The organism is Pseudomonas sp. FP2294 (assembly GCF_030687625.1).
Taxonomy (GTDB): Bacteria; Pseudomonadota; Gammaproteobacteria; order Pseudomonadales; family Pseudomonadaceae; genus Aquipseudomonas; species Aquipseudomonas shahriarae.
In genome coordinates this window covers 805044-920386 of record NZ_CP117441.1, presented here as the reverse complement: position 1 = coordinate 920386, position 115343 = coordinate 805044, and the positions used below count along the sequence as shown (strand labels likewise).

At 58.2% G+C, this 115343-nt stretch carries 92 protein-coding genes, 4 tRNA genes, 3 rRNA genes, 1 other RNA gene and 1 pseudogene (2 of these 101 cut by a window edge); 40 read left to right on the top strand and 61 right to left on the bottom strand.

Going from position 1 to position 115343, the window contains the following annotated elements; genetic code table 11:
* A protein-coding gene (gene mksF / locus PSH73_RS03905) for an Mks condensin complex protein MksF (RefSeq protein ID WP_305461974.1) crosses the window boundary here: on the top strand, nt 1–2164 show its 3' portion. 677 nt of this gene lie to the left of the window's left edge; the window shows 2164 of its 2841 coding nt (coding positions 678–2841); its start codon lies beyond the left edge, outside the window; the stop codon is at nt 2162–2164.
* Between the two features lie 85 nt (nt 2165–2249).
* Here mksF and PSH73_RS03900 read toward each other — a convergent pair whose 3' ends face one another.
* The 17 genes from PSH73_RS03900 to mrcB all read right to left on the bottom strand — a co-directional run bounded on the left by PSH73_RS03900 (nt 2250) and on the right by mrcB (nt 21567).
* Nucleotides 2250–4553 (bottom strand): intermembrane transport protein PqiB, encoded by a 2304-nt coding sequence (locus PSH73_RS03900; RefSeq protein WP_305461972.1) that lies wholly within the window; start codon nt 4551–4553, stop codon nt 2250–2252.
* Complete coding sequence (locus PSH73_RS03895; RefSeq protein ID WP_057442078.1) at nt 4546–5169, bottom strand: paraquat-inducible protein A; 624 nt, start codon at nt 5167–5169, stop codon at nt 4546–4548. The genes PSH73_RS03900 and PSH73_RS03895 overlap by 8 nt, the downstream gene beginning before the upstream one ends.
* Nucleotides 5156–5815, bottom strand: a complete 660-nt coding sequence (locus PSH73_RS03890) for a paraquat-inducible protein A (protein WP_057442080.1) — start codon at nt 5813–5815, stop codon at nt 5156–5158. The genes PSH73_RS03895 and PSH73_RS03890 overlap by 14 nt, the downstream gene beginning before the upstream one ends.
* Nucleotides 5816–5977: 162 nt before the next feature.
* A 5S ribosomal RNA gene (gene rrf, locus PSH73_RS03885) occupies nt 5978–6093 on the bottom strand.
* A gap of 172 nt (nt 6094–6265) precedes the next feature.
* A 23S ribosomal RNA gene (locus PSH73_RS03880) occupies nt 6266–9159 on the bottom strand.
* Nucleotides 9160–9407: 248 nt separating this feature from the next.
* Nucleotides 9408–9483: transfer RNA gene (locus PSH73_RS03875), tRNA-Ala, on the bottom strand.
* A gap of 30 nt (nt 9484–9513) precedes the next feature.
* A tRNA-Ile gene (locus PSH73_RS03870) sits at nt 9514–9590 on the bottom strand.
* Between the two features lie 81 nt (nt 9591–9671).
* Nucleotides 9672–11208 (bottom strand): 16S ribosomal RNA (locus PSH73_RS03865).
* Together the 16S, 23S and 5S rRNA genes with 2 tRNA genes alongside form the textbook arrangement of a ribosomal RNA operon.
* Nucleotides 11209–11753: 545 nt before the next feature.
* Nucleotides 11754–12374, bottom strand: a complete 621-nt coding sequence (gene msrQ, locus PSH73_RS03860) for a protein-methionine-sulfoxide reductase heme-binding subunit MsrQ (RefSeq protein ID WP_120731581.1) — start codon at nt 12372–12374, stop codon at nt 11754–11756.
* On the bottom strand, nt 12374–13387 hold the full coding sequence (gene msrP, locus PSH73_RS03855) for a protein-methionine-sulfoxide reductase catalytic subunit MsrP (RefSeq protein WP_120731579.1): 1014 nt from the start codon (nt 13385–13387) through the stop codon (nt 12374–12376). The genes msrQ and msrP overlap by 1 nt, the downstream gene beginning before the upstream one ends.
* A gap of 63 nt (nt 13388–13450) precedes the next feature.
* The gene (pssA, locus tag PSH73_RS03850; RefSeq protein WP_029298897.1) at nt 13451–14308 is read right to left on the bottom strand and encodes a CDP-diacylglycerol--serine O-phosphatidyltransferase; all 858 of its coding nucleotides are present in this window, start codon (nt 14306–14308) and stop codon (nt 13451–13453) included.
* 143 nt (nt 14309–14451) lie between these two features.
* Nucleotides 14452–15468, bottom strand: a complete 1017-nt coding sequence (gene ilvC / locus PSH73_RS03845) for a ketol-acid reductoisomerase (protein WP_003194132.1) — start codon at nt 15466–15468, stop codon at nt 14452–14454.
* Between the two features lie 47 nt (nt 15469–15515).
* Nucleotides 15516–16007 carry an acetolactate synthase small subunit gene (ilvN, locus tag PSH73_RS03840; protein ID WP_003176102.1) on the bottom strand — a complete coding sequence of 164 codons (492 nt, stop codon included), beginning with the start codon at nt 16005–16007 and terminating at the stop codon, nt 15516–15518.
* A 2-nt stretch (nt 16008–16009) separates the two neighbouring features.
* A complete protein-coding gene (locus PSH73_RS03835) occupies nt 16010–17734 on the bottom strand; it encodes an acetolactate synthase 3 large subunit (RefSeq protein ID WP_057960672.1) in 1725 nt (574 codons plus the stop codon).
* A 431-nt stretch (nt 17735–18165) separates the two neighbouring features.
* Nucleotides 18166–18495 (bottom strand): YqcC family protein, encoded by a 330-nt coding sequence (locus tag PSH73_RS03830; RefSeq protein WP_057960637.1) that lies wholly within the window; start codon nt 18493–18495, stop codon nt 18166–18168.
* A complete protein-coding gene (locus PSH73_RS03825; RefSeq protein ID WP_057440150.1) occupies nt 18495–19226 on the bottom strand; it encodes a tetratricopeptide repeat protein in 732 nt (243 codons plus the stop codon). The genes PSH73_RS03830 and PSH73_RS03825 overlap by 1 nt, the downstream gene beginning before the upstream one ends.
* Nucleotides 19227–19242: 16 nt before the next feature.
* Nucleotides 19243–21567 carry a penicillin-binding protein 1B gene (gene mrcB, locus PSH73_RS03820; RefSeq protein ID WP_057444144.1) on the bottom strand — a complete coding sequence of 775 codons (2325 nt, stop codon included), beginning with the start codon at nt 21565–21567 and terminating at the stop codon, nt 19243–19245.
* Between the two features lie 117 nt (nt 21568–21684).
* Between mrcB and PSH73_RS03815 the strand changes: the two genes are divergently transcribed.
* The 3 genes from PSH73_RS03815 (at nt 21685) to PSH73_RS03805 (ending at nt 24151) form a co-directional block, all read left to right on the top strand.
* Entirely contained in the window at nt 21685–23241 is a 1557-nt protein-coding gene (locus tag PSH73_RS03815) for a bifunctional aminoglycoside phosphotransferase/ATP-binding protein (RefSeq protein WP_057960640.1), read from the top strand.
* A gap of 91 nt (nt 23242–23332) precedes the next feature.
* Entirely contained in the window at nt 23333–23677 is a 345-nt protein-coding gene (locus PSH73_RS03810) for a pentapeptide repeat-containing protein (RefSeq protein WP_057960641.1), read from the top strand.
* Between the two features lie 201 nt (nt 23678–23878).
* Nucleotides 23879–24151, top strand: a complete 273-nt coding sequence (locus PSH73_RS03805) for a TfoX/Sxy family protein (protein ID WP_057440152.1) — start codon at nt 23879–23881, stop codon at nt 24149–24151.
* A gap of 269 nt (nt 24152–24420) precedes the next feature.
* Here the strand turns inward: PSH73_RS03805 and PSH73_RS03800 are convergent, their stop codons facing one another.
* The 3 genes from PSH73_RS03800 to PSH73_RS03790 are packed head-to-tail and all read right to left on the bottom strand — an operon-like array spanning nt 24421 to nt 27100.
* Complete coding sequence (locus PSH73_RS03800) at nt 24421–25188, bottom strand: heme ABC transporter ATP-binding protein (protein ID WP_057440153.1); 768 nt, start codon at nt 25186–25188, stop codon at nt 24421–24423.
* On the bottom strand, nt 25188–26225 hold the full coding sequence (locus PSH73_RS03795) for an iron ABC transporter permease (RefSeq protein WP_057440154.1): 1038 nt from the start codon (nt 26223–26225) through the stop codon (nt 25188–25190). The genes PSH73_RS03800 and PSH73_RS03795 overlap by 1 nt, the downstream gene beginning before the upstream one ends.
* Nucleotides 26222–27100, bottom strand: a complete 879-nt coding sequence (locus PSH73_RS03790; protein WP_057960642.1) for a hemin ABC transporter substrate-binding protein — start codon at nt 27098–27100, stop codon at nt 26222–26224. Before PSH73_RS03790 ends, PSH73_RS03795 begins: the two co-directional genes overlap by 4 nt.
* Nucleotides 27101–27274: 174 nt before the next feature.
* Here PSH73_RS03790 and PSH73_RS03785 point away from each other — a divergent pair, with 174 nt between their 5' ends.
* Nucleotides 27275–27592: a Rieske (2Fe-2S) protein gene (locus PSH73_RS03785; protein ID WP_057960643.1), complete on the top strand. Its 318-nt coding sequence runs from the start codon at nt 27275–27277 to the stop codon at nt 27590–27592.
* Here PSH73_RS03785 and sfsA read toward each other — a convergent pair.
* Both sfsA and PSH73_RS03775 read right to left on the bottom strand, forming a co-directional pair.
* Nucleotides 27589–28302: a DNA/RNA nuclease SfsA gene (gene sfsA / locus PSH73_RS03780; protein WP_057960644.1), complete on the bottom strand. Its 714-nt coding sequence runs from the start codon at nt 28300–28302 to the stop codon at nt 27589–27591. The two genes, PSH73_RS03785 and sfsA, sit on opposite strands and share 4 nt — an antisense overlap.
* A complete protein-coding gene (locus PSH73_RS03775) occupies nt 28302–29474 on the bottom strand; it encodes a pyridoxal phosphate-dependent aminotransferase (protein WP_057960645.1) in 1173 nt (390 codons plus the stop codon). Before PSH73_RS03775 ends, sfsA begins: the two co-directional genes overlap by 1 nt.
* Before the next feature lie 320 nt (nt 29475–29794).
* Here PSH73_RS03775 and dksA point away from each other — a divergent pair, with 320 nt between their 5' ends.
* From dksA to PSH73_RS03705, 14 genes are all read left to right on the top strand, one after another.
* The gene (dksA, locus tag PSH73_RS03770) at nt 29795–30238 is read left to right on the top strand and encodes an RNA polymerase-binding protein DksA (protein ID WP_057440158.1); all 444 of its coding nucleotides are present in this window, start codon (nt 29795–29797) and stop codon (nt 30236–30238) included.
* Nucleotides 30239–30322: 84 nt separating this feature from the next.
* Nucleotides 30323–31210 carry a tRNA glutamyl-Q(34) synthetase GluQRS gene (gene gluQRS, locus PSH73_RS03765; RefSeq protein WP_057960646.1) on the top strand — a complete coding sequence of 296 codons (888 nt, stop codon included), beginning with the start codon at nt 30323–30325 and terminating at the stop codon, nt 31208–31210.
* A 62-nt stretch (nt 31211–31272) separates the two neighbouring features.
* Nucleotides 31273–31449, top strand: a complete 177-nt coding sequence (locus tag PSH73_RS03760) for a hypothetical protein (RefSeq protein WP_003176118.1) — start codon at nt 31273–31275, stop codon at nt 31447–31449.
* Nucleotides 31433–34387, top strand: a complete 2955-nt coding sequence (locus PSH73_RS03755; protein ID WP_170045325.1) for a sensor histidine kinase — start codon at nt 31433–31435, stop codon at nt 34385–34387. The genes PSH73_RS03760 and PSH73_RS03755 overlap by 17 nt, the downstream gene beginning before the upstream one ends.
* A 22-nt stretch (nt 34388–34409) precedes the next feature.
* On the top strand, nt 34410–35837 hold the full coding sequence (locus PSH73_RS03750) for a sigma-54 dependent transcriptional regulator (protein ID WP_170045326.1): 1428 nt from the start codon (nt 34410–34412) through the stop codon (nt 35835–35837).
* A 712-nt stretch (nt 35838–36549) separates the two neighbouring features.
* Nucleotides 36550–37947 (top strand): polynucleotide adenylyltransferase PcnB, encoded by a 1398-nt coding sequence (locus PSH73_RS03745; protein WP_057960649.1) that lies wholly within the window; start codon nt 36550–36552, stop codon nt 37945–37947.
* 5 nt (nt 37948–37952) lie between these two features.
* A complete protein-coding gene (folK, locus tag PSH73_RS03740; protein ID WP_305461966.1) occupies nt 37953–38438 on the top strand; it encodes a 2-amino-4-hydroxy-6-hydroxymethyldihydropteridine diphosphokinase in 486 nt (161 codons plus the stop codon).
* A gap of 272 nt (nt 38439–38710) precedes the next feature.
* Nucleotides 38711–39511, top strand: coding sequence for a 3-methyl-2-oxobutanoate hydroxymethyltransferase (panB, locus tag PSH73_RS03735; RefSeq protein ID WP_305461964.1), 801 nt, complete (start codon nt 38711–38713; stop codon nt 39509–39511).
* The gene (gene panC / locus PSH73_RS03730) at nt 39508–40362 is read left to right on the top strand and encodes a pantoate--beta-alanine ligase (protein WP_057960651.1); all 855 of its coding nucleotides are present in this window, start codon (nt 39508–39510) and stop codon (nt 40360–40362) included. Before panB ends, panC begins: the two co-directional genes overlap by 4 nt.
* Before the next feature lie 317 nt (nt 40363–40679).
* The gene (gene pgi, locus PSH73_RS03725; RefSeq protein WP_057440163.1) at nt 40680–42344 is read left to right on the top strand and encodes a glucose-6-phosphate isomerase; all 1665 of its coding nucleotides are present in this window, start codon (nt 40680–40682) and stop codon (nt 42342–42344) included.
* Nucleotides 42345–42466: 122 nt separating this feature from the next.
* Nucleotides 42467–44404, top strand: a complete 1938-nt coding sequence (gene acs / locus PSH73_RS03720) for an acetate--CoA ligase (protein WP_186625359.1) — start codon at nt 42467–42469, stop codon at nt 44402–44404.
* Nucleotides 44405–44420: 16 nt separating this feature from the next.
* Complete coding sequence (locus tag PSH73_RS03715; protein ID WP_057440165.1) at nt 44421–45290, top strand: oxygenase MpaB family protein; 870 nt, start codon at nt 44421–44423, stop codon at nt 45288–45290.
* Nucleotides 45291–45420: 130 nt separating this feature from the next.
* Nucleotides 45421–46437, top strand: a complete 1017-nt coding sequence (locus PSH73_RS03710; protein WP_305461961.1) for a class I SAM-dependent rRNA methyltransferase — start codon at nt 45421–45423, stop codon at nt 46435–46437.
* A 107-nt stretch (nt 46438–46544) separates the two neighbouring features.
* Nucleotides 46545–49478: a DUF748 domain-containing protein gene (locus PSH73_RS03705; RefSeq protein WP_128593138.1), complete on the top strand. Its 2934-nt coding sequence runs from the start codon at nt 46545–46547 to the stop codon at nt 49476–49478.
* Nucleotides 49479–49709: 231 nt separating this feature from the next.
* On the opposite strand, the gene PSH73_RS03700 is transcribed toward PSH73_RS03705, so the two are convergent.
* The 16 genes from PSH73_RS03700 to rlmE all read right to left on the bottom strand — a co-directional run bounded on the left by PSH73_RS03700 (nt 49710) and on the right by rlmE (nt 65673).
* Nucleotides 49710–50057, bottom strand: a complete 348-nt coding sequence (locus tag PSH73_RS03700; RefSeq protein ID WP_057960655.1) for a BON domain-containing protein — start codon at nt 50055–50057, stop codon at nt 49710–49712.
* A 296-nt stretch (nt 50058–50353) separates the two neighbouring features.
* The gene (gene pnp / locus PSH73_RS03695; protein WP_057960656.1) at nt 50354–52459 is read right to left on the bottom strand and encodes a polyribonucleotide nucleotidyltransferase; all 2106 of its coding nucleotides are present in this window, start codon (nt 52457–52459) and stop codon (nt 50354–50356) included.
* A gap of 194 nt (nt 52460–52653) precedes the next feature.
* Nucleotides 52654–52923 carry a 30S ribosomal protein S15 gene (gene rpsO, locus PSH73_RS03690; protein ID WP_003176135.1) on the bottom strand — a complete coding sequence of 90 codons (270 nt, stop codon included), beginning with the start codon at nt 52921–52923 and terminating at the stop codon, nt 52654–52656.
* Nucleotides 52924–53038: 115 nt separating this feature from the next.
* Entirely contained in the window at nt 53039–53956 is a 918-nt protein-coding gene (truB, locus tag PSH73_RS03685; RefSeq protein WP_003176136.1) for a tRNA pseudouridine(55) synthase TruB, read from the bottom strand.
* A gap of 3 nt (nt 53957–53959) precedes the next feature.
* Nucleotides 53960–54355: a 30S ribosome-binding factor RbfA gene (rbfA, locus tag PSH73_RS03680; RefSeq protein WP_029298974.1), complete on the bottom strand. Its 396-nt coding sequence runs from the start codon at nt 54353–54355 to the stop codon at nt 53960–53962.
* Nucleotides 54356–54514: 159 nt separating this feature from the next.
* The gene (gene infB, locus PSH73_RS03675) at nt 54515–57040 is read right to left on the bottom strand and encodes a translation initiation factor IF-2 (protein WP_057440169.1); all 2526 of its coding nucleotides are present in this window, start codon (nt 57038–57040) and stop codon (nt 54515–54517) included.
* Nucleotides 57041–57067: 27 nt separating this feature from the next.
* The gene (gene nusA, locus PSH73_RS03670; RefSeq protein ID WP_038445977.1) at nt 57068–58549 is read right to left on the bottom strand and encodes a transcription termination factor NusA; all 1482 of its coding nucleotides are present in this window, start codon (nt 58547–58549) and stop codon (nt 57068–57070) included.
* Between the two features lie 59 nt (nt 58550–58608).
* On the bottom strand, nt 58609–59067 hold the full coding sequence (rimP, locus tag PSH73_RS03665) for a ribosome maturation factor RimP (RefSeq protein ID WP_032862957.1): 459 nt from the start codon (nt 59065–59067) through the stop codon (nt 58609–58611).
* A gap of 140 nt (nt 59068–59207) precedes the next feature.
* Nucleotides 59208–59284 (bottom strand) — tRNA-Met (locus PSH73_RS03660).
* Nucleotides 59285–59380: 96 nt separating this feature from the next.
* Nucleotides 59381–59466, bottom strand: a tRNA-Leu gene (locus PSH73_RS03655).
* A 21-nt stretch (nt 59467–59487) separates the two neighbouring features.
* A complete protein-coding gene (gene secG, locus PSH73_RS03650) occupies nt 59488–59871 on the bottom strand; it encodes a preprotein translocase subunit SecG (protein ID WP_029298979.1) in 384 nt (127 codons plus the stop codon).
* Nucleotides 59872–59875: 4 nt separating this feature from the next.
* The gene (gene tpiA, locus PSH73_RS03645) at nt 59876–60631 is read right to left on the bottom strand and encodes a triose-phosphate isomerase (protein WP_057960657.1); all 756 of its coding nucleotides are present in this window, start codon (nt 60629–60631) and stop codon (nt 59876–59878) included.
* A 66-nt stretch (nt 60632–60697) separates the two neighbouring features.
* On the bottom strand, nt 60698–62035 hold the full coding sequence (gene glmM, locus PSH73_RS03640) for a phosphoglucosamine mutase (RefSeq protein WP_057440170.1): 1338 nt from the start codon (nt 62033–62035) through the stop codon (nt 60698–60700).
* Nucleotides 62036–62051: 16 nt separating this feature from the next.
* Entirely contained in the window at nt 62052–62903 is an 852-nt protein-coding gene (folP, locus tag PSH73_RS03635) for a dihydropteroate synthase (RefSeq protein ID WP_057960658.1), read from the bottom strand.
* Between the two features lie 8 nt (nt 62904–62911).
* Complete coding sequence (gene ftsH / locus PSH73_RS03630; RefSeq protein ID WP_029298988.1) at nt 62912–64822, bottom strand: ATP-dependent zinc metalloprotease FtsH; 1911 nt, start codon at nt 64820–64822, stop codon at nt 62912–62914.
* A gap of 200 nt (nt 64823–65022) precedes the next feature.
* Nucleotides 65023–65673 (bottom strand): 23S rRNA (uridine(2552)-2'-O)-methyltransferase RlmE, encoded by a 651-nt coding sequence (gene rlmE / locus PSH73_RS03625; RefSeq protein ID WP_038445965.1) that lies wholly within the window; start codon nt 65671–65673, stop codon nt 65023–65025.
* 105 nt (nt 65674–65778) lie between these two features.
* On the opposite strand from rlmE, the gene PSH73_RS03620 reads away from it, so the two are divergent.
* Nucleotides 65779–66087, top strand: coding sequence for a YhbY family RNA-binding protein (locus PSH73_RS03620; RefSeq protein WP_029298992.1), 309 nt, complete (start codon nt 65779–65781; stop codon nt 66085–66087).
* Between the two features lie 8 nt (nt 66088–66095).
* On the opposite strand, the gene PSH73_RS03615 is transcribed toward PSH73_RS03620, so the two are convergent.
* The 8 genes from PSH73_RS03615 to grpE all read right to left on the bottom strand — a co-directional run bounded on the left by PSH73_RS03615 (nt 66096) and on the right by grpE (nt 76578).
* A complete protein-coding gene (locus tag PSH73_RS03615; RefSeq protein ID WP_057444151.1) occupies nt 66096–66500 on the bottom strand; it encodes a hypothetical protein in 405 nt (134 codons plus the stop codon).
* Nucleotides 66501–66528: 28 nt separating this feature from the next.
* Entirely contained in the window at nt 66529–67005 is a 477-nt protein-coding gene (gene greA / locus PSH73_RS03610) for a transcription elongation factor GreA (protein ID WP_032862903.1), read from the bottom strand.
* Complete coding sequence (gene carB, locus PSH73_RS03605) at nt 67002–70223, bottom strand: carbamoyl-phosphate synthase large subunit (RefSeq protein ID WP_057960660.1); 3222 nt, start codon at nt 70221–70223, stop codon at nt 67002–67004. Before carB ends, greA begins: the two co-directional genes overlap by 4 nt.
* A gap of 105 nt (nt 70224–70328) precedes the next feature.
* A complete protein-coding gene (carA, locus tag PSH73_RS03600; protein WP_057440173.1) occupies nt 70329–71465 on the bottom strand; it encodes a glutamine-hydrolyzing carbamoyl-phosphate synthase small subunit in 1137 nt (378 codons plus the stop codon).
* A gap of 259 nt (nt 71466–71724) precedes the next feature.
* A complete protein-coding gene (gene dapB / locus PSH73_RS03595) occupies nt 71725–72531 on the bottom strand; it encodes a 4-hydroxy-tetrahydrodipicolinate reductase (protein WP_057440174.1) in 807 nt (268 codons plus the stop codon).
* A gap of 10 nt (nt 72532–72541) precedes the next feature.
* On the bottom strand, nt 72542–73666 hold the full coding sequence (gene dnaJ / locus PSH73_RS03590; RefSeq protein ID WP_057440175.1) for a molecular chaperone DnaJ: 1125 nt from the start codon (nt 73664–73666) through the stop codon (nt 72542–72544).
* Between the two features lie 316 nt (nt 73667–73982).
* On the bottom strand, nt 73983–75905 hold the full coding sequence (gene dnaK / locus PSH73_RS03585; protein ID WP_057960662.1) for a molecular chaperone DnaK: 1923 nt from the start codon (nt 75903–75905) through the stop codon (nt 73983–73985).
* A gap of 103 nt (nt 75906–76008) precedes the next feature.
* On the bottom strand, nt 76009–76578 hold the full coding sequence (gene grpE / locus PSH73_RS03580) for a nucleotide exchange factor GrpE (RefSeq protein WP_038445951.1): 570 nt from the start codon (nt 76576–76578) through the stop codon (nt 76009–76011).
* A 232-nt stretch (nt 76579–76810) separates the two neighbouring features.
* On the opposite strand from grpE, the gene recN reads away from it, so the two are divergent.
* Nucleotides 76811–78484, top strand: a complete 1674-nt coding sequence (recN, locus tag PSH73_RS03575; RefSeq protein ID WP_198800001.1) for a DNA repair protein RecN — start codon at nt 76811–76813, stop codon at nt 78482–78484.
* Nucleotides 78485–78580: 96 nt separating this feature from the next.
* Here the strand turns inward: recN and fur are convergent, their stop codons facing one another.
* Entirely contained in the window at nt 78581–78985 is a 405-nt protein-coding gene (gene fur, locus PSH73_RS03570) for a ferric iron uptake transcriptional regulator (RefSeq protein ID WP_010562662.1), read from the bottom strand.
* A 98-nt stretch (nt 78986–79083) separates the two neighbouring features.
* Between fur and PSH73_RS03565 the strand changes: the two genes are divergently transcribed.
* Nucleotides 79084–79611: an outer membrane protein assembly factor BamE gene (locus PSH73_RS03565; protein ID WP_057960664.1), complete on the top strand. Its 528-nt coding sequence runs from the start codon at nt 79084–79086 to the stop codon at nt 79609–79611.
* Nucleotides 79612–79672: 61 nt separating this feature from the next.
* Here PSH73_RS03565 and PSH73_RS03560 read toward each other — a convergent pair whose 3' ends face one another.
* Both PSH73_RS03560 and PSH73_RS03555 read right to left on the bottom strand, forming a co-directional pair.
* Entirely contained in the window at nt 79673–79987 is a 315-nt protein-coding gene (locus PSH73_RS03560) for an RnfH family protein (protein ID WP_305461957.1), read from the bottom strand.
* Nucleotides 79980–80414 (bottom strand): type II toxin-antitoxin system RatA family toxin, encoded by a 435-nt coding sequence (locus tag PSH73_RS03555; RefSeq protein ID WP_057440179.1) that lies wholly within the window; start codon nt 80412–80414, stop codon nt 79980–79982. The genes PSH73_RS03560 and PSH73_RS03555 overlap by 8 nt, the downstream gene beginning before the upstream one ends.
* A 168-nt stretch (nt 80415–80582) precedes the next feature.
* On the opposite strand from PSH73_RS03555, the gene smpB reads away from it, so the two are divergent.
* Nucleotides 80583–81065 carry an SsrA-binding protein SmpB gene (gene smpB / locus PSH73_RS03550; RefSeq protein WP_029299012.1) on the top strand — a complete coding sequence of 161 codons (483 nt, stop codon included), beginning with the start codon at nt 80583–80585 and terminating at the stop codon, nt 81063–81065.
* A 65-nt stretch (nt 81066–81130) separates the two neighbouring features.
* Here smpB and PSH73_RS03545 read toward each other — a convergent pair whose 3' ends face one another.
* On the bottom strand, nt 81131–81898 hold the full coding sequence (locus PSH73_RS03545) for an FCD domain-containing protein (protein WP_057440180.1): 768 nt from the start codon (nt 81896–81898) through the stop codon (nt 81131–81133).
* A gap of 259 nt (nt 81899–82157) precedes the next feature.
* Between PSH73_RS03545 and PSH73_RS03540 the strand changes: the two genes are divergently transcribed.
* The 4 genes from PSH73_RS03540 to ssrA all read left to right on the top strand — a co-directional run bounded on the left by PSH73_RS03540 (nt 82158) and on the right by ssrA (nt 87695).
* Nucleotides 82158–83852, top strand: a complete 1695-nt coding sequence (locus PSH73_RS03540) for a lactate permease LctP family transporter (protein ID WP_057440181.1) — start codon at nt 82158–82160, stop codon at nt 83850–83852.
* A gap of 126 nt (nt 83853–83978) precedes the next feature.
* On the top strand, nt 83979–86813 hold the full coding sequence (locus PSH73_RS03535) for an FAD-binding and (Fe-S)-binding domain-containing protein (protein ID WP_305461955.1): 2835 nt from the start codon (nt 83979–83981) through the stop codon (nt 86811–86813).
* 101 nt (nt 86814–86914) lie between these two features.
* A complete protein-coding gene (locus PSH73_RS03530; protein WP_057440183.1) occupies nt 86915–87199 on the top strand; it encodes a hypothetical protein in 285 nt (94 codons plus the stop codon).
* A gap of 102 nt (nt 87200–87301) precedes the next feature.
* Nucleotides 87302–87695, top strand: a transfer-messenger RNA (tmRNA) gene (gene ssrA, locus PSH73_RS03525).
* A gap of 104 nt (nt 87696–87799) precedes the next feature.
* Here the strand turns inward: ssrA and PSH73_RS03520 are convergent.
* Nucleotides 87800–88975 (bottom strand): integrase core domain-containing protein, encoded by a 1176-nt coding sequence (locus PSH73_RS03520; RefSeq protein WP_047229189.1) that lies wholly within the window; start codon nt 88973–88975, stop codon nt 87800–87802.
* Between the two features lie 214 nt (nt 88976–89189).
* On the opposite strand from PSH73_RS03520, the gene PSH73_RS03515 reads away from it, so the two are divergent.
* The 4 genes from PSH73_RS03515 (at nt 89190) to PSH73_RS03500 (ending at nt 93957) form a co-directional block, all read left to right on the top strand.
* Nucleotides 89190–90446 (top strand): integrase domain-containing protein, encoded by a 1257-nt coding sequence (locus PSH73_RS03515; RefSeq protein WP_305461953.1) that lies wholly within the window; start codon nt 89190–89192, stop codon nt 90444–90446.
* Nucleotides 90447–90786: 340 nt separating this feature from the next.
* A complete protein-coding gene (locus PSH73_RS03510; RefSeq protein ID WP_305461951.1) occupies nt 90787–91767 on the top strand; it encodes an integrase domain-containing protein in 981 nt (326 codons plus the stop codon).
* A complete protein-coding gene (locus PSH73_RS03505; RefSeq protein WP_305461949.1) occupies nt 91764–92039 on the top strand; it encodes a hypothetical protein in 276 nt (91 codons plus the stop codon). The genes PSH73_RS03510 and PSH73_RS03505 overlap by 4 nt, the downstream gene beginning before the upstream one ends.
* Before the next feature lie 265 nt (nt 92040–92304).
* Nucleotides 92305–93957, top strand: a complete 1653-nt coding sequence (locus PSH73_RS03500; RefSeq protein WP_305462683.1) for a DUF6119 family protein — start codon at nt 92305–92307, stop codon at nt 93955–93957.
* A gap of 184 nt (nt 93958–94141) precedes the next feature.
* On the opposite strand, the gene PSH73_RS03495 is transcribed toward PSH73_RS03500, so the two are convergent.
* The 9 genes and pseudogenes from PSH73_RS03495 to PSH73_RS03460 form a co-directional block, all read right to left on the bottom strand.
* On the bottom strand, nt 94142–95545 hold the full coding sequence (locus PSH73_RS03495) for an N-6 DNA methylase (RefSeq protein ID WP_177144859.1): 1404 nt from the start codon (nt 95543–95545) through the stop codon (nt 94142–94144).
* Nucleotides 95546–95550: 5 nt separating this feature from the next.
* Nucleotides 95551–96138 (bottom strand): restriction endonuclease subunit S, encoded by a 588-nt coding sequence (locus PSH73_RS03490; RefSeq protein WP_177144860.1) that lies wholly within the window; start codon nt 96136–96138, stop codon nt 95551–95553.
* Nucleotides 96104–96316: a hypothetical protein gene (locus tag PSH73_RS03485; RefSeq protein WP_177144861.1), complete on the bottom strand. Its 213-nt coding sequence runs from the start codon at nt 96314–96316 to the stop codon at nt 96104–96106. The genes PSH73_RS03490 and PSH73_RS03485 overlap by 35 nt, the downstream gene beginning before the upstream one ends.
* 279 nt (nt 96317–96595) lie before the next feature.
* On the bottom strand, nt 96596–99784 hold the full coding sequence (locus PSH73_RS03480; RefSeq protein ID WP_305461944.1) for a type I restriction endonuclease subunit R: 3189 nt from the start codon (nt 99782–99784) through the stop codon (nt 96596–96598).
* A 172-nt stretch (nt 99785–99956) separates the two neighbouring features.
* A complete protein-coding gene (locus PSH73_RS03475) occupies nt 99957–100907 on the bottom strand; it encodes a GIY-YIG nuclease family protein (RefSeq protein ID WP_094774595.1) in 951 nt (316 codons plus the stop codon).
* Nucleotides 100904–102169 (bottom strand): restriction endonuclease subunit S, encoded by a 1266-nt coding sequence (locus tag PSH73_RS03470; protein ID WP_218177019.1) that lies wholly within the window; start codon nt 102167–102169, stop codon nt 100904–100906. Before PSH73_RS03470 ends, PSH73_RS03475 begins: the two co-directional genes overlap by 4 nt.
* Nucleotides 102166–104085: a class I SAM-dependent DNA methyltransferase gene (locus PSH73_RS03465; RefSeq protein WP_305461939.1), complete on the bottom strand. Its 1920-nt coding sequence runs from the start codon at nt 104083–104085 to the stop codon at nt 102166–102168. Before PSH73_RS03465 ends, PSH73_RS03470 begins: the two co-directional genes overlap by 4 nt.
* 82 nt (nt 104086–104167) lie before the next feature.
* Nucleotides 104168–104302 (bottom strand): annotated as a pseudogene (locus PSH73_RS26935) (IS5/IS1182 family transposase); the annotation flags it as partial.
* Nucleotides 104303–104801: 499 nt separating this feature from the next.
* On the bottom strand, nt 104802–105656 hold the full coding sequence (locus tag PSH73_RS03460) for an AraC family transcriptional regulator (protein ID WP_305461937.1): 855 nt from the start codon (nt 105654–105656) through the stop codon (nt 104802–104804).
* A 157-nt stretch (nt 105657–105813) separates the two neighbouring features.
* Here PSH73_RS03460 and PSH73_RS03455 point away from each other — a divergent pair, with 157 nt between their 5' ends.
* The 9 genes from PSH73_RS03455 (at nt 105814) to PSH73_RS03415 (ending at nt 115241) form a co-directional block, all read left to right on the top strand.
* Nucleotides 105814–106425, top strand: coding sequence for a GNAT family N-acetyltransferase (locus tag PSH73_RS03455; RefSeq protein ID WP_305461936.1), 612 nt, complete (start codon nt 105814–105816; stop codon nt 106423–106425).
* Between the two features lie 148 nt (nt 106426–106573).
* A complete protein-coding gene (gene selD / locus PSH73_RS03450) occupies nt 106574–107623 on the top strand; it encodes a selenide, water dikinase SelD (RefSeq protein WP_057960598.1) in 1050 nt (349 codons plus the stop codon).
* A gap of 1 nt (nt 107624) precedes the next feature.
* The gene (locus PSH73_RS03445) at nt 107625–108395 is read left to right on the top strand and encodes a sulfite exporter TauE/SafE family protein (protein WP_057960599.1); all 771 of its coding nucleotides are present in this window, start codon (nt 107625–107627) and stop codon (nt 108393–108395) included.
* A 73-nt stretch (nt 108396–108468) separates the two neighbouring features.
* Complete coding sequence (locus PSH73_RS03440; RefSeq protein ID WP_057960600.1) at nt 108469–109665, top strand: cysteine desulfurase family protein; 1197 nt, start codon at nt 108469–108471, stop codon at nt 109663–109665.
* Entirely contained in the window at nt 109662–110603 is a 942-nt protein-coding gene (locus PSH73_RS03435) for a bifunctional oligoribonuclease/PAP phosphatase NrnA (RefSeq protein WP_057960601.1), read from the top strand. The genes PSH73_RS03440 and PSH73_RS03435 overlap by 4 nt, the downstream gene beginning before the upstream one ends.
* Before the next feature lie 262 nt (nt 110604–110865).
* Entirely contained in the window at nt 110866–112209 is a 1344-nt protein-coding gene (locus PSH73_RS03430) for a gluconate:H+ symporter (protein ID WP_057960602.1), read from the top strand.
* A gap of 26 nt (nt 112210–112235) precedes the next feature.
* Nucleotides 112236–113591, top strand: coding sequence for a D-serine ammonia-lyase (locus tag PSH73_RS03425; protein WP_057960603.1), 1356 nt, complete (start codon nt 112236–112238; stop codon nt 113589–113591).
* A gap of 33 nt (nt 113592–113624) precedes the next feature.
* Nucleotides 113625–114560, top strand: coding sequence for a DNA-binding transcriptional regulator DsdC (gene dsdC / locus PSH73_RS03420; protein WP_057960604.1), 936 nt, complete (start codon nt 113625–113627; stop codon nt 114558–114560).
* A gap of 177 nt (nt 114561–114737) precedes the next feature.
* A complete protein-coding gene (locus PSH73_RS03415; RefSeq protein WP_057960605.1) occupies nt 114738–115241 on the top strand; it encodes a hypothetical protein in 504 nt (167 codons plus the stop codon).
* On the opposite strand, the gene PSH73_RS03410 is transcribed toward PSH73_RS03415, so the two are convergent.
* On the bottom strand, nt 115238–115343 hold the 3' portion of the coding sequence (locus PSH73_RS03410; protein ID WP_057960606.1) for a benzoate/H(+) symporter BenE family transporter. The gene runs 1097 nt beyond the window's last position; only the last 106 of its 1203 coding nucleotides appear in the window; its start codon lies off the right edge, out of view; its stop codon occupies nt 115238–115240. The two genes, PSH73_RS03415 and PSH73_RS03410, sit on opposite strands and share 4 nt — an antisense overlap.

Genomic DNA, 115343 nt, shown 5'->3' with positions numbered 1-115343 from the left:
GTTCCGCGATGTACGACGCATGGAGCAGGACTACAACTCCCTGGTGGCCGCCGGCCCTCTGGTCGAGACGCTGTCCAACGGCGTGAAGCAGCGGGAAATCCTGCGCGGCAAGTTGCATCGCCTGTCGCCGTTGCTCGACTCACTGCTGGGCACCTGGTCGGACTATGCCAATGCACGCAAGGAAGAGCTGACGATCCAGGCCGAACACTACCGCAACGAGCAGGACGCGCTGCAGAACGATCAGCGCGGCGGCACCCAGGAGCTGATGCGCCTGGAGCGGGAAATCAGCGGCATTCAACGCTGGCTGGGCGAGTTGTCGGTGCTCAAGCATCGCTTTGCCCTGGTGGATGACGTCAAGGTCCTGGAGCAGCAACTGCTGGCGGCCAAGGATGCCCACGACGAACTGGCCGGCGCCCTGGCGCAATCGCGACAGTTCAGTGCCGAGGACCTGGACGAACGCCTGCGTGACCTGGAAAAACGCCTGAAGTCGGTCAAGCAGCAACTCGATCACGCCGACAACAACAGCTACGCCAAACTGCGGGAAGAATTCTCACAGCAGGACGTCGAGCGTCTGATGCGTCTGTTCAACAGTTCGTTGTTCAGCCTGCCGCTGGGCGAGCATGGCATCACCCTGGATGAAGACGGCCAGTGGGTCAAATCCCTGGAGCTGATCCTCGATGGCTTCACCGGCGAGCGCTTTGAAGTGCCGGGGCTGTCCATCGACATCTCGCACATCGAGCCGCCGGCCTTGCAGGCCCTGGCGGACCGCGCGGCGTTGCGCGACCAGAAGGAGCGCCTGGAAAAAGAACTCAAGCAACTCAAGACCCAGCAGGCCGTGGCCTCGGACCGCGCGGCGAGCAAGACCCAGACCGAAGCGCTGTACCAGCAGGTACTCGATGCGCAGAAAGCCCTGGAAGACTTCCGCCGCGCCCAGACCCTGAGTGCCGAGGAAGGCGAGAAACTGGAAAACCTGGCGCAGATGGAAGCGGCCCAGGATGAACTGAAGCGCTCCAGTGATGCGTTCACCGAACGCGTCCAGCAATTGTCGGCCAAGTTGCAACTGGTCGGCCGGCAGATCGGTGATATGGAAGCCAAGCAGCGCACCCTGGATGACGCCTTGCGCCGTCGTCAGCTGCTGCCGGCCGACTTGCCGTTCGGCACGCCGTTCATGGACCCGATCGACGATTCCATGGACAACCTGCTGCCGCTGCTCAACGACTATCAGGACAGCTGGCAGGGCTTGCAGCGCGCTGACGGGCAGATCGACGCGCTGTACGCCCAGGTGCGCCTCAAGGGCGTGGCCAAGTTCGACAGTGAAGACGATATGGAGCGTCGCCTGCACCTGTTGATCAATGCGTATGCGCACCGTACCGACGAAGCCCTGACCCTGGGCAAGGCACGCCGTGCAGCGGTGACGGATATCGCGCGGACCCTGCGCAATATCCGCAGCGACTACGACAGCCTTGAGCACCAGTTGGCCCTGTTCAACCGCGAGATCAACAAGCGCCAGGTATCCAACCTGCAGAGCTTCCGTATCGTGTTGGCGCCGAACAAGGAAGCGCTCAAGCATATCGACCAGATCATTCACAGTGCCGGTCAGTATGAGGAAGGCGAAACCCTCTCGGTGTTCGATCTCAGCCAAAGTGCCGAGCAGGACAACAAGAACGAAGAGGCCAAGGAATACCTGGCACGCCTGGTCGCTGCCAATCATAACCAACTGGGGCTCAAGGACCTGTTCGAACTGGCGTTCGAGATCACCAAGGTCAATGGCCAGCCGATCATTCACACCGACATTGATGGCGCCGCGTCCAACGGCACCACCATGACCATCAAGGCGCTGACCAACATGTACTTGTTGCTGCACTTGATGGACCGCGACCAGGCCGGTCGCGTGCGCCTGCCGTACTACCTCGACGAAGCGGCGGATATCGACGAGAAGAACCAGGCAGCACTGCTGGAGACCAGCCTGCAACTGGGCTTTGTGCCGATCCTGGCCAGTGTGAAGCCGCAGGTCTCCGCCCAGGTGGCGATCGACCTGGAAGGCGGCAGCGGGCCGAACGGGATCTACATTGATGAGGCGGACTGGAAGTACATTCGCCGGCATGATGCGGTGAAGGCGACGGTGAATGTGCAGGCGGATGAGCCGGAGTTGGATGAGGTCTGATCCGCGCTGTTGAAATACAAAAAGGCCGCGATCCTATGGATCGCGGCCTTTTTTGTGGGCGGGTTATGCGGTGTTGGTGGGGGCGCTATTTACCCAGGGGGATCTTCGGCGCCCAGATCAGCCACTCGTCTTCGAACTTGTCGAACAACGGGAAGGTCTGCTCGGGCAGCGCCGGGTTGCCCATGCGCTCGCCATCCGGCGTGGCAAAGGCGATACCGCCCTGGACCAGGGTTTCCAGGGACTCGGTGCGCACTGTCGCGCCCTTGAACAGGCCAAAGTCCAGGCCAAAGCCGCTGCTGTTCCAGAAACGGCTACCGCCGCGAACCAGCGGAGCGTATTTGGGCTCGATCAGCACATGGATCAGCACACGGTCAGCGGTCTTGCCCAACTCGTAGCCGGTGACCTTGCCGACTGTGACTTCCCGGTAGGTGACTGGCACGCCGACTTTCAACGAGCCACGGCGGGCGGCGCTGAGTACCAGGCTCAAGCCGGCTTCTTGCACGTTGCTCTCTGGCGGTTGGGCCAGGGCCACGAAGTTCTTTTGCGCACCGGTGCTTTTCACCGCCGGCAGCACTTCGATGTATTGGCCGGTGACCAGGGTTTCCAGGTTGGCGGTCTTCATCAGGCCCAACTCGGGCTTGACCACCCAGAACTGGCTGCCGGTACGGGCGATCCGCTCAGGGACTTCGGTGATGCGCGCAGTGAGCATCACCGACTGCATGTCCGGGCTCAGGTCAACGCTTTCAATCTTGCCAACGTCCAGGCCTTTGAAGCGAATCGGCGTATCGGTGCGCAGGCCATCGGCGCGGTCAACCTTGATCGTGATCAGGGTGCCACGCTGGGTGGAGGCTTCGTGATCGGCAAACAGGCGGAAACGCGGAATGCGATTTCTCAGCGGTACGTTCGGCTCTGGGGTCTCAAAGGCAATCCCCCCGGCCATCAGGCTTTGCAGGGATTCGCTTTTGACCTGGATGCCGCCGGTGAGCCCGCCGGTCAGGGTCACGCCACTGGCGTTCCAGAAGCGCGTCGAACCGTTGACCAGGCCTTCATATTCCTTCTCGATATGCACGCCGATCACCAGTTGCTTGCGCTTGCGCGAAAACTGGTAGCTCTGCACCGAACCGACCTTGACCTGTTTGTAGAGGATCGGGCTGCCAACTTCCAGGGAGCCGAGGCTTTCTGTGAGCAGGACCAGGTGCAAGCCAGGGGAGCGCAGGTCCAGCGGTGGCGCCTTGGCCCGGGCCACAAACTCGCGCTGGGGGTTTGCGCCTTTGTCACCAGGGCGGATGGCAATGTAATTGCCCTTGACCAAGGCTTCCAGGCCGGTGATGCCCGCCAGGGAGATGGATGGCTTGACCACCCAGAACTGGGTGCCCTCCACCAGGTAATCTTCGGCCAATGGGTCGAGGGTCAAGTCGGCGCTGGCGCTGGACAGGTCAGAGTCAACCTTCAGGGCCTTGAGGCTGCCGACCTGGATGCCTTTGTACATCACCGGCGTACGACCGGCTTGCAAGCCCTCGAAGTCACTGAGCTTAACCTTGATGCGGATCCCTGCGGCGGCGGCATCGAAGTCTTCGTACAGGCGGAACGGCAGGCTCGGGTCGGTGGGCGGGCTGTCTTTGCGGTTCTCTGGCGTAGCGAAGGCAATCCCCCCGGCGACGATGCTGGCCAGGGACTCGCTGCGCACTTTGACCCCGGAGAGGTTGGCGTCGATGCTGATGCCGCTGGCATTCCAGAAACGCGTATGTTTGCGCACCAGGCTGGCGTAGGTCGGCTCGATATAGACCTTGATCTCGACGGTGTTCTGATCAGCCGACAGCAGGTAGCTTTTGACCTGGCCGACCTGGATCTGTTTGTAGAACACCGGGCTGCCACGGTCCAGCGAGCCAAGCCGCTCGGCCTTGACCGTCAGGTGCAGGCCGGGCTTGGCGTCGGATAATGGGGGCTCTTCGGAGAGCGCCTTGAATTTACGCGTGGGCTCACCGTCGCCGGGGCTGGCGGCGATGTAATTGCCCGAGACCAGAGTTTCCAGGCCAGTAATCCCGGCCAGGCTGACGCTAGGCTTGACCAGCCAGAAGCGCGTATTGGCCTTGAGGTATTGCTCGACATCCTTGTTCATCTCAATAGTCGCAATCACCCCACGATTGCTGCCCTCGTCATCCAATGCCAAGGTCTTGACCTTGCCCACGGTCATGCCTTTGTAGACCACTTCGGTCTTGTTGACCTGGATGCCTTCACCGCTTTCAAAGCGCACCTGGATCTCGATGCCCGTCTGGGTATAGGCGCGCCATCCGAGCCAGCCGCCGATCACCAGGGCGATCAACGGCAGTACCCAAATGGCCGACCAGTTCGAAGCGGGGCGGGTTTTAGCCTTTGGCAAATCAGTCATGGTCGTCGTCCGACTCCGTGTTATCCCAAATCAGTCGGGGATCGAAAGTTACTGCGGCAAGCATCGTCAAGATCACCACACTGGCGAACGCCACGGCACCGAGATTGGCCTCGATACTGGCTAGTCGCCCAAAGTTAACGACCGCCACCAGAATGGCGATCACGAAGATATCCAGCATGGACCAGCGACCGATAAACTCGATAAAGCGGTACATGATAATGCGTTGTCGGGCGGAAAGCGGCTGGTGACGTTGCACCGAGAACAGCAGCAGTGCGATGCCTACCAGCTTGAAGGTCGGCACCAGGATACTGGCAATAAACACCACGGCGGCAATCGGGAACATGCCGTGCTGAACCAGTTCGATCACGCCGGACATGATGGTGCTTGGAGCGCCCTGCCCCAGTGAGTTAACCGTCATGATTGGCAACAGGTTAGCCGGGATGTACAGAATTGCCGCAGTAATCAGCAACGCCCAGGTGCGCATCAGGCTGTTCGGCCGGCGCGCATGGACCAGGGCACCACAACGGGTGCAGGTTTGCTCGTCGGTGTCCGGGTCCTGCCTGTTCAGTTCGTGGCATTCGGTACAGATCAGAATGCCAGCATCAATCGCCCGCATGTTCGTCCTCCCCGGACAACGCTTGCCAGATCTGATGGGGTGACATCACCACCTCCAGCAGTACCTGGACCATCAACAGGCTGATAAAACAGGCCAGTCCCAGGCCTACGCTAAGGGCAGCCATATCGGCCAATTTTACAATCGCCACCAGCACGCCCATCAAGTAGACCTCCAGCATCCCCCAATCGCGCATATGGTGATAAATACGGTATAGCAACAGGCCATAACTGCGGCCTATGTTCCAGCGGATACTGAGCAGCACCGCAAGCTGGCAGAGCAGCTTGAGCAACGGAATGCCCATGCTGCACAGGAACACCACCACCGCCACGCCTTGCATGCCGGTATTGAACAGGGCAACTACACCGCTCCAGACCGTGTCCTGCGAAGACTGCCCGAGTAGATTGAGCTGCATGATGGGTAGAAAGTTCGCCGGGATGTACAGCAATAGCGCTGCGATCACCAAGGCAAGGCTGCGCTCTACGACATTGTAGCGGTGGGCGTACATCTCATAACCACAGCGTGGACACAGGGCCTTTTCACCGTGCGCAAGCTCTGGCTTGCGCATCAGCAAGTCGCACTCGTGGCAGGCAACCAGGTCCTCCAGCGGTAGGTCGGACACCTGGGTGGTATCAACCGGGTCGGACATATAGGACTCTAAGACAAAATGATCAGGTGTCTATTCTAGTGTTCTGGTTCAGAAATAACTGTGCAAATTTGTCGGGATCAAGCGATGGCGATAGGCCAGAACCTTTTCGACCGCCCAAAACAAAACCCCAACTGCTTTCGCAATTGGGGTTTCGGAATTTAATCTTGACGATGACCTACTCTCACATGGGGAAACCCCACACTACCATCGGCGATGCATCGTTTCACTACTGAGTTCGGGATGGGATCAGGTGGTTCCAATGCTCTATGGTCGTCAAGAAATTCGGGTACTGAGTCGTGACCAGATGGTCTCGCTTCAGCAAATTGGGTATGTGATAGCTTTCGGTGTTTTGTGAGATTCGAACTTTCGGTTCATTTCGTCTTCACACACCGCAATCTGATGCTTTTGCTTGTTTCCAAGTCAAGAGTAGTCAAATTGCTTGGGTGTTATATGGTCAAGCCTCACGGGCAATTAGTATTGGTTAGCTCAACGCCTCACAGCGCTTACACACCCAACCTATCAACGTCGTAGTCTTCGACGGCCCTTCAGGGAACTCAAGGTTCCAGTGAGATCTCATCTTGAGGCTAGTTTCCCGCTTAGATGCTTTCAGCGGTTATCTATTCCGAACATAGCTACCCGGCAATGCCACTGGCGTGACAACCGGAACACCAGAGGTTCGTCCACTCCGGTCCTCTCGTACTAGGAGCAGCCCCTCTCAAATCTCAAACGTCCACGGCAGATAGGGACCGAACTGTCTCACGACGTTCTAAACCCAGCTCGCGTACCACTTTAAATGGCGAACAGCCATACCCTTGGGACCGGCTTCAGCCCCAGGATGTGATGAGCCGACATCGAGGTGCCAAACACCGCCGTCGATATGAACTCTTGGGCGGTATCAGCCTGTTATCCCCGGAGTACCTTTTATCCGTTGAGCGATGGCCCTTCCATACAGAACCACCGGATCACTAAGACCTACTTTCGTACCTGCTCGACGTGTCTGTCTCGCAGTCAAGCGCGCTTTTGCCTTTATACTCTACGACCGATTTCCGACCGGTCTGAGCGCACCTTCGTACTCCTCCGTTACTCTTTAGGAGGAGACCGCCCCAGTCAAACTACCCACCATACACTGTCCTCGATCCGGATAACGGACCTGAGTTAGAACCTCAAAGTTGCCAGGGTGGTATTTCAAGGTTGGCTCCACGCGAACTGGCGTCCACGCTTCAAAGCCTCCCACCTATCCTACACAAGCAAATTCAAAGTCCAGTGCAAAGCTATAGTAAAGGTTCACGGGGTCTTTCCGTCTAGCCGCGGATACACTGCATCTTCACAGCGATTTCAATTTCACTGAGTCTCGGGTGGAGACAGCGCCGCCATCGTTACGCCATTCGTGCAGGTCGGAACTTACCCGACAAGGAATTTCGCTACCTTAGGACCGTTATAGTTACGGCCGCCGTTTACCGGGGCTTCGATCAAGAGCTTCGCGTTAGCTAACCCCATCAATTAACCTTCCGGCACCGGGCAGGCGTCACACCCTATACGTCCACTTTCGTGTTTGCAGAGTGCTGTGTTTTTAATAAACAGTCGCAGCGGCCTGGTATCTTCGACCGGCATGAGCTTACGGAGCAAGTCCTTCACCCTCACCGGCGCACCTTCTCCCGAAGTTACGGTGCCATTTTGCCTAGTTCCTTCACCCGAGTTCTCTCAAGCGCCTTGGTATTCTCTACCCAACCACCTGTGTCGGTTTGGGGTACGGTTCCTGGTTACCTGAAGCTTAGAAGCTTTTCTTGGAAGCATGGCATCAACCACTTCGTCATCTAAAAGATGACTCGTCATCAGCTCTCGGCCTTAGAATCCCGGATTTACCTAAGATTCCAGCCTACCACCTTAAACTTGGACAACCAACGCCAAGCTGGCCTAGCCTTCTCCGTCCCTCCATCGCAATAACCAGAAGTACAGGAATATTAACCTGTTTTCCATCGACTACGCTTTTCAGCCTCGCCTTAGGGACCGACTAACCCTGCGTCGATTAACGTTGCGCAGGAAACCTTGGTCTTTCGGCGTGGGTGTTTTTCACACCCATTGTCGTTACTCATGTCAGCATTCGCACTTCTGATACCTCCAGCAAGCTTCTCAACTCACCTTCACAGGCTTACAGAACGCTCCTCTACCGCATCATCCGAAGATGATACCCGTAGCTTCGGTGTATGGTTTGAGCCCCGTTACATCTTCCGCGCAGGCCGACTCGACTAGTGAGCTATTACGCTTTCTTTAAAGGGTGGCTGCTTCTAAGCCAACCTCCTAGCTGTCTAAGCCTTCCCACATCGTTTCCCACTTAACCATAACTTTGGGACCTTAGCTGACGGTCTGGGTTGTTTCCCTTTTCACGACGGACGTTAGCACCCGCCGTGTGTCTCCCATGCTCGGCACTTGTAGGTATTCGGAGTTTGCATCGGTTTGGTAAGTCGGGATGACCCCCTAGCCGAAACAGTGCTCTACCCCCTACAGTGATACATGAGGCGCTACCTAAATAGCTTTCGAGGAGAACCAGCTATCTCCGAGCTTGATTAGCCTTTCACTCCGATCCACAGGTCATCCGCTAACTTTTCAACGGTAGTCGGTTCGGTCCTCCAGTTAGTGTTACCCAACCTTCAACCTGCCCATGGATAGATCGCCCGGTTTCGGGTCTATTCCCAGCGACTAGACGCCCTATTAAGACTCGCTTTCGCTACGCCTCCCCTATTCGGTTAAGCTCGCCACTGAAAATAAGTCGCTGACCCATTATACAAAAGGTACGCAGTCACCCAACAAAGTGGGCTCCCACTGCTTGTACGCATACGGTTTCAGGATCTATTTCACTCCCCTCTCCGGGGTTCTTTTCGCCTTTCCCTCACGGTACTAGTTCACTATCGGTCAGTCAGTAGTATTTAGCCTTGGAGGATGGTCCCCCCATATTCAGACAAAGTTTCTCGTGCTCCGTCCTACTCGATTTCATGACTAAGAGATTTTCGCGTACAGGGCTATCACCCACTATGGCCGCACTTTCCAGAGCGTTCCGCTAATCTCAAAGCCACTTAAGGGCTAGTCCCCGTTCGCTCGCCACTACTAAGGGAATCTCGGTTGATTTCTTTTCCTCAGGGTACTTAGATGTTTCAGTTCCCCTGGTTCGCCTCTTAAGCCTATGTATTCAGCTTAAGATAACCATCTTATGATGGCTGGGTTCCCCCATTCAGACATCTCCGGATCAAAGTCTGTTTGCCGACTCCCCGAAGCTTTTCGCAGGCTACCACGTCTTTCATCGCCTCTGACTGCCAAGGCATCCACCGTATGCGCTTCTTCACTTGACCATATAACCCCAAGCAATCTGGTTATACTGTGAAGACGACATTCGCCGAAAATTCGATAATACTCAATTTGAGTAACTCACAAATTTTACCTTAGCCTGATCCGTTACCAGTGAAAGTAACGTTCAGTCTATCTTTCTATCACATACCCAAATTTTTAAAGAACGAACTAGTCAAAGACTAGAAATCAACATTCACCATCGCATGGATGGAATGCTCATTTCTAAGCTTTATACAAACAGAAGCAGTAGTGGTGGAGCCAAGCGGGATCGAACCGCTGACCTCCTGCGTGCAAGGCAGGCGCTCTCCCAGCTGAGCTATGGCCCCGTATTTCTACAGGCGTTTCCCACACAAAATTGGTGGGTCTGGGCAGATTCGAACTGCCGACCTCACCCTTATCAGGGGTGCGCTCTAACCAACTGAGCTACAGACCCAATTTTGGGCTGCTTCTTTCGTCTTCTTCAATGAATCAAGCAATTCGTGTGGGAACTTATGGAGCAGCTGATGTCGTCGATTAAGGAGGTGATCCAGCCGCAGGTTCCCCTACGGCTACCTTGTTACGACTTCACCCCAGTCATGAATCACACCGTGGTAACCGTCCTCCCGAAGGTTAGACTAGCTACTTCTGGTGCAACCCACTCCCATGGTGTGACGGGCGGTGTGTACAAGGCCCGGGAACGTATTCACCGCGACATTCTGATTCGCGATTACTAGCGATTCCGACTTCACGCAGTCGAGTTGCAGACTGCGATCCGGACTACGATCGGTTTTGTGGGATTAGCTCCACCTCGCGGCTTGGCAACCCTCTGTACCGACCATTGTAGCACGTGTGTAGCCCAGGCCGTAAGGGCCATGATGACTTGACGTCATCCCCACCTTCCTCCGGTTTGTCACCGGCAGTCTCCTTAGAGTGCCCACCATTACGTGCTGGTAACTAAGGACAAGGGTTGCGCTCGTTACGGGACTTAACCCAACATCTCACGACACGAGCTGACGACAGCCATGCAGCACCTGTCTCAATGTTCCCGAAGGCACCAATCTATCTCTAGAAAGCTCATTGGATGTCAAGGCCTGGTAAGGTTCTTCGCGTTGCTTCGAATTAAACCACATGCTCCACCGCTTGTGCGGGCCCCCGTCAATTCATTTGAGTTTTAACCTTGCGGCCGTACTCCCCAGGCGGTCAACTTAATGCGTTAGCTGCGCCACTAAGAGCTCAAGGCTCCCAACGGCTAGTTGACATCGTTTACGGCGTGGACTACCAGGGTATCTAATCCTGTTTGCTCCCCACGCTTTCGCACCTCAGTGTCAGTATCAGTCCAGGTGGTCGCCTTCGCCACTGGTGTTCCTTCCTATATCTACGCATTTCACCGCTACACAGGAAATTCCACCACCCTCTACCATACTCTAGTCAGTCAGTTTTGAATGCAGTTCCCAGGTTGAGCCCGGGGATTTCACATCCAACTTAACTAACCACCTACGCGCGCTTTACGCCCAGTAATTCCGATTAACGCTTGCACCCTCTGTATTACCGCGGCTGCTGGCACAGAGTTAGCCGGTGCTTATTCTGTCGGTAACGTCAAAATTGCAGAGTATTAATCTACAACCCTTCCTCCCAACTTAAAGTGCTTTACAATCCGAAGACCTTCTTCACACACGCGGCATGGCTGGATCAGGCTTTCGCCCATTGTCCAATATTCCCCACTGCTGCCTCCCGTAGGAGTCTGGACCGTGTCTCAGTTCCAGTGTGACTGATCATCCTCTCAGACCAGTTACGGATCGTCGCCTTGGTGAGCCATTACCCCACCAACTAGCTAATCCGACCTAGGCTCATCTGATAGCGCAAGGCCCGAAGGTCCCCTGCTTTCTCCCGTAGGACGTATGCGGTATTAGCGTCCGTTTCCGAACGTTATCCCCCACTACCAGGCAGATTCCTAGGCATTACTCACCCGTCCGCCGCTCTCAAGAGAAGCAAGCTTCTCTCTACCGCTCGACTTGCATGTGTTAGGCCTGCCGCCAGCGTTCAATCTGAGCCATGATCAAACTCTTCAGTTCAAACATCTTTGGGTTTTTAAGAAACCCTAAACTTGGCTCAGCAATCGTTGGTTACATCTTTGATTTCTCGCGGAGTAACTTGTGATGCTGATAATCTTGTTGACTATCAGTCTGACTCCACAAGCACCCACACGAATTGCTTGATTCAGTTGTTAAAGAGCGGTTGGTTAAGATCTTTCGTCTCAACCGAGGCGCGCATTCTACAGCAGCCTCACTTTCTGTCAAGTGATTATTTTCAGAAGTTTTCGAGGATTTCCTCAACAACTTCAACCACTTGCGCTTCCGATCTCTCGTTAGCGGGAGGCGAATTCTACAGCGTTACACGCTGCTGTCAACACCTCTTTTTCTCCGCTTTCGACCGAGAGGATCGAAACGTTAATAGAGCCAAACAACACTGCTCTACCAACTCCTTCTGGGCTTCGATGAACTGAAGCAACTCGCTGTCGAATTCTGCGTAACTCTTTGTTTACCAAGGAGTTTCCCGTTTCGACTGCGCCGGAAGTGGGGCGAATTATAGACTTCCAGAATCTGCCGTCAAGCGTTAATTACGCTTTTGTTGCAGAAGGTGCTTTTTTAGCAATAAGGCGGGGAATTCGGCGCATCACCGGTGGAATCCGCAGGACCAAAAGCAGCCCCCCTATAGAAGCATAGATAACCCACTCCTTCAGGTCGGCACGCACGATCCACAGCATATGCAACAAACCAAGCCCCAGAATCACATACACCAGGCGATGCAACTTCTTCCAACGGGCACCCAATCGACGCTGGCTATAGCGATTGGATGTCACCGCCAACGCCAGCAAGCACAGGAACGCCAACGCTCCCACAATAATGTAGGGGCGTTTGCGCAGCTCGACGCCCAACTGCGACCAATCCAACCCAAGGATAAATACACAATAAGCCGCAAGGTGCAGCACCACATAAGCAAAACACCACAACCCCAACTGCCGGCGCACAGCGATCCACCCCGCCCAACCGCTCAACTTTTGCAGAGGCGTCATCGCAAGCGTGACCAGCAGCAAGATCAGCGTCCCCAGCCCCAGCCGATCAACCAGCACTTTGCCGGGATCAGGCCCCAAGGTAAGACTCCAGGCCTCATACAACCAGTACAACGGCCACACTGCCGCAGCTATAAAGACGCCAAGGCGCCAGAGGGGGTAGCGCATCAGTAGTTCTTCCGCAGATCAAGACCCGTATAAAGAGAAGCGACCTCATCCGAGTAGCCATTGAACATCTGCGTCTCGCGCACATTCGGGCTGAACAAGCCGCTAGGCAGACGTCGCTCCCGCGCCTGAGTCCAGCGAGGATGATCGACCGTGGGGTTCACATTTGCATAAAACCCATACTCATCCGCCGCAATGCTCTGCCAGGTGGTTTTCGGCTGCTCACTCACCAGACTGATCCGCACGATGGACTTCACACTCTTGAAACCGTACTTCCACGGCACCACCAACCGTAGCGGCGCACCATTCTGGTTGGGCAGTTCACGGCCATACATGCCCACTGCAAGGATTGCCAAAGGGTTCATCGCTTCATCCAGACGCAACCCTTCTATATAAGGCCAGTCGATCAGGCCGAAACTCGAACGCTGGCCCGGCATGCTCTTGGGATCCTGCAGAGTTTCAAAGCGGATGTACCTGGCCTTGGAAGTGGGTTCGACCTGTTTAAGCAAGGCCGATATAGGGAAGCCGATCCAGGGAATGACCATCGACCACGCCTCGACACAGCGTAAACGGTAGATCCGCTCCTCCAGCTGATACGGCTTCATGAAGTCCTCCAAGGCATAACGCCCAGGCTTGGCGACCTCACCATCAATCACGACGCTCCACGGCTCCGTCTTGAGGGAACCAGCATTCGCCGCCGGGTCGCCCTTGTCGGTACCGAACTCATAGAAGTTGTTGTAGTGGGTTGCATCTTTGAACGGGGTGATGGCTTCGTCTTTGACCGTCACCGCCTGCCATTGGGTGCCTGGCAGCTTCTCGGCAAACCAGCCGGGAGCCTTGCCCGGCTCGACATCGGCATAACGCGCGGTATCAGCCGCACTCGCCCAACGCGGCAGGCTGCTGGCAGCAATACCGGCAAGCGCACCACCGAGCAAACTGCGGCGGGAGAAATAGAGGGATTCCGGGGTGACATCCGATTCGTGACAATCGGACGCTTTAGGCAACTTGATTAACATGGCAACTCCGCAGCATTGGAGAACTGATGCACCAATAGACTGCGGAGTATGGGGGAAATTACATTAAGGCAATGTTTTGTCCCGCCGCAGATGCAACAGGTACTGAACCGGACCCGAAGCCGCATACACCAGGAACGCCAGCAACAGAATCCGCGGCGGATCGCTGAAGACCACTGCAAAAACCAGCACCACTACCAGAATCGCCACAAAAGGCACCCGCCCCTTCAGGTCGAACTCCTTGAAGCTGTTGTACTTGATATTGCTGACCATCAGCATGCCGGCCGCCGCAACCATCAAGGCCACCAGGAACGACATCTTCGATCCCTGGATACCGTAGTCACTGAACGCCCAGACAATACCCGCCACCACACCTGCCGCAGCAGGACTGGCAAGGCCAATGAAGTAACGCTTGTCGGCAGTCCCCACCTGGGTATTGAAACGCGCCAGGCGCAGTGCAGCACCGGCCACGTAGATGAAGGCAACCATCCAGCCAACCTTGCCCATATCACCCAGGGCCCAGGCAAACGCCAACAGCGCAGGCGCGACACCAAAGGCAACCATGTCCGACAGCGAGTCGTATTCGGCACCGAAGGCACTTTGCGTATTGGTCATGCGCGCTACGCGGCCATCCAGGCCGTCAAGGACCATGGCCACAAAGATCGCGATGGCAGCAAAACCGAAGTATTTGCTGGCACTCGCCGCATCACCTGCCGCCAGCGCACTCTGGGCACTCATGGAATTGATGATGGAGTAGAAACCGGCAAACAGGTTCGCCGTGGTGAACAGGTTGGGCAGAAGATAGATGCCACGATGCCGGACCTTGCGGCCTTCCGCGTCATGCCCTTCTTCGACATGCTCATCGATCGGTAGCAGGCTTTCGGCGTCAGAGGCCTGGTTTGGCTCTTCGGGACGTTCGCTCATGGACTTTACCTTGCAACGGTGTGAAAAAATTCGACAGACACTTGCGGCGAGTGTTCGCCCGCAAACGATGCAGCTTTATACCAGAACCGGCCCGCAAACGAAAAAACGCGGCCTAGGCCGCGTTTTCCCTTGATGCATCCGACTTAGTTTTTGGCTTTGTCGACGATCTTGTTGGCACCGATCCACGGCATCATGGAGCGCAGTTGCTCGCCGATGACTTCGATACCGTGAGCAGCGTTGTTACGACGCTTGGCGGTCATCGAAGGGTAGCCGGTTGCACCTTCGCTGATGAACATTTTGGCGTACTCGCCGTCCTGAATACGTTTCAGGGCGTTGCGCATGGCCTGACGGGATTCGGCGTTGATCACTTCCGGACCTGTCACGTACTCGCCGTACTCAGCGTTGTTGGAGATCGAGTAGTTCATGTTGGCGATACCGCCTTCGTACATGAGGTCAACGATCAGCTTCAGTTCGTGCAGGCACTCGAAGTAGGCCATTTCTGGCGCGTAGCCAGCTTCAACCAGGGTTTCGAAACCGGCTTTTACCAACTCAACGGTACCGCCACACAGAACGGCTTGCTCGCCGAACAGGTCGGTTTCGGTCTCGTCCTTGAAGGTGGTTTCGATGATGCCGGTACGACCGCCACCGACGCCAGCAGCGTAGGACAGTGCAACGTTCTTGGCGTTGCCCGAGGCGTCCTGGTAGATCGCGATCAGGTCAGGGATACCACCGCCTTTGACGAACTCGGAACGCACGGTGTGGCCCGGTGCTTTCGGCGCGATCATGATCACGTCGAGGTCAGCACGCGGCACGACCTGGTTGTAGTGGATCGCGAAGCCGTGGGAGAAGGCCAGGGTGGCGCCTTTCTTGATGTTCGGCTCGATTTCGTTCTTGTACAGCGAGGACTGGAACTCGTCCGGGGTCAGGATCATGACCAGGTCGGCAGCCGCAACAGCAGAAGCCACGTCAGTGACTTTCAGGCCGTGGGCTTCAGCCTTGGCAACGGTAGCCGAGCCTTTACGCAGACCGACAGTGACGTCGACGCCGGAGTCTTTCAGGTTGCACGCCTGGGCGTGGCCCTGGGAGCCGTAACCGATGATGGCGACTTTCTTGCCCTGGATGATCGACAGGTCACAATCTTTATCGTAATAAACTTTCATGAGGTTCCTCTATATATCCAGGCCGTAAGGCCATTCGCTAATTTGGGTTAGATGCTGAGTACTTTGTCGCCACGGGCAATCCCGGTGACGCCACTGCGTACGGTTTCCAGAATCGAGGCCGTCCCGATCGACTGGATGAAGCTGTCCAGCTTGTCGCTGGTACCGGTCAGTTGAACGGTATAAACGCTGGCGCTCACATCGACGATCTGCCCACGATAAATATCGGTAGTCCGCTTGATCTCGGCACGCTGGGCGCCCGTGGCCTTGACCTTAACCAGCATCAGCTCGCGCTCGATGTGGGCACTTTCCGACAAATCGACCAGCTTGACCACTTCGATCAGCTTGTTGAGGTTCTTGGTGATCTGCTCGATCACTTCATCATGGCCTACAGTGGTCAACGTCAGGCGCGACAGGGTCGGGTCTTCGGTCGGGGCCACCGTCAGGCTTTCGATGTTGTAGTTGCGCTGCGAAAACAGGCCGACCACACGAGACAGAGCGCCCGGTTCGTTCTCCAGAAGCAGGGAGATAATGTGCCGCATGATTAGGTCCGCTCCGTCTTGTTCAGCCACATGTCGCGCATAGAGCCGTCTTTGATCTGCATCGGGTAGACGTGCTCGCTGGTGTCGACCTGGATGTCGATAAACACCAGACGATCCTTCATGGCGAACGCCTCTTCCATCTTCGGCTTGAGATCCTTCAAATCGGTGATGCGCATGCCGACATGGCCATAGGCTTCAACCAACTTGACGAAATCTGGCAGCGATTCCATGTAGGAATGGGAGTGGCGACTGTTGTAGCTCATGTCCTGCCATTGGCGAACCATGCCCAACACACCGTTGTTCAGGCAGACGATCTTCACCGGCAAGCCATATTGCAGGCAGGTCGACAGCTCCTGGATGTTCATCTGGATGCTGCCTTCACCGGTGACGCAGGCCACGTCAGTGTCCGGGAAGCTCAACTTCACACCCATGGCCGCCGGGAAACCGAAGCCCATCGTGCCCAGGCCACCGGAGTTGATCCAGCGGTTAGGCTTGTCGAACTTGTAGTACTGCGCGGCAAACATCTGGTGCTGGCCCACGTCCGAGGTCACAAAGGCGTCGCCCTTGGTCACTTCACACAGGGTTTCGATCACGGTCTGTGGCTTGATGATGCTGCCGTCGCCCTTGTCGTAAGGGAACAGGCCGCGATCACCGCGCCATTCGTCGATCTGCTTCCACCAGCTGGCGACCGACTCCTTGTTCGGAGTTTCGCCAATGTCCTTGAGCGCGGCGACCATTTCGGTCAATACGCTCTCCACAGGACCGACAATCGGCACGTCGGCCTTGATGGTCTTGGAGATGGACGCCGGGTCGATGTCGATGTGGATGATCTTGGCATTCGGGCAGAACTTGCTCGCGCCATTGATCACCCGGTCATCGAACCGTGCACCCACGGCCAGGATCACATCAGCGTGGTGCATGGTCAGGTTGGCCGTGTAGCTGCCGTGCATGCCGAGCATCCCGACGAACTGACGATCCGAACCCGGGAAGGCACCGAGGCCCATCAAGGTGTTGGTGACCGGCAGGTTGAGCATCTTGGCCAGTTCGGTCAAAGGTGCGGAACCACCGCCCAGGATCACGCCGCCACCCGAGTACAGCACTGGACGCTTGGCCGCCAGGAGCATTTCTGCCGCCTTGCGGATTTGCCCCGAGTGCCCACGAACGGCCGGGCTGTAGGAACGCAGCTTGGCTTTCTTCGGGAAAACGTATTCGAATTTTTCCGCCGGGTTGGTCATGTCTTTCGGGATATCGACCACCACAGGACCCGGGCGACCGGATTGCGCGAGGTAGAACGCCTTTTTCATGATTTCCGGGATTTCCGAGGCGTGCTTGATCATGAAGCTGTGTTTCACGATCGGCCGGGAAATACCGATCATATCGGTTTCCTGGAATGCATCAGTGCCCACCATGGTGCTCGCCACCTGGCCGGAAATGATCACCATCGGAATAGAGTCCATATACGCAGTCGCGATGCCAGTAATGGCATTGGTTGCGCCTGGGCCGGACGTTACCAGTACCACGCCGGCTTTGCCGGTGGCACGGGCATAACCGTCAGCCATATGGGTCGCGGCCTGCTCATGGCGAACCAGGATGTGGTTGACAGCCGGTTCCTTGAACAGTGCGTCGTAGACATGCAGCAGAGCACCACCTGGGTACCCGTAGATATAGTCGACGCCTTCGTCACGCAAAAAGCGGACGAGCATCTCACCGCCAGATAAAAGCTCCACGTTGTTCACCTCTAAAACGCCAGAATACCGTCCGTTAAAAACCGACGGGTCTTAATAGGTTTACTTCTCAACAGAGCATGAGCGACGGTGGTCGCCGACTACGTCAGCACTGACTGAGCAAGTATTGGGATCGTCCCAAGTGTTGCGGGCTTTTCCCACCCAGCGCGAGGTAACGCGTTGCGGGTGTAACAGGTCGGCGCGGATGTGCGCCTCATGATCTGCTGAGCGGGCCTGCTTCTGGCAGTCCCGATACAGCGGACTTTGGATTCTTCTGTTTCAGCCCCTTCAAGTCAAGCAATAATTGCGCTTTTTTCCAACTAAGCGCATGTGAACGTAGAAGAAAGGGCTTTGAGGAGGGATAAAACTCGCCTGAATGTCGTCAAGCGGTAGAAATGTGCGCAAGACTGCCGGAAAACCCGGCAGTCAGGCAATTAACGAGCGCCGACGATCAGTTGGTCGAACTTTTTCAGCGCCGACCGTAGGCCGAGGCTCTCTTGAAGACGATCGGCGTAGACCATCTCGGCCATCTCCAGAATGCCCGAGGCATTGGGCAACGGCAGGTCCTGCTCGAGGATCTGTTTCATGCGACCCAGGAAGATCCACTGCAACCACTGATGAAAATCCAGGGTATCAACCGAAAACGGCTCGACGCTGCTCAGCGCCTCGGCACTGGGGGACACTTCATCCCACCAGCCCGCCAGGCGCAATTCGCGCTCAATCAGCAATAACTGCTCGGCAATTGCCGGAAAACGAGGATCCATCAGAGACTGACCTTGGCCTTTTGCCGAGCCTGGGCAGCACCGGCAGCATCACCTTGCGCAGCGCGCGCGTCGCCAATCAGGGCCCACAGACTGGCCTGCAGGTCAGGACGACCGTTAGCCATGGTCAGGCCACGACGGGCGAACTGTTCGGCTTGTGGCGCATCTCCCTGGGCCATGCGCACTTGCGCCAGGCGGTAGAGCACCTGCGGTTCACGTGGCGCGACACGCTGGGCGCGCTCGAGGCTGGAGGATGCACCGTTCAAGTCGCCACCGGCCTGCTGTTGCTGCGCAGTGGTGAGCAAGGCCAGGACCGGACCGTCCAACTGCTCGTCGGCGGACAGGCCGCCGGCGTTGGCCGAAGGAATCCCGCTCGGGGTCGAGGGCATGTTGTAGGTGCCCTGGTTGATCGGCGCGGTATCAATCGGCGCGGAGTTCGACGGCCCAGGTGTGATCGGGCCCGGTGTCCATGGCGCCGAGCTGATCGGCGCAGACGTAGTAGCGCCGCCCCCCGGAACCATTACCACCACTCCGGAATCCTGGGGTACAGCCTGGGTTGTGGCAGGGTTTGGACGCGTGGTCACGGTCTGGCGGAAGCCGCCGTTGGCCGAGATCCGGTCATTGTTGGACACGGCCGTGCCGGAATCCACCACCGGGATGGACCCGCGCTGCACGCTGGAGCAACCACTGAGCAAAGCTAACGTTGTAATAGCCGGAATCAACCACTTGTTCACTTGAAATCCTCTTTGCTTAATTCATCCAGCCCTTGACCCAATCCATCACCGAATCGGCATCCGTGGGCACACCTGTGCCACATGGAGCGCCGGCTGGCGGTTCACTGCCGCGAATATACGGCATCTGCACCGCGCCCGGACAGTTGGCATCGGAGCCCTGCCCGGTATGGGGGTCGATCCAGGCCTGCACGATGTTGTCGGGTTGCGGCATGTTCAGTGGCAGCGGGTCGGCCTTGCGCATAAAACTGGTCCAGACCTGCAAGGCGCCGGTCGCCCCCGTGAAGGGTGTCTTGCCATTGTCATCGCGCCCCAGCCACACCACCGCGAGCAGGTCCTGGCTGAAACCGGCGAACCAACTGTCCCGGGAATCGTTACTGGTGCCGGTCTTGCCGGCCAGCGTCAGGTTGCCCGGCAGTGAGCTGTACACCGAGCGCCCGGTCCCTTCGCGCATGACCCGCTGCATGGCGTTCTGGATCAGGTAGATGGAGGCCGGATCAAAGCGCTGCTCGATCTGGAACGGGTAGCGCTTGAGCGGCTCGCCTTCCGCCGTGAGCACACTGCGGATCCCGCGCATCGGTGTATTGAAACCACCGTTGGCCAGGGTCTGGTACATGGTCGCCACTTCCATTGGGCTCAAGCCCCCCGCCCCCAGCAACATCGAAGGGAACGCCGGGAACTCGCGACTCACGCCCAGGCGCGCGAGGGTCTTGAGGACGTTCGGCACCCCCAGCTCCAGGCCCAGCCGCGCCGTGGACAGGTTGTAGGAATGTGCCAGGCCCTGGTACAGGAACACCGTACCGTGGGAGCGACGGTCATAGTTCTGCGGCTTCCACACCTGGCCATCGGCGCCCTTGACCGAAAACGCTTCGTCGGACAACCAACTGGTCAGGGTGTACTTGCTCGGTTTTTCCAGCGCCGTGAGGTACACCGCCGGCTTGATCAGCGAGCCAATCGGTCGCACGGCATCCAGGGCACGGTTGAAACCGGCAAAACTGGCCTGGCGGCTGCCGATCATGGCCTGGACTTCACCGGTTTCCGGATTGGTCACCACCATGGCCGCCTCAACCTCATCCGAACCCTTGCGCCCGGCCAGGCGCTTGAAGGTATCGCTGACCGACGCTTCGGCCTTCATCTGCAGGATCGGGTCGAAACTGGTGAAGATCCGCAGGCCTTCTTCGGTCAAGTCCTCGTCGCGATAGTCTTCGCGCAACTGGCGCTTGACCAGGTCGATGAAGCCGGGGAATGAACTGTCGGCCAACTTGCCACGGGTAGTGACCCCCAGGGGCATCTTCTTCGCGGCGGCGACCTGTTCTGCGGTGGCCACGCCCTGCTGTTCCAGCACGTCGAGGACCAGGTTACGACGTTCCAGGGCCCGCTCCGGGTTGCGGCGCGGGTTGTAATAGGACGGCCCCTTGACCATGCCCACCAGCAACGCCACCTGATGCAGCTTGAGCTCGGACAATGGCTGGCCGAAGAAGAACTGACTGGCCAGGCCGAAACCATGCACCGCGCGCTGGCCATCCTGGCCGACGAACACTTCGTTGAGGTAGGCCTCCAGGATCTCCTGCTTGCTGTAATGCAGCTCCAGCAACATCGCCATCATGGCTTCAGTGAGTTTACGGGTCAGGCTGCGCTCACTGGTCAGGTAGAAATTCTTGACCAATTGTTGCGTCAGCGTACTGCCACCCTGGGTCATGCGGCCACCCGAGGTGTTGACCCAGATGGCGCGGGCGATGGACTTGGGCGATACGCCCCAGTGGCTGTAGAAATCCCGGTCTTCAACCGCGACCAGGGTTTCCAACAGATACGGCGGGACCTGATCAATCTTGATCAGGATGCGATCTTCAAGGTTCTTCGGGTAAATCCCGCCGATCAGCAATGGCTCAAGGCGCACCACCGGCAGCTTGCCGCCGTTGAGTGCGGAAAGCTCGGCCACGTAATCCCCGGAGAAACGCACACGCACCGGCTGGGCCTTTTCCAGGCCTTCATAGAACTGGAAGCCCCGGGTGTTCAAGTCCACGGTATTGCCGCTGACCGCCGCCGCCCCCGGACCGTTGGCCACGGCTTCGCGTCGGTAGCCCAGCGCATCGAGTTCGGTGAGAAAGTCTTCCTTGCTCAGCTTCTGGCCGGTAAACAGCTCCAGCGGGCGAGCGTAGACCTTCGCCGGGATGGTCCAGCGCTTGCCAGAGAACTTCTCCTGGACCACGGCATCGAGGTACACCGCGACGCCTGCGAGTGCCACCAGGCCAACCAGGCCGAGCTTGATCGCCCAGCCCAGCCAGGGGCGCAGGCTGCGGGGAGGAGGTTTTTTACGGGAACGGGGAGATCGGGTACGAGTCATGGCGGCGGATTATACGCATTTTATTGATGATCAACATGAACCGGACGGCGGTTTGCATGACCGACTTGAGCGGCCATAATGCGCTCCATTATTTTCCCAGACTCCGAAGGATCGCCCGTGAGCCAGCCCCTGATTGCCGCCCTGCAAAACCCGGCCCTGTTTCCTCATCCGGTCGAAGCGTTTCAAGTCATCGAAACCCATATTTCCTGGGTTCTGCTCACTGGCCCCTACGCCTACAAGATCAAGAAACCGGTGAACTTCGGCTTCCTCGACTTTACCCAGTTGGACGCCCGCTCCCACTTCTGCAACGAGGAACTGCGCCTCAACCAGCGCCTGACACAAGATTTGTATCTTGAAGTGTTACCGATCACCGGCAGCGTTGAAGCCCCGCAACTGGCCGGCGAAGGTCCGGCCATCGAATATGTGCTGAAAATGCGCCAGTTCCCGCAAAGCCAACTGCTGAGCACCTTGCAGGCCAATGGCGAGCTGACCAGCGGCCACATCGACGAAATGGCCAGCCAGATTGCGCAGTTCCACTTGAACGCGCCCAAGGTTCCCGAGGCGCACCCGGCCGGCACGCCGGACGAGGTGATGGCACCTGTACAGCAGAACTTCGAGCAGATCCGCCCGTTTCTCAGCGACAAGGCCGACCTGGCCCAACTGCAAGCACTGCAAGCCTGGGCCCAGAGCAGCTTCGAACGCCTCAAGCCCCTGCTGGAGCAACGCAAGCTCAATGGCTTTATCCGCGAGTGCCACGGCGACATTCACCTGGGCAACGCAACGATGATCGACGATCACGTGGTGATCTTCGACTGCATCGAGTTCAACGAGCCGTTCCGCTTCACCGACGTATGTGCCGACACTGGCTTCCTGGCCATGGACCTGGAAGACCGTGGCCTCAAGTCCCTGGCCCGACGTTTTATCAGCCAGTACCTGGAACTGACTGGCGATTACCAGAGCCTCGAACTGCTGAACTTCTATAAGGCCTACCGTGCCCTGGTGCGGGCCAAGGTCGCCCTGTTCAGCATGCCGTCCGAAGCAACGCCTGTAGAGCGTGCAACCACCCTGCGCCAATACCGTAACTACGCCAACCTGGCCGAAAGCTACAGCACCATCCCCTCGCGCTTCCTGGCAATTACCCACGGTGTGTCGGCCACCGGCAAAAGCCATGTGGCAATGCGCCTGGTCGACGCGCTCGGTGCCATACGCCTGCGCTCCGATGTAGAACGCAAGCGCTTGTTTGGCGAGCAGCAAGTGGAGAACACCCCACAAGCTGGGATCTATGCCTCGGATGCCAGCGCAGCGACCTACGCCCGCCTGCATACCCTCGCCGAAACCGTGCTGCGCGCGGGCTTCCCGGTGGTCCTGGACGCCACCTACCTCAAGCGTGAACAACGCGACGCCGCCGCCAAAGTCGCAGAGGCCACTGGCGCGCCCTTCCTGATCCTCGATTGCAATGCACCACAGGCAGTGATCGCCAACTGGCTGGCGAAACGTCAGGCAGATAAAAACGATCCTTCTGACGCCACCCTGGAGGTCATTGAGCAGCAGCAAGCCAGCCGCGATCCTCTGAGCGCCGAGGAACTGCTACTGAGCAAGCGGGTCGAGACCAATGAAAGCGGGACGCTGGACGCGCTGGTTGCCCATGTTCGTCAACACCTGCCAGGGCTGTAAGAAATATTTCCTGGCTGTGAAGCAGTTAACAGCTCACAGCCAGCAATAGTGGCACTATAATGGCGCCATGAATCCAACAGGAGATGCCGCCATGGGCCAGCCGAAGTTGCTTGATACCCCGCTCTACGCGCTGCTGCATAAAGATGACATCCATGGCTTCAATCAGGAACGCCCCAAGGATGGCCCCATTGATATGCGTGGCGGTGACTTCCGCGGGCTCGACCTGCGCCACCTGGATGCCGAGGGCGTGGATTTTACCGACGCCTATTTCCGTTCGGCCGATTTGCGTGGCCTGGACCTGCGCGCTTGCGCGCTGGAAGGCGCCAGCTTGGCCCATGCGCAGATTTCGGGCACTTACTTCCCGCCTGAGCTGAGCGCTGACGAGATCCTGATGTCGGTCAATTTCGGCACTCGCCTGCGTTACCGCACCCGCTGACAACACGCCCTTATCCCCAGCTACGCGCAACGCGGGCTGGGGGCTTGCGCCACTCGCCGTCAATAATCCAGCGCCAGCCTTAGAAGCGTTTACATCGTTTCTGAGCAAAGAACTACGCTTTTCCTACTGAGCGCTACACTCCTTTCAGGCTTGCCTGGTCACGATACCCACCGAACCATTCGGCCGTCGCAAGGAGGCTTAATGAACGATGAGCTGCAACACCTGAAAAACCTTGGCAAGACCTCTGCGCAATGGCTGCATGCGGTGGGCATCCATAGCGCTTCAGACCTGCGTCGCCTGGGCGCCGTGGACGCCTATCGGGCGGTACGCAGTCGTGGCTTTCGGGCGTCCAAAGTCCTGCTGTATGCCATCGAAGGCGCATTGATGGATGTGCATTGGAACGATATTCCAACTGAGCGCAAGGAAGCCTTGAATCGCCAATTGGAAGTTTTGTCGGTACGCAACAAGAACTGAAACAGTCCGGAGCCCAGGATTTACGGGAATTTCAAACATGCGTTTGAGGAAAAGCCCCAGGGCGTAAAAACAAATATTGACTCTCAAATGAGAATCGTTATGATTATCACAACTGGTCGCGAGATCAGCCGATAACTGAAAGACCCTTGGTTCGGACTCTCAGTTTATCTCCTCATCAGGCTAATCACGGTTATTTGACCCGGCTCTTGCCGGGTCTTTTTTTGCCTGGGTTTTATGAACCCGGTACATCGCTGCAGCCACGACGAACCTCAGCGGGCAATGACCAATGGATGACCTAGTTCAGGATGGGGCTGCACCAGCACATCCAGGCCAAACACGGCCTTGAGCAGTTCCGGGCGCAATACCTGCGCCGGCGTACCCAGGGCATGGGGGCGGCCGTTTTCCAGCAGCAGAATGCGGTCACAGTAGCGCGCCGCCAGGTTCAGGTCGTGGAGGATCACCAGCACAGCCGCGCCACGATCAGCAAAGCTGCGGATCGCCTGTAAGGTGGTGTGCTGGTGCAGCGGGTCGAGCATCGACGTCGGTTCGTCCAGCAATAATGTCTGCCCCGCCTCGCCCGGCCAGAGCTGCGCCAGCACTCGCGCCAGGTGCACACGCTGGCGCTCGCCGCCAGACAAGGCCAGGTAACTGCGCCCGCTCAAGTGGCTCACGTCAGCGGCCTGCAAGGCGGCGTCGATGATTTCAGCGTCGCGCGCCCGACCGGTCTGATGGGGCAGTCGTCCCATGCCCACCACTTCCTCGACGCGAAACGCGAAATCCAGGGTCGACACCTGTGGCAGCACCGCCAGCCGCTGGGCCCGTTGCGCACCCTGCCAATCCTTGAGTTCGCGGTCATCCAGCCAGACCTGGCCTTCATCCGCCTGCAACTGCGCGCACAACGCGCCCAGCAACGTACTTTTGCCGGCGCCATTGGGGCCAAGCACACCCAGGACTTCACTGGGCTTCAGGTCCAGGGTCACGTCGGTCAATACGGTTTTGCGACCGCGGCGGATCTGCAGGTTTTCCACTCGCAGCATCAGGCGCGCCCTCGCAACAGCAGGTAAAGAAAAAACGGCGCGCCAATAAAGGCGGTAACAATGCCAATGGGCAACTCAGCGGGCGCCAGGGCCAGGCGGGCCACCAGGTCGGCGAATAACAACAGGCTCGCCCCCGCCAGCACCGAGGCCGGCAGCAGCACGCGATGATCCGGCCCCGCCAGCAGGCGCACCAGATGCGGCACCACCAGCCCGACAAAACCAATCAACCCCGCTGCGGCGACCGCGGCGCCAACCCCCAGGGCCGTGCAAAACACCAGCTCACGCTTGAGCCCCTCGACATTGATCCCCAGATGACTGGCTTCCGACTCCCCGAGGAGCAAGGCATTGAGCGCCTTGGCCCGGCGCGGCAGCCACAGCGCCACCCCGGCACTGACCAGCAGCAACGGCCACAGCCGCGAGTAACTGGCGCCATTGAGGCTGCCGAGGTTCCAGAACGTCAGGGTGCGCAAGGTGGCGTCATCCGCCAGGTAAGTGAACAGGCCCACCGCCGAGGCCGCCAGGGCGGTCAGGGCGATACCGGCCAACAGCATGGTTGCGACATTGGTCTGGCCATCACGCCGCCCCAGGCGATAGACCAGCGCCGTCACGCCCAAGCCACCGAGGAATGCACACAGCGACAGCAGATACGGCCCCACCGCATCCGGCAGGCCACCAAAGGCCGCGCCGCCGACGATAGCCACCGCCGCCCCGAGCGCGGCGCCACTGGACACACCAACCAGCCCCGGGTCGGCCAAGGGGTTGCGAAACAACCCCTGCATGGCCACCCCCGACAGCGCCAGCACCCCGCCGACCGCCAACCCCAACAAGGTGCGCGGCAAACGGATCTGCCCCAGAATCAACTCTGCCTGCTCCAGCCCCTGAGCCTCAAGGGGCACGCCAAGCAAGCGTAACGCGGCGCGCAATGTGTCGAGCAACGGCAGGCTGACAGGCCCCAAAGCCAAGGACAGCCAGATCGCCAATACACACAACAGGCTCAGGCCTATAAACAGGGCGCGTGGTTTAACCAGAGTGGTCATGGGGCGGCTTGGGTTTTAGCGGGGTAGAACCCGGCGGACAAGGCTTGCAGGCTGGCCGGCAACCGTGGGCCCAGGCCCCCGACCAACAAGGTGGGGTCCAACTCAACGACCCGACCGGTCTTGGCCGCCGAGGTGTTCGCCAGAATCGGATTTTCCTTGAACAAGGCTGCGCGGGCCGCCTCGCCACTCAGGGCACGGTCGGAGAACACCAGCACTTCAGGGCTCAGCCCCGCCAGGGACTCCACCGAAAACGGCTTGTACCCGGTGTGCGTCGCCAGATTGCGCCCACCGGCTTGTTGCAGTACCCAATCGGCGGCGGTGTCCTTGCCGGCGATCAATGGCTTGCCGCCAGCATGCCCGAGCACCAACAGCACGCCTGGGGCCTTTTGCCGGGTTTGCGCCTGGGTCACGGCGTTTTTTTGCAGGTTTAGTTGCTGTTGATACGTACTGAACAGTGCCATGGCCCGATCTTCAGCCCCCAGCAGCGTGCCCAAGTGTTGCAGGTTGCCTTGCAGGGTCGGTAAGTCAGGCTGTGCGGAAAACAGCTCCACTTGCACCCCGGCATTGCGAATCTGCGCCAGCACCGGGGGCGGTCCCATTTCCTCAGTGCCCACCAGGATTTGCGGGCGCAGGCTCAAGATCCCTTCGGCCGACAGCTGGCGCTGGTAACCGATACTGGGTAATGCCTTGAGCGATTGTGGGTGCTGGCTAGTGGTGTCGACGCCCACCAGCTTTGACTCGCCCCCCAGGGCCACCACCCACTCCGACAACGCCCCGCCGGCGCTGACCCAGCGTTGTGGCGGTTCAGCGGCTTGCGCCACGTGGTTGACCAGCAGTCCGACAACAAGCGCAATAGCGCTGGTACTCAGGCGCATAAAAGGGTTTCCTTCCAGGGGGTGGAGCCAGTCATGCGACCGTCTGAGCACGCAGTCAGCTAACAGGCGAAGCCGGCATTTGATAATTGTTTGCATTTGAACGTCAAGCACCGGGCTCACCCGCAAACCCTGGATCACTCTACAGCCCTTGACCCGCACCACCTGAGAACGCTTATGAAGTTTCTATGCCCCTCCCACGAACTGGCACCCGACAGCAGCCGCGGCTTCGATATCGACGGCCGCAAGCTGTTTGCCGTGCGCCGCGAAGGCCGGGTGTATTTCTATATCAACCGCTGCCCTCATCGCGGCGTTCCGCTGGAATGGCAGCCGGACCGCTTTCTCGATCCCAGCGCGAGCATGATCCAATGCGCCACCCACGGCGCGTTGTTTCTGATCGAAAACGGTGAGTGCGTGGCCGGCCCGTGCGCGGGCCAAAGCCTCAGCCCCCTGCCCGGCCGCGAAGACGCACAGGGGTTGTGGGTGCAACTCTAGTCGTTGAGCAACACCGTCAATGGCCGATCAATATAGATTTGCTGCGCCCCCACCTGCACGCCGTACGCCAGGACTTCCACCCCGGCAGCTTTGGCTTCACGCAGTGCCGCCGCGTAGCCCGCGTCGATTTCCTCGGCCGGCCTTACGCTGTCGATGCCCGACAGGTTCACACAGTACAACTGCACCGCCCGCACGCCGCTGCGGGCCAAATGCGCCAATTCGCGCAAATGCTTGGCCCCACGCTGAGTCACCGCATCGGGAAACGCCGCGACAGAGGTGCCGTCAAACCCCAGGGTGACACTTTTGACTTCGACATAGGCCGCGCCGTCGGGATAGTCCAGGCGAAAGTCGATGCGGCTTTTTTCCTGGCCATACGGCACTTCACGCTTTAGTCCGGTAAAGCCATTGAGCTCGGTGATCACCCCGGCATGCAGCGCTTCTTCGACCAACGGGTTGGCACGCGCGGTGTTGACGCACGCCAGGCGACCCTGGGGCGTTTCAGCGATTTCCCAGGTGCCCGGCAGCTTGCGCTTGGGGTCGTTGGAGCGGCTGAACCAGACTTGTCCGCCCTCGACCATGCAATTGAACATCGAGCCCGTGTTCGGGCAGTGAATGGTGAGCAACTCGCCGGTAGCGGTTTCGATATCGGCCAGAAAACGCTTGTAGCGGCGAATCAGCCGACCTTTTTCGAGGGGAGGATGAAAGCGCATCAGCCTTGCCAGCTCCGCAAACCACGGGCAATCCGCTCCACCGCTTCCTGTAGTCGATCGAGATTTTGCGTGTAGGCAAAACGCACATGATGCCCCGCCTGGAAGCGACCGAAATCCAACCCGGGCGTGAATGCCACGTGCTCGGTTTCAAGAAAATGCCGGCAAAATGCAAAGGCATCGCCACCAAAGGCGCTGATATCGGCATACAGGTAAAACGCCCCTTCAGGCTCGACCGCAATACCAAAACCCAACTCGCGCAAGGCCGGTAGCAAAAAGTCTCGCCGGCGACCGAATTCGGCCCGTCGCTCTTCAAGGATCGCCAGAGTCTGCGGGGTAAAGCAGGCCAATGCCGCATGCTGGGCCATGCTCGGCGCGCTGATGTACAGGTTCTGCGCCAGCTTCTCCAGTTCGCCCACGGCTGCAGGGGGCGCCACCAGCCAGCCCAGACGCCAGCCGGTCATGCCGAAATACTTTGAAAAACTGTTTAAGACAAACGCCTCGTCATCCACTTCCAGCACGCTGGCCGCGTCAGTGCCGTAGGTCAGGCCGTGATAGATCTCATCCACTACCAGGTGGCCGTTGCGGGCCTTGATCGCGCTGGACAGGCCCGCCAGTTCATCACGGGTCAGGATGGTCCCGGTCGGGTTGGCCGGCGAAGCGACCAAGGCCCCCACGCTGTCCTGATCCCAGTAGCGCTCCACCAGATCGGCAGTCAGTTGGTAGCGCACCTCGGGGCCGACCGGCACCAGTTGCGCCGCACCCTCTACCAAGCGTAGGAAATGCCGGTTGCAGGGGTAGCCCGGGTCCGCGAGTAACCAATGCTTGCCGGGGTCCACCAGCAGGCTACTGGCCAGGAGCAAGGCTCCGGAGCCGCCCGGGGTGATCAGGATGCGCTCGGGGTCGATACTCAAGCCATAACGCTGCTGGTAGAAGCCACTGATGGCCTCGCGCAGTTCCGGCAAGCCACGGGCGGCGGTGTAGCGGGTTTTGCCGTTGGCCAGCGCGGCCTGGCCGGCCTGGATGATCGGTTCGGCGGTGGTGAAGTCCGGCTCGCCGATTTCCAAATGAATCACATCATGGCCTGCGGCCTGTAGCTCATTGGCCCGCGCCAGTAACGCCATGACATGAAAAGGTTCGATAGCTCGACTGCGAGCACTGTAGGGCTGAGCCATTAGCCTTCCTTAACAATGAGGACAAAATCGGGATTCTACCGAACCCGCGAGGTAAAACATGCTCTATTGCCTGCCTGGCCCAGGGCAATGAGCCGGGCAAGCACCTGCAAAACGACTAAAATCAACATTCGAGACAATGTATACCCAGCCATTGCCGGTCGCAGCAGTTTGCAACCCCGGCAGGACGGGCCTCGACAACCGGGAGTGGCGCACCCCGAAGCTATCTGGTAAGTTCGCCCGCTTGCAGCCGCAGGGCCGGCAGGTGTCGGTGATGTTGCAATCCTGCGCAATGGATTAGAAGAGTGAGAGGCGGTCTATTCATGTCCACCCAAGCAAAGCAACAGCAGACTCAAGGTCTCGGCGGCTTCGAACCTTACGTAGAAAAGAAGGGCGAAGAATACATGGGCGAGCCCATGCGCGAGCACTTCACCAAGATCCTGAACAAGTGGAAACAGGACTTGATGCAGGAGGTCGATCGTACCGTTGGCCATATGAAGGACGAAGCAGCCAACTTTCCTGACCCGGCAGACCGTGCCAGCCAGGAAGAAGAATTTGCCCTGGAATTGCGTGCGCGCGATCGCGAGCGCAAGTTGATCAAGAAGATCGACAAGACGCTGCAACTGATCAAGGACGAAGAATACGGCTGGTGCGAATCCTGTGGCATCGAGATCGGTATTCGTCGCCTGGAAGCCCGTCCTACCGCAGACATGTGTGTGGACTGCAAGAACCTTGCAGAAATCAAGGAAAAACAGGTCGGCAAGTAATCCCTGCCGGGCCGAACAAATGGGGCGTGCAAACGCCCCATTTTTGTTTCTGGGGTTTGGCGGTTTTCCAGTAATATCCAGGCCATGACAGCCTCTCCCTATATCGGGCGTTTCGCCCCCACCCCCAGCGGCCATTTGCACTTCGGCTCCCTGGTTGCAGCCCTCGCTTCCTATCTCGACGCCCGCGCCAATCAAGGCCGCTGGCTGATGCGCATGGAAGACCTCGACCCTCCCCGTGAAGAGCCCGGCGCCCAGGCGGCAATCCTGCATGCTCTGGAAAGCTATGGTTTTGAATGGGACGGGGAACTGGTCCGACAAAGCGAGCGGCATGATGCCTACGCCAAAGTCCTGAACGACATGTTCAACCATGGCCTGGCCTACGCCTGCACCTGCTCACGCAAGCAACTGGAACCGTATAACGGCATTTACCCGGGCCTGTGCCGCAACGCCGGCCACGCTCAGCAGGATGCTGCCATTCGCCTACGGGTTCCCGAACTGGAATACCATTTCACTGACCGCGTACAAGGCCAATTCCGACAACACTTGGGCCGCGATGTAGGCGATTTCGTCATCCGCCGCCGCGACGGCCTGTATGCCTACCAACTGGCGGTGGTGCTCGACGATGCCTGGCAAGGTGTCACCGATATCGTGCGCGGCGCCGACCTGCTGGACTCCACGCCGCGCCAGCTGTACCTGCAAGAACTGCTGGGCCTGCGCCAGCCGCGCTACCTGCATGTACCGCTGATCATCCAGCCGGACGGTAACAAGCTGGGTAAATCCTACCGCTCGCCGCCGCTAACGCCCGACCAGGCCACACCTCTGCTACTCAGGGCCCTGCGCGCCCTCGGCCAGCAGCCGGGGGATGAGCTGCTCCACGCCAGCCCACAGGAACTGCTCGGTTGGGGCATCCGGCACTGGGATGCCACCCGGATCCCGCGCACACTGACCCTGGCCGAAGCGCAATTGCACTGAAGACGCTTGCAGCCTGCCAACCATCCGTTAACATCGCCGCAGTTTTTCAATCAGAGGCCAACATGTACATCTATCGATTGGTCCTGCTGCTGGTCGTCGGGATCTACCTGTTTTCTCCCGCCATCATGGACTGGTGGATCGACGCCACGGGCGCCTGGTATCGCCCCTATCTGCTGTGGTTGATCCTGATCGTCGTGACTTTCATCCTGCAGAGCCAAAAAGATGCCGATGAGCTTTAGCCTGACCCAGATGCTGCTGATCAGCGCCGCCTACCTGGCCGCGCTGTTCGGGGTGGCCTGGATCAGTGAGCGTGGGATGATCCCGCGGGCGATCATTCGCCACCCGCTGACCTACACCTTGTCCCTGGGCGTCTATGCCAGCGCTTGGGCGTTCTATGGCACGGTGGGCCTGGCCTACCAATATGGCTATGGGTTTCTTTCCAGCTACCTCGGGGTATCCGGGGCCTTCCTGCTGGCGCCGGTGCTGCTGTACCCGATCCTGAAAATCACCCGCACCTACCAACTGTCGTCGCTGGCTGACCTGTTTGCCTTCCGCTTTCGCAGCACCTGGGCCGGCGCGCTGACCACGATCTTCATGCTGATCGGCGTGCTGCCGCTGCTGGCCCTGCAGATCCAGGCAGTGGCCGATTCCATCGGTATTCTTACCCACGAGCCGGTGCAACATCGGGTGGCCCTGAGCTTTTGTGCGCTGATCACCCTGTTCACGATTTTTTTCGGCTCGCGGCATATCGCCACCCGGGAAAAACACGAAGGCCTGGTGTTTGCGATTGCCTTCGAGTCGGTGATCAAGCTGATCGCCATCGGTGGCGTGGGCTTGTACGCGCTGTACGGGGTGTTCGACGGCCCGCAACAACTTGAGCTGTGGCTGCTGCAAAACCAGACCGCCCTCGCCGCCCTGCACACTCCGCTGCAGGAAGGCCCCTGGCGCACGTTGCTGCTGGTGTTCTTTGCCTCGGCCATCGTCATGCCGCACATGTACCACATGACCTTCACCGAGAACCTCAACCCGCGTTCGCTGGTCAGCGCCAGCTGGGGCCTGCCCCTGTTCCTGTTGCTGATGAGCCTGGCGGTGCCGCTGATCCTCTGGGCCGGGCTGAAACTGGGGGCCACCACCAACCCGGAATACTTCACCCTCGGCATCGGCATCGCCGCCAACAGTAAATCCCTGGCGCTGCTGGCCTATGTCGGTGGGTTATCGGCGGCCAGTGGCTTGATTATCGTCACCACCCTGGCGCTGTCGGGCATGGCCCTCAACCACCTGGTGCTGCCGCTGTATCAGCCGCCCGCCGAAGGCAATATCTACCGCTGGCTGAAATGGACACGCCGCGCGCTGATCGTGGCCATCATCATGGCCGGCTATGGCTTCTACCTGCTGATGGCGGCCGAGCAAGACCTGGCCAACCTCGGCATTGTGGCCTTCGTCGCCACCTTGCAGTTCCTGCCGGGGGTATTGTCGGTGCTGTACTGGCCAACCGCCAATCGGCGTGGGTTTATCGCCGGGCTGCTGGCGGGAATCCTGGTGTGGCTGGTGACCATGCTGCTACCACTGGTCGGCAACCTGCAGGGTTTCTACATCCCGCTGCTGAACATGATCTACGTGCTGGATGACACCAGTTGGCACATGGCAGCCATCGCCTCACTGGCGGCCAACGTACTGATGTTCACCCTGATCTCCCTGTTCACCAACGCCAGCCCCGAAGAAACCAGCGCGGCCGAAGCCTGCGCGGTGGATAACGTACGCCGCCCGCAACGCCGCGAACTGCATGCCGCCTCGCCCCAGGAATTCGCCACGCAACTGGCCAAGCCCCTGGGCGCCAAGGCTGCACAAAAGGAAGTGGAACAGGCACTGCGCGATCTGTACCTGCCTTTCGACGAGCGCCGCCCCTATGCCCTGCGCCGCCTGCGCGACCGCATCGAGGCCAACCTGTCCGGGTTGATGGGCCCCAGCGTGTCCCAGGACATGGTCGAGACCTTCCTGCCCTACAAGGCCGGCGGCGAAAACTATGTAACTGAAGATATCCACTTTATCGAGAGCCGGCTGGAAGACTACCACTCACGCCTCACCGGCCTTGCCGCCGAACTCGATGCCCTGCGCCGCTACCACCGCCAGACCCTGCAGGAACTGCCCATGGGCGTGTGCTCCCTGGCCAAGGACCAGGAGATCCTGATGTGGAACAAGGCCATGGAAGAGCTGACCGGCATCGCCGCCCAGCGCGTGGTCGGCTCGCGCCTGACCACCATCGGCGATCCCTGGCGCGAGTTGCTGCAGGGCTTTATCAACCTGCCCGACGAACACTTGCACAAACAGCACCTGGCCCTGGATGGCCAGACCCGCTGGCTGAACCTGCACAAAGCGGCCATCGACGAACCCCTGGCCCCAGGCAACAGTGGCTTGGTATTGCTGGTCGAAGACCTCACTGAAACCCAGATGCTCGAAGACAAGCTGGTGCATTCCGAGCGCCTGGCCAGTATCGGGCGCCTGGCGGCAGGCGTGGCCCACGAGATCGGCAATCCGATCACCGGTATCGCGTGCCTGGCGCAGAACCTGCGCGAGGAGCGCGAAGAAGACGACGAAATCACCGAAATCAGCGGGCAGATCCTCGAGCAGACCAAACGCGTCTCGCGCATCGTGCAATCGCTGATGAGCTTCGCCCATGCCGGCGGCCACCAGAATCACGATGAAGCGGTGTGCCTGGCTGAAGTCGCCCAGGATGCTATTGGGCTGCTGGCCTTGAACCGGCGTAATTTCGAAGTACAGTTCTATAACTTGTGCGATCCGGAACACTGGGTGGTCGGCGACTCACAACGCCTGGCCCAGGTGCTGATCAACCTGCTGTCCAATGCCCGCGACGCGACACCCGCCGGCAGTGCGGTAAGGGTCAAGAGCGAGGCTTACGAGCACACGGTAGACCTGATCGTCGAAGACGAAGGTAGCGGTATTCCACAGAACATCATGGACCGATTGTTCGAACCCTTCTTCACCACCAAGGATCCTGGTGAAGGTACCGGTCTGGGCCTTGCACTGGTCTATTCCATCGTTGAAGAGCATTATGGACAAATCACCATCGACAGCCCGGCTGACACCGAAAGCCAACGCGGCACCCGTATTCGGGTGACCTTGCCGCGTCATGTCGAAGCGACGTCCGCTGTGAACTGAGACCGTCGAGAGAATTGAATCAATGCCGCACATTTTGATCGTCGAAGACGAAACCATTATCCGCTCTGCCTTGCGTCGCCTGCTTGAACGTAATCAGTACCAGGTCAGCGAAGCCGGCTCGGTGCAGGAAGCCCAAGAGCGTTTCAGCATTCCCACATTCGACCTGATTGTCAGTGACCTGCGCCTGCCTGGCGCGCCCGGTACCGAACTGATCAAGCTGGGCCAGGGCACGCCGGTGCTGATCATGACCAGCTATGCCAGCCTGCGCTCGGCCGTAGACTCCATGAAGATGGGCGCGGTGGACTACATCGCCAAGCCCTTCGACCACGACGAAATGCTCCAGGCCGTGGCGCGCATCCTGCGTGACCGCCAGTCGACCAACAGTGCCCCGGCGGAACGGCCGGCCGGCAAGACCGCCAGCGAAAAACCCGGGGTCGACAACAGCAATGGCGAAATCGGCATCATCGGCTCCTGCCCGCCCATGCAGGATCTGTACGTCAAGATCCGCAAGGTTGCGCCCACGGACTCCAATGTCCTGATCCAGGGCGAGTCCGGCACCGGCAAAGAGCTGGTGGCCCGCGCCCTGCACAACCTGTCCAAACGCGCCAAGGCCCCGATGATCTCGGTGAACTGCGCGGCAATCCCCGAATCCTTGATCGAATCCGAACTGTTCGGCCACGAGAAAGGTGCCTTTACCGGCGCCAGCGCCGGACGCGCCGGCCTGGTGGAAGCGGCGGACGGCGGCACGCTGTTCCTCGACGAAATCGGTGAGCTGCCCCTGGAAGCCCAGGCACGCCTGCTGCGCGTATTGCAGGAGGGCGAGATTCGCCGGGTCGGCTCGGTGCAGTCACAAAAAGTCGATGTGCGCCTGATCGCCGCGACTCACCGGGACCTGAAGAGCCTGGCGAAAATCGGCCAGTTCCGCGAAGACCTGTATTACCGCCTGCACGTAATCGCCCTCAAGCTGCCGGCCCTGCGCGAACGCGGTGCCGACGTCAACGAGATTGCCAATGCATTCCTGTTGCGCCAGAGCGCGCGCGTCAACCGTACCGACCTGACGTTTGCGGCCGACGCCGAGCAAGCTATCCGCCACTATTCGTGGCCAGGTAACGTGCGCGAGCTGGAAAACGCCGTGGAGCGGGCTGTGATTCTTTCGGAGAGCCCGCAGATCTCCGCCGAGCTGCTGGGCATTGATATCGAACTGAGTGACCTGGACGATGACGACTTCATTGGCCTGGCACCACAACAGGGCGGCAGTAACACCAGCCATGAGCCTACAGAAGACTTGTCCCTGGAAGACTACTTCCAGCACTTCGTCCTGGAGCACCAGGACCATATGACCGAGACCGAACTGGCGCGCAAACTGGGTGTCAGCCGCAAGTGCCTGTGGGAACGGCGCCAGCGCCTGGGCATTCCACGGCGCAAGACCGGGGTTGCCAGCGAAAGCTGAGGTCAACTCACATTGGGTAACACCCCAAACGTGAAAAAACTGTTACCTCAGATATTCACGTAACAAAAAGCCGGGGCTTACGGTAACGAAGCCCCGGCTTTTTTTCGCCTGCCAAACACCCAAAACCCGGCCATCCCCCTGATTTTGCTGGGGCTCGCAAAAGTTGGCACGCACCCTGCTATATGCTTAGTACAAGAACAATAAAAAGCACCGTACACACACAATAAAAATAAGACGAATCGACTCACGCACAATAAAAACAACACGGCGGAGGCGCAGCTAACTGATTCTTTTGGAGAGGCGTTGCATTTGGGGCTTGCCCCGCAACCAGGCCGAGAACAACAAAAACTGCCCTAAGGCAGAGCCTGAACTGGTTGGATCATTGATCATCGCAACACAGCGACCAAAGCAATCCGTTTGCTCTTGACTCCCGATTGGGAGTGTCATGAAGGTCAAATCTCATGGCGAGGGCGATCAACAAAAACAAGAAGCCCGAAACCAATAATAAAAATAGAGCACGCAACTACTTTCTGGGGGAGCTTCGGCTCCCCTTGTAGTTTCTGCGATTTGAGCGCCGCACCGGCTTATTTAAGCATCTGGCTCAACGCTTGCAGCTAGTTCCTACACCATCCCCTGACTAAATGCTAGAATCCCGGCCCATCATGCGGTCATTCTTCGTTATGGCCGAACATTCCTTCAAACAGTGCATCCCATGCTGAAGAAGTTGTTCCAGTCATTCCGTTCCCCCTTGCGTCGTACGCAACACATTCGCAGCACGCCTGAAGTGCTCAACAGCAATCAACATTCGCTGCAGCGCGCCCAGTTCAGCCGTTATGCGGTGAACATCGTCGAACGCCTGCAGAACGCTGGCTACCAGGCCTACCTGGTCGGTGGTTGTGTGCGCGACATGTTGCTCAACATCACTCCCAAGGATTTCGACGTCGCCACCAGCGCCACGCCTGAACAAGTGCGCGCCGAGTTTCGCAACGCGCGGATCATCGGTCGGCGCTTCAAGTTGGTGCATATCCACTTTGGTCGCGAGATCATCGAGGTCGCCACCTTCCGAGCAGGCCACCCGCAAAACGATGAAGAGGAAGACAGCAACCAGTCTTCCCGCAACGAAAGCGGACGCATCCTGCGGGACAATGTGTACGGCACCCTGGAAGAAGACGCGCAACGCCGCGACTTCACCATCAATGCCCTCTATTACGATCCGGTCAGCGAGCGCATCCTCGATTACGCCAACGGCGTACACGATATTCGCAACCACCTGATCCGCCTGATCGGCGACCCTACGCAGCGCTACCAGGAAGACCCGGTGCGCATGCTGCGGGCCGTGCGCTTTGCCGCCAAGCTGAACTTCGGCATCGAGAAACATACGGCCGCGCCGATTCGCGAGCTGGCGCCGATGCTGCGGGAAATCCCTTCGGCACGCCTGTTCGAGGAAGTGCTCAAGCTGTTCCTTTCCGGGCATGCCGCCGACACCTTCGAAATGCTGGTGGACCTGCAGTTGTTCGACCCACTGTTCCCGGCCAGCGCCGATGCACTGGAGCACAACCCCACGTACACCCACACGCTGATCAGTGAAGCGTTGATCAACACTGACCTGCGGATCAAACAGAACAAACCGGTGACCCCGGCATTCCTGTTTGCCGCCCTGCTCTGGCCGGCGCTGCCCGCCCGCGTGCTGCGCCTGCAGAACCGTGGCATGCCGCCGATTCCAGCGATGCAGGAAGCCGCGCACGAGTTGATCGCCGAGCAATGCCAGCGCATCGCAATCCCCAAGCGCTTCACCATGCCGATCCGCGAGATCTGGGACATGCAGGAACGCCTGCCACGGCGCAGTGGCAAACGTGCCGACCTGCTGCTGGACAACCCGCGCTTCCGTGCCGGCTATGACTTCCTGCTGCTGCGTGAAAGCGCCGGCGAGCAGACTGATGGCCTGGGCGAATGGTGGACCGACTACCAGGACGCCAATGACAGCGAACGTCGCGAGATGATTCGTGAACTGAGCAGCAAAGGCGAACCCACTGGCGACGGCCCGAAAAAGCGCCGCCGCAGCAGCGGTAGCAAACGCAAGCGCAGTGCCGCCGATACCTCTGGCGAATAAGCACCGTGGAGCGTATCTACATCGGCATGGGCAGCAACCTCGCTGCCCCGCAACAGCAATTGCGCAACGCCATCGAGGCGTTGGCGCAGTTGCCGAACACCACATTCGTCGGTGTTTCTGCCTTCTACCAAAGTGATTCCCTGCTTCCCGGCCAGCCCCGCTATACCAATGCGGTGGCGGCGCTGAACAGCACCCTCGCGCCACTGGAACTGCTGGATGCGCTGCAAGCCATCGAGAACGACCAGGGTCGCGAACGCCTTGAGCGTTGGGGCCCGCGCACCCTGGACTTGGATATCCTGCTGTTTGGCGATCGCCTGATTGATGAGCCGCGCCTCAAGGTGCCTCATTACCAGATGCATCTAAGGGCTTTTGTGTTGTATCCACTTGCCGAACTGGCACCGGCCACTTTGCAACTGCCTGACGGCCGCCTACTCAGTGATCTGCTCGATCAATGCCCATTCGTCGGCCTGGAACGCCTGCCTCCTGCTTGACTCAAGCCCTGTGGGCGCTGGCCGAGCACGCCTTTTACCTGCTGAATCGCATCAGTAACAGCGGTAACACCCCGCTCGTAACAATGCGGTAACACATCCAATTGACTTCCAGAGTCCTCCTCACGACTATAGGCGTCCCGCTGCCGCCAACCCGGCGCTGAAGGGCGCAATCCAGGCCTTATAAGCACTGCTCTGAAGAAAGTGCGCCTGTATAAACGAAGACTCACGCGCGTTACTCGCTGTTTCCAAGCGCCTGAACGAGGACCCTTTTCATGCCAGACATTACCCTGACCACCTTGCAGAGCCTCAAACTCAAGGGTGAAAAAATCACCATGCTGACCTGCTATGACGCCACGTTCGCCCAGGCTTGCTGCCAGGCCGGGGTCGAGGTGTTACTGGTGGGCGACTCCCTGGGCATGGTTCTTCAAGGGAATGACAGCACCCTCCCCGTCACCACCGATGAACTTGCCTACCACACCGCCAGCGTCAAGCGCGGTAACGAAGGCGCGTTTATCATCGCCGACCTGCCGTTCATGGCTTACGCAACGCTTGATCAGACCTTCCAGAACGCCGGCAAGCTGATGCAGGCCGGGGCACATATGATCAAGATCGAAGGTGCCTTGTGGCTTGCCGAGTCGATCCGCTTGTTGGCCGAACGCGGCGTTCCGGTATGCGCACACATGGGCCTCACGCCACAGTCCGTCAATATCCTGGGTGGCTACAAGGTCCAGGGCCGTAATGAAGCCCAAGCCCGGCAGATGCGGGCCGACGCCATCGCCCTGGAGCAGGCCGGCGCTGCAATGATTGTGCTCGAGTGCGTGCCTAGCGAACTGGCGGAAGAAATCACCCAGGCGGTGAAAATCCCGGTGATCGGCATTGGCGCCGGCAGCGCGACCGACGGCCAGGTCCTGGTGCTGCACGACATGCTCGGCCTGAACCTCACCGGCCGCGCCCCCAAATTCGTGAAGAACTTCATGACCGGCCAGGACAACATCCAGGCCGCGCTGAGCGCCTACGTGGCTGAAGTCAAAGCCGTTACCTTCCCTGGCCTCGAACACGGATTCTCTGCATGAACACCGTAAAAACCCTGCGCGAACTGCGGGCCGCCGTCACTCACGCGCGTAACGCCGGCAAGCGCATTGGCTTCGTGCCGACCATGGGCAACCTGCATGCCGGCCACGCTACGCTGGTGACGCGCGCCGCCGAACAAGCCGACTTCGTGGTGGCGAGCATTTTCGTCAACCCACTGCAGTTTGGCGCCGGTGAAGACCTGGACAAGTACCCGCGCACTCTGGCCGCCGACCAGGAAAAGCTGCTGGTGGCGGGCTGCAACCTGCTGTTCGCCCCCACCGTCGACGAGATGTACCCCGACGGCATGACGGTGCAGACCCGGGTCAGCGTGCCGCAACTGTCCGAAGGCCTGTGCGGCGCCAGCCGCCCGGGTCACTTCGAGGGCGTGGCGACGGTGGTGAGCAAGCTGTTCAACATGGTCCAGCCTGACCTCGCAGTGTTCGGGCAAAAGGACTACCAGCAACTGGCGGTGATCCGCGCCATGGTGCGCGACCTGAACATGCCGATCCAGATCATTGGCGAGCCCACCGTGCGCGCCGAGGACGGCCTGGCGCTGTCCTCGCGCAACGGTTACCTGACTGAAGAACAGCGCGCCATCGCCCCGGTGCTGTACCGCAGCCTCCGTCATATCGCCACCGCCATTGAAAACGGCGACCGCGACTTCGCCAAGCTGCGGGCCGAGCAGGTCCAGCACATCGAGGCCGCCGGCCTGCGCATGGACTACCTGGAAGTCTGCCAGGGCCAGCACCTGCGTCCGGCAACCGCCGAGGATCGTGATGTGGTGATCCTGGTCGCCGCGTACCTGGGCGCAACACGGTTGATCGACAACCTGCACCTCAACCTCAGCGCTTAAGCCTGGCAATCTCCCCATGTGGGAGCGGGCTTGCCCTCGATGGCGGACGGTCAGTCGATGTATTTGTCGCTGACCCAGCACCATCGCGGGCAAGCTCGCTCCCACATTCAGTTTTTAGCGCCTCCCAGGCCCCGGTATAAAAAAGTACCGGCTTGCGCGCAGACAAAGCCAAGACATATCGACACGCTAGGTTTAATGTAATCGCCCGGCGTTATAGTTAGCGCTGTCTGGAACCCAAACCTTGATACAAAACTGGATGTTCCGGGTTTAGAAGTGTCCTAAAAGCAGTCCCAGTAATAAAAAGGAAACCCGCAGCGATGGCGTATTACCGCACCCCTCATGACGTTACCGCTCTGCCCGCCTGGCAAGCGCTCAATCAACATCGCCAAGCCATGCAGGATTTCAGCATGCGCGAAGCGTTTAATGCCGATCCCCAGCGCTTTACCCAGTTCACGTTGAGCAGCTGCGGACTTTTCCTCGATTACTCGAAAAACCTGATTACCCCTGAAACCCGCGACCTGCTGGTGGGCCTGGCCAACGAAGTCGATCTCAAAAGCGCAATCAAGGCGCTGTTCGATGGCGAGCCGGTCAACTCTTCGGAAGGTCGTCCGGCGCTGCACACCGCACTGCGCCGCCCGGTGGGCGACAAGTTGTCGGTCAACGGCACCAATATCATGCCCGACGTGCACAAGGTGCTGAACCAGATCACCGACCTGGTGGGCCGCATCCATGACGGCCTGTGGCGTGGCTACACCGAGAAGCCGATCACCGACGTGGTCAACATCGGCATCGGCGGTTCGTTCCTCGGCCCAGAGCTGGTCTCCGAGGCACTGTTGTCCTACGCCCATAAAGGCGTGCGCTGCCACTACCTGGCGAATATCGATGGCAGTGAATTCCACGAGCTGACCCAGAAGCTGCGCGCCGAGACCACGCTGTTTATCGTCTCGTCGAAGTCCTTCAACACCCTGGAAACCCTGAAAAACGCCCAGGCCGCCCGCGCCTGGTACCTGGCCCAGGGTGGCTCGGAAGCCGAGCTGTATCGCCACTTTATCGCCGTGTCGAGCAACAACGCGGCGGCCGTGGCCTTCGGTATCCGTGAAGAGAACATCTTCCCGATGTGGGATTGGGTCGGCGGCCGTTACTCGTTGTGGTCGGCCATCGGCTTGCCAATCGCCCTGGCCATTGGCATGTCCAACTTCAAGGAACTGCTGTCGGGTGCCTACACCATGGACCAGCACTTCCAGACCGCGCCGTTCGAGGCAAACATGCCGGTGCTGCTGGGCCTGCTGGGTGTGTGGTACGGCAACTTCTGGGGCGCCCAGAGCCACGCGATCCTGCCGTACGACCACTACCTGCGTAACATCACCAAGCACTTGCAACAGTTGGACATGGAATCCAACGGCAAGAGCGTACGCCAGGACGGCACGCCGGTTTCCACCGATACCGGCCCGGTTATCTGGGGCGGCGTGGGCTGCAACGGTCAGCACGCGTACCACCAGTTGCTGCACCAGGGCACCCAGTTGATCCCGGCCGACTTCATTGTGCCGATCGTCAGCTTCAACCCGGTCTCCGACCACCATCAGTGGCTGTATGCCAACTGCCTGTCCCAGAGCCAGGCGCTGATGCTCGGCAAGACCCGCAGCGAAGCCGAAGCAGAGTTGCGTGACAAAGGCATGGCCGAAGACGAAATACAAAAGCTGGCGCCGCACAAGGTGATCCCGGGCAACCGCCCGAGCAACACCCTGGTGGTGGAGCGGATCAGCCCGCGCCGTCTGGGCGCGCTGGTGGCGATGTATGAACACAAAGTATTCGTACAAAGCGTCATCTGGGGCATCAACGCCTTTGACCAATGGGGCGTGGAGCTGGGCAAGGAACTGGGCAAGGGCGTCTACAACCGCCTGACGGGCGCCGAGGAAACCTTGGCCGACGATGCCTCGACCCAAGGCTTGATCAACTACTTCCGTGGTCGTCACCGCGGTTGATGTGATCGGCACTACAATCAGGGATTGAACCTGCACAAGCGCCCCCTGGGGGAGCTGGCTTGCCAGCTCCCCCAGGGACCAGCCTTGAACTCTTGTCTCTATAACAAGAAGAGGGATCCCTAATGTTCGATATCAGCCAGTTTCCCCATGCCGATGCAGTGCGCCGGGGCGCGCAACTCAGTCAAGAGGGCTACCAGCGCCTCTATCGGCAATCCATCGAACACCCCGATACGTTCTGGGCCGAACAGGCCAAGGCGCTGCTCGACTGGATCACGCCCTGGCAGACCGTCCAGCACTGCGATATCAACACCGGCGCCGCGCAGTGGTTTGCCGGTGGCCAGTTGAACGTCAGCTACAACTGCATTGACCGTCACCTGGCGCAACGCGCCGATCAGCCGGCCTTTATCTGGGAAGGCGATGATCCTGCAAAATCTTCCAAAATCACCTACCGCCAACTTCACCAAAACGTCAGCCGCCTGGCCAATGTGCTGAAAAGCCGTGGCGTGAAAAAAGGCGACCGGGTGTGTATCTACATGCCGATGATTCCGGAAGCCGCCTACGCGATGCTGGCCTGCACGCGGATTGGTGCGGTGCATTCCGTGGTGTTTGGCGGGTTCTCACCGGATGCCCTGCGCGACCGTATCCTGGATGCCGACTGCCGCACCGTGATCACCGCCGACGAAGGCGTACGCGGCGGTAAACCGGTGGCGCTGAAAAAGAATGTCGACAAGGCCCTGGCCAGCTGTCCGAATGTCACGACGGTGCTGGTGGTGGAACGAACCGGTGCGGCCGTAGCCTGGACTGAAGGGCGCGACCTCAAGTACCAACAGGCGGTGGACGCGGTCAGCGACGCATGCCCGCCCGAGCCGATGGCTGCCGAAGACCCGCTGTTTATCCTCTATACCTCCGGCAGTACCGGCAAGCCCAAGGGCGTGCTGCACACCACCGGCGGCTATCTGCTGCAAGCGGCGATGACCTTCAAATACGTGCTCGATTATCGCGAGGGCGAAGTGTTCTGGTGCACCGCCGATGTCGGCTGGGTCACGGGCCATAGCTATATCGTGTACGGGCCGCTGGCCAATGGCGCCACCTCCCTGATGTTCGAGGGTGTGCCGAGCTACCCGGACAGCTCGCGCTTCTGGCAGGTGATCGATAAACATCAGGTGAATATTTTCTACACCGCGCCCACCGCCCTGCGGGCCTTGATGCGCGAGGGTCATGGCCCGCTGGAAAGTACGTCCAGGGCCAGCCTGAGATTGCTCGGCAGTGTCGGCGAACCGATCAACCCGGAAGCCTGGGAGTGGTATTTCAACGCCGTCGGCGAGCAGCGCTGCCCGATTGTCGATACCTGGTGGCAGACCGAGACCGGCGGCATCATGCTCAGCCCGCTGGTCAGCGCCCAGCGCATCAAGCCCGGCTGCGCGACCCAGCCGATGTTTGGGGTGCAGCCGGTATTGCTCGACGAGCAGGGCAAGGAAATCAGCGGCGCCGGCAGCGGCGTCCTGGCGATCAAAGCCAGTTGGCCGGGGCAGATCCGCAGCGTGTATGGCGACCCGCAGCGGATGATCGACACCTACTTCAAGCCCTACCCCGGCTACTACTTTACCGGCGACGGTGCGCGGCGCGACGAGGATGGCGACTACTGGATCACCGGGCGTATTGATGACGTGATCAACGTCTCCGGCCATCGCATCGGCACCGCCGAGGTGGAAAGCGCGCTGGTGCTGCATGACAAAGTGGCCGAGGCTGCCGTCGTCGGCTATCCCCATGACCTCAAGGGCCAGGGCATCTATGCGTTTGTCACACCGATGAATGGCGTCGAGCCCAGCGATGCGCTGAAAAAACACCTGCTGGACCTGGTCAGCAAGGAAATCGGCGGCTTTGCCAAGCCGGAGCTGATCCAATGGGCGCCGGCCTTGCCGAAAACCCGTTCAGGCAAGATCATGCGGCGTATCCTGCGCAAGATCGCCTGTAACGAACTGGACAGCCTGGGCGATACCTCGACCCTGGCCGATCCGAGCGTGGTCGACGGCCTGATCGACAAGCGCCTGAACCGATAGGAACCCCCAAGCCACCATGGAATTTCTGCGCAACCGTATCGAATCCCAACTGATGAGCCTGACGGGGCTGTCCCTGGGCAATCTGGACCTGGAAAGCCCCAAGGGCGACCCAGGGCTGTTCGGCCCGGACTCGGTGAGCTGGAAGGTCCATGGTGACTTCAGCAGCATGCTGATCGGGGGTATCAGCGCCTTGATGTTGCAGGCGCTTCATCCCCTGGCGCTGGCCGGCGTGTGGGACCATTCGAATTTTCGCCAGGACATGCTTGGGCGTTTGCGCCGCACTTCGCAGTTTATTTCCGGTACTACGTTTGGCTCGCGCCGCGACGCGTTATGGCTGATCGAAAAGGTGCGCACCATCCACCTGCAAGTGGTCGGGCACGCACCTGACGGGCGCCCCTACGCGGCCAGTGATCCTGAATTGCTGACCTGGGTTCACGTCGCCGAAGTCAGCAGCTTTCTGGCGGCGCATTTGCGCTACAAAAACCCGGATCTATCGCCCAGAGACCAGGATCGGTATTACAGCGAGATTGCCCTGGTCGCCGAACAACTGGGGGCTCGCCACGTGCCGCGTTCAAGGCAGGAAATTGCTGATTACCTGCAACGTATTCGCCCACAACTGCTGTGTGACGAACGCAGCCGCGAAGTACTGCGCCTGTTGCTCGATGCCCCGGCTCCCAGCGCCCTGGCCAAGCCGTTCGGGGCGCTGATGATGCAGGCCGGGATCGACCTGCTACCGGACTGGGCGGGTGACATGCTGGGTCAACAGCAAAGCCCGCTGCAACGCCAACTGATCCGCGCCGGGGTCAGGCGCAGCGCGCCGCTGCTGCGCTGGGCGATGCGCAATGGTTCGGTGCAACGGGCCCACAGGCGGATGGGCCTGCTGTAACGACACACACCCTGTGGCACCTGGCCTGCCCGCGATACTGATCGACCTGCACCCGCGCCATCGCCGGCAAGCCGACGCCCACAGGAGCTGTTAAACTTGCGCGCTTCAATTCCCCAGCAAGGCGCGCTCCATGTCGTCCCTGAATCAGGCGCTGCGCGCCGCCCTCGATCACCGCCAAGACCTGCTCGCCGAGCTGCATGCCCAAGGCACCGATTGCTATCGGCTGTTTCATGGCAGCCAGGAAGGCGCGGGGGGCCTGACCATCGACCGTTACGGCCCGCAATTGATGGTGCAGAGCTTTCACCAGTCCCTGGACAGCGATGCGCTCCTGCAATTGCACCTGATGATCAACCAGTACCTGGGCCTGGAGTTGCTGCTGGTCTATAACGACCGCTCCCGAGGCAACTCGCGTATCGACCGCGAAGACACGGTGTACCGCGCCGAACCTGCGGCCCTGGAAGACCTGGTTGGCCACGAATGGGGCCTGAACTATCGCGTGCGCGGTCGCCACCCGGGGCAGGACCCGCTGCTGTTCCTGGACCTGCGCAATACCCGCGGCTGGGTCAAGGCGCACAGTGCCGGCAAAAGCGTGCTGAACCTGTTTGCCTACACCTGCGGCGTCGGCCTCAGTGCAGCGGCCGGCGGGGCCCGCGAGGTATGCAACCTGGACTTCGCCGAGGGCAACCTGGCAGTCGGTCGCGAAAACGGCGAGTTGAACCCTCAACTGCCAGCCATGACGTTTGTACAGTCCGATTACTTCCCGGCAATCCGCCAACTGGCCGGGCTGCCGATCACCCAGCGTCGCGGGCAAAAACTGCCGAGCTACCCGCGCCTGGAGCAACGTCAATATGACCTGGTGCTGCTCGACCCACCCGCCTGGGCCAAGAGCGCCTTTGGTACCGTGGACCTGATGCGTGACTACCAGAGCCTGCTCAAGCCGGCATTGCTGGCCACCGCGCAAAACGGTGTACTGATCTGCTGCAACAACCTGGCAAAGGTCAGCATGGATGACTGGCGCGAGCAGGTCTTGCGCTGTGCTGAAAAGGCTGGCCGCCCCGTACGCGACTGGACAGTGATGACACCCGGCGCTGACTTTCCCTCACAAGACCAGCAGCCGCCGCTGAAGACTCTGATCCTGCAGTTGTAGGATTGCCCTGAAAGAACCTGACTGGCGTAATAAAGGCGCGGTTCTTCGGAACCGTAAACCCGTGCCATACTCCAAGGCACTCCTGATCGACATAGATGGCGTCACCCATGCCCAAAGGATTGATTCGCGCCACAGGCGCCTTGCTGACCGCCCTTGCACTCTACAGCTTGCTGGGCTTTTTGATTCTGCCCGGTATTGCGCTTCGCGTTGCCAACCAACAGTTGGCCAATTACGCTACCGTGCCGGCCCGTATCGAGCGTATCGAGCTCAACCCGTTCAGCCTGGAACTGACCCTCTGGGGCCTGAAAATCGGTGAGCCGGGCAAGGAACAGGTGGGCTTTGAACGCCTCTATGCCAACCTGCAGATCGACAGCCTCTGGACCCGCGCCCTGCACCTGGCCGATGTGCAGTTGGACAAGCCGAAGACCGAAATCCTCTTCGACAAGACCGGTACCCTCAACCTGGCACAACTGTTCAAGTTGCCGCCGAGCGAACCGACACCCGATGACCCCGAAAGCAAACCGTTCCCGCTGCGCATCGAACGCATCAAGCTGGCGAGCGGTTACGTGCACTTCGAAGACGTGCGCCCCAGCGAGCCTATCGAGTTCCTCTACGACAAACTCGACTTCGAGCTGAAAAACCTCAGCACCCTGCCCGAAGACAATGCCGACATGACCCTGGTCGCCGCAGGCCCCGAGGGCGGGCAGATCGACTGGACCGGCAATTTCAGCCTGGTGCCGATCGCCTCTGAGGGTAAGTTGAAGGTCACAGATGGCAAGATGAAAGTCTGGTGGCCCTATGTGCGGGACGCCGTGCCCCTGGTCTTGGAAGACGGCACCCTTAATTTCAGTACCGACTACAAGCTGAACCTGGCCAAAGAAACCGAACTGAACCTGACCAACGTCTCGGCGAGCATCGCGCCGTTCGCGATCAAGGCCCCGGATGGCCGGCCACTGGCCCGCCTGGAGCGCCTGGATGTCAGCGAAACCTCGATCGACCTGGCCAAGCAGCAAGTGATCGTGGGCAAAATCCGCAGTAACAAGCTCGAAACCTGGGCCGCCCGTGAAGCCGATGGCCAACTGGACTGGCAGAAACTGTTCGCCAGCCAGCCGAGCAAGCCAGCCACCAAGCCTGAACCAGCAAGCGCTCCCGCCGCGGCCGATTCGCCAAAACCCGAGTCGACAGCGCCGAGCAGGCCTTGGCAAGTGCTGCTCAAGGATGTGCAACTGCGTAACTATCAGGTGCACTTGGCTGATCGCCAGGTAAAACCTGCGGTGGCCCTGGAGCTGGGCCCGCTGAATGTCGATGTACAAGACTTCGACAGCCTCAATCAAAGCCCCTTCACCCTCAAGATCGACAGTGGCCTGGGCAAGCAGGGCAAGATCCAGGCGAGCGGCCAGGTCAACCTGAACCCGGTCAGCGCCAAGTTGAAAGTCGACACCAAGGATATCGACCTGCGGGTTGCCCAGTCCTATATCAGCCCCTTTATCCGCCTGGAACTGCGCAGCGGCATGCTCGGCAGTAACCTCGATGTGAACCTCAAGAGCACCGAGCCCCTCGCGCTGCAGATCACCGGCCGCGCCCAAGTGGATCAGCTGCACACCCTGGACACGCTCAAGACCCGCGACTTCCTCAAGTGGCAGCGACTGGTGGTGGAAGGCTTGAACTACCAGCACGGCAACAGCCTGTCGATCGACAAGATCAACCTGCTGCAACCCTATGCGCGCTTTATGATCAACGATGATCGCACCACCAACGTCGATGACCTGCTGATCCCACAGCCTGCCGACAGTGGCGCCAAATCGACGGCCAAATCCAGCGCGAGCAATGAAAAACCCCTGGGCATCCGTATCGGGCAGATCGCGATCAATGACGGCTCGGCCAACTTTGCCGACTTCAGCCTGACACCGAACTTTGCCACGGCGATCCAGCAACTCAATGGCCAGATCGGCACCATCGACAGCCGCCAGGCCAAACCCGCCAGCGTGGACATCAAGGGTAAGGTTGACCGCTATGCACCCGTGACGATCAAGGGCAGCGTCAACCCGTTTGACCCGATGGCCGCGCTGGACATCGCCACCAGCTTCAAACGCGTCGAGCTGACCACCCTGACACCGTACTCGGGCAAGTTTGCCGGGTTCCGTATCCGTAAGGGCCGGCTCAACCTGGACCTGCACTACGTGATCACCAAGGGCCAGTTGAAGGCCGAGAACAAGGTGGTGGTAGAGCAACTGCAACTGGGCGAGAAAGTCGACAGCGCGGACGCGGTGGACCTGCCGATTCGCCTGGCAATTGCCCTGCTCAAGGACACTGACGGCAAGATCTCCATCGAGTTGCCGGTGACCGGCGACTTGAACAACCCGCAGTTCAGTGTGATGCCGATCGTCTGGCAGACCCTGCGCAACCTGGTAGTGCGCGCGGCAACGGCGCCGTTCAAGTTCATTGGCGGGCTGGTGACCGGTGGAGGCTCGCAAGACCTGGGCAACGTGTCGTTCGCCGCAGGCTCCAGCGCCCTGAGCAAAGACGCCGAGTCGGCCCTCAACAGCCTCGCCAAAGCCCTCAAGGAGCGCCCTGCCCTGCGCCTGGAAATCGAAGGCACTGCGGCAGCCAGCAGCGATGGTCCGTTCCTGGCCGCCGAGCGGCTTGAGCGTGAGTATCAGTACAACTACTACAAGATACTCCAGCGCCGTGGCGATAAAGTCCCGGCCCAGGCGTCATTGCTTGTAGTACCGGAAAAGGAAAAGGCGCCACTGCTCGAAGGCATCTATCGCACCCGCTTGAAGCAACAGCCACCGGCTGAGTGGAAAGACCTGGGCAGCGATGAGCGCTCGGCGAAGCTGCGCGACGGCGTGATCAAGTTCTGGAGCGGCAGTGATGTGCTGCTACGCAAACTGGGCCAGGACCGCGCGAGTGCAATCAAGGACTATCTGGTCGACAAGGGCCAGTTGGAAGACGATCGGGTGTACTTCATTGATGCCAGCCTCGGCCAGGCCGAGAAAGATGGCCGGGTAATTACGCCAATGCACCTGGATGCCGAGTAACTACCGGCACCATAAGTCCAAAGTGTGGGAGCTGGCTGCCTGCTCCCACACTTGATCTGCATAATCCGCAGACATGTATTCCCCGCCACAATAAAACGGGCCCCGACACAAGTGTCGGGGCCCGTAGTGACCACATCCCTGTGGTCGGTCGCATGAACCTGTAAGGTGCATTGAGCGGATATCTGCCTCGCTCGTGGCCGCCTTGCCTAAGTCCAGTCGAGTCGTTGCGCGTTACTCTGCTTTCAGGCCGTCGGCCGATACAGCTTTAACGCCTTTGATTTTCTTGGCGATGGCTACTGCCATTTCCTTTTGTGCATCAGTCACAGCAACAGTGGAGGACAGGGAGACCACACCTTTGTTGGTTTCGACTTTGATGTCGGTGCCAGGAATGCCTTTCTCGGTAACCAGGTCAGCTTTGACTTTAGTGGTGATCCAGGTATCGGTGGTCGCTTCTTTGGCCTTGTCCACTTCACCGGCGGCTACAACCATTGGAGCCTGGGAAGTTTGGGCGAACGCAACGTTAGCCATGGTCAGGGTCAGCGCGGTGGCAGTTGCAGCAGCGATAGCGAACTTCTTCATACGAGTAACTCCTGTTTTTTCGAAGGTCTGCAGCGTTTCAACGTTAATGCTGCAGGGTTACCAGTACTGTTGCAGGCGCTGTGCCAACTTTCGCATAAGAATAAAAACCTTTAAATTCAATAGCTTATGTTTTTTGTCGAAATTCAGAATCGTGCAACTTGCATGAAGCCCATCGTGCCTGCATGCAAGTTGCGGCTTTTGTCCTGGGCTAAACGGCTGATTTACCTTCACTTTCCTGCAGCCCAAAAAAAAGGACTCCGAAGAGTCCTCTTTTTCAGCGTAAAGCCTGGGAGTAATTAAACGCCCGAAGCCTTGGCTGCTGCTACGTCCTTGATGGACAGCTTGATACGGCCGCGGTTGTCCACGTCCAGTACCAGCACTTCCACTTCCTGGCCTTCTTTCAGGATGTCGGTCACTTTCTCTACGCGAGCATCGCTCAGCATGGAGATGTGAACCAGACCGTCCTTGCCCGGCAGGATGTTGACGAACGCGCCGAAGTCGACGATGCGCTCAACCTTACCGACGTAGATCTTGCCGATCTCGGCTTCAGCGGTGATGCCCAGGACGCGCTGGCGTGCAGCTTCAGCCGCTTCCTTGGTTTCGCCGAAGATCTTGATCGAACCGTCGTCTTCGATGTCGATCGAAGCCTTGGTTTCTTCACAGATCGCACGGATGGTCGCGCCGCCTTTACCGATGACATCACGGATTTTGTCGGTGTCGATTTTCATCGCGATCATGGTCGGAGCATTTTCCGACAGCTCGGTGCGGGACTGACCAATGATCTGGTTCATCTGGCCGAGGATGTTCAGGCGCGCTTCCAGGGCTTGGCCCAGAGCGATTTCCATGATTTCTTCGGTGATGCCCTTGATTTTGATGTCCATCTGCAGCGCGGTAACACCTTTGGCGGTACCGGCTACTTTGAAGTCCATGTCGCCGAGGTGGTCTTCGTCACCCAGGATGTCGGTCAGGACGGCGAACTTCTCGCCTTCTTTAACCAGACCCATGGCGATACCGGCAACTGGCGCCTTCATCGGCACACCAGCGTCCATCAATGCCAGGGAAGCACCGCAAACGGAAGCCATGGAGCTGGAACCGTTGGACTCGGTGATTTCCGACACCACACGGATGGTGTACGGGAACACGTCGGCGGCAGGCAGCATGGCTGCAATCGAACGACGGGCCAGGCGGCCGTGACCGATTTCGCGGCGACCAGCACCCCCCATGCGACCACACTCACCTACCGAGAACGGAGGGAAGTTGTAGTGAAGCATGAACGGGTCTTTTTTCTCGCCTTCCAGGGTGTCCAGCAGTTGTGCGTCACGGGCAGTACCCAGAGTCGCGACTACCAGGGCCTGGGTTTCACCACGGGTGAACAGGGCCGAACCGTGGGTCTTCGGCAGAACGCCGACTTCAATATTCAGCGGACGTACGGTGCGGGTGTCGCGACCGTCAATACGTGGCTTGCCGTTAACGATATTTTCGCGAACGGTGCGGTATTCGATTTCGCCGAAGGCTGCTTTGACTTCGCTGGAAGAAGGCTGGCCTTCTTCACCGGACAGCTTGGCAACAACCTGATCCTTCAGTTCACCCAGGCGAGCGTAACGGTCGGCCTTGATGGTGATGGTGTAGGCGTCGGAGATCGCAGCACCGAACTCGGAGCGGATAGCGCCCAGCAGTTCAGTGGCTTCTGGCTGAGGAGCCCAGGTCCAGGTCGGCTTGGCGGCTTCGGCAGCCAGTTCTTTAACAGCGTTGATCACAACCTGGAACTCGTCGTGAGCAAACAGTACAGCGCCCAGCATCTGGTCTTCGGTCAGCTCTTTGGCTTCCGATTCAACCATCAACACGGCTTCCGAAGTACCGGCAACGACCATGTCCAGGCTCGAAGCTTTCTGTTGTTCGTAAGTTGGGTTCAGCAGGTAGCCGGTGCTTTCGTGGAAAGCAACGCGAGCTGCGCCGATCGGGCCATCGAAAGGAATACCGGAGATGGCCAGGGCAGCCGAGGTGCCGATCATCGCAGCGATGTCCGGATCGGTCTTCTTGCTGGTGGAAACGACGGTGCAGACAACCTGCACTTCGTTCATGAAGCCTTCTGGGAACAGCGGACGGATCGGACGGTCGATCAGTCGGGAAGTCAGGGTTTCTTTCTCGGAAGGACGGCCTTCGCGCTTGAAGAAACCACCAGGGATCTTACCGGCAGCGTAAGTCTTTTCCTGGTAGTGAACGGAAAGAGGGAAGAAGCCTTTGCTTGGGTCAGCGGTCTTGGCGCCTACAACGGTTACCAATACGGTAACGTCGTCGTCAACGGTGACCAGCACTGCGCCGGAGGCTTGACGGGCAATACGGCCTGTCTCGAGGGTAACGGTCGACTGACCGAACTGGAATTTTTTGATTACCGGGTTCACGGTGTCCTACCTTCTTTGTGGCTCTTGGGGAACTTGTCTTCTTGCGAAATTCTTGGGCAATGTCGGGAATCGGCCCAACCCTTGTCCAGGGTAAAACGTGTATCCAGATAAAACTTGAGGCTGGGAGCCTGCCATGGGCCAGCGGGAAACCCACTGACACACGGCAAACAACCAACCTCTAGCGCAATCGCTGATTAGCGACGCAGACCCAGGCGACCGATCAGAGCCTGGTAACGGCCCAGATCCTTGCCTTTCAGGTAGTCCAGCAACTTACGGCGCTGGTTTACCATGCGGATCAGACCACGACGGGAGTGGTGATCTTTACCGTTGGCCTTGAAGTGACCCTGCAGCTTGTTGATGTTGTGGGTCAGCAGTGCAACTTGCACTTCTGGCGAACCAGTGTCACCAACAGCTTGCTGATAGTCAGCTACGATTTGTGCTTTTTCTTGAACGTCGAGAGCCATGAGGCAATCCTTTTTTCAGGAAACCACCCAAAGGGCAGTTTCAACAGGCCAGGGACAAATCCCTGTATCTAAAAATGAGTGTTGACCGTGCCTGTTAACAGCCACACTCGTTCGGTCATTCTGACCGAATCAGCCGACGCGGCGCGATGCGCCCGTCTTCGCTCACTTCACCGATACCGATAAAGCGACCGTTATGATCTTGTACCCGCACCATGCCGAACTTCGGAGCATCCGGTGCGCGGACCGGCTGGCCGTTGAGCCAGTAGAACGCGCTGTGTTCCGAGAAGTGCAGCAATGGCCAATCCAGCAAACCGCTGTCCGATGGCATCAGGAAGCGATCAACTGCTTCATTGCCGCCTTCGGCATGTACAGCTTCCAACTCTTCCAACGTGACCGTCTGGGCCAGGGTGAAAGGGCCAGCCTGGGTGCGTCGCAGTTCTGCAACGTACGCGCCGCAACCGAGCTGTTCACCAATATCTTCCACCAGGGTACGGATATAGGTGCCTTTGCTGCAGTCCACGGCCAAGCGGGCGGTGTCGCCTTCACAGGCGAGCAATTCCAAGCGCGCAATAGTAACAGAACGCGGTTCACGCTCCACTACTTCGCCCGCACGTGCCAGCTTGTAAAGAGGCTGGCCATCACGCTTGAGAGCCGAGTACATCGGCGGTATCTGACTGATTTGCCCACGAAAAGCGGGTAAGGCAGCCTCGATATCTGCACGACCAACGGTCACGTCGCGAACCTGCAGAACATCACCTTCGGCGTCTGCCGTGGTGGTGGTCTTGCCCAGCTGCATAAGGGTTTCGTAACCCTTGTCCGAATCGAGCAGGTATTGCGAGAACTTGGTGGCCTCGCCAAAGCACAATGGCAACACGCCAGTAGCCAGGGGGTCGAGGCTACCAGTGTGCCCGGCCTTTTCGGCATTGAGCAGCCAGCGGACCTTCTGCAACGCCGCATTGGAGGTAAAACCAATGGGCTTGTCGAGCAGGATGATGCCGCTGACGTTACGACGGATACGTTTGACCTGAGCCACCGCTTACTCCTTGGCGTCTTCAGGTGTGGACGGATGCTGATTGTCTTCAGCCACGGCGCGCTCGATCAGGGCCGACAGGTGCGCACCACGCACGACGCTTTCGTCGTAGTGGAAGTGCAACTGGGGCACGCTGCGCAGCTTCATCTCACGGGCCAACTGCATACGCAGGAAACCTGCAGCGGAGTTGAGCACCTTGATGCTTTGCGCGATTTCTTCGCTGTTGTCCTGACCCATCACGGTGATGAAGATCTTGGCGTGACCGACGTCACGGCTCACTTCAACAGCGGTGATGGTGACCAGGCCAACGCGCGGGTCTTTGACTTCGCGACGGATCAGTTGGGCCAGCTCGCGCTGCATCTGATCGCCGATACGTTGGGTACGGCTGTATTCTTTTGCCATGTCTTGTTACCTGTTACTGCCACACGGTGAAACCCGTGGGGTCTGAAAGCGGCAAACGCCCGGCCTGACAAAAGCCAGACCGGGCGTTGCGTTTAGAGTCCGGACACTGCGCGGGGCATTTGCATGCCCACACGCGGCGTGGCTCCTGAAGTGCGCGAGTTAGAGGCTGCGAGCAACCTGAACCTTCTCGTAGACTTCGATCTTGTCGCCAGGCTTGACGTCGTTGTAGCTCTTGACGCCAATACCGCATTCCATGCCGGCACGTACTTCGGAAGCGTCATCCTTGAAGCGGCGCAGGGATTCCAGCTCGCCTTCGAAGATAACGATGTCTTCACGCAGTACACGGATTGGACGGTTACGGTGCACAGTACCTTCGATAACCATGCAACCGGCGATCGCGCCAAACTTCGGCGAACGGAACACGTCACGGACTTCGGCGACACCCAGGATATTTTCCCGAACGTCACTGCCAAGCATGCCGGTGAGGGCTTTCTTGACGTCTTCGATGATGTCGTAGATGACGTTGTAGTAACGCATGTCCAGGCCTTCCTGCTCGACGATCTTCCGTGCGCCAGCATCGGCACGCACGTTGAAGCCGAACAGTACAGCGTTGGAAGCCAGTGCCAGGTTGGCGTCGGATTCGGTGATACCACCGACACCGCCACCGACAACACGCACTTGCACTTCGTCGTTACCCAGGCCGTTCAAGGCGCCGTTCAACGCTTCGAGGGAACCACGGACGTCAGATTTGAGGACGATGTTAAGCGTCTTCTTCTCTTCCTGGCCCATGTTCTCGAAGATGTTTTCCAGCTTGCCGGCGTGAGCACGGGCCAGCTTGACTTCGCGGAACTTGCCTTGACGGAACAGAGCCACTTCACGGGCTTTCTTCTCGTCGGCAACTACGCTCATCTCGTCGCCAGCGTCCGGGGTACCGTCCAGGCCGAGAATCTCGACAGGGATGGCTGGACCGGCTTCCTTGATTGGCTTGCCGTTCTCGTCGAGCATGGCACGTACACGGCCGTAGTTCGAACCGACCAGCACCATGTCGCCTTGGCGCAGGGTACCGTCTTGAACCAGAACGGTCGCAACCGGGCCACGGCCCTTGTCGAGGCGGGATTCAACCACAACACCACGGCCAGGAGCCGATGGGGTAGCGGTCAGTTCCAGGACCTCGGCTTGCAACAGGACTGCTTCGAGCAGTTCGTCAACGCCGGTACCCATCTTCGCCGAGACCGGTACGAATGGAGTGTCGCCACCCCACTCTTCGGAAGTCACGCCATGAACCGACAGTTCGCTACGGATGCGATCGAGATCAGCGCCCGGCTTGTCGATTTTGTTCACGGCAACCACCAGCGGCACGCCAGCTGCTTTAGCATGCTGAACGGCTTCGATGGTTTGCGGCATCACGCCGTCGTCCGCTGCAACCACCAGGATCACGATGTCGGTCGCCTTGGCACCACGGGCACGCATGGCGGTAAACGCGGCGTGACCAGGGGTGTCGAGGAACGTCACCATGCCACGGTCGGTTTCAACGTGGTAGGCACCGATGTGCTGGGTAATGCCGCCGGCTTCGCCCGCTGCAACCTTGGCACGACGGATGTAGTCGAGCAGGGAAGTCTTACCGTGGTCAACGTGGCCCATGACGGTCACGACTGGAGCACGGGAAACCGCTTCACCTTCAAACTTCAGGGACTCGGCCAGGGAATCTTCCAGGGCGGTGTCGCTGACCAGGGTCACTTTGTGGCCCAGCTCTTCAGCAACCAGCTGGGCAGTTTCCTGGTCCAGTACCTGGTTGATGGTGGCTGGAGTACCCAGCTTGAACATGAACTTGATGATTTCAGCAGCCTTGACCGACATCTGCTGAGCGAGATCGCCAACAGTGATGGTCTCGCCGATCTTCACTTCACGCACGACAGGGCCGGTTGGGCTCTGGAAACCGTGGGCGTTGCGTTTCTTCAGCTTGGCCTTGCCGCGACCACCACGACGGAAGCCATCGCTTTCTTCGTCGGTAGTCCGTGGGGCAACGCGCGGAGCAGGCGCTTTCTCTTTGACCGAAGCACGATGTGGAGCGTTTTTACGCTCGCCATCGCCACCGCCGCTACGACGATTGTTATCGTCGGCACGTGGTTTGTCCGGACGACGAGGTTCGTCGCGCTTGCGAGCGTCAGCAGCAGGCGCTGGTGCAGCGGCAACCGGAGCGGCCTCACGCACAGCTTCTACAGGCGCGCTAGGCGCAGCGACTGCGTCAGTACCAGCAGGTTGCGCAGCAGCAGGCTGGCGACGCGCTTCTTCTTCGGCGCGACGCTTGGCTTCTTCTTCAGCCTTCTGACGTGCAGCATTTTCTACTGCGCGACGTTCGTCCATCTCGCGTTTGCGCTCGGCTTCGATTTCTTCCGGGCTGCGCTGTACGAAGACTTTCTTCTTACGCACTTCAACGCTGATGCTCTTGCTACCAGCCACCCGCAGGGTGCTGGTTGTTTTGCGCTGCAATGTAATCTTGCGCGGTTCTTCCACTTTCGCCTTGTGGCTGCTTTTCAAGTGAGTCAGCAACGATTGCTTCTCACTGTCGCTCACATGTTCCTCGGCGGCGGTGTGCGGCAGACCTGCCTCACGCATCTGCTGCAACAGGCGCTCTACCGGTGTTTTGACCTCATCGGCCAGTTGTTTCACCGTGACTTGCGTCATGCACTTCTCTCCTCAGGCCGCGCCTAATTACTCGAACCAATGGGCTCGGGCGGCCATGATCAACTTGCCGGCACGATCATCGTCAATGCCGTCGATGTCGAGCAGGTCGTCAATAGACTGCTCGGCCAGGTCTTCGCGGGTAATTACGCCGCGCACCGCCAGTTCCATCGCCAAATCCTTGTCCATACCCTCAAGCGAGAGCAGGTCTTCGGCCGGATGGGCGTCTGCCAGCTTTTCCTCAGTAGCGATGGCTTTAGTCAACAAGCGATCCTTGGCCCGAGCGCGAAGCTCGTTGACGGTGTCTTCGTCAAAGCCGTCGATGTTGAGCATTTCCTCCACCGGTACGTAGGCAATCTCTTCCAGGCTGGTAAAGCCTTCATCTACCAGCACCTGTGCCAGATCTTCGTCGACTTCCAGCTCATCGATGAAGTTGCGCAGGATGTCGCCGGTTTCTGCTTGCTGCTTAGCCTGGATGTCCGATTCGGTCATGACGTTCAGGGTCCAGCCAGTCAACTGGCTGGCCAGACGCACGTTCTGACCACCGCGACCGATGGCCTGGGCCAGATTGTCTGCGCCAACGGCGATGTCCATTGCATGGGCATCCTCGTCAACAATAATTGCCGCGACTTCAGCCGGGGACATGGCGTTGATCACGAACTGCGCCGGGTTATCGTCCCACAGCACGATATCCACACGCTCACCGCCCAATTCGCCCGACACTGCCTGGACGCGCGAACCGCGCATACCAATGCAAGCACCCTGCGGGTCGATGCGTTTGTCCTTGGAGCGGACCGCGATCTTAGCGCGCGAACCCGGGTCGCGGGACGCAGCCATGACTTCGATCAGGCCTTCGGCAATTTCCGGCACTTCGATACGGAACAGCTCGATCAACATTTCCGGCGCGGTACGCGACAGGATCAGTTGAGGGCCACGGTTCTCAGTGCGGATTTCCTTGAGCAGCGCACGCAAACGCACGCCGACACGGAAGGTTTCGCGGGAAATGATGTCTTCACGGGCCAGCAACGCTTCAGCATTGTTACCTAGATCGACGATCACGTTGTCGCGGGTCACTTTCTTCACGGTGCCGGAGATGATTTCCCCCAGGCGCTCGCGATAGGCGTCAACGACTTGAGCGCGCTCGGCTTCACGGACCTTTTGCACAATGACTTGCTTGGCAGTCTGTGCAGCGATGCGGCCGAACTCGATGGACTCGATCTTTTCCTCGACGACGTCACCCACCTGGGCGCCCGGATGCGTTTGCGCAACCTTGCTTGGCCAGGTTTCGATGGCCGGATCATCAAGATCGGCTTCTTCAACGACTGTCCAGCGACGGAAAGTCTCATAAGCTCCGGTATGGCGATTGATTTCCACACGCAGATCAACTTCGTCTTCAAAACGCTTTTTGGTAGCAGTGGCCAGGGCCAACTCCAGCGCTTCAAAAATCACGTTAGCCGGTACGCCCTTTTCATTGGATACCGACTCAACAACCAGCAGTACTTCTTTGCTCATCGTACGCCTCGCCTTTCGCAAGCCATTGGATCCGCGGGATCCGCAGTTTCTGGCACGTCTCAGTCAAAACTGGGAATAATGTTGGCCTTGTCGATCATATCGATCGGCAACAGGAACTCGTGGTCTTCTACCTGCACCACTACATCCTGTTCTTCTACACCGCGCAGAAGGCCCTGAAAGTTGCGTCGCCCTTCGAAAGGGGATCGCAGCTTGATCTTCACTTGTTCACCGACATATTTAGCAAACTGCTCAATAGTGAACAGTGGGCGTTCCATGCCTGGCGAGGAAACTTCGAGGGTGTATTCAACGGCGATCGGATCTTCAACATCCAGGACACCGCTGATCTGACGGCTGACGATGGCACAATCGTCCACCAGCACACCGCCCTCTTTATCGATATAAACGCGCAACATTGAGTGGCGACCTTGAGCCGAAAACTCAATACCCCAGCATTCATAGCCTAGGGCCACGACCACCGGGGCCAGCAAGGCCTGCAACTCTTCTAGCTTGCTCGACACCTGAACCCCCTCGTGCATGTATGTGCATGCTGTGCAAAATAAAAAAATGGGCGAAACGCCCATCCTTGAAACGCCGTCGAACAGCGGCGTTGAAAGTGTCCAGCTAACAAAAAGCCCCTTAAAAGGGGCTCCGCTAAAACTGGTTGCGGGGGCCGGATTTGAACCGACGACCTTCGGGTTATGAGCCCGACGAGCTACCAGACTGCTCCACCCCGCGACAAAGCTGGGGCGGAAGTATACGACCGATCCCTTACAGGGTCAATGTAACCTTCCACCTACAAGAAAGCCCGCAACAGCGGGCTCTCCTGATAATTGGTACCGAGAAGGGGACTCGAACCCCTACACCCTATGGGCACAACCACCTCAAGGTTGCGTGTCTACCAATTCCACCACCTCGGCAATACAGCGTTTACAACCTTCTTACTTCTGCTCTTGAGCTGGAGGCACGTCAGTCGCTGGAGTAGCCGACTTTTGCTCTTGAAGCACCGGGACATCATCAGAAGCCGGTTTTGCTTTTGGAACTTCCAACACTGCTGGATCTGGCAAACCTGCTTGAGTCAGCACATGAGCTTTCTCTTTAGCAAAGTAACCTAACCCCAGGCTGGTTATGAAGAAACCGGCGGCAAGTATAGCAGTAAACTTACTAAGAAAGGTAGAGGAACCTTGGCTTCCGAACACAGTATTTGAAGCACCTGCCCCGAAAGACGCACCAGCGTCCGCACCTTTACCCTGTTGCAGCAATACCAGGGCAACAACGCCCAGTGCACCCAACAGATGAAAAACGACTACGACTGTTTCCAGCATTTTCTCAGTTTCCCGCGGCGCGACAAATCGCACCGAACTCATCTGCATTCAGGGAAGCTCCACCAATGAGCCCCCCATCGATATCCGGCATGCCGAACAGTTCGACCGCATTGGCCGCCTTCACGCTGCCGCCGTATAGAAGCCGCACACCTTGTGCGACCTCAGAATTCTCTGCCGCCAACTGCGCGCGAATGGCTGCGTGCACATCCTGCGCCTGTTGCGGTGTAGCAGTCAGCCCGGTGCCAATGGCCCAGACCGGCTCGTAAGCAATCACTGCCTTTGCAAACGCACCAACACCCAACTCCTCGATGATGCTGCCCAGCTGACGCGAGACAACTTCAAGAGTCTTGCCCGATTCACGCTGCTCAAGGGTCTCCCCTATGCACAACACCGGAATCAGGCCACAAGCCTGTGCTGCTGCGAACTTGCGATTGAGTATCCCATCACGTTCGCCCATCATCTGACGGCGCTCGGAGTGCCCAACAAGCACATAGGAACAACCCGCATCCACCAGCTGACTCGGTGCAATCTCACCGGTCAACGCACCCTGCATGGCTTCCACCGCAGAATTCTGCGCGCCGACCTGGATCGACTTGCCTTTCAAGCCATCAACCACTTGGTTGATATGCAAGCAAGGCGGGAATACCGCGATATCAACACCGCTCGGCAGGGCCAGGTGACGAAGGCCATTGACCAGCTCAGCGACACTGGCGCGGGTACCGTGCATCTTCCAGTTACCAGCTACCATAGTGCGACGCATGCTGTACCTCGTCGGTCAAAGTGGGCGCAGATGTTACCCAACCACATCAACACTGGCAAGCCGAATTCAGGCGCAAACTTCAGTTACCAGTTTTGCCAGCTCTTCGGCGTAGCCGCGAACCTGTGTTTCATCATCGCCTTCGACCATCACACGCACCAAAGGCTCGGTCCCCGACTTGCGCAACAAGACCCGACCACGCCCCGCCATAGCGACGGTAACGCGCTCACAGGCTTCCTTGATCGCCGGGTGCTCGATAGGGTTTTCGCCACCCGAAAAGCGCACATTGAGCAGCACCTGCGGGCACTTGCGCAGCGCCTGGCGCGCCAGGGCCAGGCTTTCGTCACGCCGACGCAGGGCCAACAGCACCTGCAGCGCCGCAATGATCGCATCCCCGGTCGTGGTGTGCTGGAAGCACACGACATGCCCCGAATTCTCGCCACCTACCAGCCAGTTGCGCTCCAGCAGCTCGGCAATCACGTAGCGGTCGCCCACATTGGCCCGCACGAACGGGATCCCCAGGTCTGCCAGGGCCAGCTCCAGCCCCAGATTACTCATCAGGGTACCGACCACGCCACCTTGCAGCTTGTTACGCTCATGCAGGTCGCGGGCAATGATGAACAGCAGGTCGTCACCGTCGACGATGGCGCCGGTATGATCGACCATCAACACGCGGTCACCGTCGCCATCGAAGGCAATACCCAGGTCCGCGTGCTCGGCCAATACCGCTGCCTGCAATTGACCCATATGGGTCGAACCACAGTTATCGTTGATGTTCAGGCCGTTGGGCTGGGCCGACAGCACTGTAACCTCGGCACCCAACTCCTTGAATACACTCGGAGCAACCTTGTAGGTTGCACCATGGGCACAGTCGATGACCACCTTGAGCCCGGCAAAATTAGTGCTGGTAGGCACGCTGCTTTTGCAGAATTCGATATAACGGCCAGACGCATCGTTAATCCGTGAGACCTTGCCCAGCTTGCTCGATTCGACGACGGTCATCGGCGCATCCAGCAACTCTTCAATCATGTGCTCGATCGCGTCCGGCAGCTTGGTGCCCTGGCCCGAGAAGAATTTGATGCCATTGTCATCATGGGGATTGTGCGAGGCACTGATCACAATACCGGCTTCAGCGTGAAAGGTACGCGTCAGGTAAGCGATCGCCGGCGTAGGCATCGGCCCCAGCAACATCACATCTGCCCCGGCGGCAGACAGGCCCGCCTCCAGCGCAGACTCGAACATATAGCCAGAAATCCGCGTGTCCTTACCCACCAGGATGCGGCATGCCCCCATGCTGCGGAAGGCCATCCCGGCCGCCCAGCCCAGCTTGAGCATAAAGTCCGGAGTGATCGGGAATTCGCCGACCCGACCACGAATACCGTCGGTGCCAAAATATTTCTTTGTCATAAGTGCTCCATCATTCTTATTCGGCTGATTCTACTGCTTCGATCATCCGTACAACGTCAACTGTCTCGGCCACATCGTGCACCCGCAGAATACGCGCGCCCTTGGCCACGGCAAGCGCCGCCAGGGCCAGACCGCCGTACAGACGCTCACCCACAGGGCGATTCAAGGCCATGCCTATCATGCTCTTGCGCGACACCCCAACCAACAGGGGGCGACCAAGGGCATGCAGCGATTCCATATGTTTGAACAGGCTCAGGTTGTGCTGCAGGGTTTTGGCAAAACCAAACCCGGGATCGAGAATGATCCGCTCAGGGGCAATTCCCACAGCGGCGCATTGGGCAATGCGATCGACAAGAAATTCCGTCACTTCTGCGACCAGGTGATCATAGTGCGGCGCGTCCTGCATCGTCCCGGGCTCGCCGAGCATATGCATCAGACAGACAGGCAACCCGGTGGCTGCCGCCGCATCCAGCGCGCCGTCGCGCTGCAGCGAGCGCACGTCATTGATCAGTCCGGCCCCGAGCCGCGCGGTTTCGCGCATGACCGCCGGGGTCGAGGTGTCTACCGAAATAATGACATCCAGTTCGCGGTGAATACGCTCGACAATCGGCGCAACACGCTCCATTTCCTCCACAGGGGAAACAGCACGCGCGCCAGGCCGGGTTGATTCGCCCCCCACATCAATAATGGTCGCACCCGCAGCTACCATTGCCGCTGCATGGCGCAACGCCGCATCCAGCTGGCTGAAGCGACCACCATCGGAAAAGGAATCAGGGGTTACATTAAGAATGCCCATAACATGCGTATGGGCCAAATCAAGAACCCGGCTGCCGCAAGGCAACCGGGTGGAGGACAACACAGAAGTCATTTCAAGCCTTAAAGGTCGGCAGCCGGGCCGCCGATTGGGTTTTCCGGGCGTTCGTTCTGTACCACTGGCGGTGTGCCTGAAGTACCCGAACCACCTTCCCAATCACGAGGCTCGCGAGGCGTACGACCAGCCATGATGTCGTCGATCTGCTCGGCATCAATGGTCTCGTACTTCATCAGGGCATCGGCCATGGCGTCGAGCTTGTCACGGTTATCGGTGAGGATCTGCTTGGCCGTGCCGTAGCACTGGTCAATGATGCTGCGCACTTCAGAGTCGATCAGCTTGGCAGTCTCGCCGGAGAAGCTGGCACTTTGACCGCCACCACCACGACCCAGGAACACTTCGCCTTCTTCCTCGGCATACATCAGCGGGCCGAGTTTTTCGGACAGGCCCCACTTGGTAACCATATTCCGGGCAATCTGGCTGGCACGCATGATGTCGTTGGAAGCGCCGGTGGTCACACCGTCAAAGCCCAAGGTCATCTCTTCAGCGATACGACCGCCGTACAGCGAGCAGATCTGACTGATCAGAGCGCGCTTGGAGAGGCTGTAACGATCCTCTTCCGGCAGGAACATGGTGACACCCAGTGCCCGGCCGCGAGGAATGATCGACACTTTGTAGACCGGGTCGTGCTCAGGCACAACGCGACCGACAATGGCGTGACCAGCCTCGTGATAAGCGGTGTTCTGCTTCTCTTTCTCGGACATGACCATGGATTTGCGCTCGGCACCCATCATGATCTTGTCTTTGGCCAGCTCGAATTCTTTCATCTCGACAATGCGCTTGCCGGTACGGGCAGCGAACAGCGAGGCCTCGTTCACCAGGTTGGCCAGGTCGGCACCGGAGAAACCAGGGGTACCGCGAGCAATCACGCCTGGAGCGACGTCGTCGCCCATTGGCACTTTGCGCATGTGAACCTTGAGAATCTGCTCGCGGCCACGGATATCTGGCAAGCCAACCACAACCTGACGGTCGAAACGGCCCGGACGCAGCAGCGCCGGGTCAAGTACGTCAGGACGGTTGGTGGCGGCAATCACGATGATGCCGTCATTCATTTCAAAGCCGTCCATCTCGACCAGCAACTGGTTGAGGGTCTGCTCACGCTCGTCATGACCACCGCCCATGCCAGCACCACGATGGCGACCAACAGCGTCGATTTCGTCGATGAAGATGATGCATGGCGCGTGCTTCTTGGCCTGCTCGAACATGTCACGCACACGGCTGGCGCCCACACCGACGAACATCTCGACGAAGTCGGAACCGGAAATGGTGAAGAACGGCACCTTGGCTTCGCCGGCAATAGCCTTGGCGAGCAGGGTTTTACCGGTACCCGGAGGACCGACCATCAGTACACCGCGAGGAATACGGCCACCCAGGCGCTGGAATTTGCCCGGATCGCGCAGGAACTCGACCAACTCGCCAACTTCTTCCTTGGCTTCGTCGCAACCGGCAACGTCAGCCAGGGTGGTTTTTACCTGGTCTTCGGAAAGCAGGCGGGCCTTGCTCTTGCCGAAGCTCATCGGTCCGCCCTTGCCCCCTGCGCCGCCTTGCATCTGGCGCATGAAGAACATGAAGACGGCGATAATCACCAGGATCGGGAAGCTGGCCACCAGGAGCTGGGTCCAGATGCTCTGCTGCTCAGGCTGCTTGCCCTCAACGACCACCTTGTTGTCCACCAGGTCGCCGATCAGACCATTGTCCTGGATCGCCGGACGGATGGTCTTGAAGCTGTCGCCATCGTTGCGCTTGCCAGTGATCACGTAGCCATCAACCGCTACGCGCTCGACCTTGCCATCCTTAACTTGCTGGATGAAGTCGGAATAGTTGAGGGTCTGCGGCTCGTTAGGGCTGGAGAAGTTGTTCATCACCGTCACCAGGACAGCCGCGATGATCAACCACAGGATCAGATTCTTTGCCATATCGTTCAATTAACTACCCTCTGAAGCAAGCTCCGCTACTGGCGCGCGCTTCGCATGATATTCACCGGCCTAACTTACTACATTACCTACAACTCTGGCAGGCGCCGTCTGTAACCCTTTGTGAAACTTTGACTACACAATATTCGTAAAGCTTCGTGACGAAAGCGATATAAAAAAACCTATCGACTCCCTTAAAACCTTTAAAGACGCTCATCACTGGCAGCGCCTTCGACACCGCGATAGCCGCGGCCCAGCAAATACTGCTCGCGAGACCTGTCCCTCGAGGAGTCAGGCTTGCGGGTCTGCACCTTGTCGAACAGCTTGCGCATGTTCTTGTGGTACTCGTCAAAACCTTCCCCAAGGAAGACCTTGACCAGAAAATCACCACCCGGACGCAGAACCCTTCCTGCCAGATCCAGTGCCAATTCGCACAGGAACATGGCGCGTGGCATATCCACGGCTGGTAATCCACTCATATTGGGGGCCATATCCGAAATCACAAGGTCTACCTGCGAATTTCCGACAGCCTCGAGGATCTGTGCCAGTACATCATCACGGGTAAAGTCGCCATGCACGAAGGTCACATCAGGGATGCTATCCATTTCCAGGATATCGGAAGCGATCAAACGGCCTTGCCCACCAATCAGACGACTGGTCACCTGGGACCAGCCACCGGGGGCTGCGCCGAGATCAATTACGCTCATGCCGGGACGGATCAACCGGTCCTTTTCCTGGATTTCCAGCAGCTTGTAGCTGGCCCGGGAACGGTAGCCATCCTTTTGCGCCTTTTTGACGTAAGGATCGTTGAAATGCTCTTTAAGCCAATTAAGGCTAGTTTTGGAACGGGCCACGGGCCACCTCGAAAATAAAACGGGTCGTGATTAACTGGGCGGTCCCGGACTCGCTCGGGTAAACTGGCCGCCGCTTTTTACAAGATCAGACGCAGGGGTCAGATTATGCCGCTCACTCAAGAGCAGAAGAAACAGTACAAATCCATTGGCCACCATCTGAAACCAGTTTTGATTGTGGCCGACAACGGTTTGACTGAAGGTGTGTTAGCCGAACTTGAACGCGCATTAGGCGATCACGAGCTGATCAAGATCAAGGTCAACATCCTTGATCGCGAAGCGCGCCTGGCCGCCATTGCAGAACTGTGCAAGGTGGGCAAAGCGGACCTGGTTCAGGTCATCGGCAAGATGGCGCTGCTGTATCGCAAGAATTTCAGCGCCAACAAGCAACTGTCGAACGTTCATCGCTTCAAATGATGCAAGGGTCACGGGCGCGCTTCGCGCGCCCTGCCACTCCATCCCGGCGCAGGCTGTACCACCAGCACCAAGCCAGAAAACCCTAGCACAAGATAGCTGAACAGCTGCCAGCGCAACGCTTCCGGCAGCAATATGCGCACCACGCAATACATTGCGCACGCATACAGCGCCATCAACAGCAGTTGCCCGCGCATATCCCGCCACAAACTCCCCAAGCCCTCGGCCTTGACCAGCACCAATGCCTGGAGAATCACGCACGCCGCCGCAAATCCCACCAGCAGCGCACTCAATAATCCGCCGATCTCATCGATCAGCAACGGCGCCAGGCCAATCATGCCCAGCACCGGCAATACACCAAGATGCAACAGCCATAGCCCGCCAACCCAAAGCATCTGGGCCAACTGCCAAAGCATGGCGCCCGCTCGAAGCGGGCGCCGTTTTTCAGATGTGACGAACTTCGACAATCTCGTACTCGATCACGCCACCGGGCGTCTTGACGGCCACCACATCACCCTCTTCCTTGGCAATCAAGGCGCGGGCCAGGGGCGAACCGACGGAGATCTTGCCGAGCTTGAAGTCAGCCTCGTCCTCACCCACGATGTGGTAAGTCACGCTTTCATCCGTCTCGACGTTGGCGATTTCTACAGTCGTGCCGAAAATCACCTTGCCGGTCTTGGGAATAGTCGTGACATCAATGATGACCGCATTCTGCATGCGCCCTTCGATATCACGGATCCGCGCCTCGACCATCCCCTGCTGCTCACGGGCAGCATGGTATTCGGCGTTTTCCTTCAAGTCGCCCAGCTCACGGGCCGTACCGATGTCCTGGCTCAGCTTTGGACGTACGACCTTGGTCAGATGGGCGTGCTCCTCTTCCAGGGCCTTGGCGCCCTGGACAGTCATTGGGTATTTGATCATGCCTTCAATCCTGCGTGTAAATCCTGCAAGCGACGCACGGTCTTTTCCGGACCGAACTTGAGCGCTTCACAGATGGCTTCGCCAGCAGCAATGGTGGTGGTGCAGTAGATCTTGTGCTGCAAGGCGTTACGACGAATGGAGTAGGAATCCGCGATCGACTGGCGACCTTCGGTGGTGTTGATGATCAGGGTGACTTCGTCATTCTTGATCATATCGACCACGTGCGGACGACCTTCCGTTACCTTGTTCACGCGACGCACTTTCAGGCCCGCGGCTTCAATCAGCTTGGCGGTCCCGGCGGTGGCCACGACTTCGAAGCCCAAGTTGATCAGATCACGGGCCACGCCTGCAACCAGCGGCTTGTCATCATCACGCACGCTGATAAACGCAGTACCGCCGGTCGGCAGCACTTCGCTGGCGCCCATCTGGGCCTTGGCGAATGCTTCGCCGAAGGTATCGCCCACGCCCATCACTTCACCGGTGGACTTCATCTCTGGGCCCAGGATCGGGTCCACACCAGGGAATTTGGCGAATGGGAATACCGCCTCTTTCACGCTGTAGAAGTTCGGGATGATTTCCTTGGTGAAGCCGATTTCCTTCAAGGTCTTACCGGCCATGACACGGGCGGCAATCATCGCCAGGGACACACCGATGCACTTGGAAACAAACGGCACGGTACGCGAAGCACGCGGGTTGACTTCGATGACGTAGATGTCTTCGCCTTGCAGCGCCAACTGTACGTTCATCAGGCCGACCACGCCCAGCTCCAGAGCCATTTTCTTGACCTGCTCGCGCATCTCGTCCTGGATGTGCAGCGGCAGCGAGTACGGCGGCAGGGAGCACGCGGAGTCACCGGAGTGAACACCCGCCTGCTCGATGTGCTGCATGATCGCGCCGATCACCACGTCGGTACCGTCGCAGACCGCATCCACATCCATCTCGATGGCGCAGTTGAGGAAGTGATCCAGCAGCACCGGGCTGTCGTTGGACACTTTCACCGCATCACGCAGGTAACGCTTGAGTTCTTCTTCTTCGTAGACGATTTCCATCGCCCGGCCGCCCAGCACGTAGGACGGACGCACCACCAACGGGTAGCCGATCTTGCTGGCTGCACGGATGGCTTCGTCTTCGCTGCGCACGGTCGCGTTTGGCGGCTGGCGCAGGTTCAGGCGTTCGACCATTTGCTGGAAGCGCTCACGGTCTTCGGCACGGTCGATGGCGTCAGGGCTGGTACCGATGATCGGCACGCCAGCCGCTTCCAGGGCACGCGCCAGTTTCAGCGGAGTTTGCCCGCCATACTGCACGATCACGCCTTTTGGCTTCTCGACGCGACAGATTTCCAGCACGTCTTCCAGCGTTACCGGCTCGAAGTACAGGCGGTCGGAAGTGTCGTAGTCAGTGGAAACAGTTTCCGGGTTGCAGTTGACCATGATGGTCTCGTACCCGTCTTCGCGCAGGGCGAGGGCGGCGTGTACGCAGCAGTAGTCGAACTCGATGCCCTGACCGATACGGTTTGGACCGCCGCCCAGGATGATGATCTTGTCGCGGCCCGACGGCGCGGCTTCGCACTCTTCCTCGTAGGTGGAGTACAGGTACGCGGTGTCGGTGGCGAACTCTGCGGCGCACGTGTCAACACGCTTGTAGACCGGGAAGATGTCCAGTTTGTGGCGGTGGGTGCGCAGGTTTTTCTCGGTCACGCCCAGCAGTTTGGCCAGACGCTGGTCGGAGAAGCCTTTGCGCTTGAGACGGAACATCAGGTCGCGGTCGATAGAGGAAAGACCCAGGGTCTTGACCTTCTCTTCTTCCTTGATCAGATCTTCGATCTGCACCAGGAACCACGGATCAATCATGTTCATGCCGAAGATGTCTTCGACGGTCATGCCCGCGCGGAAGGCGTCAGCCACGTACCAGATACGCTCGGCGCCCGGCACGGTCAGCTCGCGCTTGAGAATGCTCATGCTTTCCGGATTGCTCAGGTCGAGCTTCTCATCCAGACCGCAAACGCCCACTTCCAGGCCACGCAGGGCTTTCTGCAGGGACTCCTGGAATGTCCGGCCAATGGCCATGACTTCACCGACCGACTTCATCTGGGTGGTCAGGCGGGCGTCGGCTTTCGGGAACTTCTCGAAAGCGAAGCGTGGCAGCTTAGTAACTACGTAGTCGATCGACGGCTCAAAGGACGCCGGCGTAGCGCCGCCAGTGATTTCGTTTTGCAGCTCGTCCAAGGTGTAACCGATCGCCAGCTTGGCAGCGATGCGCGCAATCGGGAACCCGGTAGCTTTTGATGCCAGCGCCGAAGAACGCGACACACGCGGGTTCATCTCGATCACGACCATACGGCCTGTGTTCGGGCAAATACCGAACTGAACGTTGGAACCACCGGTTTCAACGCCGATCTCACGCAGTACCGCCAACGAGGCGTTACGCATGATCTGGTATTCCTTGTCCGTCAGGGTTTGCGCAGGAGCAACGGTGATCGAGTCACCGGTATGCACACCCATCGGGTCGAAGTTTTCGATCGAGCAGACGATGATGCAGTTGTCCTTTTTATCGCGGACAACTTCCATCTCGTACTCTTTCCAGCCGATCAGGGATTCGTCGATCAGCAGCTCTTTGGTCGGCGACAGATCCAGGCCGCGGGCGCAGATTTCTTCGAACTCTTCACGGTTGTAAGCGATACCGCCGCCGGTGCCGCCCATGGTGAAGGACGGCCGGATAATGCACGGGAAGCCGAGCTTTTCGAGAACCGCGTTGGCCTCTTCCATGCTGTGGGCGATACCCGAGCGCGGGCAATCAAGACCGATAGACTTCATGGCCTTGTCGAAACGCGAACGGTCTTCAGCCTTGTCGATGGTGTCGGCATTGGCGCCGATCATCTCTACGCCGAACTTTTCCAGGACGCCTTCGCGCTCCAGGTCCAGGGCGCAGTTCAGTGCAGTCTGGCCACCCATGGTCGGCAGCAGTGCGTCCGGACGCTCTTTCTCGATGATCTTGGCAACGGTCTGCCACTTGATCGGTTCGATGTAGGTGGCGTCGGCCATGTCCGGGTCGGTCATGATGGTGGCCGGGTTGGAGTTCACCAGGATGACGCGGTAACCCTCTTCGCGCAGGGCCTTGCAGGCCTGGGCGCCGGAGTAGTCGAATTCGCAGGCCTGGCCGATCACGATCGGGCCAGCGCCGAGAATCAGGATGCTTTTTATGTCTGTACGTTTTGGCATGGGTTTGTCACTCAAATCCGCAGGTCAGTCGGCAAGCCGTCTTGAACAATCTTTGAAGAGCCTGCGGGGGCCACCGAGAGTCGGGGCCGCCCGCAAGCCACTCAGTCAGCGTCGCTTGGCCATCTCATTGATGAAACGGTCGAACAGCGGCGCTACGTCGTTCGGGCCCGGGCTCGCTTCAGGGTGGCCCTGGAAGCTGAACGCGCTCTTGTCGGTGCGCTCGATACCCTGCAGGGAACCGTCGAACAGCGACTTGTGAATGGCACGCACGTTGGCCGGCAAGGTGGCTTCATCCACCGCAAAACCGTGGTTCTGGCTGGTGATCATCACGACACCGGTGTCCAGGTCTTGTACCGGGTGGTTGGCACCGTGATGGCCGTGGCCCATTTTCAGGGTCTTGGCGCCGGAGGCCAGGGCCAACAGCTGGTGGCCGAGGCAGATACCGAATACCGGGATCTCGGTGTCCAGCACTTCCTTGATGGCCTTGATCGCGTAGTCGCATGGCTCAGGGTCACCCGGGCCGTTGGACAGGAACACGCCATCCGGTTGCAGGGCCAGCACATCGCTGGCCGGGGTCTGGGCCGGGACCACGGTCACACGGCAACCGCGCTCGACCAGCATGCGCAGAATGTTGTACTTGATGCCGTAGTCGTAGGCCACGACGTGATACGGCAGCTCAGCCGCTTCGATGGTCGCGTGACTGTCGGTCTTCAAGTCCCAGACAGTGGAGCGCCACTCGTACTTCTCTTTGGTGCTGACGACTTTCGCCAGGTCCATGCCTTTAAGGCCAGGGAAGCCCTGCGCTGCAGCAATTGCCGCTTCTTCGGAAATATTGTCACCGGCCATGATGCAGCCGTTCTGCGAGCCTTTTTCACGCAGGATGCGTGTCAGGCGGCGCGTATCGATACCGGCGATCGCCACAACATTGTTGGCTTTCAGGTAATCGGACAACGACATCGTGTTACGCCAGTTGCTCGCAACCAGTGGCAGGTCACGAATCACCAGACCGGCCGACCAGACACGATCAGACTCGACGTCTTCCGGTGTAGTACCGGTGTTGCCGATATGCGGATAAGTCAGGGTAACGATCTGTTGGGCGTAGGAAGGATCGGTAAGGATTTCCTGATAGCCGGTCATGGCGGTGTTGAACACCACCTCTCCAACGGTCTGACCGTCGGCTCCAATGGCTTCGCCGCGAAAAATGCTGCCATCAGCAAGGGCGAGTATGGCTGGCTTAGTCAAGAAGACCTCCCGTAAATAAAGCCTGAAAGGGCGATCGCAGGTTGCAAAAAAGCGGAGTGACGTATGGACACGTCACCCCGCTTCTTCACTGAATTATTCTGCGCGCTTTTAGTGGACACACTAAAGCTGTAGCTTACAGAAAAAGGCTTTTTGGGTCCACCGCTAATGAGCCGAAAAGGCAGGAGAATGCGACAGGACGTCGCTTAGCGGGTAAAAACGGGGCCCTAGAGTAATCCTCCGGGCCCGTTTTTGCTACTGATTAACGCAGATCCAGCACGTCTTGCATGTCGTAGAGACCCGCTTCGCGGCCCTCCAGCCACAATGCGGCACGCACCGCGCCCTTGGCGAAGGTCATGCGACTGGAAGCCTTGTGGGTAATTTCCAGGCGCTCACCTTCGGCAGCAAACAGCACCGTATGGTCACCCACCACATCACCACCGCGCACGGTGGCAAAGCCAATGGTTTCACGCTCGCGCGCCCCGGTATGACCTTCGCGACCATACACCGCGACCTTCGACAGATCACGCCCCAAGGCATCGGCAATCACTTCGCCCATGCGCATGGCAGTGCCCGATGGCGCATCGACCTTGTGCCGGTGATGCGCCTCGATGATCTCGATATCCGCGTCATCACCCAACACCCTTGCCGCCATGTCGAGCAACTTCAGCGACAGGTTGACGCCCACACTGAAGTTGGCGGCAAACACGATAGGAATGTCCTTGCCTGCCGCGACGAGCAATTGCTTTTGCTCGGCATTCAGGCCCGTGGTACCGATAACCATGGCTTTGCCCGCCTTGCGGCAGAACGCCAGGTTTTTCAGCATCACTTCGGGCAGGGTGAAGTCGATCAATACATCGAACTCATCAGCCACCTGCTCCAGGCTGCCGGACAATGACACACCGATCCGCCCCAGGGAGGCCAGCTCGCCAACATCGGCGCCGATCAGCGTACTGCCCGGGCGCACGATCGCCGCAGTCAGCCCCGACAGAGGCGAGCGCTGCTGCACCGCCTCCACCAGGTTCTTGCCCATGCGCCCGGCGGCGCCCATCACTGCTATACGTCGCATATCCACGTCCTTACAGGTCGCCGAAGAAGCGCTTCACGCCTTCGAACCAGCCAGCGGTCTTGGGCGAATGGGAGCCATCACCGGCCAGCGAACCGCGCAGCTCTTCGAGCAACTCACGCTGACGACGATCCAGGTTGACCGGCGTCTCGACAGCCACACGGCACATCAAGTCGCCCGCACCACCACCGCGCACCGGCGCTACACCTTTGCCACGGATCCGGAACTGCTTGCCGGTCTGAGTACCCTCGGGGATCTTCAGCTTGACCCGCCCTTCGAGGGTCGGAATCTCCAGCTCGCCACCCAGGGCCGCATCGACAAAACTGATCGGCACTTCGCAGAACAGGTGCTTGCCGTCACGCTGGAAGATCGCGTGCTCGCGCACATTGATCACCACGTACAGGTCGCCCGTCGGACCACCCTGCGCGCCGGCCTCGCCCTCGCCCGACAAACGGATACGGTCGCCAGTATCAACACCCGCCGGCACTTTCACCGACAGGGTCTTGTACTCTTCGACGCGCCCTTCGCCGTGGCAGGAATCGCACGGATCGGAAATGATCTTGCCCTGGCCATGGCAGCGCGGGCAGGTTTGCTGCACCGAGAAGAAACCCTGCTGCATGCGCACCTGGCCAATACCGCCACAGGTCGGGCAGGTGATCGGCGAGGAGCCTTTCTTGGCGCCCGAACCGTCACACGGCTTGCAATTGACCAGCGTCGGCACGCGGATATTGACGCTGGTGCCGCGTACGGCTTCTTCCAGGTTCAGTTCCAGGGTGTAGCGCAAGTCGCTGCCACGCTGGGCACCGCCGCGCTGACCACCACGACCGCCGCCGAAGAAGTCGCTGAATACATCACCGAAAATATCGGAGAAGTTCTGCCCGCCAAAGCCGGCACCGCCGCCGCCCATGCTTGGATCGACACCGGCATGGCCGTACTGGTCGTAGGCTGCACGCTTGTTCGGATCACACAGGCATTCGTAGGCCTCATTGGCCTCTTTAAACAATTCTTCGGATTCTTTGTTATCCGGATTACGGTCCGGGTGGTGCTTCATCGCCAGGCGACGGTAAGCCTTCTTCAGGTCCGCCTCGCTGGAACCGCGCTCCACACCCAATACTTCGTAATAGTCACGCTTTGCCATAAGTCTTTGCACTCTTAAGGACGTCCGGCAAAACCCTCCTGAGCCTGCCAAACTCGTTGAGCCCCAATACAGGCCCGGACCCAACTCACGTCAAATTCAACGATCCTGGTCTTTACTGCTTTCAGCCGAGACCCAGCCAAAAACGCGGTGCCTGTCGATCGCAAAGCAGGAGCATTCCCGATCACACCGCCAACATCCGAACCTTGTCGCATGCTGTAAAAATTCGCGTACCCCAGACACGCCAACGCGGGAGCAAGCTCCCGCGCGGCGACATCCTACCAGTCACCGCTTGATAGCGGTCAACCGGGCGACCAAGTTACTTCTTCTGGTCTTCTTTTACTTCTTCGAACTCGGCATCGACAACGTCGTCGTGCTTGGCTTCAGGTTCTGCCTGTTGCGCAGCACCATCACCTTGAGGAGCCTGCTCGGCGTACATCTTCTGAGCGACCGGCGCGGAGACTTTCGACAACTCCTCAACCTTGGCTTCGATGGTGGCCTTGTCGTCGCCTTTAACAGCGGCTTCCAGGGCAACCACGGCGGCTTCGATTGCGGTCTTCTCCTCAGCAGTCACTTTGTCGCCAGCATCCGCGATCATTTTGCGAGTCGAGTGAACCAGTGCATCACCCTGGTTGCGGGCAGCGGCCAGTTCTTCGAACTTGCGATCTTCCTCGGCGTTCTTTTCAGCATCGTTGATCATCTGCTGAATTTCTTCCTCGGACAGACCGGAGTTGGCCTTGATCACGATCGACTGAGTCTTGCCAGTAGCCTTGTCCTTGGCGCCTACGTGCAGAATGCCGTTGGCGTCGATGTCGAAGGTCACTTCAATTTGTGGCACGCCACGTGGAGCGGGTGGAATCTCGGCCAGGTCGAACTTGCCCAGGGACTTGTTCTGTGCAGCCTGCTTACGCTCACCTTGCAGCACGTGAATGGTCACGGCGCCCTGGTTGTCATCGGCAGTCGAGAACACTTGCGATTTCTTGGTAGGAATCGTGGTGTTTTTCTCGATCAGCGCGGTCATCACGCCACCCATGGTTTCAATACCCAGAGTCAGCGGGCTGACGTCCAGCAGCAGCACGTCTTTAACGTCGCCGGCCAGTACCGCACCCTGGATGGCAGCACCCATGGCAACAGCTTCGTCCGGGTTCACGTCTTTACGTGCTTCTTTACCGAAGAACTCGGTGACCTTCTGCTGTACCAGCGGCATACGGGTCTGACCGCCGACCAGGATCACGTCGTTGATCGAGCCAACGTCGATACCCGAATCTTTCAGGGCGATGCGGCAAGGTTCGATAGTGCGCTGAACCAGGTCTTCAACCAGCGATTCCAGCTTGGCGCGCGAGATCTTCACGTTCAAGTGCTTAGGACCGGTGGCATCTGCAGTGATGTACGGCAGGTTCACGTCGGTCGAATTGCTCGAAGACAGTTCGATCTTGGCTTTTTCAGCAGCTTCTTTCAGGCGCTGCATCGCCAGCGGGTCACCTTTGAGGTTCATGCCGCTTTCTTTCTTGAATTCGTCAACGAGGTAGTCGATCAGACGAATGTCAAAGTCTTCGCCGCCCAGGAACGTGTCACCGTTGGTCGCCAACACTTCGAACTGGTGCTCGCCATCGACTTCAGCGATTTCGATCACGGAAACGTCGAAAGTACCGCCACCCAGGTCATAAACGATCACGGTGTGGTCGCCCTTGGCCTTGTCCATGCCGTAAGCCAGAGCGGCCGCGGTAGGTTCGTTGATGATACGTTTTACGTCCAGGCCCGCGATGCGGCCGGCGTCTTTGGTCGCCTGGCGCTGGCTGTCGTTGAAGTAGGCCGGAACGGTGATCACCGCTTCAGTCACTGCTTCACCGAGGTAGTCTTCGGCAGTCTTCTTCATCTTTTTCAAGATTTCAGCCGAGATTTGCGGTGGCGACATTTTCTGGCCGTTCACTTCAACCCAGGCGTCACCGTTGTCAGCCTTGGCGATTTTGTACGGCACCATCTTGATGTCTTTCTGTACGACTTCTTCGTCGAACTTACGACCGATCAAACGCTTCACCGCGTACAGGGTGTTATGCGGATTGGTCACAGCCTGACGCTTGGCGGACTGGCCTACCAGGATCTCGCCGTCGTTGGCGTAAGCCACGATGGACGGAGTGGTACGCGCGCCTTCCGCGTTTTCAATAACCTTGGATACGCCGTTTTCCAGCACGGAGACGCAGGAGTTGGTAGTCCCCAGGTCGATACCGATAATTTTGCCCATGATTCACTCTCCCGAAACTTTGGATTTGGTTGCCGCAGCAGTGGTGGCTAACTGCGGTAGCACTTAAACGCTTGACTTATAAATGGGGTCGTTACGAACGATTTCAAGCCTGCTCGTCAATCGACGGCGAAACCGGTGCGGGAGCCTTGCTCACCACCACCATCGCCGGGCGCAACAGGCGACCATTGAGCTGGTAGCCCTTCTGGAACACCTTCAACACGCTATTAGGCTCAAGGTCAGCATTTTCCTGCATGGCCATGGCCTGGTGATGCTCCGCATTGAACGGCTCGCCGCCTTGCGGATCGATTGCTTCCAGCTGATAACGCTTCAGGGTGTCCTGGAACATTTTCAGGGTCAGTTCGATCCCTTCGCGCATGGCACGGATGTTTTCGTCGTCCGGACTGGACAGCTCCAGGCCACGCTCCAGGCTGTCGATGATCGGCAACAGATCACCGGCAAACTTCTCCAGCGCAAACTTGTGGGCTTTCTCTACATCCTGCTCGGCGCGGCGGCGGACGTTCTGCAGATCGGCAGCAACACGCAAAGCCTGATCCTGAGCGCCTGCCAGTTGCTCTTCGAGCACTTGCACACGAGCCGCCAGGTCTTCACCCGCTGCCTGCGAGGCCTGGTTGGCGTCTGGGTTTTGCGTATCCAGCGTCTGTTCGTCAGCCATAGTTTTCTCCTTTCGAAATCCTGCGCGAACTCAACTCGCGCTTCTGTTCCGGTATATGGGGCCACAATTTCCAGGTTCAAGGGCGGACATACCCCGACTCACACTTTCCCGCACATTCCACATAGAGCTAAAAAAACCCTTTATCCAAGCAAATTGAGCTAAGTCGCAGGATTGTCAGCGCCAAACAAAACACTGTATAAATAACCAGACCTAAAGCCTGGGAGCGGCCACTATGCTGGTTCACCTGTCCGTACATAACTACGCCATCGTTGAGCATCTGGATCTTGAACTGGATCGCGGGATGAGCGTAATCACAGGCGAAACCGGCGCCGGCAAGTCGATCATGCTCGACGCCCTGGGCCTGACCCTGGGTGATCGCGCCGACAGCGGCGTGGTTCGCCCCGGTGCAGACAAGGCCGATATTCTGGCGACCTTTGACCTGGCAGATATTCCGGAAGCCAGCGCCTGGCTGGCCGAGCGCGACCTTGACAGCGATAGCCCGTGCATTCTGCGCCGGGTGATTACCGCCGAAGGCCGCTCGCGGGGCTACATCAATGGCACGCCCTGCCCCCTCGGCGACTTGAAAGCCCTCGGTGAGCTGCTCATCGACATCCACAGCCAGCACGAACATCAATCCCTGCTGAAAACCGATACCCATCGTCGACTGCTGGATGAATACGCCGGCGCCACCGACCTCGCCCGCCAGGTGCAATTGGCCGCACAACGCTGGCGCCAGACCCGCCTGGAACTGGAGCGCCTGTCCAATTCCGGCGACGAGCAACGCGCCCGCCACCAACTCCTCAGCTATCAGTTGGAAGAACTGGAAAGCCTGGGCCTGGGCGAAACCGAGCTGGAACAGCTGGAGCAGGAGCACAAGAACCTGACCAATGCCGAAACCCTGCTGGGCATCTGCCGCCAGGTTGTCGAGCAATGCAGCGAAAGTGACTCCGGCAATGTACTGAACGCACTGACGGCAAGCCTTAACCGCCTGTCGAGCGTAAACAGTGGCTCTGGCTCCCTGAATGAAGCCACCACCCTGCTGACCAGTGCGCAGATCCAGGTCGAAGAGGCCGTTGGTGAACTGAACCGCTTCCTTGACCACTTCGATGCTGACCCGGCCCGCCTGCAAGAGATCGAAGAGCGCCTCGACACTATTTATACCCTGGCGCGCAAACATCGGATCCAGCCGACCGAAGTGGCGGCCATGCAGCAAAAGCTGCTGGACGAGATCGAAACCCTGAATGCCAATGATGAATCCATCGAGCGCCTGGGCGATGAACTGGCTTCCTTTGCCCGTCATTATCAGGAAAAGGCCCGGGAACTGAGCGACCTGCGGCACCAGGCCGCGACCGGACTGGCCTGCGCCGTTGAGCAGGAGATCCAACGCCTGGGCATGCCGGGTGGACGCTTCACCATCGAGTTGCACGCCAACAGTGGCAACGAACTACAGCCCAATGGCCTGGAACAGGTCGAATTGCTGGTAAGCGCCAACCCGGGACAACCCCTGAAGGCTCTGGCCAAAGTCGCCTCCGGCGGCGAACTGTCACGAATCAGCCTGGCAATCCAGGTTATTACCGCCCAGACCTCGCGCGTACCGACCCTGGTCTTCGACGAAGTGGATGTGGGGATTGGCGGGCCGACCGCTGAAACTGTCGGCCAATTGTTGCGCCGCCTGGGTGAGCGCGGACAAGTGCTAACCGTTACCCACTTGCCACAAGTTGCAGCCCAAGGGCATCAGCATCTATTTGTGCACAAGGTACGGGGCAGCGACGCGACACATACCGCCGTGTCCAAGCTGAACAAGACCGAACGGGTGGAAGAAGTCGCGCGCATGCTTGGCGGCATCGACCTGACCAAGGAGTCCCTGGCCCACGCGAAGAAAATGGTGGTAACGGCGAAGGCTTGAATCCTTTTTTTTCGGATTTTCTCTGGCGGCAGATAGCATGAAGGCGACCCTAGGGTCGCCTTCGATCGTTGCGCAGAGCGAATCTGCAGCGCTTTTTTACTTTTTCTTACGGATGTACAACACAAGATTGTGGTCAACCAAATCGAATCCATGCTCCTCAGCGATTTCGTGCTGAAGCTTTTCGATTGCCGGGCTGGTGAACTCAATAACCTCATTGGTATCCAGGTCAACCATGTGGTCGTGATGACCACCGTCAGCCAATTCAAACACCGCATGACCGCCGTCGAAATTATGACGAACCACCAGCCCTGCGGCTTCGAACTGGGTCAGTACACGGTAAACCGTGGCCAGGCCGACGTCCTCGTTAGACTCCATCAGCGCCTTGTAAACATCCTCGGCACTCATGTGGCGCTGCTCGGCGGAATCGAGCATTTGTAGAATCTTGACTCGTGGCAGAGTCACTTTAAGACCGGCTTTGCGTAGTTCGCTATTTTCAACCATGGTTAGCTTTCTCGCGGATGCTGCTTCGCAGCTTCTCTTAATACGGGTATGATCGGCGTTTACGTTGTCCCAGCCAAGATAGTGGAAGTCGCCCACCGATGCAAAACACCAAGCTCTTGCTAACCAGTTTCACCCTTGTGGGACTGCTCGCACTCGCCGGTTGTTCATTCCCCGGGGTTTACAAAATCGACATCCAGCAGGGCAATGTCGTCACGCAGGACATGATAGACCAGTTACGCCCGGGAATGACCCGACGGCAAGTACGGTTTATTATGGGCAATCCCCTGCTGACCGACACATTCCATGCCGATCGCTGGGATTATCTCTATAGCCTGCAGCCTGGAGGCGGAGAGCGCCAACAGGAGCGCGTCAGTGTCATCTTTAATGGCAACGACCAACTGGTCAGCCTTTCCGGTGACTTCATGCCCGGCGTAAGCCGTGATGAAGCCCTGTTGGGCAAGGACAGCGGGACCAGCGTCACTGCGCCAGCGCAGAATGCTGAAAAACCCAAGTCCGAGGTGCCGGCCAAGCCTGGCTCCTTGCTGGATACCATCCAGAAAGACATCGACAGCGTGGAAACCGTTCCGGTGCCAACGCCAGAACCTCTGGATACAGCCCCGCAATAATTTGTATCGCTCAACAAAAAGCCCGGCATGCCGGGCTTTTTGTTGCCTGCTATTTCACAGGTTATGGATTTTTCAGCCGGGCTTCAGCCGCTTTAGCTGCTCGCAGGCGCCTGACCTCTTTGGGATCCGCCAGCAAGGGGCGATAAATCTCGATGCGATCGCCAACCTGGACATTACGGGTTTCAGCGTCCGCCACAACCTTGCCGAAAATCCCCAAGGGGCAAGCGGCGATATCCAGCTCGGGAAACTGTGCCGCAATGCCCGACGCCAGCACCGCAGCCCTCAGGCTCGTACCCGGCGCAACCGCCAGGCTCAACAACCGTTGCCGGTCTACCGCAGCGTAGACCACCTCAATTTCGATCAACGCCTCAGCCATGCAGTTGCTTGGCCCGCTGGCAAAACGCATCCACCAGGGTATTCGCCGCCTGATTGAACAGCGGCCCCAAGGTCGCCCGCACAATGGAGCCCGCGTAATCAAACGTCAGGTCCAGGCTGATCTTGCAGGCCTTCTCCCCCAACGGTTTGAACACCCAGACGCCGTGCAGTTGAGTGAACGGCCCTTCTTCCAGATTCATCTCAATCGACTGACCGGGAACCAGCACATTACTCGTCACAAACTTCTGACCAAGCCCGCCCTTGGATACCTCCAGGCTCGCGCGCATATGCTCATCGCTGCTCTCCAGCACCGTGGATGAGGAGCACCAGGGCAGGAAATCCGGGTAGCTCGCCACGTCATTGACCAGGTCATAGAGCGCTTGCGCCGGGTAAGGCAGCAGGGCCGAGCGTTGAATATGCGTCGTCATGGGAGCGTTATTTCCGAAGCTGAGCGGCAAACATCGCGAAAAGACTGCCCGATTCGCGAGAGAAAAAAACCAGAAACCTGGCGGTATTGTCCGGGATTCATCCAACACGCTCAAGCACGCAGGTTGACCGTAGCCGACACGCTCGCAACTGCCTATAATGCCGCCCCTATGGCTAAACAAAAGAAACACCCAACAGGGACCATCGCGCAGAACAAAAAGGCGCGACACGATTACTTCATCGAACATCGGTTCGAGGCTGGTCTGGTCCTGGCCGGCTGGGAAGTAAAAAGTCTGCGCGCCAGCAAGTTGCAACTGGTCGACAGTTACGTGCTGCTCAAGGATGGCGAGGCCTGGCTGCTCGGCAGTCATATCACGCCGTTGATGACCGCCAGTACCCACGTTATTGCCGACCCGGTGCGCACACGCAAGCTGCTGCTCAATGCCCGCGAACTGGAAAAGCTCGCTGCTGCTGTCCAGCAGAAGGGTTATGCCTGCGTCTGCCTGTCGTGGTACTGGAGCAAGCACCTGGTCAAGTGCGAGATCGCACTGGGCAAGGGCAAGAAGGAATACGACAAGCGTGATACCGAGCGCGAACGCGACTCCAATCGGGAATTGCAGCGCGCCGTACGCAACAAGGGCAAGGAAGACTGATCTTCCCCGCCTCTTGAAGCGAGCCGATGTGGCCAGGGAGCCTGCTCCCTGGCCACATTTGCAGGCTATATCCCCTTGCGCCGCTCTGCCCGAGCCATGCGCTGCACTTCCTGACGCACCTCTTCCAACACTTCCTGCACGTACAGCAGGTGACGTGTTGAGACCTCGCGCGCCTGTTCCGCCCGCCCCTCGATAATCGCCAGATACAAATCCCGATGCTGGTTGATCAGCATATCCCGGGTTTCGGTGCGTTGCTGGTACATGCCGCCGATATTGGTCACCACGTTACGCTTGAGCAAATCAAACAAGCCCCGGATGGTGTGCAGCAATACCGCGTTATGGCTAGCTTCGGCGATAGCCAAGTGAAACCTGGCGTCGGCCGCGCCTTCTTCAATGCGACTCACCTCATCATCCCGCGCATAGCAATCCTGCAAGGCGTCAAAGGCGGCAGTCAGCCGTTCGCGATCCACTTCCGTGGCACGCAAGGCGGCGTAATAAGCACAAGACGCTTCAAGCGTCTGACGAAATTCCAACAGATCACGCTGGGCTTCGGGGTTGCTTTCCAGCAGATGCAACAATGGATCGCTGAAGGTTGAACCCAGCGTCTCCACCACATAATTGCCGCCGCCCTGGCGACTGACCAACAGCCCCTTGGCCGCCAGCTTCTGGATCGCCTCGCGCAATGACGGACGCGACACACCGAACTGTTCAGCCAGTGCGCGCTCGGCAGGCAATCGCTCACCCGACTTCAACGTGCCCTCAAGGATCATCCCCTCAAGCTGCTCGACAATATCGTCGGACAAACGGCGCTGACGCACCTGATCAAACGCCATAACTGACTCTCCACGATCCCGGCCACTCGCCGGGCCCTCTATTCTGGCCTATTGCGGCGGCGTCGGCACCTATCAGAACCCCTTTGATTGCACCGATCAGACCCCGCCCCGTCGACATACGACCAAAGTTTCTCAAGCGGCAAATTGACACGCCACCCCGAAGGCTCTTAACCTAGCCCACAGCGATTGTAAATTGGTCTTACCAATTATCCAAATCAGCTGAGCATGCATGACCAACAACAATTAGGGGCCACCCCATATGCAAACCTGGCAACAGCTCTACAGCCCACTCGGCAGCCTTGGCCTGTCCGCACTGGCCGCCGTTATCCCGATCATATTTTTCTTCCTGGCCCTGGCGGTGTTTCGCCTTAAAGGCCATGTTGCCGGGAGCATCACCCTGGCGCTGTCGATCCTGGTGGCGATATTTGCCTTCCAGATGCCGGTCGATATGGCATTCGCCGCTGCCGGCTATGGCTTTGCCTACGGCCTGTGGCCAATCGCCTGGATCATCGTCGCCGCGGTATTCCTCTACAAACTGACGGTCAAGAGTGGCCAGTTCGAAGTGATCCGCAGCTCGGTGCTGTCGATTACCGATGACCAGCGCCTGCAAGTGCTGCTGATCGGCTTCTGCTTCGGCGCATTCCTGGAAGGTGCCGCCGGTTTCGGCGCACCCGTGGCGATTACTGCCGCGCTGCTGGTCGGCCTGGGGTTCAACCCACTGTACGCCGCCGGCCTGTGCCTGATTGCCAACACCGCGCCAGTGGCGTTCGGCGCCCTGGGGATCCCGATCATCGTGGCCGGCCAGGTCACCGGCATCGACGCCTTCAAGATCGGCGCCATGACCGGTCGACAGCTGCCGCTGCTGTCGCTGTTCGTGCCGTTCTGGCTGGTGTTCATGATGGACGGCCTGCGCGGCGTCAAGGAAACCTGGCCTGCGGCACTGGTGGCCGGCTTGAGCTTTGCCATCACCCAGTACTTCACCTCCAACTTCATCGGCCCGGAACTGCCGGATATCACCTCGGCCCTGGCCAGCCTGATCTCCCTGACTCTGTTCCTGAAAGTCTGGCAGCCCAAGCGTACAGCGGGCGCACAGATTGCTGGTGCCACCTCCAGCGTTTCGGTTACCGGCAGCGTCGGCGGTTTCGGCCAGCCGCGCACTTCCGTGGCTTCGCCTTACAGCCTGATGGAGATTTTCAAAGCCTGGTCGCCGTTCCTGATCCTGACCGTGCTGGTGACCATCTGGACCCTCAAACCGTTCAAGGCGATGTTCGCCGCCGGCGGCTCGATGTACAGCTGGGTGTTCAACTTTGCGATTCCGCACCTGGACCAGATGGTGATCAAGGTTGCACCCATCGTCACCAACGCGACGGCCATTCCAGCAGTGTTCAAGCTGGACCCGATTTCCGCCACCGGCACGGCGATCTTCTTCTCCGCACTGATCTCCATGCTGGTGCTGAAGATCAATTTCAAAACTGGTCTGACCACTTTGAAAGAGACCTTCTACGAGTTGCGCTGGCCGATCCTGTCCATCGGCATGGTGCTGGCGTTCGCATTCGTGACCAACTACTCCGGCATGTCTTCGACCATGGCTCTGGTACTGGCCGGCACCGGCGCGGCATTCCCGTTCTTCTCGCCGTTCCTCGGCTGGCTGGGTGTGTTCCTCACGGGTTCCGATACCTCGTCCAACGCCCTGTTCAGCTCCCTGCAAGCTACCACCGCACACCAGATCGGCGTCAGCGACACCCTGCTGGTAGCGGCAAACACCAGTGGCGGCGTAACCGGCAAGATGATCTCGCCACAGTCGATCGCCGTGGCCTGTGCCGCGACCGGCCTGGTCGGCAAGGAATCCGACCTGTTCCGCTTTACCCTCAAGCACAGCCTGTTTTTCGCCACGATTGTCGGCCTGATCACCTACGCCCAGGCGTACTGGTTCACCGGCATGCTGGTGCATTAAGACCACAGGCAATACCGTAAGAACCGACGCCGCAACCGCTTTGCGGCGTCAGCTATTCACAACCCAGTCTGCAGGACCGTGGCGCCAAGGCTCCCCAGACTGGGTGCTGCTGATCCTGGAGGCCCCATGAGTCTGCCCATCGCGTTCCTGGATGCCGTCGCACGACTGATCCCGAAAGATCGACGCTTCGACGATCCTCTTTCCACCCTGGCTTTCGGCACCGACGCCAGTTTTTACCGACTGATCCCACAACTGGTGGTGCGCGTCGAATCGGAAGATGAAGTGGTCGAGTTGCTGCAACTGGCGCAACGTGACCGCGTACCAGTGACCTTTCGCGCAGCCGGCACCAGCCTCTCCGGCCAGGCCATCAGCGATTCAGTGCTGATTGTGCTCGGCGATAACTGGAACGGGCGTGAGATTCGTGGCCAGGGTACGCAAATCCGCCTGCAGCCCGGCGTCATTGGGGCCCAGGCCAACGCCTGGCTTGCGCCGTTCGGGCGTAAGATCGGTCCGGATCCAGCGTCAATCAACGCCTGCAAGATCGGTGGGATTGTCGCCAATAATGCCAGCGGCATGTGCTGCGGCACCGCCCAGAACACCTACCACACCCTGGCCGGGATTCGCCTGGTGCTGGCCGACGGTAGCCGCCTCGATACCGAGGACGCCACCAGCGTCGCGGCGTTCCGCCAACAACACAGCCAGTTGCTTGAGCGCCTGGCCACCCTGGGCCGCGAGACCCGGGCCAATCCTGAATTGGCGGCAAAAATTCGCCATAAATACCGTCTGAAAAACACCACCGGGCTGTCACTCAATGCCCTGGTGGATTTCGACGAGCCACTGGATATTCTCAGCCACCTGCTGGTGGGTTCCGAAGGCACTCTGGGCTTTATCAGCGCAGTGACCTACGACACCGTCATTGATCACCCGAACAAAGCTTCGGCGCTGATCGTATTCCCGGATGTAGAAACCTGCTGCAACGCCGTAACCGTGCTGAAAACCCAGCCGGTGTCAGCGGTTGAGCTTCTGGACCGACGCAGCATGCGCTCGGTGCAGGACAAACCCGGCATGCCCGCTTTCGTACAACAACTATCGGAAAGTGCCTGCGCGCTATTAATCGAATCCCGCGCCGCCTCATCCACATTGCTGCATGAACAACTGGCGCTGATCATGGCCTCGCTGGCCGACTTCCCGGTCGAGAAGCAAGTCGACTTCACCGAAGACCCATTGGAAAACGCACGCCTGTGGGCGATCCGCAAGGACACCTTCCCCGCCGTCGGCGCCGTACGCAAGACCGGCACCACGGTAATCATCGAAGACGTGACCTTCCCGGTGGAGCAACTGGCCATTGGTGTGAACCGCTTGATCGAGCTGTTCGACAAACATCACTACGACGAAGCCATCCTTTTCGGACACGCCCTGGAAGGCAATCTGCACTTTGTGTTCACCCAAGGCTTCAACAGCGCCGAAGAAGTCACACGCTATCAAGCGTTCATGGATGACGTGGCACAACTGGTGGCCGTGGAGTTCGGCGGTTCGCTGAAAGCCGAACACGGCACCGGTCGTAACATGGCGCCCTTCGTCGAACTGGAGTGGGGCAGCGATGCCTATCAGTTGATGTGGCAACTCAAGCGCCTGCTCGATCCCAACGGCATTCTCAACCCGGACGTGGTGCTCAGCGAAGACCCGCAAATCCACCTTAAAAACCTCAAGCCCCTGCCCGCCGCCGACGAGATTGTGGATAAGTGCATCGAGTGCGGTTTCTGCGAGCCGGTATGCCCCTCCAAGGGCCTGACCCTGAGCCCGCGCCAACGCATCGTGATCTGGCGTGATATCCAGGCGCGTAAACGCGCCGGTATCGACACCACCGAATTGGAAGCGGCGTATCACTATCAGGGCATCGACACCTGTGCCGCCACCGGGCTGTGTGCCCAGCGCTGCCCGGTAGGCATCAATACCGGCGACCTGGTGAAAAAACTGCGCAGCCGTGAAGCAGGCAGTACGAAAACCGCCGAGTGGCTGGCCAGCCACTTCTCTACCGCACTGCAAGGCGCACGCTTCACCCTGCATGTGGCCAACGGCGCCCGCATGCTACTGGGCGCGCCACGCCTGGCGAAACTCTCGGCCTCCATGACCAAGCTGTCCAAGGGGCAAATCCCGCAGTGGACCAGCGCCATGCCACAGCCGGAAAAAGCCATCCGCTTCAGCCCCGCCGTCAACGATGAACGCCCACGGGTGGTCTACCTCGCGGCCTGTGTATCGCGGGCAATGGGCCCGGCGGCCGGGGACAAAGAGCAAATGTCGCTGTACGACAAAACCCGTGGCCTGCTGGAAAAAGCCGGTTACCAGGTGGTCATCCCGGACAACCCGGACAGCCTCTGCTGCGGCCAGCCCTTCGCCTCCAAAGGCTACGCCGAACAGGCCGAACACAAACGCCAGGAGCTGATCGGCGCCCTGCTCCACGCCAGCCGTGGCGGTCTCGACCCGATCTACTGCGACACCAGCCCCTGCACCCTGCGCCTGGTCCAGGACCTGGGGCAAACGCGCCTGGACCTCTACGACCCGGTCCGGTTTATCCGCACCCACCTGATGGACCGCCTGGACTTCACCCCCCAGGATGCACCGATTGCCGTGCATGTGACCTGCAGCACCCAGCACCTGGGCGAAAGCCAGGCCCTGATCGACCTGGCCCGGCGTTGCAGCAACAACGTGGTAATCCCCGAAGGCATTCACTGCTGCGGGTTTGCCGGCGACAAAGGCTTCACCACGCCGGAGCTCAACGCCCACTCCCTGCGCTCCCTCAAGGACGCCGTGCAGTACTGCAGCGAAGGCATCTCCACCAGCCGCACCTGTGAGATCGGTCTGACCCAGCATGGTGGGATTGATTACCACGGCCTGGTCTACCTGGTTGACCGGGTGACCCAGGCCCGCGCAATAAAAACGAACCCCTGCGTACTGGCGTAGTCACTTGCTTAAGCCCCGGGCAACCGGGGCTGACCCATGACCTCGCCGGCTGCCCGCACGTACCGCGCAGCATCGAGACCTCTTTGCACAAGGAGATACCCATGAAGCGTTCCGTACTGGCTGGTGTATTCGTTACCGCTGCGATGCTGGCCTCCCCCGTGTTTGCCGCAGGCAACGAAGCAGATCTGTGCCAGATCAACCTGGATAAAATCAACAACGGCAAAGCACTGCTCGCCACGGACACCAGTGGCAAAAGCGGCGAGATCGACACGGCCGTCTCCCAAGCCAAAGCAGCCCACGCAGCCGGTGATGAGAAGAAGTGTATCGAGATCACCTCCAAAGCCCTGCAAGACCTGCAGAACCTGGACAAAGGCGGCAACCCATAACCCGCCAACCGCTCAAGGCCAACCTTTCGGGTTGGCCTTCTGCGACCGTTTGACGTACACTGCGCAGGCTTGTCGCTCACGATCACATCGAGCAACAAGCACGGGGCCGTTTAGGATTCGACGCCGGTTGCGAACCTTTAGGTGCATGCCGAGTTGGTAACAGAACTCGTAAATCCACTGTTGCAACTTTCTATAGTTGCCAATGACGAAACCTACGGGGAATACGCTCTCGCTGCGTAAGCAGCCTTAGCCCTTCCCTCCTGGTACCTTCGGGTCCAGCAATCACCAGGGGATGTCTGTAAACCCAAAGTGATTGTCATATAGAACAGAATCGCCGTGCAGTACGTTGTGGACGAAGCGGCTAAAACTTACACAACTCGCCCAAAGCACCCTGCCCTTCGGGTCGCTGAGGGTTAACTTAATAGAAACGGCTACGCATGTAGTACCGACAGCAGAGTACTGGCGGACGGGGGTTCAAATCCCCCCGGCTCCACCATTTGATCATCTAAAGACGTCCACGGACGTCTTTTTTTGTACCTGCGACCCAGCAAAAACGCGGCTTCTGTACGGGACAACCACATAGGTTACAAAAAAGTGCATTCACATAGGTGACACTTTGATTGAAACATACCCGTTCTTTGCGTCTCTAGCATCGACACGGCCTAGGATCACAGGCCCGAAGATCACCTCCCAGACATCATCTCGAATTAGCTCCATTCCAATGGTCTGATGCTTGAGCAGATTGCCTATGTAGATCCTAAGACCTGCTCGATTGATGATTCCATTACTATCAGCCAGGTAACACTCCACGTGGCTCGCATACCCCATTTCAGGCAGCTTTTCCGGGTAAGCGCGGGGTGAGGGCAAATAACATGAGGCTGGTGTTTTCTGGCCAAGCGCCTCGTGCCCTCGCTCATGATTATAGTGCTGCATAAAGCGATCAAAGTGTTTCTGCTGAGCTTCCCAAGCAATCGCCGCTGGTTGGGGCAAAGTGCTTTTCAGGGTTCGGTGCATCCTTTCATGGCGCCCATTCTGATCTGGGCGGCCGGGCTCAATTCGCTCAGGGATAATCCCCAACCGCAGCCACCAGATCGACAGCTGTGATAACCCTGCACGGCCCGTGCTGGCAAACGGTATGCCGTTGTCGGTCCGAATACGTTCAGGCAAGCCATACTCGCGAAAAACACGCTCGAAGGTTTGTTGGGTTTCTTTGAAGTTGGTATTGCGCATGCCCTGGCAGGCCAGTAGAAAGCGGCTGGCATGGTCCATGATCGTCAGCGGATAACACCACACTCCGGCCCCTGTCAGAAACTGCCCCTTGTAGTCAGCGCTAAAGAGCTGATTTGGGGTCTCTGCCTTGCACAGGGGCTTTGGATAGACAGCCACGCGCTGACGCACACGTCGAGGTGCAATCAGATCAGCGGCCTTGAGGATGTTGTAAATGGTGGTTTTCGAGGGTGGATCCTGCCCGGGAAAACGCTGGCGCAAGTCGTTCTGAATCTTCTTCGGCCCGGGAATAGTCTCCCCGATAGAACGAAGCTCGATAATTGCTTGCCTGATAGCAAGAGGCACAACATAGGTTTGATTGTGCCGGCACCGGCTACGTTCTTCGAGCCCTCTGGGTCCTTCAGCCTCGTACCGTTCGACCCATTTGTAGCCAGTCTTTCGACTGACCTGGTAGTCGCGGCACAGCTGGCTAAAGGTATCTCTTTCAGCCAAATAGGCGGCGATGAACATCACTTTGAGGTCCATAGGTTTCAGCTCTTCCCAGGGCATGGTCAGATCCTCACAAAATCGACCCTGCCAGTTAATAACTGTTACCTATGTGCGTGAACTGATTTGTAACCCATGTGGGTGAGTCATACCCTTCCAGCGCTTTTGCGGTCTTTCGAGAGTTTTTGAGTTCCAGCCATTCGGGTATTCCATACGGTATTCCAGCTCATCCGCTGCTAATCTTTGGAATACCGAATCAGTGCCTGAGGAGAATCTCATGCCTGCTCAAAACCTCCGTCTCTCCGATCGACAGCTCAAGGGAGTCAAACCCGCGTCCAAGGATTATGTCCTCACGGACGGTGACGGTTTGCAGCTCCGCGTACGCAGCAACGGCTCGTTGCTGTGGAATTTCAACTACCGCGAACCGGTGACCAAGAAGCGCATCAACATCGGCTTCGGGACCTATCCCGAACTGTCACTGGCGAATGCACGAAAGATGGCAGTCGAAGCCCGCGAACTGGTCGCACAGGGCATCGATCCGAAGGTGCAGCGCAACACGCTGAATGAAGCAAAGCGCGCAGAAACGGAGCACACCTTCGAGAACGTGGCCACCGCCTGGTTCGAGCTAAAGAAAGACTCGGTCACTCCGGCCTACGCCGAGGACATTTGGCGCTCGCTCACACTGCATGTGTTCCCCGACTTGAAGACGACTCCGCTCGTGAAAATCACCGCGCCTATGGTGATCGCTCTGCTTCGTCCAATCGAAGCGAAAGGCAGCCTGGAAACGGTCAAGCGTCTTAGCCAGCGGCTAAACGAGATCATGACCTACGGCGTGAACTCCGGCCTGATCTTCGCCAACCCGCTCAGTGGCATACGAGCGGTTTTCAAAAAGCCCAAGAAAGAAAACATGGCGGCCCTCCCGCCCGAAGAGCTCCCCGAGCTCATGCTGGAAATCGCAAATGCCAGCATCAAGCGCACCACCCGCTGCCTGATCGAATGGCAGCTGCACACCATAACTCGCCCCGCCGAGGCGGCAACTACTCGCTGGGCAGACATCGATTTTGAAAGGCGCGTCTGGACTATCCCACCAGAGCGGATGAAGAAGCGCCGCCCACACAGCATCCCGTTGAGTGATCACGCTGTCGCACTGTTGGAATCACTGAAGACTCACAGCGGCCATCGCGAATACGTCTTCCCGGCAGACAGAAATCCACGTACCCACGCCAATAGCCAAACGGCCAACATGGCATTGAAACGCATGGGGTTCCAGGATCGCTTGGTCAGCCACGGCATGCGCTCAATGGCCAGCACCATCTTGAATGAATATGGGTGGGACCCGGAGCTCATTGAGGTCGCACTGGCGCATGTAGACAAGGATGAGGTGCGTAGCGCCTACAACCGAGCGGACTACATCGAGCGCCGGCGTCCGATGATGGCCTGGTGGAGTGAGTACATCCAGAAGGCCGCCACCGGTAGCCTGCTCGCCTCAGCATACGGCCAAATCAGAGACAAGAACGTGGTGCCGATCCGCTAGCGCTATGCAGGCGCAATGACGACAGCAACAACAACTGAGCGTTCAAGATTCAGGGCGAGCAGCCTCGCTTATGCCCCGGTCATAGCATTGCTGAGTTCACCCAGCTCAGGATCTTCAGGCGCTGGTCTCGTCAGCCAGTGCAGCCTCCACCCGCCCACCGGTATCGGTGCTCAGGAGGCCAGATCATGAGATGCCCTTGCTCCCGGTCGTAAGGAGCCGCAAGTCCCGCGTAGTGGACATTCCCCACAGGTCGCAGGGGCCTTGATCCCTGATAACACTCAGCACTCCTGGCGGGATGACGTGGGGCGAGGGTCGGAGAACAGGCTATAAGGTGATCGACATGGCATTGACAGGTAGACGCGATGGTCGAAATTTCGGCTACGGTAGGCAATTGAGCTACGCAGGGCCGCAGGCGCTGAAAGACATGTTCGCCGGCGGTCATTACGGTACGGTCAAGGCGCACTGTGATCGGTGGCTGGCATTCGTGAAGTGGTGCCGCTCCGAACAGGGCCCCGGTATCAATGATGCGCGGCAGATTGATCGGAATGTGTTGGCCGACTATGCGACGTACCTGCGCGGCCTGGTTGGGCGCGGTGACCTCGCCGTCAGCACCGCACAAAACCGGCTATCCAGCGTTAACAGGACCATGGCGGCGCTTCGCGGTGATCAGTACGTGAAGTTACCAAGCCCGAGCAAGGCGTTGGGTATGCAGCGCACCAGGGTTCGCCAGTCGGTGCCGCAAGGGCAGGATCGCGCGCAGGTGCAGCAGATTGTCAATGTGCTTTGTAATCGTGAACAGCTACGCGCGGAGGCGATGATTCAGATGGCACGTGCCACTGGGATGCGGTTGCGCGAGACGATATTGGCTGATTTGCCCAGATTGATCCGTGAGGCTGACAAGCTCGGCAAGATCAATATCCAGGAGGGCACGAAAGGCGGCCGAGGTGGTGCTTCAGCGCCACGATGGATTGCAGTGGATGAACATATTCGGGATGCACTGAGGTTTGCGGCAAAGGTGTCGCCGAAAGGTAGCAGTAACATGATCGCGCCAAGCGAGAGCTATGCGAACGTATTGCAACGAGTAGCCGGGGCATCGCGGGACGTCCTGCATAAAAACGCCCTGAAAGGGTTTCATGAGTTGCGCGCGGCGTATGCCTGTGAGCGCTACGAGCAGATTACCCAGCATCCTGCACCGATTAATGGTGGTCATTGCTATGCCATCGATCCGCGCCTCGACCGTGAGGCTCGCATACAAATCAGCTATGAGCTAGGGCATGGCCGGATTGAGGTAGTCGCTGCCTACATCGGGGGACGGGTGTGACCAAGGCGTTTGATATGGAGGTGTTCTTGGCTGCCGCGCTGACTGGGTCTCACGCGACGCGGCAGCGACACTTGCGCCAAGCGAAGATTATCCAGGCCGCAATCGTACAGCGATGGCAGCGCGAGTCGCCTTGGGGATGGAAACGGAAGCATCTAGCTTGGTTTCTCAAACATAACCTGAAACATCGCGGTGAAGGCACACGATATTACTATCTGCTCACTGTTCGACTGATCACCCGACGCCTGGAAGCGTCATGGGTTTTCGATCTTTGAAAAGAAATAGGGCCTCCGCTGCGAACGGCTGCCAGAATCGGCCAGGAGCCGTCACCGAGATGCGTGGATGAAGCGATTTAAGTTCTGCTCCGAAGGTCAAACTAGCTTTAACTTCGCTAGGAAGGCCAATCCAATACTGACTGAATGGATACTCGACAAGGAATTGAATAGTCACGACGTAGATTGGACAGCTTGATGGCCTATTGCTACGCTAGATTAGTTCTGTGACATTGGCTGACACACAAGGAATAGTGCTTTGCCTAACGTGGAAAAAGTCAGGACGTTATCAATTCGGCTCCTACGCGAGGAGTTTGATATTGCGGAGGCGTTCAAGGACGAGTATTCGCCCGGCACTGGAAGAGTCCAGCTCGGGCGTAGCGACTGGCCGTTAGTGGAAGGTGGCGAGCTGTTTGTGGGTCAACTATTCACGAGCCGTCCAAGCTGGCTCGGGTTCTTGGAAGAGCAAGCAGGGCCTCAGCCTGAGAACCTGATTGCTAGCGGTGCCGGAGGCGTCCTGTTTTTGCCTACAGATGACCGCATTTTCGCCATCTGCTTCGGGCATATTCATTTTGCTCTCAATGACGAAGCATTCGAACGCCAGTTTGGCCTTAAGGTCACTCTTAACTCAGTGCCGCGTGATGGACTGCGGACGCTGGACCTGGCGACACCAGATGCCGTCACATTCCAGAAGCGAGTGCAGGCTAGCAAAGACAGTGATGTGCAGGATTTTGGAGTAGATGTTCTCAGAGACCTCGCGCGCGTAGCGGGTGGTACTCCCAGTGATGCGTCCTTCGCAAGATTTGCAGCCGGCCGTGACACTCTTTCGATTACGTGCAAACTAACGTCAGAGACTCTGGCGGATAAGTGCGAGCAGGTACTGGCTGTCTATCGAAGCGATACGTACAAGCAGCGATTCCCGTGGATCGACAACATGCAGGTTGTGCGGATAAAGGAGACTCTCGCTATCCTCGACGGCCACTTGTTCGAGGCAATTAACTCATTGCGAGCAGGGGATGAGAGTGAGCTCCATATGGCCCCCCCAGAGATTGTTGACTATGAGGAAGGCTGTCTCCTTCATTACAACGGCTTCGGCAGCAGTGGTACAGATTTTCACAGCCTGTCGATCGAAGACTATGTGGCGGAACTAAATCGCTGTGAGTTCGATGGTACGATTGATGACATCCGCGAGCGCCACTACATCAAAGCCAAGGCACCAGATGCTGAGGTGTTCAAGGAGCAGTGGCGGGTATACCACTGCTTTACCTTCGAAACCAACCTCAGAGCGGATGGTGAGGATCGCAGCTACGTGCTTTTCGCTGGGCACTGGTACAGCGTAGACCGCAATTTCAAACGACAGGTCGAAGCTCGTTTCCAGGCTATCCCTCGGGTAGATATCATAGGGCCGACCGAGTGTCGGAACGAGCGAGAGCTCATTGCAAATCTCGTTGAGCATCGTGAAGATCTGCTATGCCTGGATCAGGTAAAAATCAATCCGCAGGGGGTCCGCTATGCCAACATCGAACCGTGCGATTTTCTGTCCAGTGATAAACAGTTTATCCATCTGAAGGACGGCCACTCTTCGGGGCCAATAAGCCACCTTTGGTCACAAGGCGTGGTGAGTGCGGAGGCGCTTGTGAGCGATGCAGATTTTCGCAAGAAGCTGCGCAGCGTAGTGCGAGGGCGCCGTAGCGAGGCTGTACGCCTCTTGCCTGCAATCAATGGTCGTGTCGTCCGAGCCGACTATACCGTCGTCTATGGCGTAATGCGCAAACCCTACAAGAATGGAGAACTTGATCTGCCTTTTTTCAGCAAGGTGAGTCTTCAGGCGGCCGTGGACCGCATTGATCAGCTCGATATTCCCGTCGCGCTGGAGATCATCGCCAAACCTGCCAACGAGCAAGACGAAGGAGAAGAGTAGGGATAGGGTAGAGCAACAGGTCTGCAGGGCAAGCACACCGCGACAGATTCGCAATTACTCTCTCCAGATTACTACCTGAAATCAAATTTTGAAGTTGCCACTTCAAACCCACGGCAAACGTCGGGTCAGTAAAATACTCCCCGGTTCAACCACCGCGCTGCAAGCAACAAACCTACGCTTTAAACTAATCAATATTGCCTCGACTCAGCAACAATCTCATCTCCTGCTGTAATACGCTTAGCTCGAGCTGCAATTTTTCTTGTCGCTCCAATAGTGTAGCCATAGACTCCACTCCCACTACGACAGGAGGGGTAACATATCTAGAAACCGTCAAATTCCAATCGTTTTCCTCCAAATCCTTAACAGGAACACAACAAGCAACACCATCAACAGCTTTTCGCTCTACATACAAGCTTACAACTCTATCTATCGCGTCTTCCCCCAAACGATTCAGGCGTTGACTTCTCGAAAAGTAACTTGACCCATCAATAAAAAGCACATCTCTAGATACCGAAGACTTCGTCATTATCAAGATATTCGCCGGTACGGCAGTACCATAAAATGACATTGGAGGAATTGAAATAATGGCATCCACATTATTCTCTAACAGCATCTTCCTTCTGATCTCCCTCTCTACTCCCCCTCTAAATAAAACCCCCATAGGCACAACCATTGCTGCTCGACCATTTTCATTCAAACTGAAAAGGACATTCTGGATAAATGCAAAATCCGCATTAGCTTGAGGAGGCAGCCCATAGCGCAGAAAGTCAACAGATCTTTCGCCATCCCAATGACGAAGCGAAAAAGGCGGATTTGCAAGAGCCAAATCAAACTTTCCGTAAACCTTCTCTTCATAATCCATACGGGTTAGCGCATCACAAACCTCTATACTATCCACACTAACTCCGTGGACATAAGCGTTTGCCATCGCTATAAAAGCTGTCTCAGCAGACCTTTCCCGCCCTAAAATATACAGCCAATTCCTTTCCGATGACTCCTTAACTTTATTGATAGCTCCTATCAAAAACTCTCCGGAGCCACATACCGGGTCATATAGCTTTTCTCCACTTTTAGGATCGAGAAGCTGGACCATCAAACTAACTATTCCATCAGGAGTAAAGAAATATCCTCCCTTATTAGAATTCCGCTCAGCAAGCTCTACCAAGAACCACTCAAAGAGTGAGGCCAACCCATCTTCGCAATTATACTCTTCAAAAGAAAAACGCCTAAACTCATCCCAAAGCCTAACCAACTCACTCCTCTCCGACAAATCAGAATTGAAGACAGGCTGTACTTCACTCCAAATACTTAGAATGGACCCTGAGAAAAACGAACTAGAACTCCTCTCAACTATCTTCGCAACAACAGATTCCAACGACTCCACATCGCACAACTCATCAAGATCTGAGTGCTTAATCAAGCCCTCTCTCGCTTGGATACTCCGCTCTTCCTTGAGTAGATCAAATGCTTTTTTGCAGACCATAAAAAGCAATAGAACCTTTACTGCATTCAGATCCGTTCCACTCACGCGCATACGCTCAATACTTTCCAGCACAAACGATTTCAAACCAGCAAACGAAATACCCATATTAATCAGTCTCCACCCAACATTTCGTGCGCAGCACTTGCCACCATATTCTCTCCATTAACAATCAACTCACGCAACGTATTCCTCTGCGCACACCAATTATGATAAATATCAATGATTCGCTCTTGATTTTTCAGGCTTGGAACTGGCACCGATATTTCAAGCAAATTCTTAACACTTATATTGGGTATGCTTGCGGAGGTTCGTATGGATTCGAGTAAAACACTGCCCTTAGCTGAATTAAAAAACCAATGAAGGTACTCCAACTTCACCCCTCCATCCTGTCTAGGACGAATTATGGCGACTTGGTTTGTTGTGGTGACATTACCGATCTCCCCTCTAAACACCATGGCTTCAGTTCGCGTACCTCTCAGCGGCAATAGCAAATCTCCGGCTTGGAGTTTAACCTTCAGTTTAGATGGCTCGATATCAGCATAAGGGAGGGAGGTTATATCATTCAGTTCCCCCTCGCGGACGTCCTTTATCTGAATCAACCTAACGCCGCTTTCGGGACTGTCTGTCTCCGCTCGCTCCCGAAAAGTCTGACCTAATGAGACATCAGCGATGTGAGAGAGTATTTTTTTCGCCACCATTGATTAACTTCCCATGTTCAAATTTTTTTATATCTACTTGCAGGTTTCTAGTTTCACTGCCATCAGCATGTACCTGCCACGAATGATTGAAGCCGACCTCGATATTGGGGCTGAGAGCAAGGTAGACCACAAGGGAAAGATACGTCGGGGGTGCTAATTTCAATCGTTTTCGTTTCATTTTATCTCCTTGCGTGTCTGCCAATAGTCAATTCGATCCGTTGCAATCGCAGAATGCAATCATACTGCAGTCGACTTGGAAGCCATGCTAAGGGAATGCCAGTGAGCCGTCAATGCAGTATTGATGCATTCTGCATTTCTGTACGCAAAAAGGTCAGCTTGAAGAGACAAGCCTTACGAGATGAAATGCACCCTACCTAAGCCAGAGGGGCGTCCAGCGATTCGACAGCAAATAGCTTTCAAAGCCGCTTGCCCCTCAAGGTTGAGGACTAGCCGATCTCTACTTACTCGGCCTCACTAGGTCAAAGAGCTCTGCCCCAGGACCTTTCTTTAACAGCTCGTACACCACCGTCAGGAACACCTCGCGTGTCGATTCATCGCTGAGCAGCTTGGTCGCCATACTAGTATGGCTGCTCATGGCGGCAGCGATGGCAGATATGGCTTTTGAAGGCAGGTCCGCCTTCATGGTCTGTTCCATCGTGTTGTTCTGCACTTGGGCCATCACCACGCGGTCAGCGCGAAGCTTCTCGGAAACGTGCACCGCGAAGGCCACCTGGTCAGTGTCGGTAATGTCCTTGCCGAAGGAGTTGTTGAGCTTCTCAATCAACTCGGCGAGGTATTTTTTCTCGCGGTCGCGGGCGTCGCGCAGGCCGTTATCGGTCATACCATAGAGGCCAGGCGTTTCACCCAGCACGGCAACGCCACTGAGGTTGCTGCCCTTCTTGATCTTGTAGTGGCTGAGTTTGAGGTCCCCCAAATCCACCTGTTCGGCGGTGATGCCTTTAAGCCGCTTACGCAGCAGGCGCGCATAGCTGGCGAAGGCCTCCAGGCTCGGGTCGCCGAAGTCGATCAACTGGGCGATATACTCGTAGCTGCGCACGAATTTGATCAGGCTCTCGCTGAAGATCATCAGCTCGTCGCGCGCCTTGCAGTACTCCGCACGCTGCACGTCGGCGTACTCCATATCTTTGTCGCTGCCCTCGCCATGGGCCTTTTCCCAGGCTTTTTCCCACTGGTCGATGGCATCGTTGAGCGTCTTCAGCTTTCCGTTGAAGCGGTCGGTGGCCGACTGTGTAAGCGAGAACAGCTTCTGGTGCGTCACCTTCGGATCGACGATGGCATCACCAAAAGCCTCCACCTCAGCCTGCTCATAGATGAACATGCCATCCAGGCGCTGCTTGATGTCGTAGACGATGTTCGGATCCTGGATGTCCGCCACCTGGGCATCACGATAGAAGGTCTTGAACGACGCCAGTATCTCGTCGGCCTTGTTAGCGAAATCGATGACGAATGTCTTGTCTTTCCCGGGGAAGGTGCGGTTCAGACGCGAGAGGGTCTGCACGGCCTCCACACCGGATATTTTCTTGTCCAAGTACATGGCCACCAGCTTGGGCTGATCGAAACCGGTCTGGTACTTATTGGCGACGATCATCACTCGGTAGTCCGGGGTGTCGAACACCTTACGCATATCGCGGCCATGCAGGCCGGGGTTCAGGTTGGTTTCACTGAACTGGTGATCCTTGGGCAGACTGGGCTCTTCCACATCCGAATTGGGCACCTCACCTGAGAAGGCCACCATCGCCAGCACGTTGTCGTAGCCCTTGCGCTTGCAGTAGTCCTCCAGCGCCAAGTGGTACTTCACCGCTGCAGCACGCGAGCTGGTCACCACCATGGCCTTGGCCTGGCCGCCGAGCAGGTGCGCCACGTTTTTGCGGAAGTGCTCGACGATCAGTTCGACCTTCTGCCCCACATTCACCGGGTTGAGCGACAGCCACTTGGCCAGTTTGCGCCCGGCGCTCTTCTCGTCTACCCGCTTGTCATCGACCATCTCGCTGCCGATTTTGAACGCCACCTCGTAGCTGGTGTAGTTCTTCAGCACATCAAGGATGAAGCCTTCGTCGATGGCCTGCTGCATGGTGTAGGGATGGAACGGTGCGGGCGGGTTGTCGGTGCTAACCGGCTGCGCCGGATTACGCGGACGGCCGAACAGGCTCAGCGTCGAATGTTTAGGCGTGGCGGTGAAGGCGAAGTAGCTAGCATTACCTGGGCGCGAGCGCGAGCTCTGCCACACGGACAACCGCTCCGCTTTGGAGAGTTTCTCCCACTCCACCTCGCTCTGCCCAGTCAGTACATAACGCAGATCATCCGCCGTGCTGCCCCCGGTGGAGCTGTGCGCCTCGTCGATGATGATGGCGAAACGGCGATCGCGCAGACTCTGCTCGCCGAGGATGACCTTCTGCGCATAGGGAAACGTCTGTAGGGTACAGACGATAATCGGCACACCATCGAGCATCGCCTTGGCCAACTGCTGGCTCTTGGGCAGATTCGACTGTTGGCGGTCGATGGCGCATACGACGCCGGCCTGGTGCTCGATCTGCTGGATGGCATCCTGCAACTGCTGGTCAAGCACCTGACGGTCGGTCACCACGATCACACTGTGGAAATACGGCTCACCGTCCGGACGGCGCACACGAATCAGCGAATGCGCGGTCCACGCGATGGTATTGGTCTTGCCCGAGCCAGCGCTGTGCTGGATCAGGTACGGTTGCCCTGCACCTTCTACCCGCACCGCGTCGATCATCTTGGTCACGCCCTCCCACTGATGGAAGCGCGGGAAGATCAGGCCTTCCTTGAAGTAGGTTTTACCGTTGACGTCCTGGGCTTCCTTACGCTCCTGCAGCACGAAGCGGTGGAAGATATGCAGCCAGTTGTCCTTCTGCAGCACGCGCTCCCAGAAGTAGCTCACCGGGTAGCTACCGTTGTCGCCCGGCGGGTTGCCGGCGGCGCCATCGTTGCCCCGGTTGAACGGCAGGAAGAAGGTCGAATCCCCGGCCAGCTTGGTGGTCATGCGTATGTCGCTATCGCTCATGGCGAAATGCACCACCGCGCCACGCTTGAAGGTGAGCAGCGGCTCTAGGCCACCGCTCTTGCGCTCAGGACGGCGGTCCATGCAGTACTGCTGCATGGCGGCCTGGACTGACTGGGTGAAGTCGGTCTTCAACTCCACCGTGGCCACCGGGATACCGTTGATGAAGAAAGCCAGATCGATTTCGTCAGCCTTGTCCAACGAATAACGCAGTTGCGGCACTACGCGCAGACGGTTCGCCGCATAGCGGGCGGTCACCGTGTCGTTGCGCTCATCCTCGGGCAGAGCCTGGCTCATAGCCAGGGTGCCGCCACCGGCCACAGCAAAGCCGTAACGCAACACATTCACCGTGCCGCCATCAACCTTGTTCTCCAGCTGCTTGACCAGCCGGTCCAGCACCACATCACGCGCGCCAACACCATTGAGGGCAACGATCTTGGCCATGGCCACTGGCTGACTATCGTCCAGCCAGCCCACCACGTCTTCAGGGATTAGCGCCCGCCCTTGGTCATAATCAGCCGACTTACCCACCAGCCAGCCAGCGCCTTCAAGCTGCCCGACGATATAGCGTTCAAGTTCGCACTCGTGGTGGATATGACTCATCGTTTCGTCCTTAAACTTCGCGGCCATCCTTGGGAACGGCCCCTCTAATAATGTCTATTGGGTGTATCTACTGATACAGCCGGGGCACATCGACTCACCATCGTCGTAGATGCCGCCAGTCAATTCCGTAAGTAGTGGCACCACTAAGATCAACCGCTGCGGCTACTTGATCTTATTCATCGAGCCACTCGCTTTCTGGCTTTACACCGATACCACTCAGTTGACTATCCTGCCAGGCAGCATAAGTTTCGCCACTACCTTCAACCTGCCAAGCCGTTCGACCACTGGCTGCGCGCCCACACACAACCGCTGCTGCGGCGCTCGGGCTACTGAAGGCATAGTCGTCCTTGAACACCAGGTACTCACTTCCGTCACAGACCATCACACCATCACTCACCAACTGCTGGTATAGATTCCGGTAGTTGTGATCCGCGGTTCCTACCCATTGAGCTCGAGCTCGGGACCCTTTCAGTACAAAGAACTCACCATCAACCTCTTGCGCTTGCGCGCGCTCCTTGCTCTTTGGAAGCTGTAATGCAAAACGCGGCGACTGGCTAACCGGTTGCTCGACGGGGACCATAACGAGCTTGGAGGGTTTGATCAGCTCGCGCAGGAAGTCGAAGCCCAGCACTGGTAGCACGATGCGGATCTGCTCGAGGAAAAACGCCATGTCAGCACGGTCCGACTCAGGCAAGTTGGTGTAGCTATGCGCTGTGCCATTACCTATTACACAGCGACCGGCTTGACTGGCGATCTGGATAAGTTGGCTCTCCAGATACTTGGCATGGGCCTTGGTCAGGTTCTGGTCCTTGCTGGTAATTAGGCACACACGTTCCCAGAAGTCCTTACCACCCTGCTCTTGAGGACGGTTATGTTGCTTCAGACGCTGGGCCACATCATCAGACTCGCCGATATACACCCGGGTGCGCAGGCTGTCGTCCGGGTCGGGGCCGACAAGAAAGTACACGCCGGTGCGCGCGCATTCAGGACGTTGCACCAGTTCAGCCAGCTTGGAACGCGGGCCGGTCAGCACATGGCCGGTCCAGTTCATAATCTCGGCGGTCAGCAGGCCATTGGGCGTGCCATCCACGAGAAACAAACGCAGGCTGCGGCCCTGGCTCATACCGCCTCCCGCAAATCGATCTGACCGGTGACCGCGGAAGTGATCAGGGCGGAGCGGTGTTCTTTTAGGAGTTCGATGCTGCGCTCGGTCTTATCAATGACAATCTTGAAACGACCAAGCTGACCACTCAACGCACTGACGATACCTCGTTGCTCATCAACTGGTGGGCGAGCAAGTCGAATAGCCTCGATATCCGGCATGTAAATAGTCTTGTGGGTCGACCCCATCATCAAGCGATCAAAATCCGGTTTCATGGCCAGCAGTACGTAGTAGAGGTACTCGTTAAATAGCTCACTAGTACATGTCCACACTGCGAAATCTTGGGAGGTTGCCATGTCGACCGCCATGATGCCCGGAAAGCCCACAGATGCAGTCCGGGACAAGAATACGGAGCCGGCAGGCAGCAAACGGGCTGATGAATTTTCCAGGCCTAGCTGACTGACCTTTTCAGAGGTCTCCGACACATACTTCTGCTCACCACTACGAACCTGCCAGACATCTGCGAGCGTGAACCACGGAACAGTGCAGTCAACCCAGTACTCTGGCTTCGAGCGACTGGGCGTATGGCCTGACTCCAACCGAGCTGTATGCCTTAATTGCAAAACATTCCAATGCTCCGGCACCTCTCCCAGCCACTCCACACCGGATGCTTTCATCTTCACATTGGGGTCAAGGCCCTTAGTGACGGCATTGATGATCAGCGCCTGGCGTTTTTCGCGCAGCAGTTCGATAAAGCGGGTTTTCTTTTCAATCAGCGCGTCGATGTGAGCAGTTTCGCGGCTCACATACACTGCGATGATCTGGCGCTCACTTTCCGGCGGCACAGGCAGAAACAAATCGATAATGCGCTCTACTGCCAAACCAGGCTGAGCAGACGATATCGAGTACTGACCTAGATTCATTGCTCGCAACAGTTCGCCTAGCCAGCGAACCGCAGTGGGTACATAAGGTGAAACGACTACCGCATGCTCCGAAGCCCAGAACTTGCCGTCGGCATAATTGATGTTCCCGCATAACGCGCCCTGTCGTCCCACGAGGGAATAGGCTCCTTCATGAGTAAAAGCAGTGCAGTATCCGCGAAGGCCGTTCCCACCATAAACAGGGTATGCACCCTCTTCTTCGATTGTCTCGCTCGTAATGAAGTCGCCGCTCTGTAACGATGCCAACCATTTGAGCTTTCTGACATCCCAATGCTCCGGCACCATCCCCAACCACTCCACCCCGGAGTCCTTGTAGGCCGGATAAGGCTTGTAATGGCTCATGCCGTCACCTCGCCCAACAACGCGGCGATCTCGGCCTCCACGACCTTGAGGTCGGCATCGATCTCGGCCAGCGGGCGCGGTGGCTGGTAGACGTAGAAGAAACGGTTGAAGTTGATCTCGTAGCCGACGATGCCGACTTGGCCGTCCTTCGCGTCCGTCTTGCCGTTGTCGATCCAGGCATCCGGCACATTGGGCAACACCTCACGGGCGAAATAGTCGTCGATGCTCTGGCTGAGCGGGACGTTCTCGTACTCGCGCAGGTCGGAATCAGCCTGTATGGTGCCCTTGTCGTCCAGCACCGGCTGAGCATTGGCATCGCGCTCGCCGAAACACACCAGCGCGGCTTTCATCGCGCCCTTTCCAAGTTTCTTGATCCCAGCAGCCTTGAGGAAAGCCCGCAGGCTGTCGAACTCGCCCGGCACGCCAGCAAAAGCTTCGACCTGATCGGCTCCCTTGATATTTTCGTAGGCGGCGAGCTTGTCCGAGGTGACGGAGAAGCGCAGGCGCAGCGGGCGCTCGACGGTGATGCGGCGATAGCCGAAGTCGGTGGTGGCGAAGATCTTGGAGTTCGGACCGTCTTCAAACGCCTCATGTAGCTTGGCGATCTCGACGATCTGCTCGTCGGCGAGATACTTGCGCTTGCTGCCCAGGCTCTTGCGCATCGGCGCATGCATGCCGCTGGCGTCGATCATCTGTACCTTGCCTTTGCGCAGCGCGTCCTTGTGGTTGGACAGCACCCAGACATAGGTGCCTATGCCGGTGTTGTAGAACAGGTCGGTGGGTAGGGCGATGATCGCCTCCAGCCAGTCGTTCTCCAGTATCCAGCGACGGATCTCCGACTCGCCCGAGCCAGCACCTCCGTTGAACAGTGGCGAGCCGGACAGCACGATGCCGATGCGGCTGCCGCCCAACTCAAGCGGTTTGCGCTTGGACAGCAGGTGCATGAGGAACAGCAGCGAACCATCACCCACGCGCGGCAGGCCGGCGCCGAAGCGGCCGGCGAAACCTTGCTGGCTATGCTCGGCCTGCACCTGCTTCTGGACGTTCTCCCACTTCACGCCGAACGGCGGGTTGGCCAGGCAGTAGTCGAACTGCTCATGGCGCAGGTGATCGTCGGACAGGGTGTTGCCGAGCTTGATGTTACGGGTGTCGTAGCCCTGGATCAGCTTGTCCGCCACAGAGATGGCGTAGGTTTCCGGGTTTAGCTCCTGGGCGTAGGGTACCAGGCGAGCATTTGGATTCCACTCGTAGACCTGCTCGATGGCCGAAGACAGAAAGCCGCCCGTGCCGGCGGCGCAGTCGTACACGGTGCGCACCACACCATCGCCGTTGAGTGCCTGATGATCCGGCGCAAATACCAAGGTGGTGGCCAGGCGCACCACATCACGCGGGGTAAAGTACTGCCCGGCATCATCGTTGGATGACTCGGCAAACTTGCGGATCAGGTGCTCGAAGATAAGCCCCATTTCGTGGTTGCTGATCTTGTCCGGGTGCAAATCGACTGCTGCAAACTTCTGCGTAACCAGGTACAGCAGGTTGGCTTTCTCCAGCTTTTCCAACCACCGGTCAAAGGCGAAATGCTCGAACACCTGATGGGCGTTGGCGGAGAACTTGGCGATGTAGTCTTCCAGGTTGGCGCGGGTGCTGGTGGAGCCCACGCTGTCCAGGGAAAACTGCGAGACGTTGTAGAAGGTTGCGCCGGCCGTCGTCGGCAAGATCAGGTCCATGTCCACGCCACTGGCCTTCATCGCCTCATACTGGCTGCGTACCTTGCCGCGGGTGGGTTCCAATACACATTCCAGACGACGCAGCACGGTGAACGGAAGGATGATGCGGCCGTACTCGGAGGGCTTGAAGGCTCCTAGAAGCAGATCTGCGATATTCCAGATGAAGGGGGCCAGGGTCTGCTGGTTCACGCGCACGTTCCTTACACAGAAGCAGGGAGGGCGTGCTCGCCGCATCCCTGTGAGGTATATGTGATCAATGCCACACCTTAACCGGTTGGATAGCTTCGAGCCAGTATCGACATACGGCTAAGGTGCTGATTTCAATCATCTCGGCCAGGAAACGCTCACGGCACGTTTGCTTACGCTTACAGACGTACTCCAAATCTGAAAAGCTCACCCGACTCACCGGGTGGCTACTATTGAGAGTTAATGGAGGGCAACTCGGCACCCACCGTCCTCTCCGCGTCATCAACGCGATCCTTGCGTTATTCCAAACGGTATTCCAAGTACATCTCCAAACAAAAAAATACCCTTTTAAATCAATTTACTGGGCAATCAATTCAGCTCACCCCTGCCATTTGAAACACCAAAGAAGCCCGCCAAATACGGTTTTCTCTGCGTCTGGAACATTAGAAGCTCCTGAAAATCGTTGTGGGTTGATACAGATTCACGCAAGTCTCAGCAGCTTTTCAGCAACATCCATCTACGGCGTTCTGCCGACCGAACTCAATCCCTACTCCCCAAGCCCATCATAAGCCCGCTCACACGTCACTCCCCTACCTCGGCTTGGGTCCGCGCGCTTGAGCACGTCAGCAAACACCATGCCGGCGCGGGTAGGCGATCGCACGCAGGTTCTGCTGCCGCGCATTGTTCGTGCGCCTTCCCTCCGCTATTTCGACCGCAGGTCAGTCCTGCCCGCCCTCCTCCCTCTTGTGCTTACGGTAACGGGAGAGCGAAATCCCCGTTTGGCGCTTGAAGTAGCGACACAAGTAAGATGCGTCGGCGAAGTTCAGTTCGTCGGCCACACGGCCAATAGCCAAGTCACTGTATGAAAGGAGAGCCTTGATTTCCAAGGTTACTTGCCGATCGATCAGGCCCTTGGGGGTCTCATTGAAAAACGCTTTGGTCAACTGCGACAGGTAGAACGGTGTGATACTCAGTGCGTCGGCGTAGAACTTCACATCTCGGTGGCGGATGCAGTGTTTGCCTATCAATTCCCAGAAGCGCCAACTGAGCATTTCCTTCCTGCTGAATCCCCTGTTCTCTATTTGGTTGGCTGGAAGTTGCTCGGCTATTTTCAAAAAGAGGTTCTGCAGTTGATTGCGCAACATGATGCGTTGGTAGGTGGGGCAGGTCTGCGCAATGTTCCGCATCTGCGTCACCCACCCCTCTATCAGCGGCATGTCGTCCTTGGATGGGACGCAATGAGGATGGTCATGCAGAAATACGAACAAGGTATTTGGCAGTGGGTAGGCAACCTCCGCTGCAAAGTTTTTCGGCATAAGGCAGAAAAACACCTTGAAGCGGCGCGAGCGACGTTTGAGCAGGGCAATCGTGTCTTCAGCCAGCAGCATCACACCACCGCGCCTGACCGCATGCTCTTTGAAGTTGAGAGTGAAGTGGGCACTACCGCAGAGGCATACCAGCAGCGTCAAGTAAGCATGACCGAAGGAAAGCGGTAAACCTAGCCCTTGCGCGAGCGTGGTTTCTCCCATCCGCATCGATTCGTCAGGAGCGGAAAGTTTCGGAATGTGATGCATAGTGCCCCAGCGCTACAACAAACAAGTGCCACAATCGTATCAGCGCCTGGTGAAACTGTTTTGAAAAGTACCGAAAAAGCCGAGGTACTAGCGTGTACCGATGGTCTGTCTCCCAATACTCTGTCCCGCACGCACCAATCCATTACGAGTACAGGCCATGACACTTAAAACAGAACGCCTCTTGCTGCGTCCCTGGCAGGACACGGACGCCGCCGATCTATACGAATATGCCAAAGACACCCGAGTCGGCCCCATCGCTGGCTGGCCTCCGCACACCAGTGTGGAGAACAGTGCCGACATCATCCGCACAGTCTTCAATCACCCAGAGGTGTACGCGGTCGAATTGAAAGAAAATCGCCGTGCTGTTGGTTGTGTGGGCATTCTCATAGGTAGCAACAGCAATTTTGAAATCAGTGAGCAGGAAGGTGAAATAGCCTACTGGATCGGCGTGCCTTACTGGGGCAAAGGCCTGATTCCGGAAGCAGTGCGTGAAGTGATGCGACACGCTTTTGAAAACCTGAACCTCAAAGCACTTTGGTGTGGTTACTTCGCCGACAACATCCAATCCCATGCTGCTCAATCGAAGTGTGGCTTTCGCTTTCATCACACCGAAGAAAACAAATATAACCAGCTCCTCCAAGACTATCGGACGGAACACATCAGCCGCATCACCTACCAAGAATGGCTGGAACAGAAAATGACTGGGTCTGAAGTAACAAGAAACTCTGCCTACCCTGACCCCGCAGCCAAGCACACCATTGCTCGCTGACATCCACATGACATCGAAACACCCCCATTTCGTCATATTTCTGCAATGAAACCATGCGAGTTTTGTCGGCGGAAATAGGGCATAACAGTATGCTTTAGCACGCTAATACGCTGTTTTAATTATGGAAAATGGATTCTAAGGAAAGTCGATGTCGATGTTTTGTCAGATCATGGATAAATCTGAGAGTGGTGGGTGCGGGTGCAAGATCCCATCCAGTGTGTTAACGAAGATTCTGTCGCAAACTGCAGCAGCCAATACGGTTTCGGATGACAAGGTGGTGTTGGGCTTTGAGTCTTCTGACGATTGCGCCGTCTATGACGCAGGTGAAAAATATCTGTTATTCACCACCGATTTTTTCTCTCCGATAGTCAACGATCCTTATATCTTCGGCCAATTGGCAGCCAGCAATGCTGTAAGCGATATCTTTGCTTCAGGCGGGAGTCCGCTTATTGCCAACTCGATCATGGCGTTCGACCCGGAACAGGTTTCGGTCGAGCAAGTTACGCAGATGATCCTTGGCGCCCAGTCGGTGATGAACAGGTTCAATGTCAGCATCGTCGGTGGTCATACGATCAAGAACAGCCAGCCCTTGTACGGCTTCTCGATCATTGGCGAGGTGGAAAAACACCGTTTGAAGAAAAACAACACGGCCAGGGCCGGTGATTTGCTGGTCATGACGCGTCCGATCGGTGTCGGCATCCTCGCCAATGCCCTGAAGAGCGGAGTGATTGAACAAAAGGATATTGCTGCGTCGACGCTTGCCCAGATTACCGGCAACAACGCGTTTGGCCGCACGCTGAGCGAAAGCCCTGAGGTGAGCAGTTTGACTGATATCACGGGGTTCGGTTTGATCGGCCATATCAGTGAGATGGTCGGGCTGGGGCAACTGGATGTTGACCTGGATACAAGCGGTCTGGTTTTTTATGACGGCACAGAGTCATTGGCAGTGGCGGTGACTTCAGCTGACAGCGGTATTTTCTCTAACATTAAAAAGTACGCGCAGAACGTGGAGTACCTGACTGATCCTCCATTAGCTAGAAAGTTTCTGTTGCATGATCCGCAAACGAATGGCGGTTTGCTGTTCACGGTGAGTGCCGAAGGGTTTGAAAAGAACCATCAGAAGTGGCAGGCGCTTTGCCCTGATCTGATTGTTATCGGTCGGATGACGGAAGGGACCGGCAAGATCAAGGTCTGCTGAGATGGTAGCCGTGACAATCTACCCGGTTATGGTCGGTGTGGGCATGGTGGCTGGTTTCATGTCAGGTCTGTTCGGTATCGGTGGGGGCATCATCGTGACGCCCCTGTTGGTGCTGATTTACCCGATCTTGTCCGGTCAGAAACTGCCGATTGAAGTCGTGACGGGACTTTCTTCCGCACAAGGCTTCTTTTCGTCCCTCGTGTCGTTCGCGCTGCACCGCATCAAGTTTCAGCCGGATTGGCGAGTGATCAGAAGCTTTGCTGTACCGATGGCTGTCGCCAACTTTTTTGCCTCTCTCCATGCTGATGCATTCAGCGAAAACTTCATCCTGTTCGTCTTCGGGCTGCTGGGGTTGATGTCGCTGTTGGTGACGCATCTGTTCCATAGACCGGTGGCCCTGTTGTGCAACCATCAATCGCTGTCGTTGCCACTGATAGGGCTGGTGCTTGGCGTATTGTGCGGGCTGGTCGGCCAGGGCGGCGGGTTCATCTACCTGCCTGTACTGATCAGCTTGTTTGGTCTGCAGATAAAGCAGGCCATTTCGACCTCGGCGCTGATCGGAATCATCGGAGCAAGTGGGGCTTTACTCGGCAGAGTGGGCTCCACCATGGACTTTCTCGGCTACACCGGTGAATTGGTACTGGGGATAGTGGTGGGTGGTTTCCTCGGAGCCATGCTTTCTCATCGGCTGGACTCAGGGCATCTGAAACAGGCACTGAATGCTTTCGTTTTGCTGTGCTCGATCCAGCTCATGCTGCGCCTTATTGTTTGACCCGTGAGTCTCTGTTCGCATTATGCGAGCAGCATCCTGAATGACATAAAACAGAAAACTGGAAGTGTTTGATATGGATATTGCTGTGGATGCAGTTTATGCCGACGTCTGTGGTTCGGCACCGGTTTCAATGGCTGTCAGCAACATGCTTCAGGCGTTGTTCTCGACCCGCCAATGCGCCAACCCCAACGCCAATCACGCCCTCGGCGTTCAATTGCTCGAACGAGTCGAACGGGCGCGTGGCCGCATCGCCAGCCTTTTGAAAGTGGACGCCGACTGCCTGATTTTCAACAGCGGCTCCAGTGAGGGCTGTAGCCAGGTGTTTCATGATTTTTTCGAACGCTACAAACATGAGCAACCCTTGGTGCTGTACTCAGCGATCGAACACTCCTGCACCCTGCAGAACATAAACCGCTACGGTCTGGAAGGTCTGCAATCCATAGCGATCGGGCATCAAATGAACGGACTGCTCGACACTGCACAATTGGAACAGCTGCTCCGCACCCATGCAGGTCGCCCGACATTGGTTTGCGTTATGGCGGTGCATAACGAAACCGGCGTGATTCAACCGATCGAAGCAATCGCCCGACAAGTGAAGGCTGGGGGTGGTTTGCTATTTTCGGACATGACCCAGGCCATCGGCAAAATCCCTGTGGATCTGCACGCATCCGGCGTTGATTTCGCTATTGCGTCAGGACACAAGTTCGGAGCGTTGCCCGGTGCCGGTTTTCTATACGCCAGAAACCGCTACGGTTTGTCGCCATTAATTGTTGGCGGTGGCCAGGAAGGCGGGTTGCGCGGTGGTACTCAGAACTATCCGGGCATTCTTTCGATTGAAACTGCGTTGCAGGAGAAACAGCACAAATACGGCAACGGTAAAGTCGCGGTACAACAGAGCCGGGAAACATTTGAATCTAAGCTGCAAGCGATGCTGGGCGAAGTGGTCGTGATCGGTCAGCAAGCACCGCGTGTACCGTGTGTGAGCTTTATTGCATTGCCGGGCGTCAATACAAAAAAACTGCAGCTTGCCTTGAACAGGCAGTCGATCTACATAACCGGTGGGTCGGCATGCTCGGACAAGACACTCAGCCTGTCCAACACGGTTACACAACTGGGATATTCCGAGCAGATCGCCGGGGCCACGGTGCGCATTTCCATCGACGAAGAACATTGTCAATTCGCGTATGAGCGGATTCTGGAGGGGATCGCTCAAGCGCTGAAGCTGTCTTCAACTGTCTCGGCAGCTCACGCTGTGGCCCACGTGTTATGAGGGTGGTGACCTCAGGCTCGGCGTACCTGGACATCGATGCGTATGCCTGCTGCATTGCGTACGCCGAGCTGTTGAATCGCCAAGGCATTGAGGCTCGGGCCGTCAGTAGCGCCCCGCTCAATGCCAGCATCTCCAGGACTGTGCTCGGATGGCAGTCATCTCTGGATGACTATCTGCCGAGAGCGGGTGATGAGTTCGTGTTGGTGGATGTCTCCGACTACCACTATTTCGACCCGGTGGTGGTTCCTGAACAGGTGGTGGAAGTCATTGACCATCACCCAGGCTTTGAAAACTATTGGGCGCAGAAGCTCGGTTCTGCGGCAGACATCCTGCCAATCGGCGCAGCGGCGACCCTGATTTTTCAGCGTTGGGAAGCGTTGGAGCTGTTGCCGCTAATAAGCGAAAAAAGTGCTGCGTTGCTGGCCACGGCTATTCTGGACAATACCCTGAATTTCACCGGGCAGTTGACCACCCAATCGGATATCCGGGCTTATGAAGTCCTCGCACGGCGGGCGAAACTGGATGCGGGCTGGCCCGAGCGGTACTTGCGCGAGTGTCAAGCCACTATCGAGTCAGACTTGATTGGCGCGTTGGCGGTTGATATGAAGCGGCTGAAAGCCGATAGCAACCTGCCGCAGGTTTTCGCGCAGATGGCGGTGTGGGATGCCAGTGCGCTGATCCAAACGCATCGGTCAACGCTCGCCCACTGGATGGCCGCGCAGGGTGAAGACTGGCTGTTGAACGTCATCAGTATCAGCGAGTGCAAAAGCTACTTTCTGGCTGAGCCCTTGGCCAGCCAACAAAAGTTGAGCCATTTGCTGTCGATCCAATGGCAGGCCGGAATGGCTGTCCTTGAGTGCCCGCTACTGCGTAAGGAGCTGTTGAAGTTGGGGTTGGCGCGCACCTGCGTTGTTCCAACAAGCCTTCGCGGCAGTTAAAGAGGCTGCCGTGGCTGGGGATCATGCGCAATTTCATTGACGCCGCTGACGGTGCACCCCGTCAGGGCCAGGGCAATACATCCTCCTGTAATGACCTGACAATTACGCAGGCGCCGCGCATTGTCATGCAATCGGCCGCCCCTGGCCATAAGTGAACAGGCGTCAGCTAGCGCCTGACGAATCATCGTTTGTCCCCGCCATAGGCCTGAAATCTAATCCATCGCAAACAACTAACAATAACTGCGATGGAGCAGACCCACCCATGTCCCCTACCTTTTCTCTATTGATCCTTGGCGCGTCCATTCTGTTGATTGTCGTGCTGATCGGTAAATGCCGTGTGCATCCGTTCCTGGCCCTGATCGCCGCCAGTCTGCTGGTGGGGGTCGGCACGGGCATGACTCCCACCGCGATTGTCTCGGCATTTGAGAAGGGCATGGGCAGCACGCTCGGGTTTCTTGCCGGCATCATTGGGTTGGGCAGTATCCTCGGCAAGTTGCTGGAGGAGTCTGGCGGCGCCAAGCGCATTGCGACCACGCTGCTGCGGCTGCTGGGTGAGCAGAACGCCGCGTGGGCGATGATGCTGGTGGGCTTTATCGCCGGGATTCCGGTGTTCTTCGAGGTGGGATTTGTGCTGCTGATCCCGCTGATTTATGTGGTTGCCCGTCAGACTCGGATTAACCTGTTGTACCTGGGTGTACCGCTGGCGACTTCGCTGATGGTGGTGCATTGCATCCTGCCGCCGCACCCCGCCGCCACGGCCATTACCGGCATGCTCAATGCCGATATCGGCAAGGTGATTTTGTACGGGCTGATCGTCGGCTTGCCCACTGCCGTGATCGCCGGGCCGATCTGGGTCAAGCTGACTTGTGCGCGGCAGGCCCCGGCCAACCAGGCGCAGTTTTTGGCTGAGCGTGGTGAGGGGAGCATCGACGACAGCCAGGCCCCCAGTTTCGCGATGGCGATGATCACCGTGCTGTTGCCCTTGGCGCTGATGGTCGGCAAAACCCTGGCCATCCCCTTGCTGGCCAAAGGCTCGATGGCGTTTGAGTGGATTTCCTTCATAGGTAACCCGCTGATTGCCCTGGCGCTGTCGATTTGCTTTGCCTACTGGTCCCTGGGCCTGCGCCGTGGGCTGGGCATGGGCGATTTGCTCGACCTGACCCACCGCTGCTTCCCGCCGCTGGCCGGTATTCTGCTGGTGATCGGCGCCGGCGGCGCGTTCAACGACATGCTGGTCGGCAGCGGCATCGGCAAAGTCCTGGCGGACGTGCTGGGCCAGTCCAACATCAACCCGATCATCCTCGCGTGGTTGATCGCCGGGCTGATGCACTTCGCCGTGGGCTCGGCCACCGTGGCCATGATCAGCACCGCCGGCATGGTGCTGCCGATCCTCGGACAGAACCCACAATACAGCCCCGAGATCCTGGTGATCGCCATCGGTGCCGGCGCCATCGGCTGGACCCACGTGACCGACTCGGCGTTCTGGGTCGTAAAAGAGTACCTGGGGATTTCCCTCTCCGAAGCCCTCAAGAAATTCACCGGCGCCACCGTGCTCGCCTCGGTGGCAGCCCTGGTCTTTACTCTCATCCTTTCCCGGTTTGTGTGATGAACCCCACTCCAAAGGCAGTTCCCATGATTCAAGGCAAAACCCTAGACGCCTGGTATGCAAGCCATCCCGTTATCCAGCAATTGGTCGCACTTGAGCCGCTCAGTTGGTTCAACCCCGCGATCGCCCCGGCCGCTGTAGCGCTTGAGGATGTCGGCCTGACCCTGGAGGATGTACAAGACGCCAGCGCGCGCCTGCTTCGCTTCGCGCCCTACCTCGCCAAGGTGTTCCCGGAGACGGCGGCGGCGGGTGGCATCATCGAGTCCGCGATCCAGCCGCTGAAGGCCATGCAGCACGCGCTGTTGAGCGAAGCCGCCCTCCCCGACAGCGGCGCGCTGTGGCTGAAAAAAGACTGCGACTTGCCGATCTCCGGCTCGATCAAGGCCCGTGGCGGTATTCATGAAGTGCTCAAGCACGCTGAAGACCTGGCCCTGCAGGCAGGCTTGATTACCCTCGACGATAACTACGCAACCTTGGCCGACGAGCGCGCACTGGGGTTTTTCAGCCAGTACAAAATCGCCGTGGGCTCCACCGGCAACCTTGGCCTGTCCATCGGCATCATCAGCGCCAAGCTGGGTTTCCAGGCGACGGTGCACATGTCCTCGGATGCGCGCCAATGGAAGAAGGACAAACTGCGCGCCAGCGGCGTGACGGTGGTGGAGTACGCCTCCGACTACAGCGTGGCCGTGGAAAACGGCCGCCAACAGGCGCAAAACGATCCGGCCTGCTATTTCATCGACGATGAAAACTCGCCCCACCTGTTCCTCGGCTATGCCGTGGCCGCCGAGCGCCTGGCCCGGCAATTTGAAGTGGCCGGGGTGCGGGTGGACGCCGAGCATCCGCTGTTCGTGTATCTGCCCTGTGGTGTTGGCGGCGGCCCTGGTGGCGTGGCGTTTGGCTTGAAGCTGGCGTTTGGCGATGCCGTGCACTGTGTGTTTGCCGAACCGACCCACTCGCCATGCATGCTGCTCGGTGTGTATACCGGGCTGCATGACCAGGTGAGCGTGCAGGACTTCGGCATCGACAATGTCACCGCAGCTGACGGCCTGGCAGTGGGCCGCCCCTCCGGCTTCGTCGGCAAGGCGATGCAGCGCCTGGTCGATGGCTACTACACCGTCACCGACGAAGAACTCTACCGCCTGATGTTCCTCGCCCACGACCTTGAAGGGGTAAAACTCGAACCTTCGGCCCTGGCCGGCGCGCCAGGCATTGTGCGGGTGCTCAAGGACGCGCAGTATTTGCAGCGCATTGGCGTCTCGGCGGCACAGTTGGCCAGCGCCACGCACTTGATCTGGGGCACCGGCGGCAGCATGGTTCCCGCCGAAGAGTTCGCCACCTACCTGGATAAGGGGCGCGCACTGCAAACCACAATCCATCGTTGATCGCCGGCGGTTGACGCGAAGAGGGACACCCACATGGCAGCACTTGGCCTGGGCAAAGCGCCGAAGCTCACCGGCGCCCACCTGTCCAACCTGCATACCTTCCTGGTCGCCGCCCGCCACCTCAGCTTTGCCCGCGCCGCTGACGAGCTGTGCCTGACCGCCAGTGCGGTCAGTCACCGCATAGCGCGCCTGGAAGAAGAACTGTCGCTCAAGCTGTTCCATCGCTTGCCGCGCAAGGTCGACCTGACCGATGACGGCGAGCGGATTTTCAAGGTCATGCAGCACACCATGGACACCCTGTCCGAGGCCGTGCAAGAACGCTCCGACAGCCAGATCGAAGGCCAGCTGTGCTTTTACGCACGGCCCTCCGTCGCGCAATGCTGGCTGGTCCCCAGGCTGGCCGATTTCACCGCACGCTATCCCGGGATTCAACTGGATGTGCGGGTCGGCAACGAACCGATCGACTACCGCACCCGGCGCATCGACCTGGTGCTGTGCTACTCCAACGGAGAGCATCCGGGCCTGGAAAGCCTGCGCCTGATGCCCGAGCGGATTGCCCCAGTGTGCAGCCCGCAATATGCCCAGGCCCATGGCTTGATCGGGCATCCGGAACGCCTGGCACAGTGCACGGTGCTGCACGATGTGGCGGCGTGGGACAACATTTCATTCGATGCAGAATGGCGTTTATGGCTGGATGCGGTGGGCGACAGCAGTGAGTTGCCAAGCCGCTTCATGACCTTTGACCGCTCCGACTTGAGCACCCTCGCGGCGATCAACCATGCCGGCGTGGCCATTGGCCGTGAGCAACTGGTGCGCAAGCGTGTGCAAGATGGCGAACTGGTGCTGCCGTTCGGCGGGTTCAGGGAGGCGTTCAACTATGGCTACTATCTGGTCCACCCCGCCCACGAAACCCTGCCCAGACGGCTCAAGGCGCTGATCGACTGGCTGGTCGAACAAGCCCGGGGTTGAGGTGTGCCAAGGCAGCTAAACCCGAGAACAACGCGCGCGCCATCGCGGTGATTTCAGGCTGACAGCTAACGGCAAGCGTCCATGCCAAGCCCCTTGTTAGAGGCCCGGCGATGCTTATACTCCTGCGCTGTACCTGTCGCGTTTACGCCCTTTTGTTATGCATGGAAGCCATTTGAATTGAGAAGACCGCTGACCTCTACACGCCTGCTCGTCGGTCTGGGCGTACTACTTTTCGTGGCAACAATCGGGTTATGGGTGTTCTGGCTCGACCGCATCGTGTACTTCAATACGTTGAGCGTGATGATCTGCCTGGTGACATCGCCCCTTTTGGCTGCGGTGGCATTTGTGCTGGGGGTGCGGCGCAGGAATCCGCGCCTCAAATTTACAATAATGGACTCGCTGGAAGAGGCGATCTCGGCGCTCGCCGTTATCGCCGTGGCAGAATTTTTCGTGTTGTCATTGCTTGTGTTTTTTTCCAGCACAAGACCGGGTGATTACATCGCCCGCTACGAATACACCTCCGGCGGCAAGCGGTGCAGCGGGTTGCAGGTCTACGATCGAGAACTCGAAAAACATATAAAAATCTGCCACCCGGATGCGCTTAGGGCGGGTGGCAAGGTCAGGGTCGAAAAGCGCAGTGGCCCGTTGGGTATCACGGTGAAGCGCGCCGAACTCCTTTAGCCCGCCGCACGCGTCTCAACCCGGCGCCCACCGTGAATCACCCCATGCACCAGCAACCCCGCCACCAGCCCCCAGAACGCGCCGCCAATGCCCAGCAACGTG

Coding starts and splice junctions, on each gene's coding strand:
- selD (WP_057960598.1), top strand. CDS start 106,574: ATGTCGATGTTTTGTCAGATCATGGATAAATCTGAGAGTGGTGGGTGC.
- sfsA (WP_057960644.1), bottom strand. CDS start 28,302: ATGCGCTTTCATCCTCCCCTCGAAAAAGGTCGGCTGATTCGCCGCTAC.
- recN (WP_198800001.1), top strand. CDS start 76,811: ATGCTGGTTCACCTGTCCGTACATAACTACGCCATCGTTGAGCATCTG.
- PSH73_RS03705 (WP_128593138.1), top strand. CDS start 46,545: ATGCCCAAAGGATTGATTCGCGCCACAGGCGCCTTGCTGACCGCCCTT.
- fur (WP_010562662.1), bottom strand. CDS start 78,985: ATGGTTGAAAATAGCGAACTACGCAAAGCCGGTCTTAAAGTGACTCTG.
- PSH73_RS03535 (WP_305461955.1), top strand. CDS start 83,979: ATGAGTCTGCCCATCGCGTTCCTGGATGCCGTCGCACGACTGATCCCG.
- PSH73_RS03785 (WP_057960643.1), top strand. CDS start 27,275: ATGAAGTTTCTATGCCCCTCCCACGAACTGGCACCCGACAGCAGCCGC.
- secG (WP_029298979.1), bottom strand. CDS start 59,871: ATGCTGGAAACAGTCGTAGTCGTTTTTCATCTGTTGGGTGCACTGGGC.
- PSH73_RS03890 (WP_057442080.1), bottom strand. CDS start 5,815: ATGTCCGACCCGGTTGATACCACCCAGGTGTCCGACCTACCGCTGGAG.
- PSH73_RS03490 (WP_177144860.1), bottom strand. CDS start 96,138: ATGGTGGCGAAAAAAATACTCTCTCACATCGCTGATGTCTCATTAGGT.
- PSH73_RS03430 (WP_057960602.1), top strand. CDS start 110,866: ATGTCCCCTACCTTTTCTCTATTGATCCTTGGCGCGTCCATTCTGTTG.
- smpB (WP_029299012.1), top strand. CDS start 80,583: ATGGCTAAACAAAAGAAACACCCAACAGGGACCATCGCGCAGAACAAA.
- PSH73_RS03775 (WP_057960645.1), bottom strand. CDS start 29,474: ATGGCTCAGCCCTACAGTGCTCGCAGTCGAGCTATCGAACCTTTTCAT.
- PSH73_RS03830 (WP_057960637.1), bottom strand. CDS start 18,495: ATGGATCCTCGTTTTCCGGCAATTGCCGAGCAGTTATTGCTGATTGAG.
- PSH73_RS03810 (WP_057960641.1), top strand. CDS start 23,333: ATGGGCCAGCCGAAGTTGCTTGATACCCCGCTCTACGCGCTGCTGCAT.
- pssA (WP_029298897.1), bottom strand. CDS start 14,308: ATGAGCGAACGTCCCGAAGAGCCAAACCAGGCCTCTGACGCCGAAAGC.
- panC (WP_057960651.1), top strand. CDS start 39,508: ATGAACACCGTAAAAACCCTGCGCGAACTGCGGGCCGCCGTCACTCAC.
- PSH73_RS03515 (WP_305461953.1), top strand. CDS start 89,190: ATGCCTGCTCAAAACCTCCGTCTCTCCGATCGACAGCTCAAGGGAGTC.
- folP (WP_057960658.1), bottom strand. CDS start 62,903: ATGACTTCTGTGTTGTCCTCCACCCGGTTGCCTTGCGGCAGCCGGGTT.
- PSH73_RS03760 (WP_003176118.1), top strand. CDS start 31,273: ATGTACATCTATCGATTGGTCCTGCTGCTGGTCGTCGGGATCTACCTG.
- PSH73_RS03495 (WP_177144859.1), bottom strand. CDS start 95,545: ATGGGTATTTCGTTTGCTGGTTTGAAATCGTTTGTGCTGGAAAGTATT.
- nusA (WP_038445977.1), bottom strand. CDS start 58,549: ATGAGCAAAGAAGTACTGCTGGTTGTTGAGTCGGTATCCAATGAAAAG.
- acs (WP_186625359.1), top strand. CDS start 42,467: ATGTTCGATATCAGCCAGTTTCCCCATGCCGATGCAGTGCGCCGGGGC.
- PSH73_RS03755 (WP_170045325.1), top strand. CDS start 31,433: ATGCCGATGAGCTTTAGCCTGACCCAGATGCTGCTGATCAGCGCCGCC.
- PSH73_RS03620 (WP_029298992.1), top strand. CDS start 65,779: ATGCCGCTCACTCAAGAGCAGAAGAAACAGTACAAATCCATTGGCCAC.
- PSH73_RS03530 (WP_057440183.1), top strand. CDS start 86,915: ATGAAGCGTTCCGTACTGGCTGGTGTATTCGTTACCGCTGCGATGCTG.
- PSH73_RS03790 (WP_057960642.1), bottom strand. CDS start 27,100: ATGCGCCTGAGTACCAGCGCTATTGCGCTTGTTGTCGGACTGCTGGTC.
- PSH73_RS03795 (WP_057440154.1), bottom strand. CDS start 26,225: ATGACCACTCTGGTTAAACCACGCGCCCTGTTTATAGGCCTGAGCCTG.
- ilvN (WP_003176102.1), bottom strand. CDS start 16,007: ATGCGGCACATTATCTCCCTGCTTCTGGAGAACGAACCGGGCGCTCTG.
- rbfA (WP_029298974.1), bottom strand. CDS start 54,355: ATGGCAAAAGAATACAGCCGTACCCAACGTATCGGCGATCAGATGCAG.
- PSH73_RS03900 (WP_305461972.1), bottom strand. CDS start 4,553: ATGACTGATTTGCCAAAGGCTAAAACCCGCCCCGCTTCGAACTGGTCG.
- PSH73_RS03520 (WP_047229189.1), bottom strand. CDS start 88,975: ATGCCCTGGGAAGAGCTGAAACCTATGGACCTCAAAGTGATGTTCATC.
- PSH73_RS03485 (WP_177144861.1), bottom strand. CDS start 96,316: ATGAAACGAAAACGATTGAAATTAGCACCCCCGACGTATCTTTCCCTT.
- PSH73_RS03805 (WP_057440152.1), top strand. CDS start 23,879: ATGAACGATGAGCTGCAACACCTGAAAAACCTTGGCAAGACCTCTGCG.
- PSH73_RS03745 (WP_057960649.1), top strand. CDS start 36,550: ATGCTGAAGAAGTTGTTCCAGTCATTCCGTTCCCCCTTGCGTCGTACG.
- grpE (WP_038445951.1), bottom strand. CDS start 76,578: ATGGCTGACGAACAGACGCTGGATACGCAAAACCCAGACGCCAACCAG.
- rpsO (WP_003176135.1), bottom strand. CDS start 52,923: ATGGCTCTCGACGTTCAAGAAAAAGCACAAATCGTAGCTGACTATCAG.
- PSH73_RS03895 (WP_057442078.1), bottom strand. CDS start 5,169: ATGCGGGCGATTGATGCTGGCATTCTGATCTGTACCGAATGCCACGAA.
- greA (WP_032862903.1), bottom strand. CDS start 67,005: ATGATCAAATACCCAATGACTGTCCAGGGCGCCAAGGCCCTGGAAGAG.
- PSH73_RS03700 (WP_057960655.1), bottom strand. CDS start 50,057: ATGAAGAAGTTCGCTATCGCTGCTGCAACTGCCACCGCGCTGACCCTG.
- dnaJ (WP_057440175.1), bottom strand. CDS start 73,666: ATGGCAAAGCGTGACTATTACGAAGTATTGGGTGTGGAGCGCGGTTCC.
- PSH73_RS03555 (WP_057440179.1), bottom strand. CDS start 80,414: ATGACGACGCATATTCAACGCTCGGCCCTGCTGCCTTACCCGGCGCAA.
- PSH73_RS03425 (WP_057960603.1), top strand. CDS start 112,236: ATGATTCAAGGCAAAACCCTAGACGCCTGGTATGCAAGCCATCCCGTT.
- panB (WP_305461964.1), top strand. CDS start 38,711: ATGCCAGACATTACCCTGACCACCTTGCAGAGCCTCAAACTCAAGGGT.
- mrcB (WP_057444144.1), bottom strand. CDS start 21,567: ATGACTCGTACCCGATCTCCCCGTTCCCGTAAAAAACCTCCTCCCCGC.
- pgi (WP_057440163.1), top strand. CDS start 40,680: ATGGCGTATTACCGCACCCCTCATGACGTTACCGCTCTGCCCGCCTGG.
- ftsH (WP_029298988.1), bottom strand. CDS start 64,822: ATGGCAAAGAATCTGATCCTGTGGTTGATCATCGCGGCTGTCCTGGTG.
- dapB (WP_057440174.1), bottom strand. CDS start 72,531: ATGCGACGTATAGCAGTGATGGGCGCCGCCGGGCGCATGGGCAAGAAC.
- dksA (WP_057440158.1), top strand. CDS start 29,795: ATGTCCACCCAAGCAAAGCAACAGCAGACTCAAGGTCTCGGCGGCTTC.
- PSH73_RS03460 (WP_305461937.1), bottom strand. CDS start 105,656: ATGCATCACATTCCGAAACTTTCCGCTCCTGACGAATCGATGCGGATG.
- msrQ (WP_120731581.1), bottom strand. CDS start 12,374: ATGCGCTACCCCCTCTGGCGCCTTGGCGTCTTTATAGCTGCGGCAGTG.
- PSH73_RS03540 (WP_057440181.1), top strand. CDS start 82,158: ATGCAAACCTGGCAACAGCTCTACAGCCCACTCGGCAGCCTTGGCCTG.
- PSH73_RS03480 (WP_305461944.1), bottom strand. CDS start 99,784: ATGAGTCATATCCACCACGAGTGCGAACTTGAACGCTATATCGTCGGG.
- PSH73_RS03560 (WP_305461957.1), bottom strand. CDS start 79,987: ATGGCTGAGGCGTTGATCGAAATTGAGGTGGTCTACGCTGCGGTAGAC.
- infB (WP_057440169.1), bottom strand. CDS start 57,040: ATGACGCAAGTCACGGTGAAACAACTGGCCGATGAGGTCAAAACACCG.
- PSH73_RS03565 (WP_057960664.1), top strand. CDS start 79,084: ATGCAAAACACCAAGCTCTTGCTAACCAGTTTCACCCTTGTGGGACTG.
- gluQRS (WP_057960646.1), top strand. CDS start 30,323: ATGACAGCCTCTCCCTATATCGGGCGTTTCGCCCCCACCCCCAGCGGC.
- ilvC (WP_003194132.1), bottom strand. CDS start 15,468: ATGAAAGTTTATTACGATAAAGATTGTGACCTGTCGATCATCCAGGGC.
- carB (WP_057960660.1), bottom strand. CDS start 70,223: ATGCCAAAACGTACAGACATAAAAAGCATCCTGATTCTCGGCGCTGGC.
- PSH73_RS03710 (WP_305461961.1), top strand. CDS start 45,421: ATGTCGTCCCTGAATCAGGCGCTGCGCGCCGCCCTCGATCACCGCCAA.
- PSH73_RS03750 (WP_170045326.1), top strand. CDS start 34,410: ATGCCGCACATTTTGATCGTCGAAGACGAAACCATTATCCGCTCTGCC.
- PSH73_RS03440 (WP_057960600.1), top strand. CDS start 108,469: ATGGATATTGCTGTGGATGCAGTTTATGCCGACGTCTGTGGTTCGGCA.
- PSH73_RS03800 (WP_057440153.1), bottom strand. CDS start 25,188: ATGCTGCGAGTGGAAAACCTGCAGATCCGCCGCGGTCGCAAAACCGTA.
- dnaK (WP_057960662.1), bottom strand. CDS start 75,905: ATGGGCAAAATTATCGGTATCGACCTGGGGACTACCAACTCCTGCGTC.
- PSH73_RS03715 (WP_057440165.1), top strand. CDS start 44,421: ATGGAATTTCTGCGCAACCGTATCGAATCCCAACTGATGAGCCTGACG.
- msrP (WP_120731579.1), bottom strand. CDS start 13,387: ATGTTAATCAAGTTGCCTAAAGCGTCCGATTGTCACGAATCGGATGTC.
- tpiA (WP_057960657.1), bottom strand. CDS start 60,631: ATGCGTCGCACTATGGTAGCTGGTAACTGGAAGATGCACGGTACCCGC.
- glmM (WP_057440170.1), bottom strand. CDS start 62,035: ATGACAAAGAAATATTTTGGCACCGACGGTATTCGTGGTCGGGTCGGC.
- PSH73_RS03615 (WP_057444151.1), bottom strand. CDS start 66,500: ATGCTTTGGCAGTTGGCCCAGATGCTTTGGGTTGGCGGGCTATGGCTG.
- PSH73_RS03445 (WP_057960599.1), top strand. CDS start 107,625: ATGGTAGCCGTGACAATCTACCCGGTTATGGTCGGTGTGGGCATGGTG.
- PSH73_RS03435 (WP_057960601.1), top strand. CDS start 109,662: ATGAGGGTGGTGACCTCAGGCTCGGCGTACCTGGACATCGATGCGTAT.
- dsdC (WP_057960604.1), top strand. CDS start 113,625: ATGGCAGCACTTGGCCTGGGCAAAGCGCCGAAGCTCACCGGCGCCCAC.
- PSH73_RS03475 (WP_094774595.1), bottom strand. CDS start 100,907: ATGAGCCAGGGCCGCAGCCTGCGTTTGTTTCTCGTGGATGGCACGCCC.
- PSH73_RS03470 (WP_218177019.1), bottom strand. CDS start 102,169: ATGAGCCATTACAAGCCTTATCCGGCCTACAAGGACTCCGGGGTGGAG.
- PSH73_RS03545 (WP_057440180.1), bottom strand. CDS start 81,898: ATGGCGTTTGATCAGGTGCGTCAGCGCCGTTTGTCCGACGATATTGTC.
- PSH73_RS03455 (WP_305461936.1), top strand. CDS start 105,814: ATGACACTTAAAACAGAACGCCTCTTGCTGCGTCCCTGGCAGGACACG.
- PSH73_RS03510 (WP_305461951.1), top strand. CDS start 90,787: ATGGCATTGACAGGTAGACGCGATGGTCGAAATTTCGGCTACGGTAGG.